At 70.6% G+C, this 111,492-nt stretch carries 119 protein-coding genes and 1 tRNA gene (1 of these 120 running past the window's edge); 79 read left to right on the top strand and 41 right to left on the bottom strand.

What is annotated here, in order from left to right; translation table 11 throughout:
- Positions 1-401 precede the first annotated feature (401 nt).
- From ACIQWX_RS33390 to ACIQWX_RS33370, 5 genes are all read right to left on the bottom strand, one after another.
- Positions 402-821 (bottom strand): STAS domain-containing protein, encoded by a 420-nt coding sequence (locus tag ACIQWX_RS33390; RefSeq protein ID WP_400879639.1) that lies wholly within the window; start codon positions 819-821, stop codon positions 402-404.
- Between the two features lie 332 nt (positions 822-1,153).
- Positions 1,154-2,731, bottom strand: a complete 1,578-nt coding sequence (locus ACIQWX_RS33385) for a DNA polymerase Y family protein (protein WP_400879636.1) — start codon at positions 2,729-2,731, stop codon at positions 1,154-1,156.
- Positions 2,728-3,267: a hypothetical protein gene (locus ACIQWX_RS33380; RefSeq protein ID WP_400879634.1), complete on the bottom strand. Its 540-nt coding sequence runs from the start codon at positions 3,265-3,267 to the stop codon at positions 2,728-2,730. Before ACIQWX_RS33380 ends, ACIQWX_RS33385 begins: the two co-directional genes overlap by 4 nt.
- 461 nt (positions 3,268-3,728) lie before the next feature.
- On the bottom strand, positions 3,729-4,955 hold the full coding sequence (locus ACIQWX_RS33375; RefSeq protein WP_400879631.1) for a cytochrome P450: 1,227 nt from the start codon (positions 4,953-4,955) through the stop codon (positions 3,729-3,731).
- A gap of 160 nt (positions 4,956-5,115) precedes the next feature.
- The gene (locus ACIQWX_RS33370) at positions 5,116-5,937 is read right to left on the bottom strand and encodes an SAM-dependent methyltransferase (protein ID WP_400879628.1); all 822 of its coding nucleotides are present in this window, start codon (positions 5,935-5,937) and stop codon (positions 5,116-5,118) included.
- A gap of 309 nt (positions 5,938-6,246) precedes the next feature.
- Between ACIQWX_RS33370 and ACIQWX_RS33365 the strand changes: the two genes are divergently transcribed.
- The 3 genes from ACIQWX_RS33365 (at position 6,247) to ACIQWX_RS33355 (ending at position 9,388) form a co-directional block, all read left to right on the top strand.
- On the top strand, positions 6,247-6,504 hold the full coding sequence (locus tag ACIQWX_RS33365; RefSeq protein WP_400879626.1) for a hypothetical protein: 258 nt from the start codon (positions 6,247-6,249) through the stop codon (positions 6,502-6,504).
- 86 nt (positions 6,505-6,590) lie between these two features.
- The gene (locus ACIQWX_RS33360; protein ID WP_400879623.1) at positions 6,591-7,076 is read left to right on the top strand and encodes an RNA polymerase sigma factor; all 486 of its coding nucleotides are present in this window, start codon (positions 6,591-6,593) and stop codon (positions 7,074-7,076) included.
- Positions 7,073-9,388 (top strand): EAL domain-containing protein, encoded by a 2,316-nt coding sequence (locus ACIQWX_RS33355; protein WP_400879620.1) that lies wholly within the window; start codon positions 7,073-7,075, stop codon positions 9,386-9,388. Before ACIQWX_RS33360 ends, ACIQWX_RS33355 begins: the two co-directional genes overlap by 4 nt.
- A 145-nt stretch (positions 9,389-9,533) precedes the next feature.
- On the opposite strand, the gene ACIQWX_RS33350 is transcribed toward ACIQWX_RS33355, so the two are convergent.
- Both ACIQWX_RS33350 and ACIQWX_RS33345 read right to left on the bottom strand, forming a co-directional pair.
- Positions 9,534-10,037, bottom strand: a complete 504-nt coding sequence (locus ACIQWX_RS33350; protein ID WP_400879617.1) for a kinase — start codon at positions 10,035-10,037, stop codon at positions 9,534-9,536.
- A gap of 253 nt (positions 10,038-10,290) precedes the next feature.
- Positions 10,291-10,506, bottom strand: a complete 216-nt coding sequence (locus ACIQWX_RS33345; RefSeq protein WP_400879615.1) for a hypothetical protein — start codon at positions 10,504-10,506, stop codon at positions 10,291-10,293.
- 804 nt (positions 10,507-11,310) lie between these two features.
- On the opposite strand from ACIQWX_RS33345, the gene ACIQWX_RS33340 reads away from it, so the two are divergent.
- The 5 genes from ACIQWX_RS33340 (at position 11,311) to shbA (ending at position 16,146) form a co-directional block, all read left to right on the top strand.
- On the top strand, positions 11,311-12,549 hold the full coding sequence (locus ACIQWX_RS33340; RefSeq protein WP_400879612.1) for an MFS transporter: 1,239 nt from the start codon (positions 11,311-11,313) through the stop codon (positions 12,547-12,549).
- Positions 12,550-12,833: 284 nt separating this feature from the next.
- Complete coding sequence (locus ACIQWX_RS33335) at positions 12,834-14,114, top strand: diguanylate cyclase (RefSeq protein ID WP_400879609.1); 1,281 nt, start codon at positions 12,834-12,836, stop codon at positions 14,112-14,114.
- 505 nt (positions 14,115-14,619) lie between these two features.
- A complete protein-coding gene (locus ACIQWX_RS33330; RefSeq protein WP_400879606.1) occupies positions 14,620-15,285 on the top strand; it encodes a hypothetical protein in 666 nt (221 codons plus the stop codon).
- Positions 15,282-15,524 carry a hypothetical protein gene (locus ACIQWX_RS33325; protein WP_400879604.1) on the top strand — a complete coding sequence of 81 codons (243 nt, stop codon included), beginning with the start codon at positions 15,282-15,284 and terminating at the stop codon, positions 15,522-15,524. Before ACIQWX_RS33330 ends, ACIQWX_RS33325 begins: the two co-directional genes overlap by 4 nt.
- 73 nt (positions 15,525-15,597) lie before the next feature.
- The gene (shbA, locus tag ACIQWX_RS33320) at positions 15,598-16,146 is read left to right on the top strand and encodes an RNA polymerase sigma factor ShbA (RefSeq protein ID WP_400879838.1); all 549 of its coding nucleotides are present in this window, start codon (positions 15,598-15,600) and stop codon (positions 16,144-16,146) included.
- A 1,362-nt stretch (positions 16,147-17,508) separates the two neighbouring features.
- Here the strand turns inward: shbA and ACIQWX_RS33315 are convergent.
- Complete coding sequence (locus ACIQWX_RS33315; protein ID WP_400879601.1) at positions 17,509-19,305, bottom strand: tyrosine-type recombinase/integrase; 1,797 nt, start codon at positions 19,303-19,305, stop codon at positions 17,509-17,511.
- A gap of 82 nt (positions 19,306-19,387) precedes the next feature.
- Positions 19,388-19,460 (bottom strand) — tRNA-Arg (locus ACIQWX_RS33310).
- A gap of 150 nt (positions 19,461-19,610) precedes the next feature.
- Between ACIQWX_RS33310 and ACIQWX_RS33305 the strand changes: the two genes are divergently transcribed.
- Both ACIQWX_RS33305 and ACIQWX_RS33300 read left to right on the top strand, forming a co-directional pair.
- Complete coding sequence (locus ACIQWX_RS33305; protein ID WP_400879598.1) at positions 19,611-20,711, top strand: epoxide hydrolase family protein; 1,101 nt, start codon at positions 19,611-19,613, stop codon at positions 20,709-20,711.
- Positions 20,712-20,875: 164 nt separating this feature from the next.
- Positions 20,876-21,796: a cation diffusion facilitator family transporter gene (locus ACIQWX_RS33300; RefSeq protein WP_400879594.1), complete on the top strand. Its 921-nt coding sequence runs from the start codon at positions 20,876-20,878 to the stop codon at positions 21,794-21,796.
- Here the strand turns inward: ACIQWX_RS33300 and ACIQWX_RS33295 are convergent, their stop codons facing one another.
- Positions 21,797-22,531, bottom strand: coding sequence for a DUF305 domain-containing protein (locus ACIQWX_RS33295; RefSeq protein WP_400879591.1), 735 nt, complete (start codon positions 22,529-22,531; stop codon positions 21,797-21,799). It lies immediately after the preceding gene.
- The gene (locus ACIQWX_RS33290) at positions 22,531-23,346 is read right to left on the bottom strand and encodes a DUF3105 domain-containing protein (RefSeq protein ID WP_400879588.1); all 816 of its coding nucleotides are present in this window, start codon (positions 23,344-23,346) and stop codon (positions 22,531-22,533) included. The genes ACIQWX_RS33295 and ACIQWX_RS33290 overlap by 1 nt, the downstream gene beginning before the upstream one ends.
- A 185-nt stretch (positions 23,347-23,531) precedes the next feature.
- Here ACIQWX_RS33290 and argS point away from each other — a divergent pair, with 185 nt between their 5' ends.
- The 8 genes from argS (at position 23,532) to prfA (ending at position 33,830) form a co-directional block, all read left to right on the top strand.
- Entirely contained in the window at positions 23,532-25,187 is a 1,656-nt protein-coding gene (gene argS, locus ACIQWX_RS33285; RefSeq protein WP_400879585.1) for an arginine--tRNA ligase, read from the top strand.
- A 3-nt stretch (positions 25,188-25,190) separates the two neighbouring features.
- Complete coding sequence (lysA, locus tag ACIQWX_RS33280; protein WP_400879582.1) at positions 25,191-26,621, top strand: diaminopimelate decarboxylase; 1,431 nt, start codon at positions 25,191-25,193, stop codon at positions 26,619-26,621.
- A gap of 5 nt (positions 26,622-26,626) precedes the next feature.
- Positions 26,627-27,940 carry a homoserine dehydrogenase gene (locus ACIQWX_RS33275; RefSeq protein ID WP_400879579.1) on the top strand — a complete coding sequence of 438 codons (1,314 nt, stop codon included), beginning with the start codon at positions 26,627-26,629 and terminating at the stop codon, positions 27,938-27,940.
- The gene (gene thrC / locus ACIQWX_RS33270) at positions 27,937-28,998 is read left to right on the top strand and encodes a threonine synthase (protein WP_400879577.1); all 1,062 of its coding nucleotides are present in this window, start codon (positions 27,937-27,939) and stop codon (positions 28,996-28,998) included. Before ACIQWX_RS33275 ends, thrC begins: the two co-directional genes overlap by 4 nt.
- Entirely contained in the window at positions 28,995-29,882 is an 888-nt protein-coding gene (thrB, locus tag ACIQWX_RS33265; RefSeq protein ID WP_400879574.1) for a homoserine kinase, read from the top strand. The genes thrC and thrB overlap by 4 nt, the downstream gene beginning before the upstream one ends.
- A 401-nt stretch (positions 29,883-30,283) precedes the next feature.
- Positions 30,284-32,269 (top strand): transcription termination factor Rho, encoded by a 1,986-nt coding sequence (gene rho, locus ACIQWX_RS33260; protein ID WP_400879571.1) that lies wholly within the window; start codon positions 30,284-30,286, stop codon positions 32,267-32,269.
- Positions 32,270-32,448: 179 nt separating this feature from the next.
- Entirely contained in the window at positions 32,449-32,679 is a 231-nt protein-coding gene (gene rpmE / locus ACIQWX_RS33255; RefSeq protein WP_086863515.1) for a 50S ribosomal protein L31, read from the top strand.
- 80 nt (positions 32,680-32,759) lie between these two features.
- Positions 32,760-33,830 carry a peptide chain release factor 1 gene (gene prfA / locus ACIQWX_RS33250; protein ID WP_400879567.1) on the top strand — a complete coding sequence of 357 codons (1,071 nt, stop codon included), beginning with the start codon at positions 32,760-32,762 and terminating at the stop codon, positions 33,828-33,830.
- Positions 33,831-33,852: 22 nt separating this feature from the next.
- Here prfA and ACIQWX_RS33245 read toward each other — a convergent pair whose 3' ends face one another.
- The 3 genes from ACIQWX_RS33245 to ACIQWX_RS33235 are packed head-to-tail and all read right to left on the bottom strand — an operon-like array spanning position 33,853 to position 36,740.
- Positions 33,853-35,316, bottom strand: coding sequence for a hypothetical protein (locus ACIQWX_RS33245; RefSeq protein WP_400879565.1), 1,464 nt, complete (start codon positions 35,314-35,316; stop codon positions 33,853-33,855).
- 18 nt (positions 35,317-35,334) lie between these two features.
- The gene (locus ACIQWX_RS33240) at positions 35,335-35,766 is read right to left on the bottom strand and encodes a GtrA family protein (RefSeq protein WP_400879562.1); all 432 of its coding nucleotides are present in this window, start codon (positions 35,764-35,766) and stop codon (positions 35,335-35,337) included.
- Positions 35,763-36,740, bottom strand: a complete 978-nt coding sequence (locus ACIQWX_RS33235; RefSeq protein WP_400879559.1) for a glycosyltransferase family 2 protein — start codon at positions 36,738-36,740, stop codon at positions 35,763-35,765. Before ACIQWX_RS33235 ends, ACIQWX_RS33240 begins: the two co-directional genes overlap by 4 nt.
- A gap of 237 nt (positions 36,741-36,977) precedes the next feature.
- Between ACIQWX_RS33235 and prmC the strand changes: the two genes are divergently transcribed.
- Complete coding sequence (prmC, locus tag ACIQWX_RS33230) at positions 36,978-37,844, top strand: peptide chain release factor N(5)-glutamine methyltransferase (protein ID WP_400879556.1); 867 nt, start codon at positions 36,978-36,980, stop codon at positions 37,842-37,844.
- Between the two features lie 265 nt (positions 37,845-38,109).
- Here prmC and ACIQWX_RS33225 read toward each other — a convergent pair whose 3' ends face one another.
- Positions 38,110-40,083 (bottom strand): M6 family metalloprotease domain-containing protein, encoded by a 1,974-nt coding sequence (locus ACIQWX_RS33225; protein ID WP_400879553.1) that lies wholly within the window; start codon positions 40,081-40,083, stop codon positions 38,110-38,112.
- A gap of 556 nt (positions 40,084-40,639) precedes the next feature.
- Here ACIQWX_RS33225 and ACIQWX_RS33220 point away from each other — a divergent pair.
- The 14 genes from ACIQWX_RS33220 (at position 40,640) to aroA (ending at position 52,721) form a co-directional block, all read left to right on the top strand.
- Entirely contained in the window at positions 40,640-41,290 is a 651-nt protein-coding gene (locus ACIQWX_RS33220; RefSeq protein ID WP_400879551.1) for an L-threonylcarbamoyladenylate synthase, read from the top strand.
- A 74-nt stretch (positions 41,291-41,364) separates the two neighbouring features.
- Positions 41,365-42,522 carry a glycosyltransferase family 4 protein gene (locus tag ACIQWX_RS33215; protein WP_400879548.1) on the top strand — a complete coding sequence of 386 codons (1,158 nt, stop codon included), beginning with the start codon at positions 41,365-41,367 and terminating at the stop codon, positions 42,520-42,522.
- A gap of 49 nt (positions 42,523-42,571) precedes the next feature.
- Positions 42,572-43,015, top strand: a complete 444-nt coding sequence (locus tag ACIQWX_RS33210; protein ID WP_086672652.1) for a hypothetical protein — start codon at positions 42,572-42,574, stop codon at positions 43,013-43,015.
- 534 nt (positions 43,016-43,549) lie between these two features.
- Positions 43,550-44,335 carry a F0F1 ATP synthase subunit A gene (gene atpB / locus ACIQWX_RS33205; RefSeq protein ID WP_400879544.1) on the top strand — a complete coding sequence of 262 codons (786 nt, stop codon included), beginning with the start codon at positions 43,550-43,552 and terminating at the stop codon, positions 44,333-44,335.
- 55 nt (positions 44,336-44,390) lie between these two features.
- Positions 44,391-44,648 carry an ATP F0F1 synthase subunit C gene (locus tag ACIQWX_RS33200; RefSeq protein WP_026468506.1) on the top strand — a complete coding sequence of 86 codons (258 nt, stop codon included), beginning with the start codon at positions 44,391-44,393 and terminating at the stop codon, positions 44,646-44,648.
- 30 nt (positions 44,649-44,678) lie between these two features.
- The gene (locus ACIQWX_RS33195; RefSeq protein ID WP_400879541.1) at positions 44,679-45,239 is read left to right on the top strand and encodes a F0F1 ATP synthase subunit B; all 561 of its coding nucleotides are present in this window, start codon (positions 44,679-44,681) and stop codon (positions 45,237-45,239) included.
- 5 nt (positions 45,240-45,244) lie between these two features.
- Entirely contained in the window at positions 45,245-46,069 is an 825-nt protein-coding gene (locus tag ACIQWX_RS33190) for a F0F1 ATP synthase subunit delta (protein ID WP_400879538.1), read from the top strand.
- A 57-nt stretch (positions 46,070-46,126) separates the two neighbouring features.
- Positions 46,127-47,767: a F0F1 ATP synthase subunit alpha gene (gene atpA / locus ACIQWX_RS33185; protein ID WP_400879536.1), complete on the top strand. Its 1,641-nt coding sequence runs from the start codon at positions 46,127-46,129 to the stop codon at positions 47,765-47,767.
- Between the two features lie 11 nt (positions 47,768-47,778).
- Positions 47,779-48,729 carry a F0F1 ATP synthase subunit gamma gene (locus ACIQWX_RS33180; protein ID WP_400879533.1) on the top strand — a complete coding sequence of 317 codons (951 nt, stop codon included), beginning with the start codon at positions 47,779-47,781 and terminating at the stop codon, positions 48,727-48,729.
- Entirely contained in the window at positions 48,729-50,156 is a 1,428-nt protein-coding gene (gene atpD, locus ACIQWX_RS33175) for a F0F1 ATP synthase subunit beta (RefSeq protein WP_400879531.1), read from the top strand. The genes ACIQWX_RS33180 and atpD overlap by 1 nt, the downstream gene beginning before the upstream one ends.
- Positions 50,157-50,270: 114 nt before the next feature.
- Positions 50,271-50,636 carry a F0F1 ATP synthase subunit epsilon gene (locus tag ACIQWX_RS33170; protein WP_400879528.1) on the top strand — a complete coding sequence of 122 codons (366 nt, stop codon included), beginning with the start codon at positions 50,271-50,273 and terminating at the stop codon, positions 50,634-50,636.
- Positions 50,637-50,661: 25 nt separating this feature from the next.
- The gene (locus tag ACIQWX_RS33165) at positions 50,662-51,096 is read left to right on the top strand and encodes a DUF2550 domain-containing protein (RefSeq protein WP_285476232.1); all 435 of its coding nucleotides are present in this window, start codon (positions 50,662-50,664) and stop codon (positions 51,094-51,096) included.
- Between the two features lie 55 nt (positions 51,097-51,151).
- A complete protein-coding gene (locus ACIQWX_RS33160) occupies positions 51,152-51,472 on the top strand; it encodes a putative quinol monooxygenase (RefSeq protein WP_400879525.1) in 321 nt (106 codons plus the stop codon).
- 10 nt (positions 51,473-51,482) lie between these two features.
- Complete coding sequence (gene aroA, locus ACIQWX_RS33155; RefSeq protein WP_400879523.1) at positions 51,483-52,721, top strand: 3-phosphoshikimate 1-carboxyvinyltransferase; 1,239 nt, start codon at positions 51,483-51,485, stop codon at positions 52,719-52,721.
- Here aroA and ACIQWX_RS33150 read toward each other — a convergent pair.
- Positions 52,718-53,293, bottom strand: coding sequence for a cob(I)yrinic acid a,c-diamide adenosyltransferase (locus ACIQWX_RS33150; protein ID WP_400879520.1), 576 nt, complete (start codon positions 53,291-53,293; stop codon positions 52,718-52,720). The two genes, aroA and ACIQWX_RS33150, sit on opposite strands and share 4 nt — an antisense overlap.
- Before the next feature lie 61 nt (positions 53,294-53,354).
- Here ACIQWX_RS33150 and murA point away from each other — a divergent pair, with 61 nt between their 5' ends.
- A complete protein-coding gene (gene murA / locus ACIQWX_RS33145) occupies positions 53,355-54,629 on the top strand; it encodes a UDP-N-acetylglucosamine 1-carboxyvinyltransferase (protein ID WP_372664127.1) in 1,275 nt (424 codons plus the stop codon).
- Here murA and ACIQWX_RS33140 read toward each other — a convergent pair whose 3' ends face one another.
- Positions 54,630-55,223 carry a TetR/AcrR family transcriptional regulator gene (locus ACIQWX_RS33140; RefSeq protein WP_400879517.1) on the bottom strand — a complete coding sequence of 198 codons (594 nt, stop codon included), beginning with the start codon at positions 55,221-55,223 and terminating at the stop codon, positions 54,630-54,632.
- Positions 55,224-55,268: 45 nt separating this feature from the next.
- Here ACIQWX_RS33140 and ACIQWX_RS33135 point away from each other — a divergent pair, with 45 nt between their 5' ends.
- Genes ACIQWX_RS33135 through ACIQWX_RS33125 form a run of 3 tightly spaced genes read left to right on the top strand, consistent with a single transcriptional unit; the run spans position 55,269 to position 57,734 of the window.
- A complete protein-coding gene (locus ACIQWX_RS33135) occupies positions 55,269-55,736 on the top strand; it encodes a nuclear transport factor 2 family protein (protein WP_400879833.1) in 468 nt (155 codons plus the stop codon).
- Positions 55,729-56,547 carry an NmrA family NAD(P)-binding protein gene (locus tag ACIQWX_RS33130; RefSeq protein WP_400879515.1) on the top strand — a complete coding sequence of 273 codons (819 nt, stop codon included), beginning with the start codon at positions 55,729-55,731 and terminating at the stop codon, positions 56,545-56,547. Before ACIQWX_RS33135 ends, ACIQWX_RS33130 begins: the two co-directional genes overlap by 8 nt.
- Positions 56,544-57,734, top strand: a complete 1,191-nt coding sequence (locus ACIQWX_RS33125; RefSeq protein WP_400879512.1) for an alpha/beta hydrolase family protein — start codon at positions 56,544-56,546, stop codon at positions 57,732-57,734. Before ACIQWX_RS33130 ends, ACIQWX_RS33125 begins: the two co-directional genes overlap by 4 nt.
- Here the strand turns inward: ACIQWX_RS33125 and ACIQWX_RS33120 are convergent.
- Together ACIQWX_RS33120 and ACIQWX_RS33115 are read right to left on the bottom strand one after the other, a co-directional pair.
- Positions 57,731-58,354, bottom strand: a complete 624-nt coding sequence (locus ACIQWX_RS33120) for a LysE family translocator (RefSeq protein ID WP_400879509.1) — start codon at positions 58,352-58,354, stop codon at positions 57,731-57,733. The genes ACIQWX_RS33125 and ACIQWX_RS33120 overlap by 4 nt on opposite strands.
- Positions 58,354-58,977: a LysE family translocator gene (locus tag ACIQWX_RS33115; RefSeq protein WP_400879506.1), complete on the bottom strand. Its 624-nt coding sequence runs from the start codon at positions 58,975-58,977 to the stop codon at positions 58,354-58,356. The genes ACIQWX_RS33120 and ACIQWX_RS33115 overlap by 1 nt, the downstream gene beginning before the upstream one ends.
- 78 nt (positions 58,978-59,055) lie before the next feature.
- Here ACIQWX_RS33115 and ACIQWX_RS33110 point away from each other — a divergent pair, with 78 nt between their 5' ends.
- From ACIQWX_RS33110 to ACIQWX_RS33095, 4 genes are all read left to right on the top strand, one after another.
- Positions 59,056-59,586 (top strand): hypothetical protein, encoded by a 531-nt coding sequence (locus ACIQWX_RS33110; protein ID WP_400879504.1) that lies wholly within the window; start codon positions 59,056-59,058, stop codon positions 59,584-59,586.
- 9 nt (positions 59,587-59,595) lie between these two features.
- Complete coding sequence (locus tag ACIQWX_RS33105; protein WP_400879501.1) at positions 59,596-60,117, top strand: PH domain-containing protein; 522 nt, start codon at positions 59,596-59,598, stop codon at positions 60,115-60,117.
- Between the two features lie 59 nt (positions 60,118-60,176).
- Positions 60,177-60,704, top strand: a complete 528-nt coding sequence (locus ACIQWX_RS33100) for a hypothetical protein (RefSeq protein WP_400879498.1) — start codon at positions 60,177-60,179, stop codon at positions 60,702-60,704.
- An 84-nt stretch (positions 60,705-60,788) separates the two neighbouring features.
- Positions 60,789-62,804, top strand: coding sequence for a protein meaA (locus ACIQWX_RS33095; RefSeq protein WP_400879496.1), 2,016 nt, complete (start codon positions 60,789-60,791; stop codon positions 62,802-62,804).
- On the opposite strand, the gene ACIQWX_RS33090 is transcribed toward ACIQWX_RS33095, so the two are convergent.
- Complete coding sequence (locus ACIQWX_RS33090; protein ID WP_400879493.1) at positions 62,797-63,339, bottom strand: cysteine hydrolase family protein; 543 nt, start codon at positions 63,337-63,339, stop codon at positions 62,797-62,799. The two genes, ACIQWX_RS33095 and ACIQWX_RS33090, sit on opposite strands and share 8 nt — an antisense overlap.
- A gap of 71 nt (positions 63,340-63,410) precedes the next feature.
- Here ACIQWX_RS33090 and ACIQWX_RS33085 point away from each other — a divergent pair, with 71 nt between their 5' ends.
- Positions 63,411-64,370: a GlxA family transcriptional regulator gene (locus tag ACIQWX_RS33085; protein WP_400879491.1), complete on the top strand. Its 960-nt coding sequence runs from the start codon at positions 63,411-63,413 to the stop codon at positions 64,368-64,370.
- The gene (locus ACIQWX_RS33080; RefSeq protein WP_400879488.1) at positions 64,367-65,140 is read left to right on the top strand and encodes an enoyl-CoA hydratase-related protein; all 774 of its coding nucleotides are present in this window, start codon (positions 64,367-64,369) and stop codon (positions 65,138-65,140) included. The genes ACIQWX_RS33085 and ACIQWX_RS33080 overlap by 4 nt, the downstream gene beginning before the upstream one ends.
- A gap of 54 nt (positions 65,141-65,194) precedes the next feature.
- On the opposite strand, the gene ACIQWX_RS33075 is transcribed toward ACIQWX_RS33080, so the two are convergent.
- Entirely contained in the window at positions 65,195-65,740 is a 546-nt protein-coding gene (locus ACIQWX_RS33075) for an NUDIX domain-containing protein (RefSeq protein WP_400879485.1), read from the bottom strand.
- 37 nt (positions 65,741-65,777) lie between these two features.
- Here ACIQWX_RS33075 and nucS point away from each other — a divergent pair, with 37 nt between their 5' ends.
- Entirely contained in the window at positions 65,778-66,437 is a 660-nt protein-coding gene (gene nucS, locus ACIQWX_RS33070; protein ID WP_014467679.1) for an endonuclease NucS, read from the top strand.
- A gap of 88 nt (positions 66,438-66,525) precedes the next feature.
- Positions 66,526-66,645 (top strand): DUF1653 domain-containing protein, encoded by a 120-nt coding sequence (locus ACIQWX_RS33065; protein ID WP_400879482.1) that lies wholly within the window; start codon positions 66,526-66,528, stop codon positions 66,643-66,645.
- 2 nt (positions 66,646-66,647) lie between these two features.
- Here the strand turns inward: ACIQWX_RS33065 and ACIQWX_RS33060 are convergent, their stop codons facing one another.
- Entirely contained in the window at positions 66,648-66,833 is a 186-nt protein-coding gene (locus ACIQWX_RS33060) for a ribosomal protein L7/L12 (protein WP_400879831.1), read from the bottom strand.
- A gap of 73 nt (positions 66,834-66,906) precedes the next feature.
- Entirely contained in the window at positions 66,907-67,032 is a 126-nt protein-coding gene (locus ACIQWX_RS33055) for a hypothetical protein (protein WP_400879479.1), read from the bottom strand.
- A 505-nt stretch (positions 67,033-67,537) separates the two neighbouring features.
- Here ACIQWX_RS33055 and ACIQWX_RS33050 point away from each other — a divergent pair.
- The 8 genes from ACIQWX_RS33050 (at position 67,538) to ACIQWX_RS33015 (ending at position 75,797) form a co-directional block, all read left to right on the top strand.
- The gene (locus tag ACIQWX_RS33050) at positions 67,538-68,317 is read left to right on the top strand and encodes a hypothetical protein (RefSeq protein WP_400879477.1); all 780 of its coding nucleotides are present in this window, start codon (positions 67,538-67,540) and stop codon (positions 68,315-68,317) included.
- A 179-nt stretch (positions 68,318-68,496) separates the two neighbouring features.
- Positions 68,497-70,194, top strand: a complete 1,698-nt coding sequence (locus ACIQWX_RS33045) for a sodium:solute symporter family protein (protein ID WP_400879474.1) — start codon at positions 68,497-68,499, stop codon at positions 70,192-70,194.
- 10 nt (positions 70,195-70,204) lie between these two features.
- Positions 70,205-70,489 (top strand): hypothetical protein, encoded by a 285-nt coding sequence (locus tag ACIQWX_RS33040; protein ID WP_400879472.1) that lies wholly within the window; start codon positions 70,205-70,207, stop codon positions 70,487-70,489.
- Between the two features lie 47 nt (positions 70,490-70,536).
- The gene (locus ACIQWX_RS33035; RefSeq protein ID WP_400879470.1) at positions 70,537-71,541 is read left to right on the top strand and encodes a DUF3558 domain-containing protein; all 1,005 of its coding nucleotides are present in this window, start codon (positions 70,537-70,539) and stop codon (positions 71,539-71,541) included.
- Positions 71,542-71,608: 67 nt separating this feature from the next.
- Entirely contained in the window at positions 71,609-72,610 is a 1,002-nt protein-coding gene (dhaK, locus tag ACIQWX_RS33030; RefSeq protein ID WP_400879467.1) for a dihydroxyacetone kinase subunit DhaK, read from the top strand.
- Positions 72,610-73,239 (top strand): dihydroxyacetone kinase subunit DhaL, encoded by a 630-nt coding sequence (dhaL, locus tag ACIQWX_RS33025; protein ID WP_400879465.1) that lies wholly within the window; start codon positions 72,610-72,612, stop codon positions 73,237-73,239. Before dhaK ends, dhaL begins: the two co-directional genes overlap by 1 nt.
- Positions 73,236-73,910 carry a dihydroxyacetone kinase phosphoryl donor subunit DhaM gene (gene dhaM / locus ACIQWX_RS33020; protein WP_400879462.1) on the top strand — a complete coding sequence of 225 codons (675 nt, stop codon included), beginning with the start codon at positions 73,236-73,238 and terminating at the stop codon, positions 73,908-73,910. Before dhaL ends, dhaM begins: the two co-directional genes overlap by 4 nt.
- Before the next feature lie 120 nt (positions 73,911-74,030).
- Positions 74,031-75,797: a 3-hydroxyacyl-CoA dehydrogenase family protein gene (locus ACIQWX_RS33015; RefSeq protein WP_400879460.1), complete on the top strand. Its 1,767-nt coding sequence runs from the start codon at positions 74,031-74,033 to the stop codon at positions 75,795-75,797.
- On the opposite strand, the gene ACIQWX_RS33010 is transcribed toward ACIQWX_RS33015, so the two are convergent.
- From ACIQWX_RS33010 to ACIQWX_RS32995, 4 genes are all read right to left on the bottom strand, one after another.
- Positions 75,798-76,304, bottom strand: coding sequence for a hypothetical protein (locus tag ACIQWX_RS33010; protein WP_400879457.1), 507 nt, complete (start codon positions 76,302-76,304; stop codon positions 75,798-75,800).
- A gap of 103 nt (positions 76,305-76,407) precedes the next feature.
- Positions 76,408-76,803, bottom strand: a complete 396-nt coding sequence (gene tsaA, locus ACIQWX_RS33005; protein WP_400879828.1) for a tRNA (N6-threonylcarbamoyladenosine(37)-N6)-methyltransferase TrmO — start codon at positions 76,801-76,803, stop codon at positions 76,408-76,410.
- 11 nt (positions 76,804-76,814) lie between these two features.
- Complete coding sequence (locus ACIQWX_RS33000; protein ID WP_400879455.1) at positions 76,815-77,240, bottom strand: nucleoside deaminase; 426 nt, start codon at positions 77,238-77,240, stop codon at positions 76,815-76,817.
- Entirely contained in the window at positions 77,237-78,076 is an 840-nt protein-coding gene (locus ACIQWX_RS32995) for an LLM class flavin-dependent oxidoreductase (RefSeq protein WP_400879453.1), read from the bottom strand. Before ACIQWX_RS32995 ends, ACIQWX_RS33000 begins: the two co-directional genes overlap by 4 nt.
- A gap of 93 nt (positions 78,077-78,169) precedes the next feature.
- Here ACIQWX_RS32995 and ACIQWX_RS32990 point away from each other — a divergent pair, with 93 nt between their 5' ends.
- A complete protein-coding gene (locus ACIQWX_RS32990; RefSeq protein ID WP_400879451.1) occupies positions 78,170-78,634 on the top strand; it encodes an Lrp/AsnC family transcriptional regulator in 465 nt (154 codons plus the stop codon).
- Positions 78,618-79,142 carry an adenylate kinase gene (locus ACIQWX_RS32985; protein WP_400879448.1) on the top strand — a complete coding sequence of 175 codons (525 nt, stop codon included), beginning with the start codon at positions 78,618-78,620 and terminating at the stop codon, positions 79,140-79,142. The genes ACIQWX_RS32990 and ACIQWX_RS32985 overlap by 17 nt, the downstream gene beginning before the upstream one ends.
- A gap of 2 nt (positions 79,143-79,144) precedes the next feature.
- Here the strand turns inward: ACIQWX_RS32985 and ACIQWX_RS32980 are convergent, their stop codons facing one another.
- Positions 79,145-79,621, bottom strand: a complete 477-nt coding sequence (locus tag ACIQWX_RS32980) for an Lrp/AsnC family transcriptional regulator (RefSeq protein WP_400879445.1) — start codon at positions 79,619-79,621, stop codon at positions 79,145-79,147.
- A gap of 59 nt (positions 79,622-79,680) precedes the next feature.
- Between ACIQWX_RS32980 and ACIQWX_RS32975 the strand changes: the two genes are divergently transcribed.
- Positions 79,681-80,799, top strand: coding sequence for a trans-sulfuration enzyme family protein (locus ACIQWX_RS32975; RefSeq protein WP_400879442.1), 1,119 nt, complete (start codon positions 79,681-79,683; stop codon positions 80,797-80,799).
- On the opposite strand, the gene ACIQWX_RS32970 is transcribed toward ACIQWX_RS32975, so the two are convergent.
- Complete coding sequence (locus ACIQWX_RS32970; protein ID WP_400879439.1) at positions 80,796-81,002, bottom strand: zinc ribbon domain-containing protein; 207 nt, start codon at positions 81,000-81,002, stop codon at positions 80,796-80,798. The two genes, ACIQWX_RS32975 and ACIQWX_RS32970, sit on opposite strands and share 4 nt — an antisense overlap.
- 359 nt (positions 81,003-81,361) lie before the next feature.
- On the opposite strand from ACIQWX_RS32970, the gene ACIQWX_RS32965 reads away from it, so the two are divergent.
- The 3 genes from ACIQWX_RS32965 (at position 81,362) to ACIQWX_RS32955 (ending at position 84,322) form a co-directional block, all read left to right on the top strand.
- Positions 81,362-82,486 carry an alkaline phosphatase family protein gene (locus ACIQWX_RS32965; RefSeq protein WP_400879436.1) on the top strand — a complete coding sequence of 375 codons (1,125 nt, stop codon included), beginning with the start codon at positions 81,362-81,364 and terminating at the stop codon, positions 82,484-82,486.
- A gap of 76 nt (positions 82,487-82,562) precedes the next feature.
- A complete protein-coding gene (locus ACIQWX_RS32960) occupies positions 82,563-83,681 on the top strand; it encodes an NAD/NADP octopine/nopaline dehydrogenase family protein (RefSeq protein WP_400879433.1) in 1,119 nt (372 codons plus the stop codon).
- A gap of 335 nt (positions 83,682-84,016) precedes the next feature.
- The gene (locus ACIQWX_RS32955) at positions 84,017-84,322 is read left to right on the top strand and encodes a hypothetical protein (RefSeq protein ID WP_400879430.1); all 306 of its coding nucleotides are present in this window, start codon (positions 84,017-84,019) and stop codon (positions 84,320-84,322) included.
- A gap of 30 nt (positions 84,323-84,352) precedes the next feature.
- Here the strand turns inward: ACIQWX_RS32955 and ACIQWX_RS32950 are convergent, their stop codons facing one another.
- Complete coding sequence (locus ACIQWX_RS32950) at positions 84,353-84,892, bottom strand: GNAT family N-acetyltransferase (RefSeq protein ID WP_400879825.1); 540 nt, start codon at positions 84,890-84,892, stop codon at positions 84,353-84,355.
- Positions 84,893-84,902: 10 nt separating this feature from the next.
- On the opposite strand from ACIQWX_RS32950, the gene ACIQWX_RS32945 reads away from it, so the two are divergent.
- A complete protein-coding gene (locus ACIQWX_RS32945; protein ID WP_400879428.1) occupies positions 84,903-85,664 on the top strand; it encodes an alpha/beta fold hydrolase in 762 nt (253 codons plus the stop codon).
- Here the strand turns inward: ACIQWX_RS32945 and ACIQWX_RS32940 are convergent.
- Positions 85,652-86,464: a phosphotransferase enzyme family protein gene (locus ACIQWX_RS32940; RefSeq protein WP_400879425.1), complete on the bottom strand. Its 813-nt coding sequence runs from the start codon at positions 86,462-86,464 to the stop codon at positions 85,652-85,654. The two genes, ACIQWX_RS32945 and ACIQWX_RS32940, sit on opposite strands and share 13 nt — an antisense overlap.
- A 134-nt stretch (positions 86,465-86,598) precedes the next feature.
- Here ACIQWX_RS32940 and ctaD point away from each other — a divergent pair, with 134 nt between their 5' ends.
- The 4 genes from ctaD to ACIQWX_RS32920 all read left to right on the top strand — a co-directional run bounded on the left by ctaD (position 86,599) and on the right by ACIQWX_RS32920 (position 90,932).
- Complete coding sequence (gene ctaD / locus ACIQWX_RS32935) at positions 86,599-88,389, top strand: cytochrome c oxidase subunit I (RefSeq protein WP_400879422.1); 1,791 nt, start codon at positions 86,599-86,601, stop codon at positions 88,387-88,389.
- A gap of 116 nt (positions 88,390-88,505) precedes the next feature.
- Positions 88,506-89,735 (top strand): phosphoserine phosphatase SerB, encoded by a 1,230-nt coding sequence (gene serB, locus ACIQWX_RS32930; RefSeq protein ID WP_400879420.1) that lies wholly within the window; start codon positions 88,506-88,508, stop codon positions 89,733-89,735.
- Positions 89,732-90,511, top strand: coding sequence for a peptidyl-tRNA hydrolase (locus ACIQWX_RS32925; RefSeq protein WP_400879417.1), 780 nt, complete (start codon positions 89,732-89,734; stop codon positions 90,509-90,511). The genes serB and ACIQWX_RS32925 overlap by 4 nt, the downstream gene beginning before the upstream one ends.
- Positions 90,512-90,527: 16 nt before the next feature.
- Positions 90,528-90,932, top strand: coding sequence for an OsmC family protein (locus tag ACIQWX_RS32920; protein WP_400879414.1), 405 nt, complete (start codon positions 90,528-90,530; stop codon positions 90,930-90,932).
- Here the strand turns inward: ACIQWX_RS32920 and ACIQWX_RS32915 are convergent.
- The 3 genes from ACIQWX_RS32915 to ACIQWX_RS32905 all read right to left on the bottom strand — a co-directional run bounded on the left by ACIQWX_RS32915 (position 90,929) and on the right by ACIQWX_RS32905 (position 94,069).
- Entirely contained in the window at positions 90,929-91,270 is a 342-nt protein-coding gene (locus ACIQWX_RS32915) for a hypothetical protein (RefSeq protein WP_400879412.1), read from the bottom strand. The genes ACIQWX_RS32920 and ACIQWX_RS32915 overlap by 4 nt on opposite strands.
- Before the next feature lie 58 nt (positions 91,271-91,328).
- Positions 91,329-93,377: an ATP-dependent DNA helicase gene (locus ACIQWX_RS32910; protein ID WP_400879409.1), complete on the bottom strand. Its 2,049-nt coding sequence runs from the start codon at positions 93,375-93,377 to the stop codon at positions 91,329-91,331.
- A gap of 104 nt (positions 93,378-93,481) precedes the next feature.
- A complete protein-coding gene (locus ACIQWX_RS32905) occupies positions 93,482-94,069 on the bottom strand; it encodes a biotin transporter BioY (protein ID WP_400879406.1) in 588 nt (195 codons plus the stop codon).
- A gap of 213 nt (positions 94,070-94,282) precedes the next feature.
- On the opposite strand from ACIQWX_RS32905, the gene ACIQWX_RS32900 reads away from it, so the two are divergent.
- The gene (locus ACIQWX_RS32900; RefSeq protein ID WP_400879823.1) at positions 94,283-94,900 is read left to right on the top strand and encodes a choice-of-anchor P family protein; all 618 of its coding nucleotides are present in this window, start codon (positions 94,283-94,285) and stop codon (positions 94,898-94,900) included.
- A 68-nt stretch (positions 94,901-94,968) separates the two neighbouring features.
- Here the strand turns inward: ACIQWX_RS32900 and ACIQWX_RS32895 are convergent, their stop codons facing one another.
- Genes ACIQWX_RS32895 through ACIQWX_RS32885 form a run of 3 tightly spaced genes read right to left on the bottom strand, consistent with a single transcriptional unit; the run spans position 94,969 to position 97,509 of the window.
- The gene (locus ACIQWX_RS32895; protein WP_400879404.1) at positions 94,969-95,613 is read right to left on the bottom strand and encodes a bifunctional 4-hydroxy-2-oxoglutarate aldolase/2-dehydro-3-deoxy-phosphogluconate aldolase; all 645 of its coding nucleotides are present in this window, start codon (positions 95,611-95,613) and stop codon (positions 94,969-94,971) included.
- Positions 95,610-96,179, bottom strand: a complete 570-nt coding sequence (locus tag ACIQWX_RS32890) for an isochorismatase family protein (RefSeq protein ID WP_400879401.1) — start codon at positions 96,177-96,179, stop codon at positions 95,610-95,612. Before ACIQWX_RS32890 ends, ACIQWX_RS32895 begins: the two co-directional genes overlap by 4 nt.
- 28 nt (positions 96,180-96,207) lie before the next feature.
- A complete protein-coding gene (locus ACIQWX_RS32885) occupies positions 96,208-97,509 on the bottom strand; it encodes a nicotinate phosphoribosyltransferase (protein ID WP_400879398.1) in 1,302 nt (433 codons plus the stop codon).
- Positions 97,510-97,583: 74 nt separating this feature from the next.
- Here ACIQWX_RS32885 and clpS point away from each other — a divergent pair, with 74 nt between their 5' ends.
- The 5 genes from clpS to ACIQWX_RS32860 are packed head-to-tail and all read left to right on the top strand — an operon-like array spanning position 97,584 to position 100,179.
- A complete protein-coding gene (clpS, locus tag ACIQWX_RS32880; RefSeq protein WP_013229464.1) occupies positions 97,584-97,883 on the top strand; it encodes an ATP-dependent Clp protease adapter ClpS in 300 nt (99 codons plus the stop codon).
- Positions 97,880-98,437, top strand: a complete 558-nt coding sequence (locus ACIQWX_RS32875) for a DUF2017 domain-containing protein (protein WP_400879395.1) — start codon at positions 97,880-97,882, stop codon at positions 98,435-98,437. Before clpS ends, ACIQWX_RS32875 begins: the two co-directional genes overlap by 4 nt.
- Positions 98,434-99,414, top strand: a complete 981-nt coding sequence (locus tag ACIQWX_RS32870; RefSeq protein WP_400879392.1) for a P1 family peptidase — start codon at positions 98,434-98,436, stop codon at positions 99,412-99,414. The genes ACIQWX_RS32875 and ACIQWX_RS32870 overlap by 4 nt, the downstream gene beginning before the upstream one ends.
- 31 nt (positions 99,415-99,445) lie before the next feature.
- Positions 99,446-99,688 (top strand): ATP-dependent Clp protease adaptor ClpS, encoded by a 243-nt coding sequence (locus ACIQWX_RS32865; RefSeq protein ID WP_400879389.1) that lies wholly within the window; start codon positions 99,446-99,448, stop codon positions 99,686-99,688.
- Positions 99,685-100,179 (top strand): hypothetical protein, encoded by a 495-nt coding sequence (locus tag ACIQWX_RS32860; protein ID WP_400879387.1) that lies wholly within the window; start codon positions 99,685-99,687, stop codon positions 100,177-100,179. Before ACIQWX_RS32865 ends, ACIQWX_RS32860 begins: the two co-directional genes overlap by 4 nt.
- 4 nt (positions 100,180-100,183) lie before the next feature.
- Here the strand turns inward: ACIQWX_RS32860 and ACIQWX_RS32855 are convergent, their stop codons facing one another.
- Positions 100,184-100,561, bottom strand: coding sequence for a hypothetical protein (locus tag ACIQWX_RS32855; protein WP_400879384.1), 378 nt, complete (start codon positions 100,559-100,561; stop codon positions 100,184-100,186).
- A gap of 71 nt (positions 100,562-100,632) precedes the next feature.
- Here ACIQWX_RS32855 and ACIQWX_RS32850 point away from each other — a divergent pair, with 71 nt between their 5' ends.
- The 4 genes from ACIQWX_RS32850 (at position 100,633) to ACIQWX_RS32835 (ending at position 103,585) form a co-directional block, all read left to right on the top strand.
- Positions 100,633-101,040 (top strand): Mov34/MPN/PAD-1 family protein, encoded by a 408-nt coding sequence (locus ACIQWX_RS32850; RefSeq protein WP_400879382.1) that lies wholly within the window; start codon positions 100,633-100,635, stop codon positions 101,038-101,040.
- Between the two features lie 64 nt (positions 101,041-101,104).
- Positions 101,105-101,377 carry a MoaD/ThiS family protein gene (locus tag ACIQWX_RS32845; protein WP_176175260.1) on the top strand — a complete coding sequence of 91 codons (273 nt, stop codon included), beginning with the start codon at positions 101,105-101,107 and terminating at the stop codon, positions 101,375-101,377.
- A gap of 3 nt (positions 101,378-101,380) precedes the next feature.
- The gene (locus tag ACIQWX_RS32840) at positions 101,381-102,331 is read left to right on the top strand and encodes a PLP-dependent cysteine synthase family protein (RefSeq protein WP_086679770.1); all 951 of its coding nucleotides are present in this window, start codon (positions 101,381-101,383) and stop codon (positions 102,329-102,331) included.
- A gap of 531 nt (positions 102,332-102,862) precedes the next feature.
- Complete coding sequence (locus ACIQWX_RS32835; RefSeq protein WP_400879379.1) at positions 102,863-103,585, top strand: aspartate/glutamate racemase family protein; 723 nt, start codon at positions 102,863-102,865, stop codon at positions 103,583-103,585.
- On the opposite strand, the gene ACIQWX_RS32830 is transcribed toward ACIQWX_RS32835, so the two are convergent.
- Complete coding sequence (locus ACIQWX_RS32830; RefSeq protein ID WP_400879376.1) at positions 103,575-104,423, bottom strand: arylamine N-acetyltransferase; 849 nt, start codon at positions 104,421-104,423, stop codon at positions 103,575-103,577. The genes ACIQWX_RS32835 and ACIQWX_RS32830 overlap by 11 nt on opposite strands.
- 92 nt (positions 104,424-104,515) lie before the next feature.
- Between ACIQWX_RS32830 and ACIQWX_RS32825 the strand changes: the two genes are divergently transcribed.
- The 5 genes from ACIQWX_RS32825 to rdgB are packed head-to-tail and all read left to right on the top strand — an operon-like array spanning position 104,516 to position 108,166.
- A complete protein-coding gene (locus tag ACIQWX_RS32825) occupies positions 104,516-105,160 on the top strand; it encodes a rhomboid family intramembrane serine protease (RefSeq protein ID WP_400879373.1) in 645 nt (214 codons plus the stop codon).
- Positions 105,157-105,963: a glutamate racemase gene (gene murI / locus ACIQWX_RS32820; RefSeq protein WP_364452653.1), complete on the top strand. Its 807-nt coding sequence runs from the start codon at positions 105,157-105,159 to the stop codon at positions 105,961-105,963. The genes ACIQWX_RS32825 and murI overlap by 4 nt, the downstream gene beginning before the upstream one ends.
- A gap of 29 nt (positions 105,964-105,992) precedes the next feature.
- Positions 105,993-106,760 (top strand): MBL fold metallo-hydrolase, encoded by a 768-nt coding sequence (locus ACIQWX_RS32815; protein WP_372664185.1) that lies wholly within the window; start codon positions 105,993-105,995, stop codon positions 106,758-106,760.
- Between the two features lie 24 nt (positions 106,761-106,784).
- Positions 106,785-107,561: a ribonuclease PH gene (gene rph / locus ACIQWX_RS32810; protein WP_086679794.1), complete on the top strand. Its 777-nt coding sequence runs from the start codon at positions 106,785-106,787 to the stop codon at positions 107,559-107,561.
- Positions 107,558-108,166 (top strand): RdgB/HAM1 family non-canonical purine NTP pyrophosphatase, encoded by a 609-nt coding sequence (gene rdgB, locus ACIQWX_RS32805; protein ID WP_400879369.1) that lies wholly within the window; start codon positions 107,558-107,560, stop codon positions 108,164-108,166. The genes rph and rdgB overlap by 4 nt, the downstream gene beginning before the upstream one ends.
- On the opposite strand, the gene ACIQWX_RS32800 is transcribed toward rdgB, so the two are convergent.
- Positions 108,163-111,300: an NACHT domain-containing protein gene (locus tag ACIQWX_RS32800; protein ID WP_400879367.1), complete on the bottom strand. Its 3,138-nt coding sequence runs from the start codon at positions 111,298-111,300 to the stop codon at positions 108,163-108,165. The two genes, rdgB and ACIQWX_RS32800, sit on opposite strands and share 4 nt — an antisense overlap.
- Before the next feature lies 1 nt (position 111,301).
- Positions 111,302-111,492, bottom strand: partial view of a thioredoxin-dependent thiol peroxidase gene (bcp, locus tag ACIQWX_RS32795; protein ID WP_400879364.1) — the 3' end only. The gene runs 283 nt beyond the window's last position; the window shows 191 of its 474 coding nt (coding positions 284-474); its start codon lies off the right edge, out of view; its stop codon occupies positions 111,302-111,304.

Below are 111,492 nucleotides of genomic sequence, written 5' to 3'. Positions count from 1 at the left end.
ACGCTCCTCCCACGTCGACGCGCAGTCACCCTTGATTACCCGCGGTCGCCGGAGGGCATGCAATGAACTTGCCTTCAAACAGTGCTTGAGGAAACCAACGGACGGTTGGATCTGTGGACGGACGGGGCCCGTCAGCACAGCGAAACCGTCCGAGGCCAGCGGATCGGCGAGACCGGCACAGCGGCTCCACCCGCCGATCGCCCTTAGTGGTGCCGGCTAACTGGGACAGTCCTCGCCGAAGTTCCTGGACACGCCATCAGTCCTTGCCGGACGCGTCGCGCCGGTGCGCAACCGGGGCACCGTGACGACCAGGAGGCCCGGTTAGAGCCGACGTTCGATGCCGGCGCGCCCACTCGACGCCGCGCCTGTCGTCAGCGGGCGACGTGTAGCTGTTCCCGTTGTCAGGGGCTGGTGGTCGCGGCGAGCGCGGCCGCGCGCGAGGGATGGATGGTGAACAGGTCGGTGATGCCGACCAGGTCCCACAGCCGGGTCACCGTCGCGTTGAGGACCAAGTGCAGGCCCTGCGGGGGCGTGTACTCGCGCCGCAGGTTCACCATCAGGTTGATTCCCGCCGAGGACATGAACGTCACCTCGGACAGGTCGACGATCAGGTGCCGGCGGTGATGTGCCGCGGCGGCTTCGCAGGCCACGCGCAGCCCGGGCGCGGTGGAGAGGTCGATCTCACCGGTCACCGCCAACAGCGCCGTCGAGTCCGCGGGCGCGCTGAGGGCGGTGCCCATCCGCCTGCCGGGCGCGACCGGCGGCACGGCCGGGCGCGGCGACGGGACGCCAGGACTGTCGTCGCCAGCTGCGGGATCCATCAGAGGTCTCCGTCCAGCTCGTCTCGTCGGCGCCGGTGGCATTCCGACAGAGCAGGCAGGGCTCATGGCTAAACCCGGACACCAGCATACGCAACCGATCTTCACTGTCACCTTTGCGTCACGCACAGTGCACAATCTGCGCTTGGCTCCCCGTCGTCGGCAGCAGCAGCAGCAGCGAGACTCAGACCAGAGGAGGCAGCAAACCGGCCGTCGTTGAGGTCGACAAATCCTCGGCTTGGTGTTGCCGGGCTGGTAAGGCGCTGCGGCATCGTCGACGCCGCACGCCGGCAGGCTCTGACCGTTGGCCACTCGCTGCCCGGCTTGCGGGGTCGCTAGTCGTAGTCGCCCTCGATCGTCCACTGCGGATCCGCGCCGACGGTGCCAGCGAGGAGCATCGCGAGGTCCTCGCCATCGCGTTCCAAGACCACCTGCAGCCGTACCAGAGGCCGTCGACCCTGCCCGGGCAGTGTCGGGCGTACGATCCACGGCCCGGCCACCGCGAGGACCCGACGCGGCGGTCCGTCGCCGAGCGCGACCATGGCAGGCGGGCGGTCGAGCTCGCCGCGCTCGCTGCAGCACACGATGTCGCCTGCGTCGTCGAGGACAGTCACCGACGCCGCGCGGGAGGGGACCAGAGCCGGTGACGGGGCGGGCAGGCGTCCCGGCCACGGCCGGTCCTCGAGCACGGGGCGTCGGGGTTCGCCCCACGGGATGAGTCGGACGCGCTCGGCCGGTCCGCGGCCGCCGTCCAGCAGTGGGGTGCACACCGCGTCCGGCCCGAGCAGGCCCTGGATCCGGACCAGCGCCCGGGCGGCGCGTTCGGCGGCGTCGGCGTCCTGGCCCATCGACCCGAGCTGCAGCTGCAGCGCGTTCCCGCCGACGACCTCCTCGGGGTCGAGCGTGAGTCGCACGATCCCGGCGCTGGGGCGGTCGCCGTCGCGGACGGTAAGCCAGCCCTCGCACTGCCACCGGACCCGGTCCGCGGTGGCGCGCGCGGTCAGCGGCTCGGCGCACCGCCACACCCGCACCCGCTCCTCCCCGGCCTCGGTAAGCGCGGTGATCGCCAGCCGCGTGCAGGCAAACCCGTGGCGGGCGAGTCCGGCGAAGAACCGCTCGCCGAGGGTCTTGGCGACGAACGCGGCCTCGTCGACCCGCTCCAGCGGATGCTCGAACGTTTCGGTGATCGCCAGGTCCGGCGGGAGCGCGCGGCGTACCGGCGGCCGCTGCGCGAGACCCCGGGCGAGCCGGTGCGCGGTGATCGCGTCCCGCGGAAACCGCCCCGCCACCTCGCGCTCAGTCAGCGCAGCGAACGCGCCGAGCGTGCGCAGGCCCAGGCGCTGCAGCAGCCCGACCAGCTCGCCCCGCTCGTCGCCGGGCTGGTCCAGCTCGGCGACCGACAACGGCGCCAGAAAGGCCGCGGCGCCGCCAGACGGGACGAAGGTGGCGCGGCGGGCGGCGAGGGTCGCGGCGAACAGGCCGTCGGCGACCCCGACCTGGCACTCGACGCCGACGTGGGCTTCGACCTCGGTGATCAGCAGCTCGGCGAGCGCTTCTTCGCCGCCGAAGTACCCGGCCGCGCCGGCGACCGGGACGGCGACAATCCCGGGCCGGACCACCTCGACCCCGACCGCGTGCGCCTCGACGGCGGCGGCGACGGGTTCGAACAGCCGGGCATCGCGGTCCGGGTCGTGCTGGTGCACCACCAGCTCCGGGCAGCGGGCCTGGGCGTCGCGGCGGCGCATCCCGCGCGCGATCCCGCTGCGGCGCGCGGCCGCAGAGCAGGTGACCACGCGGTTGGCGGAGAACACCGCGGCCGGAGCCAAGGGCGGGATTCCGGTGGCGGCGCCGGCGGCGACGACCGGCCAGTCCGGGCACCACAGCACCAGCAACCGGACCGCGTCGCCGCTCACCCAGCCACCTCGGCTAACCGACGAGCGGCGCGCGGTTCACCGGGGGCGACGGTGCCGCCTGGCCCGGGGAGAAGTAATGGGGCGGTCCGGCGGCGCGTCGCGGCGCCACGGCCGCGGCTGATCGCGACGAGTTCACGGGACTGCAGATAGCCGGAGCCGTCCGGAGTGATCCCGTGCCAGCGACGCTGAGACACGGTCAGATCGAGATCGGCGCCGGGCCACGGTGTGGTGCTCAACAGGACCGCGCCGCGGTTGCGGACGCGGCCGGCCAGCCGGCGCGCGAGCTGCGGCTGCACGCCGTGGGGTGCGACGGGGCCGAGCACGACCAGGTCGAAGCCGTCGATCAGCGCGGAGAGGACGGCGACGAGTTCGGCGCCCGGGTCGGGGATGAGTGCAAGGCGGTCGAGGTCGACGCCGAGTTCCGCGGCGGCGGCGACACCGAGGTCAGGCATGCCGGTGATCGCGGCCCACGATCCAGCTTGGGTTGCCTCGGCCAGCAGCGCGAGCACCAATGCCGCCGACCCGGTGACCGCCATGGTGGTCCCGCGACGGAGCCCACCCGCTGGCAGGAGCCTGGCCAGCGCTAGGGAGACCGGCAGTGTTCCGTCGGACGCGTCGGGGGTTTCCGAGCTGGAGGTGCTCAGCTGCGCGGCTGTGCGGACGCCGGGGATCGCGGCGAGCCCGGCCACCGCTGCGGATAGCGCCACGACGCACCTCCAGCACCACCAACACGCACCGGAGACACCCGCGTGGGGAGCCACGGGCGACTCAGAACCCTTGAATAGAACCTGTGTTCGAATGATGGGAGGTGTTGGTGGCCCTGTCAAGCCGAGAGCAAGCAAAGTTGCATCTGCCACAACAGCCGACCTGGCTGACGTGCCTTCCGCCGCACCGCCAGTCGCCACAGCTTCTAACGGAGTGGAAGCGCCATCAGCGCCAGCAGGTGACGTCGTCTTCGACCGGAAACCGTCAGGTGTCCGGGTGCACGACTCCGGTGTCAGCGAGGTGCGGGTCGGAGGTGGACGGGCAGGCTGGTGTGCCCGTTGGACAGGAACGTGGGCAGGGTGGTCAGTTCCTCCGGTGGCACGGCGAGGGACAGGTCCGGGAAGCGGGCGAACAGCGCCGGGAGCGCCACTTCGGCTTCGAGCCGGGCCAGCGGCGCGCCTGGGCAGTGGTGCACGCCGTAGCCGAAGGTGAGGTGCGGTGCGGCCGCGCGGGTGATGTCGAACTCGTCGGCGGTGTCGCCGTGGTGGGCGGGGTCGCGTCCGGCGGCGCCGAAGCCGACCAGGATCGCGTCGCCGCGGCGGATCGTTGTGCCGTCCACTTCGATGTCCTCGATCGCGTACCGCAGCGGCGTGTATGGGATCGGTGCCTGCCAGCGCAGCGTCTCCTCGATTACGGCGGTCCAGGTCCGTCGCCCGGACCGGACCAGGGCGAGCTGGTCAGGGTGGGTCAGCAGCGCGGTGATGGCGTGGTCGAGCAGGTTCACCGTGGTCTCGTGGCCGGCGGTCATCATCAGCATCAGCGTGTCGACGAGCTCGGTTTCGGTCAGCGCGCCGTCCCGGTCGTCGCGCGCGGCGATCAGGGCGCTGGTCAGGTCGTCGGCAGGCGCCGCGCGCTTCTGCGCGATCAGTTCGGTGAACAGGGCGTACGCCGCCGCCACGTTGGCCTGCGCCTGTTCCTCGGTGATCGCGCTGTCGAAGAAGCCGTCCACCACTTCGCGGATCCCGGCTTGTTTGTCGCCCGGGACGCCGAACAGCCGGCAGATGACCTCGATCGGCAGCGGGTAGGCGTACCGCGCCCGCAGGTCGACGGGCGCGTCACCGGAATCCGCCTTGATGGCGTCGAGCAGGTCCTGGGTGATTTCTTCGACTTCCGGGCGGAGTGCCTCGGTGCGGCGGGCCGTGAAGGCGGCGGCCGTCAGGGAACGCAGCCGCCGGTGGTCGGCACCGTAGGCGGTGAACATGTTCCGGATCGACACCCAGATCCGCAGCGGCCAGTCGTCGGCGATGTCCCCGTTGGTGAAGGCGGGCCAGTGCTGCACCGCGTCTTTGGACACCCGGGGGTCGGCCAGCAGCCGACGCAGGACATCGTTGCCGGTGGCGGCCCAGGCCGGAACGCCACCGGGCAGTTCGATCCTGGTGACCGGTCCCCGTTCCCGTAGGCGGGCACCTTCGGCGTGCACGTCGGAGGCGTTGACGTCGAGCGTGATCGGCTGTTCCATTCTCGTTTCCCCCTGCCAGTTCTCGCGCGGACCCCGGCGGGACTCGGAGACGGAATGCCGGCTGCGGGCCAGTGCGCGTCCAATATGCAGATCACGGTTGGCCCTCTGCGAACACCGTGACCACCAATAAGCGCCTCCGCAGTGCCCGGGTTCGTCGTCGTCAGATCGGGAGTTGGGCTAGTCCGGCGATGACGAGGTCGTGCTCGGGCCCGGAGTGCGGATTGCGGTCAGGGTTCCACTGGTTCGCGATGGTGATGCCGGGCGGGACGAGCGTGAGTTCGTCGAGCCATTCCGACAGCGTATGACGAGTACGGGCGACCAGCGGGCTGGCACTGTCCTGGTACAGGTCGATGCACGTGCGGACCTGGTCACGCAAATCAGGTGGGACGCTCTCGTCGGTGAGGTGCGATAGCGCCAGGAAGCTGCCCGGAGGCAGGCGAGCGAGGTAGGCAGCGATGATCGCCGCGGGGTCGTCGCGGTCGGGGATGAAGTGTAGGACCGCGATCATCAGCAGGGCGATCGGCTGGTCGAAATCGAGCAGTGCTCGCGCATCGCGGTGTTCCAGGATCGTTGCAGGGCGGCGCAAGTCGGCGGCGATGACCGTGGTGGCGGGGTCGTCGCGCAGCAGGAGCCGGCTTTGGGTGACGGCGACGGGGTCGTTGTCGACGTAGACGACCTTGACGTCCGGGTCGAGGTCGCGGGCGACTTGGTGGACGTTGCCGACGGTGGGGATGCCGGAGCCGATGTCGATGAACTGCTGTACGCCGCGCTCGACGAGGTAGGTGACCACTCGGCGCAAGAACTCGCGATTGTCGACAGCCATGGTTTTCGCCGGTGGCAGGACCTGGAGGATGCGTTCGGCGAAGGCCCTGTCGACAGGAGTGTTGGTGGAGCCGCCGAGGAACCAGTCGTAGGCGCGAGCGACGCTGGGTTTTTCGGGATCAATGGGCGGTGTATCGGACGTAGTGTTCTCGTTCGACACATTTTCTCCCCTCGCCGATAATTCAGGCTAGCAACGGCAATATGCAAAAAGCATCCGCCACTCGGGCATCGTAGGTGTCGACTACGGCACAGGCACTGCAATGGCCGTATACGCGACTAGTTCGAGTGATAGAGCCTGGATGAATCGTTGACGGTGTGCAACGCCTGCCACCCTTTTAGGGGAGTTCGCGTTTTTTCGAGGGACACATCGTCAAAAACTGGCGTTCTGGCCGAGTAACAGGTGTGAGCGTCGCCTTCCCCCGGGCGCGCTACCCCCGTCCCCGCAGAATCTGGAAAGGACTACCCCGAGATGTCCTCGACGTCTTCGAGTTGGCCCCCGCTGCTGCTGGCGGCCATGACCGCCGCCCTGGCCTGGCAACGCGCCCGCCCCGCGCTGATGCGTATCGCGCGATGTGCCGCGGCGACCTGCCTGGCCTGGTGGGCCCTGCGCCTGCTCGCCGGCCCGGCCACCACGACGACCGCGCCGACGCTGGCGTTGCGCTGGTACGCGCCCGGGCGGGCGCTGACGGTTGTGCTGGGGCCACCGCACGTGCAGGGCACGGAGTGACCGATTCGGCTCAACCTCCGGGCCGCCGACCGTGGACGGAGCAGGACTACCTCGAATGCTGGACGATCGTCACCGAGAAGCGAGACATGCTGACCTCCTACGTCCGCCATAAGGCTCCCGGTGTCGACCACGACAACGTCGTGGGTGAGGCGCTGCTGGCGCTGTATCAACAGTGGGATCACATCAAGGGCGACAAGCTCGCCTGGCTGTTCCGGGTCGCCCGCAACAAGGCCGTCGACGCCGTCCGGCACAAGGAGGCCGGGCACGCCGAGGTCGACGAATCGGCCGGCGTCGCCGACAAGGCCGCGCCGATCGGTGTGTGGACCCCGCCCAGCCCGGGGGAGAAGCTGCTGTTCATCGAGGCCGTCGTCGAGCTCCCCCGCAACCTGGGCTTGCCGTTGACACTGCTGGAGAGAGGCTGGCGGGTCGAGGACATCGCCGAGTTCATGGGCCTGTCCCTGGCCACGACACGCACGTACTTGTCACGGGCGAAAAGCCGCCTCAACCAGAAGCTAGCCAGCACCTCCGACGATCCTGCACCGGCTCACCGATCCGAAAAGAGGGACCGATGACCCCGTCAGCACCCATGCCCGCGGGCCCGCAACCCCACCGCCGCGACGACGCAGCCGCAGACTTCGCCACCTTTCACGATCGGGCCACCGCGCTGCTGGCCCGGCTCGCCGCCTTCAGGGTGACCGCCGACGACCGGATCGACGACCCGGTGGCCGCAGCCGAAGTCGAGGCCGCGGTCCGGGAAGCCCGCAATCCGGTCGTGCCCGGGCTCGTGCTGACCATCGACGACGCGATCGACTTCGGGCGTCGCTGGTACCGGGCACTGACTACCGATGCGTACCTGCAGATCCACCGGAAGTTCGCCGAGCAGCAGTTCGGGCGCTGGACCGCGGCCTTGCTCTCCGCGCTCGGCGCCCCCGTGCTGGACCCCCATCAAGCGCTTGGGCCGCCCGCCGAGGCGGCTAGCCCCACGAAGATCGGTTACGAGCTGGCCTACACCCACAAGCTCACCGCCGACGCCCTCGGCAAGTGCGTGACTCTGCTTTCGGACTTGGCCGCCGACTACACCCCCCGCGCGCCCCGGTTGACGAAGGCGCGGCTGGTGGCGGAGTTCGCGAGCGGCTTCGCCGACGGCCTGCAGGAACGCGTCCGCGACGAGCAGACCGCGCTCACCGCCGCGTTCTTGCACCTCAACCCCGTCACCGGCCGCGACGACGGGCCGGCACGCAGGTTCCGCGCCGCGGTCGCCGACACCGTCACCGCCGTGCTCTCGTTGGACGAGTCCGGCGGGATCGTGGAGGCCAACAGCACCGCGCAGAACCTGCTCGGAGCCACGTTGGCCGAGCTGCGCGGCCGCAGTTTGGCGGAGCTGGCGCTGTGCGCCGAAGATGCCGAGCAAATCAGCCGCGCCGCCGACGCCCTCCGGAGCACCAGCCAGGACCTGCCCGCCACCCCGCACGTACACGTGGAATTCCGCATCGCCAGCGAATCCCACCCCGGCGCCCGCTGGGTCACCGCAACCCTCGGCCGCGCCGGCGGCACCCAGCGCGGCTACTCGGTCGTGTTGGAGGACGTGACGTTCGTGCGCGGTCTCGAGCACGGCATCGACATCGAACCCGCCACCGGCCTCCTCACCGAACAAGCCTTCCGCACCCAGACGTCCCGAATCCTGGCCGAGATACCCGAGCGAGCCGCGCTGCTGACGATCCGGCTGTCGGGCTGGACCCACCTCGACCACGTCCTGCCCCACGAACTGCGCACTGGGCTGCTGAGGCAGCTGCACACCCGCATCCGCGCCGCCCACGATCCCGCCCGCCACCGCCAGCTCGTCGGCCGCAGCGGCGACGAAGTTCTGGTCCTGCTCTACGACTTCACCGATTGGTCCACCGTGATCCGCCTGGTAACCCAACTGTCGGACTGGCTGCGCGATCCCGTGCACCTCGACGCCCACCAGATCCGGCTGCGCCCGCGCACCGGCATCGCCCAAGCCCGCCCGGCCGACACCCTCGACGACCTGCTACGCCGCACCCGCCGCGCCCTGCATGACCCCACCCACGCCCGCGCCCCCTGGATCCACGCCGACCCTGCCACCCAGCCGACCGCCGTCGACGATCAGCGCCGGGTGGAATCCCTGGCCGAACTCACCGGCGTCCTGGAGGCCGGCACCTTAAAGGTCGATTACCAGCCCATCCGCACCCCGAGCGGCCGGCTGGCCGCCGTCAGCCCCCGCCCGTACTGGCTCAGCGCCACCGGCGCCCGCCGGGAACTCGCTGACATCGCCGAGCTGGCAGAGCACACCGGCCTGCTCGCCGCAGCCCTGCCACACGTGCTCACCACCGCCGCCCGCGACACCACCACCTGGGCCGCCGCCGACCGCCGGACACCGGCGATCCTGCTGGGCCTGCCCGGCGCCACCGTCCACGACGAGGCCCTGCTCGACACCCTCACCGCCCACACCACCGACACCGGCCTACCGGCCGGCCGACTACAGCTGGCCATCCCCGCCCGCGCCCTCACCGGCGCGCCGACGATCCTGCGTCGGCTCCGCGATCTGCCCAGCGGATCCGCCGGCATCCACCTGGCGCTGACCGACGTGCTCGACGATCACGTCCCGATCCAGGCGTTCACCACCGTGCCCTGGGCCACCATCAGCCTCACCGCCGCCACCGTCACCGCCCTGACCACCACACCCGCCGGCGCCACCCCGCTGGTCGCCGCGCTCACCACGATCCGCGCCTTCGGCGCCCACGCCCTCACCGACACCGCGCCTGGGACCTCACCGCGCCGCGGCTTCGACCTCTACCAGGGGTCCGAGGCCATCACCGCCGACGCGGTGCACGCGCTTCTCGCCGAGCCGAGTACGCGCACGTGAGCGCCGCGCGCGAGCGCCGCACGGCACAGACTTCGTGTCCCATCGGAGCGACCGGCCGCACTAAGCGCTTCGGAACCTCACCCGGTGTCGGCTTGTTCGTCTGCGCGAGGCGCTGGACCGGTGCGTGCGCCGCGAGCGATACGGGTCAAGCCTCCGATGCGTCCTGCCTGTGCCCGGCCAGATGAGCCACAATCCGGTCCACTGAGGCTTCGGCTGACGAGGTGGCGGCGATGACGTGCTCGCCGGGAACGCCGAGACGCTCGCTCGCGGGGTACCAGCCGCGCATGTCCTCGGACGTGAATTCGGTGGCCTGGGGGCGGGTGGCGTGGCGACGCACGGTCTCGGCGAAGGGCACGTCGAAGTAGAAGAAGCTGGTGCGGCCGCGGTGGTCGGCGGCGAGCTGGCGCATCATCGGCCCGTAGCGGGCTGCGGTGAGGATGCCTTCGAGGACGACGTGGTAGCCGGCATCGAGGCTGAATCGGCAGACCGTTGCGATGAGCGCGATGTTCAGGCCGCCGGGGACGTCGTGCTCGCGCAAGACGACTCGGCGGAGGACGTCCTGCTGGACGAGAGCGACGCCACGGCCGAGTCGCGCTCGGACCGCGGTAGCGACCGTGGTCTTGCCGGCGCCGGACGGGCCCCGGAGCACGACCAGCTGGGTGTGTGGTGATCCAGTCGGGCCGCTCGGCGGCGTAGCTGCGGCACGTGCTGCCGTTTGAGCCCCGATTGATCCACCATCGGCGGTCTCGGGGTGCGGTTCGTCGCTCCACGCGGTCACGATGCCCACTAGTACCCGACGAGCCGGATGACGGTGGACGGGACCGCCTCATCTGCGTGCGCATCACACGATGCGCGGGTCTCGGCGGCGGCGCCGAGCTGTGCGGGAATCCGCGTCGGCCGTTTTACGCGCAGGCTTGTCGCCACTGCAAGGCGGCGCGCCAGGTCGCGATCAAGGCTTCGTCGTCGGCGAAGGTGGGCGAGGCGCCGAGCGGTACCCAGGTCTGCTCCACCGGTTCCCCGTCCTCGACGTGCACCACGGAGATCCCGGCGTAGCGCAGCACCTCACCGTCCGGCTCGGCGGAGATGCTAACTTCGCGGCTGGTCACCACCAGCCGCACTTGCCGTTCACCCCATCACACGCCCCTGCCTGCCTCGTAGTCGACATCATCATCGCGCATAGATCATCATCTGTAGCAAGTTCTCCCCTCGTTGTGGCGCGAGTCGCCAGCAGCGCTGGTGGCGGGATCTGCTGACTGGACGTCCGGGTTCCGCGAAGACCGGGATCGTGTCGTTCGGCGCGACGTGTGCCGTGCAATCGTTACGGACGGGGAAAGCGCCTGAGGCGGCGGCAGTCTCGGGAGGGGAGAAAGCTGCCGTCGGTCTCAGGCCCGCGTGCGGCTGCACGGTGACCTTCGCGGTGCGCTCGAGGACAGTAGAGCGCATCTACCCCAGCGGTGATCGCGGATGCGCGCGCACCGCGCGTCGTGTGGTGGAGGTAGGGCTCGTCGGCAACGGGGGACGTGTTGCCGCCGAGCCAAACTGCCGGCGATCGGGACGGTCGGGGACGTGCCGGACCGATCACCTCAGCGCCAGACAAGAGGACTGGCCGCAGCGGAATGACGTCTCGGACCGGAGTTCACCAAGTCGGATGACGCGCCGGTGCCCGGAGCTCGGCAGGGCATCGGCCCCCCGAACCTGCCGAGGTGCCGGACACCGACCGGCTCCTTGTAGCGCCTCGGAGGCCGAAACGGTGTCGCCGCCGGGCCACCTCCACCGAACGAGCCTGGGAAACCACTCGGCAGGGGCTGTCCGAATAGCTCTACGACCCCGTAGTCAAGCCGTGAGTCGGTGGCGGAACGCGATCGCGGGTACTACTGTCAGCGTTCTTCGATGGACTGTGCGTGACAGCCTGTGGGGTGGGGATGGCTGGTCAGCGACGGGCGGGGACGTGGCAGGCGTTCGCCGTGTCGGAGTTCCGGCTGGTGTGGCTGGCCGGGCTGCTCTCGGTCGTGGGAGATCAGCTGGCGCGGGTTGCGCTGTCGATCCTGGTGTTCGAGCGCACCGAGTCGGCAGCGTGGAGCGCCGCCACGTACGCCCTGTCGATGCTCCCCGCGCTGATCTCAGGGGCGCTGCTGGCGTGGCTGGCCGACCGGTTCCCGCGTCGCCGGGTGATGGTCACCTGCGACCTGGTGCGTGCGGCACTGGTGGCGGTGATGGCGGTGCCGGGGGTGCCGTTGTGGGGGCTGGCGGTGCTGCTGGTGCTGGTGCAGTTGGTCGAGGCGCCGTTTTCGGCGGCGCAGGGCGCGGTGCTGCCGGAGATGTTGGGTGCCCGGTACGAGGCAGGTCAGGCGGTGCAGCAGGTCACCACGCAGCTGTGCCTGGTGCTGGGGTTCGCGGCAGCCGCGTTCGTGGTCGCGGGTGTCGGCGCGCACGCCGCGCTGGCCATCGACGCCGGCACCTTCGCCATCTCCGCCGTGCTGATCGGAGCCGGTCTCGGGCCCTATCCGCCGGCCGTCGGCGCCGATGGCGAGCCGGCCGTGACGTCGTGGTGGCACCGCGTCGTTGCGGGCGCCGTTGTGGTAGCCAGGGACCGCAGGCTCGGGACGCTGGTGTGGCTGGGATGGCTGGCGTTGTTCACCGTCGTGCCCGAAGGGCTCGCCGTGCCCTTCGCCCAGCAGATCGGCGCGTCCGGCGGCTGGATCGGGGTGATCCTCGCCGCCGAGCCGGCCGGCGCGGTGCTTGGTGCCTCGCTGCTGCGGTTGATTCCCCGGCACGCGCGGATCCGGGCGCTCGGGGTGCTGGCGGTCGGCACGTCGGTCCCGCTGATGGCGTATTGGGGGCAGCCGCCGCTCGGGGTCGCGCTCGCGCTGCTGTTCGCCTCCGGGGTGTGCTCGGGGTACCAGGTGACGGCGGGCGCGACGTTCGTGCAGCTCACGCCAGCGTCGGTGCGAGGGCGGGCGCTGGGGTTCGCGCGGACCGGGATGATCGCCGGGCAGGGGATCGGGGTCGTGCTCGGCGGGGTGCTCGCGCAGCAGTTCGGTGCGTCGATGGCGATCGCGTGGGCGGGGACCGCGGGAGCGCTGGTCGCGCTCGCCGCAGCCGCGGCCTGGTCGCGCCGGGAACCGGCCGCGATCTCAGCTGTCCTCCCCGCTGAATCCTGACCTCGAAAAGTCGTGGATCTTCGGTGCTACCAGCCCTTGTCGCTCATAGCGCGCTCCTTCCGGACGGGGTGCGGGAGATAGGCCCATTTCGTAGCGGTTCACCAGCCCTTGTCACTCATCAGCTCCACCTTTCTGTGCGGTTTGTCCGGTGACAGATACAGGGGAATGGTCTCAGCCGCCCAGAGGCGTTGCGTTGTCGGGAATTGGCTGACACCCGACTGCAACGCGACTACCCTTGGCGAGCATGTGATTACCGGCACAGAGCGGCGCGGGGAGGCACTGCGATGAGCGACCACGAGATCACACCCAGAGCCTGGTCACCAGCACGGTGGAAGCTCTGGACGCTGCCCAGACGCGTGCAGGCCTTGGTCCTGGCCGTCGACGTCGCCGCACTCGGTGTGCTGGTCCTGGCTGTGCGCACGACGTTGTCTCCGTCGGCTGCCTGGACCACGGCCGCGTGGCTCGCTGCGGCGGCGATGCTGCACCTGCACGCCTCGCACCTCATCGAACGCCGACGACGGGACCGGTCGAACTCGCCGTATGTCGACTTGTGCAGCGTGTGGATTTTCGCCGGCGCCATCGCGCTGCCGCTGGCCCTGGAGCTGTTCCTGGTCGTCGTGATCTATGGGCACCGGTGGGTGCTGGTGAACCGGTTCGACGCGTTCCGCCCGCCGCACCGCACCGTCTTCACCGCCGCCACCCTCGCCCTCTCGGCCTCCGCCGCGTCCGCGGTGCTGCAGCTGACCGGCACCCACGACCACCTCACTCACCTCACCGCCAGCGCCCGACCGGGCTGGGGTGACCTTGCGGCCGTGGTGGCCGCGGGCGGCGTGCAATGGACAGTCAACACCGCCCTCGTCGGCACGGTCATCGCCTGGACGGTGACCATCGAGCATCCCCGCCAAGTCGTCGGCAGTGCCTCGGACAACCTCCTCGAGGTCGCCCAGCTCGCCCTCGGCACGTTCGTCGCGCTCGCGTTGCTGTGGTGGCCCCCGGTGGCGTTGCTGATGATCGTCCCGACGTTCGCGCTGCACCAGTGCGTCCAGCTCGACCAGTACAAGCTCGCCGCCCGCACCGACCAGCGCACCGGCCTCCTCAATGCGGTCACATGGCATGAGCAAGCCGGACATCTGCTGGACCGAGCTGTCGCCACGGATGGTCGGCTCGGTGTCCTCATGGTCGACCTGGACTGGTTCAAACGCATCAACGACAACCATGGTCATCCCGTTGGCGACGATGTTCTCACCCAGGTCGCCGCGGTGCTGGCCAAGACAGTCCGCCGCGGTGACTCCGTTGGCCGCTACGGCGGAGAGGAGTTCGCCGTCCTGCTGCCGGGCGTGGACGAAGACGAAGCCCACGTCATTGCCGAACGCATCCGCGCCCGGATCCGGGCACTGTGCATGACCGCACCGGACGGTTCGCCCATTCTCCTGTCCGCCACGATCGGCGCGGCGCTCTACCCGACGATTCCCGACACCACCCTGGACGGTCTCATCCGGGCGGCCGATGACGCGCTCTACGCGGGCAAGAACGCCGGCCGCAACCAGGTCGCCATAGCGCGCTGACCATCGCACTTAGGGGCTATGCCGAGCTGAGCGACGTCGCTCGACAGCCGGAAACGAGGGCAGGGTGGACCTGGGCTCGGGCCCCCTCGCGGAAGATGGTGAAGAGTCCGCGGCAACGGACCCTCGCGCGCTTCGAGCCTCGCCTGGACGGTTCGACAGAGGTTCTGGGTCTTACGCCCCCTTGTCGTAACGAGCGACCAGATGTGTTCCCTGTTTGAGACAAACACTGGAAAAAGCGTCGCTGCCAGGGCCGACGCGTGCAGCGCGTGATCACGCCGTGAAGCAGTGGCCGAAATTGGATCTAACTAGCAAGGAAGATGCATTCGGTGAATATTACGTTCGAGTAACGGCTATTACGGAGAATATGACAGATTGTTGCCGACGGTCACGCGGCGGACAAGGATCTCCGTAACCTGGCCACGTGCCGAGGATCTCCACCTGGACGGCAATCCGGGAACCTCGCCGAGGCCGACTCGCCTGGACGATTTGATCAAGGAGGATTCCGGTGTCTCCACTGGTGGGCAGATCCATGCCCTCGTACCGCCCGCGCCCCGGGCGGAGAAAATCGGCCCTGCCGGCCGAAGTCGACCCCGCAGTGAAAGCGCTGAAAAAGTGGCTGCGCGGATTCGTCGGTGACATGTCGCTGGAGGACGTCGCCGCAGCCGCGAGGTACTCCATCAGCGCCGTGTCGAGCGCGCTCGGTGGCGCCGAGCTGCCCAAACTGCGGCTGGTCCAGGGCATCGCGGCCGGCGTGAACGCACCGGCGCACGAGGCCCACCGGCTCTGGTGGGCCGCCGCGCTGGAGGAGTTCACCAAGCGCCATCCGGACCCGCCGGCCGACCCGGTCGCCCAGCTCGCGCAGGACCTGCGCCGCGTCATGCTCCGCAACGACCTGGGCAAGACCGAGGTGCTACGTCGAATGGTCCGGCTGTGCGAGTCCAAGGGCAACGTCACCACGGCGATGTCGCGGGCCACCCTCTGTCGGCTGCTGGCCGGGGCGACACTGCCGCGGACCGACCAAATGTCTGTCTTCCTGCGAGTGCTGAACCTGCGCGACGACGAAGTCGACGCATTGATCAGCCGCTACGAGCGGCTCACGGCCGCACGCCGCGGCGGGCGGCAACCGGTGGCATCGGCACGCCAGCAGGTCACGATCGGCGCCGGCCGATGAGCGGCGGCAACGTCATCGGGCTGATCGAGAAGATCGTCACCAGCACCCCGAACACTCTCCGGACGGTGCTGGCAATCGTGTTCGTGATCGTCACCGTGGCGTTCTGTTTATGGGTGCTGCAGGCCAACTTGACGGCTGGGCCGATCAGCGTCACCGGCCGGGAACCGGTCGAGACCGGTCCCGCACCCTGCGTGCCGGACACCGCGACGAGGACGGTGTCGGTTGTCTGCAGCCGCTGACCGGCCGCGTCCAACGCCTTCCCGGTCTGCCGACACCGGATCCGGCGACGTCACCGCCGCCGGATCCGGTGATCTGCTTGCCACCGAGGCCGCCGCCGTCGAGGGTGACCCTCGGGCCGTCGAACGGTTGCTGGCCGCGATCCGTCCGCTGGTGGTGCGGTACTGCCGCGCCCGGATCGGTCACAAGGAGTGCGCAGGAATCTCGGCTGACGACGTCGCGCAGGAAGTGTGCCTCGCAGTGCTGACCGCGCTGCCCAATTACCGGGATAGTGGACGGCCATTCCTGGCTTTCGTCTACGGGATCGCCCAGCACAAGGTGGCCGACGCGCGTCGTGCGGCAGCCCGCAACCGGGCCGAACCGGTCCCCGAGCTGCCCGAACAACATGCCACCGGGCGCGGGCCCGAGAGCGATGCCTTGGCTGGCGAACTCAACAAGCGCATGAGCGAGGCGCTAAGGCTCCTGCCGCTGCGCCAGCGAGAGGTCGTCGTCTTGCGCGTCGTCGTCGGTCTCTCGGCGGAGGAGACCAGTGACGCCTTGGGGATCTCGCCGGGCGGGGTCCGGGTGGCACAGCACCGCGCGTTGGCCCAATTGCGCAAGGTCTGGGTCGACGCTGAAGATTGACCCGCATCACGCCGGTGATCGCCCAAACGATCTGCGTCCAGCGGTCTAGTCCAGTGGACCGCGCCGTGCAGTGCCGCGAGTACCTCGGCGGCCTTCGGCTGGCCGACCGCCGCGCCTGGGACCTCGTCGGATTGCTGGCCGTTAACGTGGTGAGGCCGACGCCCTTCGGTAGGTCAAGACCACATCGATCGCCGAGTCGACGAGAGTCTGACGATGCTGCACGCGCACCGCGACGAGCCGGTGTCCGGTCACCTCGTCACCACGGCGGGCTCTCTGACCGCCGGCTACGCCGCCCAGGCGGCTGCAGCGACGCGGCGCCGTGGAAGCGTGACATGACATCGACGCCGAGCCGGAAACGGTGGTGATCTTGATCAGACGTCTGTTGACGTGCGCGAGTGGCGCCCATTGACTTCGAGTCGGCTTTCGGGAGCCTCGTGGGCCTGACACAGCGTGTAGATGACGTTGTCGAAAATGATCAGTACGGCAATGTCGAATAGAAGGAGCGGAAGACCGACAACACGGCGCTGGCCCGGGTGCCCGGTCCGATGCTCTGGGTCGTCACTTGGCCCCGGTGGCCGACGGCGGTCATCAGGTTGCGGGACTTGACCGAGTTCGCGACCAGCGTCCGCCGTGGACCTTGATGGCGAGGTGATCGGCGGGCACGGCCGTCCGCGCTCTCTGCGAAAGCTCTGGGCATCGCCCGAGGACGGGCCGCTCATCGAAGGCAAATCCGCGAGGGTGGACCCGGGCGTAGGTCCAGGTCCACCCTCGGAAGAGGGTGAGGAGTCCGCGGCAACGGATCCTCGCGTGCTTCGAGCCTCGCCTGGACGATTCGACGGAGGTTCTCGGCCTTACGCTCTCTTGTCGTAATGAACGACCAGAAGCGTTCCCAGTCTGAGACAAACAGCGGAGAAAGCGTCCCTACCTGGGGCGACGTCTCCAACGCATGATCACATGTGAGGTTCGATTTCAGTACCCCGTGGGCCGCACCCGGCTCGGCCGCCTTACGCCGCGGTGGGCATTAACGGCCTTCGCGTCGCTGGACGGTGAGCTATGCCGTCGACAAACACGTCGCATCGAACTGGACACGCAGAAGACCAAGCGGGCGCCAGGTAGCCGAGCGCGTGCCCGGTTCCTAAGTCGCGTCAGCGCTGGCAGCTCATGCGGAACCCCACTCGACGCCGGCTGCCTCGAACCGGTCCAGGTAGAGCAACACCCCTCGCACCTCTTTGGCGATGAGCCTGCAGCCGGAAGTGTAGCTCGACTCGGCCTCAGCTAAGCCAGGCAGATTGCCTGCGCAGGTATGTGATGGACGTCCGGCCACCCAGTCGTGTAACGCTGCGATCTGAGAGGCAGGAGGCGTCACATGGCCGCGAAGGTGCTGATCACGCCGCTCTGTCCTGAGCGCCTGATCTCAAGATCGTAATCATCTAACTCGGCGTCAGTAGTTCCGCGGCGCTTGACTGCACCCATAAGCAGGCGCCTGAGTTGCTCAGGATCGTCGGGCTTTGCCTGTGCGGTAAAGGAATAGATTTCCTCACCACGCCGGAGGAGGGTCAGGTCCAGCAGCACTGCGCCATCAGTACCTGGGACCGGTCCTTCGATTGGCGGCTCGGCAACTGTCGGCGTCCATGTGTCATCGATGACCTCACCTGTGTTGACTACGCAGGGTCGAATGCCGCGCCCGGCGCCGCTGAGCATGCCCCAGGTCCGTAGAAGTCCAAGAGCGCGGTGCGCGGTGCCGACGCTGACGCTGAACTGCTTCGCGACGTCTTTGACCGACGGTGCGGTGGCTCCATCCGCGATGTCTCCGACGAGAATCCGGTTCCTAAGGGTTGACGCGATCTCCTCGTACGGAGCTGCAGGTGCTGTCTTCGCTCGTTCTTCCGGCGTCATCCGGTCAGGCGGTCTGGGAGGTACGTGCTCCAGCAGGATTGTCGAAGCTCGCTGATCAGCTTCCGTCACCCAGGCGGCATAGATTTTCAAGGTCGTAGTGCCTCCGCCTGAGTGGCCGAGCCGCCCGGCCACCGTGCGGATGTCAACGCCGGCGACGATCAGTTCGGTTGCTGAGTAGTGGCGTACGCGGCGGATGGTGGTGTTGATACCGAGCCGGGCGGCGAGCCGGTTGTATCGCTGGGTGAGTGTTGTGGGCTTGTAGGGCTCGCTGCCGTCGGGCTGCAGGGAGAAGATGAACGACTCGTCGCTGATCGTCAGCCCATGCTTCGCCGCAACCTCCTCGCAGTAGGTGCGGTAGTCGATCAGGAGCGCGGTGGTCTGGTCGTCGAGTGCGATGTGGCGGCGCTGGCCCGATTTGGTGTCCTTCTCCCAGATCTCGGCTCCGTCTTGGACCGTGTTGCGGTGGAAGTACAGGACCTTGCGCTTGAGGTCGAAATGCTTCCAGCGCAGCCCGCACAGCTCGGCTCGCCGAGGGCTGGTCGTGAAGGCGACCCAGACGAGTGTGCCAAAGAACACATCTTGCCAGGCTGCGTTCAGGATCCTGGCTGCCTCGTCCGGCGTCGGGGGCTGAGGGTCTGGTTGCGGAGCGCTTGGCGGGTCTGCCAAGGTCATGGGGTTGATGGTCACCCATTCCCAGCGCCGTACACGCTCGTACGCGCCGGAGAGGAAGAAGTGGATCTTGCGGATTGTCCAGTCCGCAAGGGGCTTGCACTCGTGGGGTGCGCAGCGGGCATCACAGGTGTGCCGCCGGTGGGTCCGGTGCTGGATGAACGGGCGAGTGCAGTGATCGCGACAGCGGCCGAGCTCGGCGTAATAGCGGTCGAGGTCAAGGGCGCCAAGTTGTGCGGGGTAGGAACCGATCAGTGGATGGATGTGCTTGTCCGCGTACCGGATGAGCGTCCGCCGTGTGCTCTCGGCGACCTTCATATAGGGCACATGAGCGTTGACGACCTGGCTTACGGTCGCCTTCGTCTTCGGGTGCCTGTCTTCGTCGACGGCGACAAGAAGCTTGCGCAACACCTTGTCAGCTTTGACTTCGGCGTCTGGCCCTGCAGGGACGACCTCGGTGAAGTAGTTGCGCTTCTTCGTCAGCCTGTCCTGGCCGGCATAGACGCGGACACGGAGGGCTCCGCTAGGGAGCTGATCGATTCCGCCCTTCGGGCGACGGCCTGAGTGGCCTTGAGACGTGATCTTGCTGGCCATAGATATGACAATAACGCCGTTCGCGTCACGAGCGGCGTCACGTCGCCTCCCCACGGTGATCCGAGGGAGGGCTTGACCTGCGTGCCCTCGGCAGGATTCGAACCTGCGACACCTGCCTCCGGAGGGCAGTGCTCTATCCCCTGAGCTACGAGGGCCCATCGCTGGGCGACTCGGAAAGCTTAGCGCATCGCGGCGACCCCTCGCGCGCAGGTGGGGCCAGTGGTGAACTTGCTGGTCAGCGCAGTGAAAGTTGATCCACTCGGCCGGTCGTCGCTAGCGTGGGAAGCCCACCTGAAGGAGCCGAGATGGTCAAGCCGTTCCAGGTGTCTCTCGATGAGGCCGATGTCGCCGATCTGCGGGAGCGGCTGCGGCGGACTCGGTGGCCTGAGGCCGAGACCGTCGGGGACTGGTCTCAGGGGGTTCCGCTCTCCTACGTGCAGGAGCTCTGCCGGGACTGGGCCGAAGAGTACGACTTCGGGTTCGCCGGGCGGCTCAACGCCTTTCCGCAGTTCCGGGCCGAGGTGGACGGGGGCGGGCTGCACTTCGTGCACCTGCGGTCGCCGGAGGCCGATGCCTTGCCTCTGGTCCTCACCCATGGCTGGCCCGGTTCCGTCACCGAGTTCCTCGACGTCTTCGGGCCGCTCAGCGATCCGGCCAAGTACGGCGGTGATCCGCGGGACGCTTTCCACGTCGTCGCTCCTTCTCTGCCCGGGTTCGGGTGGAGTGACAAGCCCGCCCTCAAGATCGCGCGCGTTGCCGAGCTCTTCGATCTGCTCATGCAGGAACTCGGCTATGACCGCTACGGCGCTCAGGGTGGTGACTGGGGTGCCGCCGTCACGAACGCCCTCGCGCGGTCCGGGCGGGTTGCCGGGGTGCACGTCAACTTCGCTCCCGTGCGCATGACCCTGGACGATCCGACGCCGGAGGAGCGCCAGGCGCTCGCCGATCTCGAGGAGTTCCGGCGGACCGGGAGCGGGTACTCCGCGCAGCAGGGCACGCGGCCGCAGACGCTCGGCTACGGCCTGACCGACTCGCCCGCCGGGCAGGCCGCCTGGATCGCCGAGAAGTTCTGGGCCTGGACCGACAACAAGGGGCACCCGGAGGACGCCGTCGACCGGCAGAAGATCCTCGACGACGTCTCCGTCTACTGGTTCACCGCCACGGCGACGTCGTCGGCGCGGATGTACTGGGAGAACAACGACCGGGACCTGTCCACTGTGGAGGTGCCGGCCGGGGTTTCGGTGTTCCCGCGCGAGATCGTGCGGCCGTCGCGGCGGCAGGTCGAGCAGCGCTACACCGACCTGCGGTGGTTCGAGGAACTGCCCGTCGGCGGGCACTTCGCCGCGCTGGAGCAGCCCGAGCTGTTCGTCGAGCAGGTCCGCGGCTTCTTCCGGCTGGTGCGCTAGCCGGCGGCGAAGGGTGACCGTCCGCCGGGTGGGAAACCCCGCCTGGTGGATTGGTGCGCGCAGATCCGGGTAGTAGCTTTCGGGTGGGTGAACTTAGGCTGCCCTCTGTTGCACATATGCGCATCCGACTATATGTTGGGGCCTGACCACGGAACGGAGGCGGAATGGGACACGGCCACGGACACGGGCACACGAGCGCGCCCGCGAGCGCGTCGGGCCGGTACGTGCGGAGCCTGACCATCGCCCTCTGCATCGGCGCCGGCTTCATGGTGCTCGAGTTCGTCGTCGGCTTCACGACCGGCTCGCTGGCCCTCATCTCCGACGCCGCGCACATGTTCACCGACGTACTCGGGGTCGGCATGGCGCTGGCCGCGATCGTCCTCGCGCGGCGCAGCGGCCCCACGGTCAGCCGCACCTTCGGGCTCTACCGCGCCGAAGTCCTGGCCGCGCTGGCCAACGCGGTCCTGCTGTTCGGCGTCGCGGGGTACGTGCTCGTCGAGGCCGTCGGCCGGATCGGCGACCCGCCCGCGGTGCCCGGCCTGCCCGTGCTGCTGGCCGCGACGGCCGGCCTCGCGGCCAACATCGTCTCCTTCGCCGTCCTGCGCTCGGGCGCCAAGGAGAGCCTCAACGTCCGCGGCGCGTACCTCGAGGTGCTGGCCGACCTGATCGGCTCGGTCGGTGTGCTGATCAGCGGCGCGCTGACGCTGCTGACAGGCTGGCGCTACGCCGACCCGATCATCGGTGTCGCGATCGGGTTGTTCGTGCTGCCGCGCACGTGGACGCTGGCCCGCCGGGCGCTGCGCATCCTGTTCCAGCACGCGCCCCAGGGCGTCGACGTCGGGGCGATCAACGCCGAGCTGGCCGCGCTGCCGGGCGTCGCGGACGTCCACGACCTGCACGTCTGGACGCTGACGTCGGGCATGGAGGTGGCTTCGGCGCACCTGACGCTGGCGCCGCCCGCCAAGCAGTCGGACGTGCTGACGGAGGCGCAGAACCTGCTGTCTTCGCGCTACGCGATCGAACACGCGACGCTGCAGGTGGAGGCGCCGCAGTGTGCGCGGCGGTGCCAGGAACTGTCCTGGTAGCTACGCCGGCAGCGGCTGGGCGCCCCGGCCCGAGAGCATCAGCTTGATCTGGTCCATCTCCGCGCCCTGCGACGCGAGGATGCTGGTCACCAGCGCCTTCAGCGCCGGCAGCGTCGAGTGCGCCGCCGCGTACTGGGCCATCGACGTCCCGCCCTCGTGGTGGCGGAGCATCAGCTGCAGGAAGTAGACGTCGAACTCGCGGCCCGACAGCGAGCGCAGCTTCTTCAGCTCCGTGTCCGACGCCATGCCCGGCATCAGCGCGCCGCCCGCGGGGTTGACCGACGACGTGCCCATCGACATGCCCGGCATGTCACCGTGGCCCGCCATCGGTTCCGTCATCCACTTCATCGGCGCGCCGATCGCCTGCTCGGGCTGGTCCCACAGCATGAGCCAGCCCTTCATGCGGCCGACCTGCTCCAGCTGCGTGCGCTCGATGTCGAACGACAGCTGCTTGATCTCCGGGTCGGTCGTGCGGTCGCGGGCGATGCCCGCCATCGTCACCGCCTGGAGGTGGTGCGTCGACATGTCCTGGGCGAAGCCGACCTCGACCGAGCCGGCGGCCGGGGTGGCCGCCGTCCCGGAGTCGTCGACGGCGCGGGTGAGGAACATCCCCGCCGCCCCGCCGATCAGCAGGACCGCCAGCAGCGTCCCGCCGATGATCACCCAGCGCGACCAGGTCGGCTGCTCGGTGACCTCTTCGGTGTCGAAGTCGGTGTCGAGGTCGGCTTCGGCCATCACTTGGTCGGGGTCGGCGAAGCCGGAGCGGACGACGACGCCGGCGGCTGCGAAGCGGGCATGCCCTGCTCACCTTGCGCGGCGGTGCTGCCCTTGTAGTCCATCGGCTTGGCGTCCGGGCCCGGCTTGGACGCGTCGAACGGCGGCGGGTTGTCCGGGTCGAACTGGCCCGGGACGGCGTCGCAGGACGCGCCGACCTCGGGGTAGACGCCGTTCGGGTTGCTCCGCAGCGCGGCGATGAACTCGTCGATCCGCGCGTCGCCGGCGTCGTCCAGCTTCAGCTGGTGGCCCCACGACTGCAGCGAGATCGGCTTGTCCAGGCCCGGGTACGGCGACATCATCGTGAACGGCTTGTCCTTGGCGCGCACGCTCAGCAGGTTGAGCGCCTCACCGGTGACCTGCTGCGGGTTGTAGGCGATCCAGACGGCGCCGTGCTCGAGCGCGTGCACCATGTTCTCGGTGCGGACGGCGGTCGGGTAGACGATGCCGGTGCAGGTGGCCCACGTCTGGTCGTGCGGGCCGCCGAACGGCGGGGTCTTGTCGTAGGCCACGCGCTCGGTCGGGAGCACGTGCACGCTGCCGGTGTAGGTGGCCGTGACCACGCCCGGGATGCGCTTCGACGGGTCCGGGTCCTGCGCGCTCGGCGCGAACGACGCGGCGGCGGCCTCGCGGTCGGCCTGCTCACGCTTGGGCGCGGACTTCACCATGTAGTAGGTGATCACGGCGCCGAGCAGGGCGACGATGGCCACGACGGCGATGATCGTGCCCCACGGCGTGCCCTTCTTGCTCACCACGGAACCGCGGGCCGCCTTCACCGCCGACCCCTTTTTCCGAGTTGTCCCGTTCGCCATGGCTCCCGCGTTCTCCCTCTGGTGGCTGCGGACGGATTCCCGCCCGGGCCAGTGTAGAGACCGGCCGTCTGATCACCGTTAACGCCTCACGCACCCACCCGCCGAGACCGATGAAACCTCCCCACCAGGGCACACCTAGAATTCGGCAAGTGACTCCCGCCGCTCTCGCCGACCTGGTCCGCAGCTCCGCCGTGCAGGTACTGACCGCACGCGGCATCGACGACACCGTGCTGCCGGAGCAGGTGACCATCGAACGCCCGCGCAACCCCGACCACGGCGACTACGCGACGAACCTGGCCCTGCAGGTGGCCAAGAAGGCCGGGCTGAAGCCGCGCGAGTTCGCCGAAGCGCTCGCCGAGGCCGTCTCGGCGGACGACGGCGTCACCTCGGCCGAGGTGGCGGGCCCCGGCTTCCTCAACTTCCGGCTCGCCGCGGCCGCGCAGGGCGACATCGTGCGCCAGGTGCTCGAGGCCGGCGCCGCGTTCGGCCGCGGGGACGCGCTGACCGGCACGAAGATCAACCTCGAGTTCGTCTCGGCGAACCCGACCGGCCCGATCCACCTGGGCGGCACCCGCTGGGCCGCGGTCGGCGACGCGCTCGGCCGCGTGCTGGCCGCGCAGGGCGGCGACGTCACGCGCGAGTACTACTTCAACGACGCCGGCGCCCAGATCGACCGGTTCGTCCGGTCGCTGATCGCCGCCGCGAAGGGCGAGCCCGCACCCGAGGACGGCTACGCGGGCGGCTACATCAACGACATCGCCGCCGAGGTCATCAAGGCCGAGCCGAGCGCGCTCTCGCTGCCGGAGGAGCAGCGGCACGAGACGTTCCGCCGGATCGGCATCAACCTCATGTTCGGCGAGATCAAGCAGAGCCTGCACGAGTTCGGCACCGACTTCGACGTCTACTTCCACGAGAACTCGCTCCACGAGTCGGGCGCGGTCGGCGCGGCCGTCCAGGAGCTGAAGGACTCCGGCAACCTCTACTTCGACGAGGGCGCCTGGTGGCTGAAGTCGAAGGAGTACGGCGACGACAAGGACCGCGTCGTCATCAAGCAGGACGGCAACCCGGCCTACATCGCCGGCGACCTGGCCTACTTCAAGGACAAGCGCAACCGCGGCTTCGACCTCTGCATCTACATGCTCGGCGCGGACCACCACGGCTACATCGCGCGCCTCAAGGCGGCGGCCGCGGCGTTCGGCGACGACCCGGCCACGGTCGAGGTGCTGATCGGCCAGATGGTCAACCTGGTCAGCGACGGCAAGCCGGTGCGGATGTCCAAGCGCGCGGGCACCGTGATCACCATGGAGGACCTCGTCGAGGCCGTCGGCGTCGACCCGGCCCGCTACGAGCTGATCCGCTACTCGGTCGACTCCACTTTGGACGTCGACCTGGACCTGCTGCGCAAGCACTCCAACGACAACCCCGTCTACTACGTCCAGTACGCCCACTCGCGGATCCGCTCGATCGAGCGGGCGGCGGGCGACCTCGGTCTCAAGTCCGATGTGGACGTCGATTTCGGACTCCTGACCTCCGCCGCCGAGGGCGACCTGATCCGCACCATCGGCGAGTTCCCGGAAACCGTGCGCCGCGCCGCCGAAATGCGCGAGCCGCACCGGATCGCGCGCTACCTCGAAGAACTCGCGGGCGCCTTCCACAAGTCCTACAACTCGAGCCGCGTGCTGCCCATGGGCGACGAAGAGGTCACTCCGCTGACGTACTCGCGCCTCGCGATGTACCAGGCGGCGCGCCAGGTGCTGGCGAACGGCCTCGCGCTGCTCGGTGTCTCCGCTCCGGAACGGATGTAAGAAATGGCGCACCCCGCGGGCCCCAGGCACGCCGACGTCTACCCCCACGCCGACACCTCCGGGCTCCAGCCGTCGGGGGCCGAGGAACTCGACAAGCTCCCCGCGAAGGTGTGGCCCCGCAACACCTTCCGCGCCGGCGACGGCGTCGTGCGGATCGCCGGGGTCGACGTCCGCGAGCTCGCCGAGAAGCACGGCACGCCCCTGTTCGTCGTCGACGAAGCCGACTTCAAGTCCCGCTGCGCGGACTACGCCGAGGCGTTCGACGACCCCTCGCTCGTGCACTACGCGTCGAAGGCGTTCCTCTCCATCGAGATCGCCCGCTGGGTGGCCGAGCAGGGGCTGAGCCTCGACGTCTGCAGCGGCGGCGAGCTCGCCGTGGCGCAGCGCGCGGACTTCCCGGCCGAGCGGATCACCTTCCACGGCAACAACAAGTCGCCCGCGGAGCTCGAGGCCGCGGTCGCCGCCGGGGTGGGCACGATCGTGCTCGACTCGTACTTCGAGATCGCGCGGCTGGGCGACATCGCCGCGCGCCACGACGTCGTGCAGCCGGTGCTCATCCGGGTCACCGTCGGCGTCGAGGCGCACACCCACGAGTTCATCGCGACCGCCCACGAAGACCAGAAGTTCGGCTTCTCCCTCGCGAGCGGCGACGCCGCCGAGGCGGTCCGCCGGGTCCTGAACGCGCGCTCGCTCAAGCTCGTCGGCCTGCACAGCCACATCGGTTCGCAGATCTTCGACGCCGACGGCTTCGAGGTCGCCGCCCGCCGCGTCGTCGGGCTGCTCGCCGACCTGGCCAAGGAGCACGGCCCCGAGCTGCTCGACCAGCTGAGCCTGGTCGACCTCGGCGGCGGCTTCGGCATCGCCTACACCGAGAAGGACAACCCGCCGCCACCGGCGCAGATGATCACCCAGATCCGCGAGATCGTCCGCAAGGAGTGCGCGTACGCGGGCCTGCCGGTGCCGCGCATCGCGGGTGAGCCGGGCCGCGCGATCGCCGGTCCCGGCACCGTCACGCTGTACGAAGTCGGCACGATCAAGGACGTCTCGCTCGGCGACGACGCGGTGCGCCGGTACGTCAGCGTCGACGGCGGGATGAGCGACAACATCCGCACCGCGCTGTACGACGCCGTGTACGACGTGCGGCTGGTTTCCCGCTCCGCGGAAGACGCCGGCCGCCCCGTGCAGGCCGTGTTGTCCCGCGTGGTGGGAAAACACTGTGAGTCCGGCGACATCGTCGTACGAGACTGCTGGCTGCCCGACACGCTGGCTCCCGGTGACCTGCTGGCCGTGGCGGCGACCGGTGCCTACTGCTACTCGATGGCGAGCACGTACAACCGGCAGCCCCGCCCGGCCGTGGTCGCCGTGCGCAACGGCGGCTCCCGGCTGCTGCTGCGGCGCGAGACGACCGACGACATGCTGCGCCTGGAGGTCTGAACACAGTGGCTGCCCCAGAGGAACGCCGGGCCGTGCGGGTCGCCCTGCTCGGCTGCGGGACCGTCGGCGGTGAGGTCGCCCGGCTGCTCACCGAGCAGGCCGGCGAGCTGGCCGCGCGGGCGGGCACGCCGGTCGAGCTGGCCGGCATCGCCGTCCGCCGCCCGGACAAGCACCCCGAGCTGCCGCCGGAGCTGCTGACCGCCGACGCGGAGAAGCTCGTGACCAGCGACGACGTCGACGTCGTCGTCGAGCTGGTCGGCGGCATCGAGCCGGTGCGCGGCTGGCTGCTGGCCGCGCTGAAGGCGGGCAAGTCCGTCGTCACGGCGAACAAGGCCCTGCTGGCCGAGCACTCCGCCGACCTGTTCGAGGCGGCCGACGCCGCGGGCGCCGACCTCTACTTCGAGGCCGCGGTCGCCGGCGCCATCCCGCTGCTGCGCCCGCTGCGCGAATCCCTGGCGGGTGACCGGATCACGCGCGTGATGGGCATCGTCAACGGCACCACGAACTACATCCTGTCCGCGATGGACTCGACCGGCGCCGGCTACGCCGAGACGCTCGACGAGGCCAGCCGGCTCGGGTACGCCGAGGCCGACCCGACCGCCGACGTCGACGGCTACGACGCCGCGTCGAAGGCGGCGATCCTCGCGTCGCTGGCCTTCCACACTCGCGTGACGGCTTCGGACGTGCACCGCGAGGGCATCGCCGACGTCACGGCCGCCGACCTCGGCGCGGCCCGGATGCTCGGCCGCACGGTCAAGCTCCTGGCCATCTGCGAGCGGGTGACCGACGACGACGGCGTCGAGTCGGTTTCCGCCCGCGTGCACCCGGTGATGATCCCGCGCAGCCACCAGCTGGCCGGGGTCGGCGGCGCGTTCAACGCCGTCTACGTCGAGGCCGACGCCGCCGGCGAGCTGATGTTCTACGGCCAGGGCGCGGGCGGCGCGCCGACCGCGAGCGCGGTGCTCGGCGACCTCGTCGCGGTGGCCCGCAACCTCGTCGCCGGCGGCCGCGGCCCGCGCGAGTCCGCGCACGCGGCGCTGCCCGTGCGGCCGATGGGCCAGACGCCGACCCGGTACCACGTAAGCCTTTCCGTCGCCGACCGCGCCGGCGTGCTCGCCCAGGTGGCGCAGGCGTTCGCCGGCCACGGGGTGAGCATCGCGGCCGTGCGGCAGAGCGACGTCGGCGACCGCGCGAGCCTGGTCGTCGTGACCCACCAGGCACCGGACGCGGCGCTGCAGTCCACTGTGGACGAGATCGCGAAGCTCGACGTCGTCCACGAAGTCGTCAGCGTGATGCGGGTGGAAGGCGAAGACCAGTGATCAGGCAACCTTGGCCCGGACTCATCGAGGCTTACCGGGACCGCGTCCCGGTCCCGGACGGCGCGCAGGTCGTCACGCTCGGGGAGGGCAACACGCCGCTGCTGCCCGCGCGGTACCTGTCCGAGCTGACCGGCTGCGAGGTCTACCTCAAGGTCGAGGGCGCCAACCCGACCGGTTCGTTCAAGGACCGCGGGATGACCGTCGCCATCACGCACGCGCTCGCGAGCGGGCTCAAGGCGGTGATCTGCGCGTCGACCGGCAACACGTCCGCCTCGGCCGCCGCTTACGCCGCCCGCGCCGGGCTCACCTGCGCGGTGCTGGTGCCCCAGGGCAAGATCGCGATGGGCAAGCTCGCCCAGGCCGTGCTGCACGGTGCCCGGATCCTGCAGGTCGACGGCAACTTCGACGACTGCCTCGAGCTGGCCCGCAAGACCGCGGCCGACTACCCGGTCACCCTGGTCAACTCGGTCAACCCGGTGCGCATCGCCGGCCAGAAGACCGCCGCGTTCGAGATTTGCGACGTCCTGGGCACGGCGCCGGACATCCACTGCCTGCCGGTCGGCAACGCGGGCAACATCACCGCCTACTGGGCGGGGTATTCGGAGTACGCGGCCGACGGTGTGGTGAAGAACACGCCGCGGATGTTCGGCTTCCAGGCGGCCGGCGCGGCTCCGCTGGTGCACGGCGAGCCGGTGGCGGACCCGGAGACGGTCGCGACCGCGATCCGGATCGGCAGCCCGGCCTCGTGGACGGCCGCGGTGAAGGCCAAGGACTCCTCCGACGGCCTCTTCGAAGCCGTGACGGACGAGAAGATCCTCGAGGCGTACCGGCTGCTGGCGGGGCGTGAGGGCGTGTTCGTGGAGCCGGCGTCGGCCACCAGCGTGGCCGGCCTGCTGGCCACCGCCGCCGACGGACGGCTGCCGAAGGGCTCCCGCGTGGTCTGCACGGTCACCGGGCACGGCCTGAAGGACCCGCAGACGGCCCTGGCGGGCAACGTCGAGGTCGAACCCCTCGCGGTGGACCCCTCGGCGGTCGCGGCGGCGCTGGACCTGCGGTGAGCACCGGGTTCAAGGTCACCGTCCCGGCTTCGACGGCGAACCTGGGGCCGGGCTTCGACGCGTTCGGCATGGCGCTGGGCCTCTACGACGTCGTCGAGGTGCAGGTCACCGACGGCGGCCTCAAGGTCGAGGTGATCGACGCCGGCGCGGGCGAGGTCGAGGACGTCCCCACCGACGAGACCCACCTGGTCGTGCGGGCGATCCGCAAGACGTGCGCGCACCTCGGCGTCGAGCCGCCGGGCCTGCACCTGCGCTGCCACAACGCGATCCCGCACGCGCGCGGCCTCGGCTCGTCGGCCGCCGCGGTGGTGTCCGGCGTCGCCGCCGGGTACGCGCTCGCGGGCCGCGAACTCGACGCGTTCGGCGCGCTGCAGCTGGCCGCCGGCTTCGAAGGCCACGCCGACAACGCCGCGGCGAGCCTGTTCGGCGGGTTCGTCGTGGCCTGGTGCGAAAGTGGCGAATTCCACGCCGAACGGCTCGCGCCGCACCCGGCGATCCGGCCGGTCGTCGCCGTCCCGGCCGTCCGCTCGGCCACCGCGACCACGCGCGGCCTGCTGCCGGCGGCCGTCCCGCACGCCGATGCCGCGCACAACGCGGGCCGCGCCGCGCTCGCCGTGCACGCCTTGACGGCGAAGCCGGAGCTGCTGCTCGCGGCCACCGACGACCGCCTGCACCAGCACTACCGCGCCCCCGCGTACCCGGCGAGCGGCGAGCTGGTGACGACGCTGCGTGCACGCGGAGTGGCCGCCGCCGTCTCCGGCGCCGGTCCCACGGTGCTCGCGCTGACCACCACGGGAATACTCCCGCCGGGGGTCGGCGTTGAAGGCTTCGACGTCTCCGAACTGCCCGTGGATCTCGCGGGAGTGCAGGTTGCGGCTCAGTAAAGGCTGGGTCACGTGGCCGACCTGGGAGCCGCCACGCGGGGGGTGGTTGTTGCACCCGGCACCCGCGCGGTCTACCCTCGGGGGCGTTCGATCACCGTGCGTTTCCGCACCCGATGCCGGTCCTCCGGGATCGCATCCTTCGTTGATCCGCCGAATCCGCACCGCCTGGCGAGCGGGGTAACGCGGATGAACGCAGGCGGGTTTCCGGTTTCGGCGGTGCCGAATTCCGTGTCCTCCGAATGGAGGACGCAAACCCCTGTGGTGGAGGCGCTCCAGCTGTGTTCCGCACGGCCGAAGAGCTCATCTCCCGTATCGGGGGACAGATACGCCGGTTCGCGATCAGAAGCGAGCGGCAGTCCGCTGATCCGCCTGGAGGCGTGGATCGGTCAGGAAGGACATGTGTGAGCAACACCGATCTTTTGAGCGACGTGAGCGGCACGGCCGAGACGAACGGCACCGCCCCCGCTCCCAAGCGGACGGTCGGCGGGCTGACCGGTAAGACCGTCGCCGAACTGCGTTCGCTGGCTGGGGAGCTCGGCGTCGGCGAGACGACGGGCATGCGCAAGGGCGACCTGATCGCCGCGATCCGCGAGCGCCAGGGCAAGTCCCGCAAGCGTCCGGCCGCCGAGACGCTGCCCCTCGAGGGCGTCGGCGAGCCGGTGAAGGCCTCGGCCCCGAAGGCCGAGCCCAAGGCCGAGGCGCCCGCCGCCCCGGTCGAGAGCAAGCCGGAGCCGAAGGCCGAGGCGTCCGCGCCGGCCGACACCCAGCCGCAGACCGAGCGCCCGCAGCAGGACAAGCAGGACGGCCAGCAGGGCCAGGACGGCCAGCCCGAGGAGGGCGGCCGCAGCCGCCGTCGCCGCGGCTCCAACCGCGCCGCCGGCTCGCCCGACGGCGACCGCCAGCAGGGTGACCGCCAGGGCGGTGACCGCCAGCAGGGCGAGCGCCAGGGCGGTGGCGACCGCCAGGGCGGCGACCGTCAGCAGGGGCAGGGTGGCGGCAACCGCGACCAGCAGCGCCAGGGCGGCCGGAACGACAACCGCCAGGACGGCGGCAACCGCGGCGACCGCCAGCGCAACCAGCAGCAGGACGGCGGCAACCGCGGCGGCCAGGACAACCGCAACCAGCAGCCGGACGACGACGAGGAAGGCGGCCGCCGCGGCCGTCGCTTCCGCGACCGTCGCCGCCGTGGTTCCGGCGGTGGGCGCGAGCAGGGTGGTTCGCCGGACACCGAGATCCGCGAGGACGACGTCCTGCTGCCCGTCGCGGGCATCCTGGACGTGCTCGACAACTACGCGTTCGTGCGGACTTCCGGCTACCTCGCCGGCCCGAACGACGTGTACGTCTCGCTGTCGCTGGTCCGCAAGTACGGCCTGCGCCGCGGTGACGCCATCACCGGCGTCGTCCGCCAGCCGCGTGAGGGCGAGCAGCAGCGGCAGAAGTTCAACCCGCTGGTGCGCGTCGACTCGATCAACGGCCTGGAGCCGGACGAGGCCAAGCGCCGCCCGGACTTCACCAAGCTGACGCCGCTGTACCCGAACGAGCGACTGCGCCTCGAGACCGAGTCGCACAAGCTCACCACCCGCGTGATCGACCTGATCATGCCGGTCGGCAAGGGGCAGCGCGCCCTGATCGTGTCGCCGCCGAAGGCCGGTAAGACCACGATCATGCAGGACATCGCGAACGCGATCTCCACGAACAACCCCGAGTGCCACCTGATGGTCGTCCTGGTCGACGAGCGTCCGGAAGAGGTCACCGACATGCAGCGCTCGGTGAAGGGCGAGGTCATCGCCTCGACCTTCGACCGGCCGCCGTCGGACCACACCTCGGTCGCGGAGCTGTCGATCGAGCGGGCCAAGCGCCTGGTCGAGATGGGCCACGACGTCGTCGTGCTGCTCGACTCGATCACCCGGCTGGGCCGCGCGTACAACCTGGCGGCCCCGGCGTCCGGCCGGATCCTGTCCGGTGGTGTCGACTCGACCGCGCTGTACCCGCCGAAGCGGTTCCTGGGCGCGGCGCGCAACATCGAGAACGGCGGCTCGCTGACCATCTTCGCGACGGCGATGGTCGAGACCGGCTCGACGATGGACACGGTCATCTTCGAGGAGTTCAAGGGCACCGGTAACGCGGAGCTCAAGCTGGACCGGAAGATCGCCGAGCGCCGCGTGTTCCCGGCGGTCGACGTCAACCCGTCCGGTACCCGCAAGGACGAGCTGCTGCTCTCGCCGGACGAGCTCGCGGTCACGGTGAAGCTGAGCCGGGTGCTGCACGCGCTCGACTCGCAGCAGGCCATCGACCTGCTGATCTCGCGCCTGCGGAAGACGAAGACGAACGTCGAGTTCCTGATGCAGGTCTCGAAGACCGCCCTCGGCGGCGGCGAAGACGACTGAGCGTGCTGATCGGAGGTCTTCCCGCCACGGGCGGGGAGGCCTCCGGCGCGTTCGGAATACCAGGTCAACGGGGTGCGTTCCAGTGATCGTCAGCCTGTCTGGCAGAATCACCCGCTGAAGTCCGGCGCCGGTTCACCCCGTGAACGACTGGGGACCCGGAGCCAACGAGAGAGGACACCATGAAGAGCGGTATTCACCCCGAGTACGTGGTCACCGAAGTGAACTGCGACTGCGGCAACAGCTTCACCACGCGCAGCACCAAGACCAGCGGCAACATCCACGTCGAGATCTGCTCGAACTGCCACCCGTTCTACACGGGCAAGCAGAAGATCATGGACACCGGTGGCCGGGTCGCGCGCTTCGAGGCTCGCTACGGCAAGCGGCAGAAGAAGGACGCCGACGCCAAGTAGCTTTTTTCACGGCGCCCACCCGCACGCGCGGGTGGGCGTCGTTTTTTGTGGTTCTCACTCCGGGCTGAGAGGTGGCAGAGGTGGATTCGAGCTCGCTCAAGGGGCTGCTCGCCGAGCACGCGGAGCTGGAGCAACAGCTGGCTGACCCCGCGGTGCACGCCGACCAGGCGCGCGCCCGCAAGCTCGGCCGCCGCTACGCCGAGCTGACGCCGGTGATCCGGGCCGTCCACGAGCTCGACACGGCCCGGGACGACCTCTCGGCCGCGCGGGAGATGGCCTCGGAGGACGCGGAGTTCGCCGCGGAGGCCGACGAGCTGGCCGCGAAGATCCCCGAGCTGGAGTCGAAGCTCACCGAGCTGCTGCTGCCGCGCGACCCGTACGACGGCTCCGACGTCGTGATGGAGATCAAGTCCGGCGAGGGTGGCGAAGAGTCGGCCCTCTTCGCCGGCGACCTGCTGCGCATGTACCTGCGCTACGCCGAGCGCCACGGCTGGAAGGCCGAAGTCCTCGACTCGGTCGACTCCGATCTGGGCGGCTTCAAGGACGTCACGCTGTCGATCAAGACGAAGTCGGCGGTCGTCGACGGCGTCTGGTCGCGCCTGAAGTTCGAGGGCGGCGTGCACCGCGTCCAGCGCGTGCCGGCGACGGAGTCCCAGGGCCGGATCCACACGTCGGCGTCCGGGGTGCTCATCTACCCGGAGCCGGAGGAGGTCGAGGTCGAGATCGACCCGAACGACCTGCGCATCGACGTGTTCCGCTCGTCGGGCCCGGGCGGCCAGAGCGTCAACACGACCGACTCGGCGGTCCGGATCACGCACCTGCCGACGGGCATCGTGGTGTCGTGCCAGAACGAGAAGTCCCAGATCCAGAACCGCGCGCGGGCCCTGCAGGTGCTCCAGGCCCGGCTCCAGGCGATCGCCGAGGAAGAGGCGGCGGCGAAGGCGTCGGACGCGCGCAAGTCCCAGGTCCGCACGGTCGACCGGTCGGAGCGGATCCGGACGTACAACTTCCCGGAGAACCGCATCTCCGACCACCGGGTGAACTACAAGGCGTACAACCTGGACCAGGTCCTGGACGGCGAGCTGGACGGCGTGCTCGACGCGCTGGCGACCGCGGACCGCGAGGAGCGGCTGGCCGCCTCGGCGGGCTGACGAGGCGGCCGGGCCCGCCGTCTCAGCGGAGGGCGGGCTTCTCCGGCTCCCGGAAGGCGTCGAAGACCTCGGTCGGCTGGTCCACGTCCGGGACCTCGGCCGGCTCGGGCTCGGGCCGAGCCGGCTTCCGGACCAGGCTGAGCACCGCGAACACGAACGCCAGGAACGTCGGGAACAGCGTCAGCAGCTGGTGCTTCACGCCCTCGACGCCCTCGCCGAGCGCGGACAGCCCGAACTGGCCCACCGCGAACAGCAGCAGGAAGAACACCACGATCCCGTATTCGCGGCGCTGACGGCGGAACGCGCGCACGCCCGCCCAGCCGATCAGCAGCCAGAACGGGACCAGCACGAACAGCCCCAGCGGCGCCGCGAGCTTCGACAGCCCGGAGAACACCGGCACCCGGTACTCCTGGGCCATCTGCGGGAACCCGGCCGACTCGGCGAAGCTGCCCAGCCGGGACGGGCGCGCCGTCAGCGTGTCGACCGCTCCCTGCTGGAGGATCTGCAGCGTGCGCTGCGGGTGGGCCGCGTAGTAGCGCACCACGTTACGGCGGCTGATCTTGTCGCGGAAGCCGTTGTAGTCCGCGTCCGTCCACGGGTGCGCCGCCCACCAGCCGGTGCCGATGAACTTCTTCGCGCTCGGCGGCAGGCCCAGCGCCGCCAGGTCGGCGTCCGTGTCGTGCTTGCCGTCGACGATGCTGTCGAACACCACGTGGTACATGTTCGCTTCGCGGTACTCGGCGTTGGCCGGGTCGCCGTGGGACTGCACCGCCGCCGTCCCCGCGCCGACGACCACCAGCACGCCCAGCGGCAGCAGCCAGCGCGACCAGCCACGCTTGCCGAGCGGCTTGACCAGCGCCAACGCCAGCACGAACAGCGGGATCAGCAGCAGCGTCTGCGACTTCGCGTTGATGCCGACCAGCGCGCCGCCCACGGTCAGCGCCGCACCCCAGTACCGCGCCGCGCCCGTGCGGCTCATCAGCAGCAGCCCGCCGGCCATCAGCAGCATCCCGACGAACCCGGCGCCCTCGCTCAGCACCGACGCGAAGTAGCCGAAGAACGCCGAGTCGGCCATCACGAGCAGCAGGAGCACCGCCGCGATCACGCGGTTGCGGCGGCTGAGGTCCAGGCCGAGCACCGTCGCCGCGACGCCCACGGCGACCAGCACGCACGTGATCGCGCCGAGCACCAGCAGGTTGAGCTCCGCCGACGAGCCGAGCACCTTGCCGAGCTTGCTCGCGAACCAGTCGAGCCACGCCTGGCTCGAGATGTAGTCGCTCTTGCAGGCCGAACCCGGCCCGTAGCTGAAGTGCACGTAGAACTCGGAGCTCAGCTCCGGGTGCCGGCCGCCGAGGTCGCACAGCAGGCGCCAGCCGTCGCCGTTGTCGGCCATCCCGACCGGCCGCGGCACGAGGAACCGGACCAGCAGGACGCCCAGGGAAAGGACGAAGACGCCCAAGCCGAAGCGCAGTTCACGGAATCGCACTCGGAAGAGCGTACGAGATCACGCAGAGTCGGCGGGCGCTGCACCGGGAACGGGCGAAACGGGCCGGTGCCGGAACACCACGTAGTGGTAGAGCAGGTAGTTCCAGAACAGCCCGACGACGATCGCCGCGCCCTTCGGAACCAGCAGGTTGATGCCCGGGAACAGGTGGCTGACCAGCGTGATGACGCCGAACTGGACCACCCAGAGCCCGAACGCCGTCACGCCGAAGAACAGCAGCGCCTGCTTGCGGATGTCGCCGTCTTTCGCGCGGAAGGTGAAGTTCCGGTTGAGGGTGAACGACAGCAGCATGCCGGCGGTGGTCGAAATGAAGTTGGCGACGAACGTCGGCACGCCCAGGGTCGCCAATAGCGCGTAGCCGAGCGCGTCGACCAGCGTGTTGCCGATGCCGACGATGCCGAAGCGCACCTGCGTGGCCGTGACGAACCTCATTGGACGGCGCTCCGATCGCCGGCACCGGTGCGCACCGACGCCACCGTGTACAACGGCCGGTTCTGGACCTGCGAATACGTGCGGCCGATGTAGCTGCCGAGCACGCCGAGCATGATGATCTGGATGCCGCCGAGGAAGAACATCGCGATGGTGATGAACGCCCAGCCGGGCACCGCGGTCTCCGGCGCGAACAGCTTGACCCCGACGACGTAGAGCACGCCGAGGAAGCTCAGCAGCGAGATCAGGTACCCCATCCGCGTGATCATCCGCAGCGGCGTCGTCGAGAACCCGAGGATGCCGTCGGCGGCGAAGCGGAGCATCTTCGTCAGCGGGTAACCGGTGACGCCGGCGTTGCGGCGGTCGCGGTCGAACAGCACCGCCGTCTGCTTGAAGCCGACGTAGCTGACCAGCCCGCGCAGGAACCGGTCGCGCTCGCGGTACTTGCGCAGCTCGTCGACGACCTTGCGGTCGACCAGCCGGAAGTCGCCGGTGTTCTTCGGGATTTCGACCGCGGCCATCTTCTGCAGGAACCAGTAGAACGCGCTCGCGGTGAACCGCTTGAACGGCGGATCGCGGCGCGACCGGCGCTGCGCGTAGACGACCTCGTAGCCCTCTTCCCACTTCTCGAGCAGCTCCAGGGCCACCCGCGGCGGGTCCTGCAGGTCGCTGTCCATGATGATCGCGGCGTCGGCGTCGACCAGGTCGAGCCCGGCGGTGACGGCCATCTGGTGGCCGAAGTTGCGGGACAGCTCGACCACCGTGACGCGGGGGTCGCGCGCCCCCAGCTCGGTGAGCCGGTCGAGGGACGCGTCGCGGCTGCCGTCGTCGACGTAGATGAAGCTGAAGTCGTACCGCCCGGCCAGCGGTGCGGTGACTTCGTCGACCGTGCGGTGCAGCAGGTCGATGTTCGCTTCCTCGTTGTAGATGGGGAAGATGAACGCGACCCGGCGGCGCGTGGTCGGCTCGGTCGGCACTGGCGCTCCCTGGTGGGTCGGCGTCTAGGGCTTCGGCGACGCTGGGGCCAGAATATCCGCGCGGTGGCGGCCCGGGAGCGTCCCCGTGCGGATCCATTGTGGCGGTGACCGGTGTTTCGCGGCTGTTTGTCATGCCGGTGAGGGGGCCTCGATACGCTGAGGGGCGCGGGACCGGCGCGTGTCCTGACGGGGGAGTTCCGCCTGGTGTGCCAGGCTTGACGAGGTGAAGGACGACGAGTGAATCGGCAGCCGCTGCGCCTGGCCATCATCGAGGCCACCCGGATCCTCGAACGGGCGGGCGTCGAGTCGCCGCGGTTCGACGCCGAGGTGATCGCGGCGCACGTGCTCGGGGTCGAACGCGGGCGGCTGCCGATGGTGCCGCTGGTCGACCCGCCGGTCATCGAGGCCATCGGCCAGCTCGTCCAGCAGCGCGCGAAGCGGATCCCGCTGCAGTACCTGACGGGCTGGGCCGCGCTGGGGGAGATCACGGTCGCGGTCGGCGCGGGGGTGTTCGTCCCGCGGCCGGAGACCGAGCTGCTGCTCGAGTGGGGCGTCAAGTTCCTGCAGGGGCGCGAGTTCCCGGTGGTGGTGGACCTGTGCACCGGCTCGGGAGCGCTGGCACTGGCGGTGGCGCACGCCCGGCCGGACGCGGTGGTCTACGCGGTGGACGTCGACCCGCAGGCGCTGGCGTGGGCCCGTCACAACGCGGACGTCCACGCGGACGCGGGCAGCACCCCGATCCGGCTGTACTCGGGCGACATCGGCGACCCGACGATGTTCGCCGAGCTGGACGGCCTGGTCGACCTGGTGCTGTGCAACCCGCCGTACGTCCCGGAGGGCACGCCGGTGCCGCCCGAGGTCGCGGAACACGACCCGCCGCGCGCGGTGTTCGCGGAGGAGAGCGGGCTGGCGGTGATCCGCCACGCGATCGCGGCGGGGGCGAGGTTGCTGCGGCCCGGAGGCGGGTTGGCGATCGAGCACGACGACACGCACGGGTCGGCGGTGCCGGCGTTGGTGCGGGCCCGGCGGGTGCTGACGGGGGTCGAGGGGCACGCGGACTTGACGGGGCGGGCCCGGTTCGTCACGGCCCGCCGGCTGGGCTGAGCCCGGGCCCGCGGGGGCGCCCCCGTTTTCCACGCTACCGGTGGGCACCGACAGTTTTGCGCGCGTTTCGCCCGGGCGGCCGGAGTTGTCCACAGCGCAGGCCAGGCGCGAACGTCATGAACGACTCTTTCATGGCGTCGGACGAGGTGAACGACTCGTTCATGACGTCCGGATCGGCCGGGTCGGCTCCCGCACCGGATGCTGCGAATGACTCATTCGGGACCACTGCGGTCCCGAATGAGTCATTCGCGACGGCCGGCCGGGATCAGAAGCCGAACGCCGTGCAGCTCGCCGTCGCCGTCTTGGACGGGTCGCTCACCGACGTCGCCGTCAGCTTCACCCGGGCCGCGAGGTCTCCGCCCGAGGTCCTCTTCGCGTACGCCGGCACCTTCACGTGCCCCCCGAACTTCGCCGTCGCCAGCTCGTTGGGCAGCCGCACCTCCCAACCGCGAGCGTCCGTCGACGCGGTCAGCCGGTACGTGTCCGTGTCGTACGGTGCCTTTGCGCCCCGCGCCGAGCCCGTGTTGAGCAGGCCGAAGTCGCACGTCGCCAGGCCGCCGCGGGCGAACGCCGGCAGTGCCGGGGTCAGCGCCGCCCCTCGGGCCTGGCTGCCCGAGCCGTCCAGGGACGCCACCGTCACCGTGTACGACAGCACGCCGCGCCGGTCGCGGGCCAGGTCCGTGATCAGGAACCGGAGCCGGTTCGCCTCGTCGGTGTACTCGTACGGGCTCGCCGCCTCCGTGCCCGCCTTGAACAGCGCGTCGTTGAGCTGGCGGTAGTCACCGATGGTGATCTTCACCGGCGTGCCGTCCGGCTTGGTGTAGTCGGTGATCCCGATGTCCTGCGGGTTCGCGTCGATCACCCAGTCGAAGGGCGCGTTGTCCTTGTTCTTCGTCTTGGTGATCATGACGCCGGAGTCCGGGGCGAACGAGTCCGCGCCCATCCGGTCGACGACCTCGACCGTGTAGTTGTCGTAGCCGCCGCCGTCGCAGAACGGGTCCTTCGCCCGGTCGCACTTCGGCGCCTTGTCGCCGCCCGTCAGCTTGATGTTCAACCCGGTGAACGCGCCGGGCTGCGCCTCCGTCTCGCGTGCGGTGATGCGCGCCGACACCGGGCCCGTCGAAGCGAGCTCGTTGCGGTCCAGCTGCAGGACGTCCGCCGGGTCGACGATGCCGAGCTTCAGCTTGTTGCGCAGCTGGTGCTGGGCGCCCATCGAGCTGCCCTGGGTCGCCGGGATCTGCCAGCGCGTGTGCGGGCCGCCGGGACCGTTGAACGTCCCGCGCGACAGCATGTCCCACGGTCCGCTGTAGCTGCGCGACGGCGGCACGCCGAACGGGTTGTTGTAGTTGTCGCCGATGCCCAGGATGTGGCTGAACTCGTGGGCGTAGGTCGATTGCCCGGAGCTTTCGGCCTGCACCGAGCTGCCGTCCTGGGCGTTGGGCCAGATGCTGGCGGCCGACGCCCACGACGTCCACGGCACGTACCGCGTCGCCGCGTAGTTGGGCAGGTCGTGGTTCGGCGGCCCGAACGCGTCCGGCACGCTCTCCTTGGTGCCGAACTTCATCTCGCCGAACTCCTGCCAGGTCGAGCTCTCGTCCTGGCCGGCGGAGAGGTAGAAGACGAAGTCGAACTGGTTCGCGGTGTCCCCGACGTCCGCGCGCCACGCGTCGCCTGCGTCCTTGCGGATGTCCCGGGTGCAGTTCGCGCCGGGCGGGCACGCGCTCGGCTGGAACTCCATGCCGTACTCGTAGGACTTCCCGGGCATCCGGTACGGCCCGAACGCGGTCAGCTGCACGCCGAAGCGGCCGCCGGAGTCCTCCATCCAGTACTCGTTGATCGTGTGCCCGTTGTTGAGCGCCTCGGGCTTGTTGAGGAAGTCCTGGTAGTACTGCGCGACGCCGGCCCGCGGGATGTTCGCGGCGGCGGGGCCGGGGTTGCCGAAGATCGTCGAGTTCGCCGGCTTCGTGACGACGAAGTCCTGGTCCGGGTAGTCGGCGAGGACGACCGCGCCCTTGAACGTGCGCTGGGTCGGCTTCAGGGACGGGTCGGCCCAGTTCGTGCCGGGCACCTTGCGGTAGTCGGACCAGGTCATGTGGTCCTGGTTCTCCCAGTGCGCGGCGTCGATCGGGGCGGGCCAGCCACGGGTGAGCGGCTCGGCGGCGGCGGTGCCGGCGCCGAGCCCGGTGAGGACGGTGACCGCGGCGAGCAGGGCGAGCGCTTTCGGGGTTCTGGGGCGCATCTGCGGCTCCTTCACTGGGAACCCACGGGGGTGGTGGTTCCCGAAGATCGACCGTATTGAGCCGCGCTGTCGCGGTTCTGCCTCGCGGCGAGGTTTACCCGCTTGCCCCACGACGAAAGTCTGGCCGGTTTGTCAGCCTGTCGCACGGCTCGTCCGGGCGGGGCGGCCGGTCCGCGGCTCCCGCCGGATGTCGTGAACGACCCTTTCATATCGTCTGGCGAGATGAACGACTCGTTCATGACGTCTGGCGACAGGGCTTCGGCGAAGTCGCGGGGCAGGCCGCCATCCGCCGGTGACCGGCTCGCCGGATGTCGTGAATGACTCATTCATGTCGCCTGGTGACGCGAATGACTCATTCATGTCGTCCGGGCCGGGCGTTGTGGACAACTCCGGCCCCGCGCGCCGGGAGCGCCGGAAACTGTCGGTGCTCGCCGGTAGCGTGGAAAACGGGGGCGCCCCCGCGGGCCGCCCACCAGGCTGGCCGTGCGCGGCCCCCGGACGACCCGGTGTGACGCGGCGAACGTCCCCTCCGGCCGCCGGACTACTCTTGGCCACCATGAGCGTGGTCTACGACTGCAGCAAGCGGGAGTCCCGGGCCGACGGACTGGCGGCGGCCGCGGGTGCGGTCCGCTCGAGCCGGCTGGTCGTCCTGCCGACCGACACCGTCTACGGCATCGGGGCCGACGCCTTCGACGCCGGTGCCGTGCAAGCGCTGCTGCGGGCGAAGAACCGCGGTCCGGACATGCCCGTCGGGGTGCTCGTCGGGTCCTGGTCCACTGTGGACGGCCTGGTGCTCGGCGTGCCCCCGCAGGCGCGGGCGCTCGTCGAAGCCTTCTGGCCCGGCGATCTGTCCATCGTGCTCCCGCACGCGCCGAGTCTGCAGTGGAACCTCGGTGACGCCCGCGGCACCGTGATGCTGCGGATGCCGCTGCACCCGGTCGCCCTGGAGCTGCTGCGCGACGTCGGCCCGATGGCCGTCTCGAGCGCGAACGTCTCCGGACGGCCGCCGGCCAGCACCGCGCAGGAAGCGCAGGAACAGCTCGGCGACTCGGTCGCGGTCTACCTCGACGGCGGGTCGAGCGGGGAGCCCGTCGCGTCGAGCATCGTGGACCTCACCGGCACCGAACCGGTCGTGCTGCGCGAGGGCGCGGTGACGAAGGCTGCCATCGCGGAGGTGCTCGGTGTGCCCGCGGAATCGTTGGCCTGAAGCCGGATCCGGCACGGAACCGCGGCACGATAGCGTGTCGCGGGTGACCCCGACCCCGCGAGCGTGACGCACCCGTGCCGCCCACATCCGGTCTTCTCCCCATCCGGGAATACATCCTCGTCGCGCTGACCGCGACGGCCGTGACCTACCTGCTCACCGGCCTCGTGCGCCGGCTCGCGATCCGCGTCGGCGCCATCGCCAACCCGCGGGCGCGCGACGTGCACGTCGCCCCGATCCCGCGGATGGGCGGGGTCGGCATCTTCCTCGGCGTCGCGGGCGCGATGGGCCTGGCCCACCAGCTGCCCGCGCTGTCGCACGGCTTCGACGCCTCGTTCGACTCGGTCGGCGTGCTGCTCGCCGCCGGGGTCATCTCGCTCATCGGCGCGCTCGACGACCGGTTCGAGCTCGACGCGTGGACGAAGCTGGCCGGCCAGGTCATGTGCGCCGGGATCCTGGTCATCTTCGGCGTGCAGTGGGTGTCGTTCTGGGTGCCGTGGGGCGGCCAGGGCGACTCGTTCGGCTCGGTGCTGGTGCTCGACAAGAACCAGGGCGCGCTGCTCACCGTCGTGATGGTCGTGGTGATGGTCAACGCGATGAACTTCGTCGACGGCCTCGACGGGCTGGCCGGCGGTCTCGGTTTCATCGCCGCGACGGCGACGTGCGCGTTCTCCCTCGGCCTGCTCGACAGCTCCGGCGGCGACGTCGGCACGTACCCGCCCGCGCTGATCGCGGCGACGCTCGCCGGCGCGTGTCTGGGGTTCCTGCCGTACAACTTCCAGCCCGCGAAGATCTTCATGGGCGACTCCGGGTCGATGATGATCGGCCTGATGCTCGCGGGCGCGACGACGTCGGCGTCCGGGCGCGTGCCGTACCCGCAGTTCAGCGGCAAGGACGCGATCGCGTTGCTGTCGCCGCTGGTGGTCGTGGCGGCGGTGCTGTTCGTGCCGCTGCTGGACCTGATCATGGCGGTCGTCCGCCGCACGCGCCGCGGCGAAAGCCCGTTCGCGGCCGACAAGATGCACCTGCACCACCGCCTGCTGGAGATCGGCCACTCCCAGCGCCGCGCGGTGCTGCTCATCTACTTGTGGGCGGGCATCCTGGCGTTCGGCGCGGTCTCGGTGACGTTGTTCGACGACGCCGCGGCGCTCTGGATCATCGGGGCCGGGCTGGTGTTCGCGGTGGTGGTCTCGATCGTCCCGCGGCTGCGCTCGCGCAACCAGCCCGGAACCTGACCGGCCGGGTTCTCTACACTCGGTGGCTGAACCGAGCAGGGAGCCAGCCGTGAGCGAGACCGAAACCGAAGCGCAGGAGAACCCGCACGCCAAGGTGGTGCTGCAGGCCGCCCGCGCGATGACGAAGGCTTCGCTGCTCGTCACGCCGCCGGCGGTGCTCGTCTGCATCGTGCTGTTCAGCATCCTCAACGGCCTGCCCGGCTTCCTCGGCTCGCTCGTCGGCGCGGTGCTGGCGATGCTCGCGTCGCTGTCGACGCTGGGCCTGATGCGCTTCAGCGCGGGCCAGGACCCGATGTTCGTCATGGTCATCGCGCTCGGCGGGTACGTCGTGAAGGTCGTCCTGCTGTTCGGCGCGCTGACGCTGCTGAAGGGCGTCACCGCGCTGCACCCGATGTCGCTCGGCATCACGATGATCGTCGCCATCCTGGTGGCCGCCGCGGCCGAGTTCGCCGCGTTCCGCAAGACCAAGATCCCGACGATCATCCCCTCCTGACGCCCGTCCGTTTCGCCGGAAGCTTCCGTTACCCACCGTGAGGCGCGCTGCGGCCGCACGAGTGTGACCGGCATCATGAAAGTGCGCCTTCGTGCGCGGCCGAAAACGACGCCGGGACCCGCCGCCTGCACCGTTGCGGGACCGGTCCCGCCCGGTCCCGGACCTGGGTCCCGGATCGACCCGGGACTTAGGTCCTGGGCTGATCGGTGGGTATGGAGTACGCGTGTACGGCACTGATTGACCTGCTGGTATGGTCCGCGTCAAGGGTGGCGGCCTCGACCGCGCACTCCCCAAGACGAACCGCGATCAGCAGTGTGGCGACCGTGTAGTTCCGCCTCTTCCGCCGCTGGTCCGAAGTAGACAGCAGGGCAGTGTTCATGCGAGACAACCCCGTGTGCAGAACGTGAAGGTGTGTTCTGCGGACCGTGGGGTAGCCGCCTCCGACGTCCCGATACGTATCGGGTACGTTAAGTCCAGATCGTGACGATTCCCCCGGCGGAGTGAACGCCGGCCGGGAGAACCGGAAGGAGCCCAGTGGGCGCGCTGGTTTTGGCCGAGGGTGCGGTATTCGCGCCGCCCGGCGCCGAAAGCTTCGAGTTGCCGCCGTTGTTCGGCTCGGTCACCAAGCCGATGCTGCTCGTCGTGCTTTCGGTGGTCATCATCGCGACGTACTTCCTGCTGGCGACCCGCAAGCTCAAGGTCGTTCCGAGCAGGGGGCAGTTCGTCGCCGAGTCGATCTACGACTTCAGCCGCAACAACATCGCGCGCGAGCAGATCGGTTCGAAGGACTTCAAGTCGTTCGTCCCCCTCGTTTTCGCACTGTTCACCTTCGTGCTGGTGAACAACCTCTACGGGATCATCCCCGTCCTGCAGTTCCCGACCATGGCGCGCTTCGGCTTCCCGCTCGCGTTGTCGGTCCTCGTCGTCTACCCGGTCTACCACTTCGTCGGGTTCAAGCGGCACGGTTTCGCCGGGTACTTCAAGAAGGAGCTCGCCCCGCCGGGCGTGCCCAAGGCGGTGCTGCCGCTCTTCTCGCTGATCGAGTTCGCGGAAAAGTTCTTCCTCAACCCGCTGACGCTCGCCATCCGTGTTTTCGCCGCCATGTTCGCGGGTCACCTGATCCTGGCGGTGTTCACCCTCGGCGGCACCTTCCTGCTGACCGAGACGTCGAGCTGGGCCCTGAAGCCGGTCTCGCTGGTGGCGTGGCTCTTCGCCATCGGGATGACGTTCCTCGAGGCCTTCATCCAGGTGCTGCAGGCCTACATCTTCGCCCTGCTGTCGGCTGGGTACATCGGCGCCGCGCTGGCGTCGGAGCACTGAGAACACAAGCCCCCGATCCACGCGAGCGCGTGGACCGAAGTGAAGGGAAATGCACGTGAGCAACATCGTTCTGGCCCAGGCCGCCGAGCAGGCTGTCAACATCAACCCCGGTCTCGCCGCGATCGGCTACGGCCTGGGCGCGATCGGCCCGGGCATCGGTGTGGGTCTGATCTTCGCCGCCGTCATCAACGGCACCGCGCGTCAGCCGGAGGCGCAGGGCAAGCTGCAGGGCATCGGCTTCTCGACCTTCGTTCTGACCGAGGTGCTCGCCCTGATCGGCATCGTCATCTACTTCATCGCCTCCGCCGCCTGAGTCCTCGGCTCATCGCTTTAAGGAGACGCCGTGCTGAACAGTGCCTTGGTCCTCGCCGCAGAGGGCGAAACGCACAACCCGATCATCCCCGAGATCTCGGAGCTGATCCTCGGCATCGTCGCCTTCCTCATCCTGCTGTTCATCCTCAAGAAGTACGTCGTCCCTCGCTTCGAGGCCGCGTACGAAGAGCGTGCGCAGAAGATCGAGGGTGGCATCGAGAAGGCCGAGAAGGCCCAGGCCGAGGCCGAAGAGGCGCTGGCCAAGTACAAGGCCCAGCTGCAGGACGCCCGTAGCGAAGCGGCGAAGATCCGCGACGACGCGCGGCTCGAAGCCGAGCAGATCAAGGCGGAGCTGCGAGCCGAGGCCGAGGCCGAGTCCCAGCGCATCGTCGCCCAGGGGCAGGCCCAGCTGCAGGCCCAGAAGGCGCAGATCATCGCCGAGCTGCGGGCCGACATGGGCCGCAACGCCGTCGAGCTGGCGAGCCGCATCGTCGGCGAGTCGCTCGAGGACGAGGCGCGCCGCCGCGGCACCGTCGACCGGTTCCTGGCGGAGCTGGAGACCGCCGGTGCCTCCAACGGAGCGGGGAAGTAACCAGAATGACGCTGCATGCTGCGAGCCGTGAAGCGCTCGGCCTCGCCGAGGAACGCCTCGGCGAGGTTCTGGCCGACGCGGGCGCCGACGCGGCCACGGTCGGCGACGAGCTGCTCTCGGTCGTCGACCTGCTGGACCGGGAGATCGGCCTGCGCCGGGCGGTGAGCGACGCGTCGACGTCGCCGGAGGCGCGCACCGGGCTGGTGCGCCGGCTGTTCGACGGCAAGCTGTCCGAACCGGCCCTCAAGGTGCTCGACGCCGTGGCGGGCAGCCGCTGGTCCAGCCCCCGCGAGCTGACCGACGGGCTCGAGGAGCTCGGCCGCTCGGCCCTGCTCACCGCGGCCGAGAAGACCGGGAACGTCGACGCCGTCGAGTCCCAGCTGTTCCAGGTCGCGCGGATCGTGGCCGGCGCCCCGGAACTGGAGGCCGCGCTCTCCGACCTGGCCGGTCCCGCCGACGCCAAGCGCACCCTGGTGCGCGGGCTGTTCGCCGACAAGGTGGACGTGGTCACCGAGACCCTCGTCGAGCAGGTGGTGCGCCGGGCCAAGGGCCGCGGCGTCGGCATCGGGCTCGACAAGCTGGTCAAGCTGGCCGCGGAACGCCGTGAGCGCTCGGTCGCCTACGTGACCAGCGCGAACGCCCTGTCCGACGAGCAGACCGCCCAGCTGGGCGCGAAGCTCGACGCCCTCTACGGGCGGCCGATCGCGCTGCACGTCGAGGTCGACCCCCGGCTCGGCGGCGGGCTCGTCGTCCGCGTCGGCGACGAGGTCATCGACGGGAGCGCGGCGGGTCAGCTGGCGGCGCTGCGCAGGCGGCTGGCCCGGGCATAGCGCCGGGTCACACAAGACTTTGCATACTGGCAAGAACGAAGCGAGAGCGGGAAAGACATGGCCGAGCTGACGATCTCCTCGGATGAGATCCGTAGCGCGATCGAGAACTACGTCTCGAGTTACGCCCCGGACGTGAGCCGGGAAGAAGTTGGCATCGTGGTGGACGCCGGTGACGGCATCGCCCACGTCGAGGGCCTGCCCTCGGCCATGGCCAACGAGCTGCTCGAGTTCCCCGGCGGCATCCTGGGCGTCGCCCTGAACCTGGACGCGCGCTCCATCGGTGCCGCGATCCTCGGCGACTTCGAGACCATCGAAGAAGGCCAGCAGGTCAAGCGCACCGGCCAGGTCCTGTCGGTGCCGGTCGGCGACGGCTACCTCGGCCGCGTCGTCAACCCGCTGGGCCAGGCGATCGACGGCCTCGGCGACATCGAGACCACCGAGCGCCGCGCGCTGGAGCTCAAGGCCGCTTCGGTCGTCGAGCGCCAGCCGGTGTCGGAGCCGCTGCAGACCGGCATCACCGCCATCGACGCGATGACGCCGATCGGGCGCGGCCAGCGCCAGCTGATCATCGGTGACCGCAAGACGGGCAAGACCGCCGTCGCCGTGGACACGATCATCAACCAGAAGGCCAACTGGGAGACCGGCGACCCGCAGAAGCAGGTCCGCTGCATCTACGTCGCGGTCGGCCAGAAGGGCTCCACGATCGCCGCCGTGAAGAAGTCCCTCGAGGACGCCGGCGCGCTGGAGTACACCACCATCGTCGCGGCCCCCGCGTCCGACTCGGCCGGCTTCAAGTGGATCGCGCCGTACACCGGCTCGGCCATCGGCCAGCACTGGATGTACGAGGGCAAGCACGTCCTCATCGTGTTCGACGACCTGACCAAGCAGGCCGACGCCTACCGCGCGATCTCGCTGCTGCTGCGCCGCCCGCCGGGCCGCGAGGCGTTCCCCGGCGACGTCTTCTACTTGCACTCCCGCCTCCTGGAGCGGTGCGCGAAGCTCTCGGACGAGCTGGGTGCCGGCTCGCTGACCGGGCTGCCGATCATCGAGACGAAGGCCAACGACGTGTCGGCCTACATCCCGACGAACGTCATCTCGATCACCGACGGCCAGTGCTTCTTCCAGTCCGACCTGTTCAACGCCGGCCAGCGCCCGGCCATCGACGTGGGTATCTCGGTGTCCCGCGTGGGTGGTGCCGCGCAGGTCAAGGCGATGAAGGACGTCGCGGGCTCGCTCCGGATCGACCTGTCGCAGTACCGCGAGCTGGAGGCCTTCGCGGCCTTCGCCTCGGACCTCGACGACGCGTCGAAGGCGCAGCTCGAGCGCGGTGCCCGGCTGTACGAGGTGCTCAAGCAGCCGCAGTACTCGCCGATCCCGGTCGAGGAGCAGGTCCTCACGGTCTACCTGGGCACGAACGGGCACTACGACTCGGTCCCGACCGAGGACGTCCGCCGGTTCAACCACGAGTTCATCGACTCGGCCCGCCGCAAGCACGCCGACCTGATCAAGGGCATCCGCGAGTCGGGCAAGTTCCCGCAGGAGACCCGCGAAGCGGTCGTCGAAGCGGTGAACGAGTTCAAGAAGGAGTTCACCACCTCCGAGGGCAAGCCCCTGGTCGAGGCGGACGCCGACGCGATGGACGCCGACAAGGTCGGGCACGAGACCGTCAAGGTCAACAAGCCCGCCCCGAAGAAGTGAGCTGATAGCTCATGGCCGCACAACTCCGGGAACTCCGGTCGCGCATCAAGGCGACCAAGTCGATCGGCAAGATCACCAAGGCGATGGAGCTCATCGCCACCGCGCGCATCACCAAGGCGCGGGCGAAGGTCGCCGCTTCCCGGCCGTACGCGGACGAGATCACCAAGGTGCTCTCGGCGCTGGCCGGTGCGGCGGCCAACCTCGACCACCCCATGCTGGTCGAGCGCCCGAACCCGAAGCGGGCCGCTGTCCTGGTCGTGACCAGTGACAAGGGCCAGTGCGGTGGCTACAACTCCAACGTGCTGCGCGCGACCGAAGAGCTGCTCGCCCTCCTGCGCAAGGAGGGCAAGGAGCCCGAGGTCTACGTCACCGGCAACAAGGGCCTGAACTACTACCGGTTCCGCGACCGCCCGGTCGTCGACAGCTGGACGGGCTTCTCCGACCAGCCCGGCTACGCCGACGCGGTCGCCGCCGGCGAGGCGCTGGTCGAGTCGTTCATGCACGGCGTGGACGACGAGCACGGCAACGCCGACGGCATCGCGGGTGTCGACGAGATCCACATCGTCTACACCGAGTTCGTGTCGATGCTGACCCAGCGGCCGGTCGCCAAGCGCGTCGCGCCGCTGGAGGTCGAGTACACCGACGGCGAGGAGGAGCAGCAACAGCCGAAGCCCGGCGAGCTGCTCCCCAGCTACGAGTTCGAGCCGAGTGCCGACACGCTGCTGGACGCCCTGCTGCCGAAGTACATCAACACGCGGCTCTACGCGGCGCTGCTCGAGTCGGCGGCGTCCGAGCTGGCCGCCCGCCGGACGGCGATGAAGGCCGCGTCGGACAACGCGAACGAGCTGGTGGGCAACCTGACGCGGGAGATGAACCAGGCCCGCCAGGCGCAGATCACCCAGGAGATCTCCGAAATCGTCGGTGGCGCGAACGCGCTCACCGCAGCAGGAAGTGATGATTGATGACCAGTACTGAAGCCCCGCGCGCCAAGGGGCGCATCGTCTCGGTGACCGGGCCGGTCGTCGACGTCGAGTTCCCGCGCGGTTCCGTCCCCGACCAGTTCAACGCGCTCAAGGTCGAGATCGAGTTCGAGCAGCTGCGCAAGACCGTGACGCTCGAGGTCGCCTCCCACCTGGGTGACAACCTCGTCCGCACGATCTCGCTCCAGCCGCAGGACGGCCTGGTCCGCGGCGCCGAGGTCACCGACACCGGCAAGCCGATCACCGTGCCGGTGGGCGACAAGGTCAAGGGCCACGTCTACAACGCGCTCGGCGAGTGCCTCGACGAGCCCGGCTACGGCGACGACCTCGAGCGCTGGGGCATCCACCGCAACCCGCCGTCCTTCGACCAGCTCGAGGGCAAGACGGAGATGCTGGAGACCGGCCTGAAGGTCGTCGACCTGCTCACCCCTTACGTCCAGGGTGGCAAGATCGGCCTCTTCGGCGGTGCCGGCGTCGGCAAGACGGTGCTCATCAAGGAGATGATCACCCGTGTCGCCCGGAACTTCGGTGGTACGTCGGTGTTCGCCGGTGTCGGCGAGCGCACCCGCGAGGGCAACGACCTCTTCCTGGAGATGTCCGAGGACGGCGTCATCAACGACACCGCCCTCGTCTTCGGCCAGATGGACGAGCCGCCGGGCACCCGCATGCGGGTCGCGCTGTCGGCGCTGACCATGGCGGAGTACTTCCGCGACGTCCAGAACCAGGACGTGCTGCTGTTCATCGACAACATCTTCCGGTTCACCCAGGCCGGCTCCGAGGTGTCGACCCTGCTGGGCCGCATGCCGTCGGCCGTGGGTTACCAGCCGACGCTGGCGGACGAGATGGGTCAGCTGCAGGAGCGGATCACCTCGACCCGGGGCCGGTCGATCACCTCGATGCAGGCGATCTACGTCCCCGCGGACGACTACACCGACCCGGCCCCGGCCGCGACGTTCGCCCACCTGGACGCCACCACCGAGCTCTCCCGGTCGGTGTTCCAGAAGGGCATCTTCCCGGCGGTGGACCCGCTGGCGTCGACGTCGACGATCCTCGACCCGGCCATCGTCGGTGAGGACCACTACCGGGTGGCTTCCGAGGTCATCCGGATCCTGCAGAAGTACAAGGAGCTGCAGGACATCATCGCGATCCTCGGTATGGACGAGCTGTCGGAAGAGGACAAGCTGACCGTTCAGCGCGCGCGCCGCATCGAGCGGTTCCTGTCGCAGAACATGCTGGTCGCCGAGGCGTTCACGCAGATCCCGGGCTCGACGGTGCCGCTCTCGGAGACCATCGAGTCGTTCGACCGCATCTCGAAGGGTGACTTCGACCACTACCCGGAGCAGGCGTTCCTGGGTATCGGTGGCCTCGAGGACCTCGAGAAGAAGTACAAGGAAATCACCAAGAAGTGACGTCCTGAGCGCGGCGGGGGCTGTGTCCATTGTGGACTCGGGCCCCCGCCGTTCTCATAACCTCAGACAGACCTATTACACTCGGTGGCAACACCCCGAGTTAAGGAGTGCTACGTGGCCGAGATGTCCGTGGAGCTGGTGGCCGTCGAGCGCCGTCTCTGGTCGGGTACCGCCACTTTCGTGGTGGCGCAGACCACCGAGGGCGAGATCGGCATCATGGCCGGCCACGAACCCGTGCTGGGGCAGCTCGTCGAGGGTGGCGTGGTCAAGGTGGCGACCACCGACGGCGAGACGGTCTGCGCGGCCGTGCACGGCGGCTTCCTGTCCGTGACCGGCACCGGGGTGAGCATCCTCGCCGAGAGCGCCGAACTGTCCGACGAGATCGACGTCGACGCGGCGAAGGCGGCACTGAGCGCCGACGACGAAACCGAGCGGGCGAGGGCCTCGGCCCAGCTCCGCGCGGCAGGCAAGTCGGTCTGAGCGCGAGACGGGCAGGAGCCGGGCCGTGAAGATCACCGTGGTCGTAGTCGGGCTCCTGATCGTGCTCGCCGTGCTGGTCGCCTGGTACGGCCAGCGGTGGATCCGGATGCGCCGCGGCGGGGGCGTGAGCGTCGCGCTGCGGTGGCGTCCGGACGCCGCGCGGTCCAGCTGGCACCTGGGGCTGGGCCGCTACGAGGGTGACGAGTTCGTCTGGTACCGCGTGTGGAGCCTGCGGACCGGCCCGGACCGCGTTTTCCAGCGTGAAAGCATGCAGATCGCCGACCGGCGCGACCCGTCCGGGACCGAGGCCTACGCCGTTCCCGAAGGCTCGACCGTGCTGCGCTGCGAGTCCGAGACCCAGGAGGCGATCGAGATCGCCATGGGGCCGGGCGCGCTGACCGGGTTCCTCTCCTGGCTCGAATCGGCCCCGCCCGGGCGACGCCTCCCGCGCGCCTCCTGACGCTGTCTCAGATCGAGACAGCCGGAGCCCGTTCCGAGGGCCTAGGGTGAGAGCCATGATCTTCATCGTGGTCAAGTTCCCGGTCAAGCCCGAGCACGCCGAAGACTGGCCGGCCATCGTCGCCGACTACACCCGCGACACCCGCGCCGAGGCCGGCAACCGGTTCTTCGAGTGGTCCCGCAGCCTCGAGGACGAGAACACCTACGTGCTGGTCGAAGGCTTCGAGGGCCAGGACGCCGCCGTCGCGCACGTCGGCTCCGACCACTTCAAGTGGGCCGTCGCGAACCTGGGTGCCTACATCAGCGACAACCCGCAGATCATCAACGTCCAGGACGCCTCCGACTGGGGCCCGATGGCCGAGATCTCACCCCACTAAACTGGGGTTCGTGACCCTCGTCGAGATCCCCGGTTCCAAGTCCGTCACCGCCCGCGGCCTGTTCCTGGCCGCCGCCGCGCACGGCACGACGACCCTCGGCCGCCCACTGCACTCGGACGACACCGAGGGTTTCGCCGAGGGCCTGGTCAAGCTCGGCTACCGCGTCGACCGGCAGCCGGGCGCGTGGACCATCGAGGGCCGCCCGTCCGGCCCCGGGGTCGCTTCCGCCGAGGTTTTCTGCCGTGATGGCGCCACGACGGCCCGGTTCCTGCCCGCGCTGGCCGCGGCCGGCACCGGCACGTTCCACTTCGACGCGTCCGACCAGATGCGCCGGCGCCCGCTCGGCCCGCTGACCGACGCGCTGACCGAGCTGGGCGTCGACCTGACGTTCCACGGCGAGCCGGGGCACCACCCGGTGACCGTCCGCGCGAACGGCGTCAAGGGCGGTTCCCTGACCCTCGACGCGGGGCTGTCGTCGCAGTTCCTGACGGCGTTGCTGCTGCTCGGACCGCTGACCGCGGAGGGGCTGCGGATCACGGTGACCGACCTGGTGTCGGTGCCGTACGTCGAGATCACGCTCGAGATGATGCGCCGCTTCGGCGTCGACGTCCGCCGCGAGGGCAAGACGTTCGTGGTGCCGCCGACGCCGTACCAGGCGTGCGAGTACCCGGTGGAGCCCGACGCGTCGACGGCCAGCTACTTCCTCGCCGCGGCGGCGGTCACCGGCCGCACGGTGACCATCCCCGGCCTGGGCTCGTCCGCGCTGCAGGGTGACGTGAAGTTCGCCGACGTGCTGGCTCAGATGGGCGCGCACGTCGAGCTGGCCGAGGACTCGGTGACCGTCGCGGGCCCGTCGGACGGCCTGCGTGGGGTCACGGTCAACATGCGCGACATCTCCGACACCGTCCCGACGCTGGCGGCGATCGCGCCCTTCGCGTCCGGGCCGGTGCGCATCGAGGACGTCTACAACACGCGCATCAAGGAGTGCGACCGGCTCGACGCGTGCGAAGAGAACCTGCGCGCGCTGGGCATCGAGGTCGAGACGGGCCGCGACTGGATCGAGATCCAGCCGGGCACGCCGTCCGGGGCGATGGTCAAGTGCCGGCGTGACCACCGGATCGCGATGGCGTTCAGCATCACCGGCCTGCTGACCGAGGGCATCACGCTGGACGACCCGCAGTGCGTCAAGAAGACGTTCCCCGGCTTCCACCAGGCGCTGGGGTCGCTGCGGGAGAGCTGGGGGATCTAGGAGGGCTGCCCGCCCGGCTGCCAGAGCACGTCACCATCGGGGTTGGCCAGCCGGGCGAGGATGAACAGCAGGTCCGACAGCCGGTTCAGGTACTTGAGCGCCACCGGGTTCGTCGTCTCCGGCTCCGCTTCGTACAGCTCCCACGCGGACCGCTCGGCCCGCCGGGACACCGTGCGCGCCTGGTGCAGGAAAGCCGCGCCCGGCGTGCCGCCCGGCAGGATGAACGACGTCAGCTTCGGCAGCCGCTCGTTGAACTCGTCGCACCAGCCTTCGAGCCGCTCGACGTACTTCTCCGTGATCCGCAGCGGCGGGTACGGCGGGTCGTCGGAGATCGGCAGGCAGAGGTCCGCGCCGACGTCGAAGAGATCGTTCTGCACGGTACGCAGCACGTCCGTGACTTCGGCGGGCAAACCGCCCATCGCGATCGCCAGGCCCAGGACCGAGTTCGTCTCGTCGGTGTCCGCGTACGCGCCGAGCCGCGGGGACGTCTTGGGCACGCGGGACCCGTCGCCGAGCGCGGTCGTGCCGTTGTCGCCGACCTTCGTGTAGACGCGGTTGATGCGAACGACCATGAACCCACCATAGCGGCCCCCGCCCGGGCCGAATCCGGGCGAGAGGGCATGATTGGCGGCCATGAGCGAGCACTTCGACGTGCATGGCGGAGCCCGGCTGGTCGGCGAGGTCGACGTGGTCGGCGCCAAGAACAGCGTGCTGAAGCTGATGGCCGCGGCCCTCCTCGCGGAGGGCACCACGACCATCACGAACTGCCCGCAGATCCTGGACGTCCCGCTGATGGGCGACGTGCTGCGGAGCGTCGGCTGCGAGGTCGTCATCGAGGGCGACACCGCCACCATCACGACGCCGGCCGAGCTGTCGCACCGCGCGGACTCGGCGGCGATGGGCAAGCTGCGCGCGTCCGTCTGCGTGCTGGGCCCGCTGGTCGGGCGGCTGAAGCAGGCCGTCGTGGCGCTGCCGGGCGGCGACGCGATCGGCTCGCGCCCGCTGGACATGCACCAGAACGGCCTGCGCAAGCTGGGCGCGACGAGCACGATCGAGCACGGCTGCGTCGTCGCGAAGGCCGAGACGCTGGTCGGCGCGCAGATCTGGCTGGACTTCCCGAGCGTCGGCGCGACCGAGAACATCCTGATGGCGGCCGTGCTGGCCGAGGGCACCACGGTCATCGACAACTGCGCGCGCGAGCCGGAGATCGTCGACATCTGCACGATGCTCACCGAGATGGGCGCGAAGATCGAAGGCGCCGGCACCTCGACGCTGACCGTGCACGGCGTGGAGCAGCTGCACCCGACCACCCACAGCGTGATCGGCGACCGGATCGTGGGCGCGACCTGGGCGTTTGCCGCTTCGATGACCCGCGGCGACATCACCGTCCGCGGCGTCAACCCGCACCACCTCGACCTGGTGCTGAACAAGCTGCAGCTGGCCGGCGCCGAGGTGGAGACCTACGACGACAAGGGCTTCCGGGTGGTCCAGCCCGAGCGCCCGAAGGCGGTCGACTGGGTGACGCTGCCGTACCCCGGCTTCGCGACCGACCTGCAGCCGTTCGCGGTGGCGCTGTCGGCGGTGTCCGAAGGGACGTCGATGATCACGGAGAACGTCTACGAGGCGCGCTTCCGGTTCATCGAGGAGATGGTCCGGCTCTCGGGGGACGCGCGGACTGACGGGCACCACGCGGTGGTGCGCGGTGTCGAGACGCTGTCGAGCGCGCCGGTCTGGGCGTCCGACATCCGTGCGGGCGCGGGCCTGGTGCTGGCCGGCCTGTGCGCGGACGGCGTCACCGAGGTGTGGGACGTCTTCCACATCGACCGCGGCTACCCGCACTTCGTCGAAAACCTGAACCGCCTGGGCGCCAACATCAAGCGCGTCAGCGGCGAGCCCGACCGGGCTTAGTCACGCGCCCTGCGCGCCGAGTGCGCGCAGGGCGAACTCCACCAGGCGGTCCAGGTAGTCGGGTTCCGCCGGCGCCTGCCGGACCACCAGCCGCCAGTAGATCGGCGCGGCCAGGACGTCCATCGCCATCTCGAGGTCGAGGTCAGCGGGCAGTTCGCCGCGTTCGATCGCCCGGCGCAGCATCACCTCCGCGACCTCGCGTCTCGGCCCGCCGATGTTTTCCCGGGTGGCCCGGCCGCGATCGGGGTTTCGCGCGTCCTCCGCGACCAGGTCCGGCAGGATCCGCGAGAACAGCGGGTGGGTCAGCCAGTCGAGCACCGCCTGCAGCGTCGCGCGCAGGTCGCCGCGCAGTGAACCGGTGTCTTCGAGGACCGCGCGCGACACGCTGAACTCCGTGACGACCGCGGCGACCATCTCGTCCTTCGACTTCCAGCGCCGGTAGAGCGCGCTCTTGCCGACGCCGGCGCGTTTTGCGACGGCTTCCATCGACAGCCGCCCGTAGCCCTGTTCGGCCAGTTCGTGCAGGACGGCGTCGGTGATCGCCTGCGTGACCTCGGGTTGGAGGACCGCGGCGCCGGTCGGGGTGCGTGCCATGGGCGCAGTGTAGCGGGTGGACGAGACGGTACCGTCCCGTCTATCCTGACGTCGGGACGGTACCGTCTCGTCCAAACGTTAAAGGAGGCTGCGATGCGCGACTTCGTCTCCCGCGCGCTCGATCTGCTGCTGAAGCACGACATGGCCGGGTTCGCCGGGCTCTGGGCGCCGGACGGCGTCCTGGAGTTCCCCTTCGCCGGCCCCGGTTACCCGAAGCGCGTCGAGGGCCGCGACGCGATCCGCGAGTACCTGCGCGACTACCCGAACCTGCTGGACGTCCGCGAGGTCGTCGCCAAGACCGTGCACGAGACGACCGACCCGGCCGTGGTCGTCGCCGAGTTCACGATCGCCGGGGTCGTGGTGGCCACCGGGGAGCCGTACGAGCTGTCCTACATCGCCGTGATCACCGTCGAGGACGGACTCATCCGCCGCTACCGCGACTACTGGAGCCCGCTGGCCGCGGCGGAGGTCCTCGGCGGCCTCGAAGAGCTGACGGCGGCCTTCGGTGGGTGACGTCCTGGTGCTCGGCGGGACCGGCACCACCGGCCGCCGGGTCGTCGCGGGCCTGCGGGACGCCGGGTTCGCGGCGCGGGCGGCGACGCGCAAGCCGGGCGAGCCCGGTCAGGTCCGGTTCGACTGGGCGGACCGGTCCGCGTTTCCCGAGGCACTGCGCGGTGTCTCGGCGGTCTACCTGCTGCCGCCCCTCGGTGAGGCCGCGCCCGCGGGTCTCGTCGAGCCGTTCCTGGACGACGCGCTCGCGGCCGGTGTCCGCCGGGTCGTGCTGCTCAGCTCGTCGGCCGTCTCGGCGGACACGCCCGGGCTCGGCGACCTGCAGCGGCTGGTGCGCGCGGCGCCGGAGTGGGCCGTGCTGAAGCCGTCGTGGTTCATGCAGAACTTCACCGGCGAGCACCTGGTGGCCCAGGGCGTGCGGGACGGCGAGATCGTCACGGCCACCGGTGACGCCCGGGTCGCGTTCGTCGACGCCGGCGACATCGCGGCGGTCGCCGTCCGCGCGCTGACCGATCCCGAACCGCACAACACCGAACACGTCCTGACCGGTCCTCGCGCCTTGAGCTACGCCGAAGCCGCGTCGATCATCGCCGCGCGCACCGGCCGTCCGGTGCGGCACCGCGCGGTGAGCACCGCTTCGTACGCGGCCTTGCTGACCTCGTCGGGGATTCCGGCGGAGTTCGCCGCGGTGCTCGCCGCGCTCGACGAGGACATCCGGCACGGCGCCGAAGACCGCGTCACCACGGCCGTCGAAGAGGTCACCGGCCGGCCCGCCCGCTCGTTCGAAACCTTTGCGGAGGAAGAGATCCGATGAAGCAGATCCTGTTCGAAGAAGACCCGCAGTTCTGGTTCGAGACGCTGCGCCTGTTCGGCCACGCGACCTACGGCGGCTCGGACTTCGGCGAGGTGCTCGCCGCCGCGTCGACCGTGACGGCCGGCGACTACGAGAGCTGGCACGACGCCTACCGCGGCCTGGCCGACCGGCTGTACGCCGAAGCGGCCGACGCCGGCCCGGTGACCGCGCGCGACCTGCTGCTGCGCGCGTCGACGTACTACTTCTCATCCGAGTTCTTCCTCCACGGCGACCCGGCGGACCCGCGCATCGCGTCGGCCTACGACCGCAGCGTCGAGTGCTTCCGGCGCGCGGAGGTCGCGGAACCGGTCGAAATCCCTTACGAGGGAACGGTTTTGCAGGGGTACTTCTACCGCGCGCCGGGCGACGGGCCGAAGCCGCTGCTGCTGATTCACAGCGGGTTCGACGGCAGCGCCGAAGAATGCCACTTCATGGGCGCGGCGGCCGGTGCCTCGCACGGGTACCACGTCCTGACGTTCGACGGTCCCGGCCAGCCGAGCGCGATCCGGCGCGAGAAGCTCGTGTTCCGGCCGGACTGGGAGCACGTCGTGACGCCGGTGGTGGACTACGCGCTGGGCCTCGACGGGGTCGACCCGGCCCGGATCGCGTTGCTGGGCATCAGCTTGGGCGGCGTGCTGGCCCCGCGCGCGGCGGCGTTCGAGCACCGGCTGGCGGCGGTGGTCGCGGTCGACGGCGTGTACGACGCGGGTTCCGCGGTGACGCAGATGCTGCCGTGGCCGCGCGAGGAGATCGTCCGCCGGGCGCGGGCGGCGGAGGACGCGGAGTTCGACGCGATCCTCGCCGCGGGCCGGGAAGCGAATTCGACGTTGCGCTGGGCGTGCGACCACGGCCGGTACGTCCTGGGCGCGGCGACGGACCGCGAGTTCGTCGCGAAGTACCTGGAGTACACGCTGGAGGATGGCATCGCGGAGAAGATCGAGTGTCCGACGCTGGTGTGCGAAGCGGCGGACGACCTGTTCTTCGGCGGCGACACCGAAACCGAGCCGCGGCAGCTGTACGGGCACTTGAAGGCGCCGAAGACGCTGCTGACGTTCACGGCGGAGGAAGGCGCGGACGCGCACTGCCACGTCGGCGCCCAGCGGCTCGCGGCCGGCCGGATCTACGACTGGCTGGACCGGACGCTCTAGGCCTCGAGGGCCAGGGCCGTCCCGAAACCCAGCAGCGCCATGCCGGTTGCGCCGTCCATCGCGCGGCGCACCCGGCGGCGCTGCAGCCAGCCCCGCACGCGGTGCACGAACAGCAACAGCAGCACCTGCCACACCACGCCGAGCGCCGCGACCGTGTAGGCCAGCAGCAGCGAGTCGGCGAACGTCGAGGCCGGCGTGAGGAACTGCGGCAGCACCGACAGGTACAGCACGATCACCTTGGGGTTGGTGATGTTCGACAGGAAGCCCTCACGGAACCGGCGTCCCCGCGTGCCGCGGGCGCGGCGGACGTCGTCGAGGGCTTCGTAGTTTCCGCGCCAGGCCCCGCGCAAGGCCTGGATCCCCAGGAACACCAGGTAGGCCGCGCCCAGCCACTTCACGGTCTCGAACAGCGGCTGGTAGCGGGTGACGACCGCGCCCAGCCCGAGCGCGACCGCCGTGCCCTGCAGGAAGTTCGCGACGCTGATGCCGGCGCAGGCCCACCCACCGCCGCGGGCACCGCCGGTCAGGGCGTTCTTCAGGACCACCATCGTGTCCGGGCCCGGCATCATCGCCAGGAACGCCATCATCCCGGCGAAGCCGAGGTAGGTGCTCCACGTCATCAGGACTCCAAGGCGAGGGCGGCCCCGAACCCGAGCAGCGCGGTGCCGGTGACGCCGTCCAGCGTACGACGGACCCGGCGGCGCCCCAGCCACTCGCGCACGCGGTGCACGAACAGCAGCAGCACGAGCAGCCACAGCCCACCGAGCACGGCGACGGTGTAGGCCAGCACGAGCGAGTCGGCGACCGTCGACGACGGCGTCAGGAACTGCGGCAGCACGGACAGGTACAGCACCAGCACCTTCGGGTTGGTGACGTTGGAGAGGAACCCTTCGCGGAACCGCCGGAACCCGCCACCGCGCCGGCGCTGCGCCTGCCCGACGACGTCGTAGTTGCCGCGGAAGGCGCCGCGCAGGGCCTGGAAGCCGAGGAAGACGAGGTAGGCGGCGCCGGCCCACTTGAGCGCGAGGAAGACGGGCTGCGACCGCGCGATGAGAACCCCGAGCCCCAGCGCGGCGGCGCTGCCCTGCACGGCATTGCCGGCGAAGATGCCCAGCGAGGCGAGCAGCCCACCACGGAACCCGCCGGACAGCGCGTTCTTCAGCATGACCATCGTGTCGGGTCCCGGCGCGAGCACGATCAGGACGACGATGACCAGGTAACTCCCGTAAGCACTCCACGTCACGGCTACCCACGCTAACCGAGGGGTCTCGGTCCGGTCTCGCGGATTTCCGTCACACCGTTCGGCCGCTACGTTGGGCGCGTGTACCGGGGGGAACTGCGGCTCGAGGACGGCGAGAACCTGCTTTGGCAGTGTTCGCCGCGCCCGGAGCCGGCAGAGGCCAAGAACAAGAAGCTGCTGACCGCGCTGTTCGTGCTCTGGCTCGGCGTGACCGGGTGGTTCGCGCTCGACGGGGATCTCGCGGGAGCGCTCTTCTCGACCGTGCTGGGTGGCGTCGGGGCGCTGGTCGCCCGCCGGCGACAGGACCAGGAGGAACTGGTCGAGTACTTCGTGACCGACCGGCGGATCGTCGTCCACACCGACGAGGACGGCGAGTTCGACGAGCGCGGGTACCCGATGGCCGACCTGCCCGAGCCGAGCTTGGAGCAGCACGCCGACGGCACCGGAACGCTGAGGTTCGCCGGTGCCGAGGACCGGCGCCGGCGCCGGGTGATCCACCTCGACCGCTACGCCGAACCCGATCTCGTGCTCCGCGCGATCGAGCACGCACAGAGGGTGTACGAGCACGTACAGCGTGCGCGGGGCTCGGCGGGAGGGGCCCCGGCAGAGTAGTGTTCGGCCATGTCAGCAGGGGAAATCGATCTTCTACCCGGTGAGCGCGTGCTCTGGGCGGGAGAGCCGGTCCAGCGCCCGCTCTACGTCGCCGCGGACGGGGTGATCGCCCCTGCCGGACTCATCCTCGCCGTCGCCGCCCTCTGGTTCCTGCTGGCGCGAGAACCCAGCGGTGGTGCCATGGCCGGGGCCGTCGTCGTGCTGGTGATCGGGCTCTACGGCGCCATCGGCCGGGAAGCCGTCCGGTACCTCGCGCTCGGCCGGACGACCTACGCCGTGACCGACAGCCGGGTCATCGCGCGCTCCGGTCTGTTCCGGCAGAAGGAACGCGCCAGTGAGCTGGCCGGCCTGTCGGCGCCGGCCCTCAAGCCGGGGCCGTCGCGCACCGGAACCCTCTCCTTCGCGGAGTCCGGCTCGGTGACGCTGATGGGCGTCGGCGAGCCCAAGCGCGTCCGCGACCTGCTCACCAAGGCCATCGACGAGGCCAAGGCCCGCCAAGCGCCACCGGCATCGGACAACCCGGCCGCCTGAAGGCAACCGGACCGGCCGTCTCGGGCGTCACCCCCGCGAACACTGCTGGGGAGGGCGCCGTGTACGAGCCGTTCATCGCTTTGCTGCCGGGCGAAAGACTGCTGTGGTCGGGGTCGCCGCAGCGGGTGGCCCCGACGGGGATCGAGTGGTTCGTCCCCGCCGCCGGCACGGTGGTGGCGGCGTTGTGCGCCCTGGTGGCGCCCATCCCGGAGCAGGAGTTCCCGTTCGCCAACCCGATCTTGGCCATCCTGACCTTCGCGAGCGCCTGGGGCCTGGTGCTCGCGCGGATGGGGACGGCCCGGCGTTCCGGGTACGCCGTGACCGACCAGCGGGTCCTGATCGCCGACCGCGTGTCGGGCCGCATCCGCTACGCGGCGGCACTGGGGACGTACCCGCCATCGGTCACCTGGCTCGGCCGCGGTGGCCTCGGCACGGTCACCTTCACCGAGCCCGACCTGGTCGTCGACGTCCTCGGCTACTCCGTGCCCGTGCGGTTGCCGGGCAGGCGGAGCCCGCTCAAGTTCGTCGCCGTGGCCGAGCCCGAGCGGCTCCGCGAGCTGATCGAGCTGGCACAGGCGGCGGATTGAGTCAGCCGGACGTGTTCCATTGCACTGCCACCTTAAGTTACCGGTCGGTACACTCGACGAAACGTCCACCGCCGGAGGTGCCCAGTGCCGTACCCAACGGACCACGAGCGAGACCGACCGTGGGTGATGCGGACCTACGCGGGCCACTCCTCCGCGGCCGCGTCGAACGAGCTCTACCGGCGCAACCTCGCGAAGGGGCAGACCGGCCTCTCGGTGGCCTTCGACCTGCCCACCCAGACCGGCTACGACCCGGACCACCAGCTCTCCCGCGGTGAGGTCGGCAAGGTCGGCGTGCCCGTGTCGCACATCGGCGACATGCGGCGGCTCTTCGACGGCATCCCGCTCGCCGAGGCCAACACGTCGATGACGATCAACGCGCCCGCCATGTGGCTGCTCGCGCTGTACGTCTCCGTGGCGCGCGAGCAGGCCGAGGCCGAGGGTCGTGACGTCGATGAAGTCCTCGCGAAGCTCACCGGCACCACGCAGAACGACATCATCAAGGAGTACCTGTCCCGCGGGACCTACATCTTCCCGCCGGGGCCGAGCCTGCGGCTGATCACCGACATGATCGCGTGGACCGTGCACCACGTCCCGAAGTGGAACCCGATCAACATCTGCAGCTACCACCTGCAGGAAGCCGGCGCGACGCCGACGCAGGAGGTCGCCTACGCGCTGTGCACCGCGATCGCCGTGCTCGACGCCGTCCGCGACTCGGGGCAGGTCGACGCGGCCGACATGGCCAAGGTCGTCGCGCGGATCTCGTTCTTCGTCAACGCCGGTGTCCGGTTCGTCGAGGAGATGTCCAAGATGCGCGCGTTCACCGCGCTCTGGGACGAGCTCACGCGGGATCGTTACGGCGTAACGGATCCCAAGGCGCGCCGGCTGCGCTACGGCGTCCAGGTCAACTCGCTCGGGCTCACCGAAGCCCAGCCGGAGAACAACGTCCAGCGGATCGTGCTGGAGATGCTCGCGGTGTCGCTCTCGCGCAGCGCCCGCGCCCGCGCGATCCAGCTGCCCGCCTGGAACGAGGCCCTCGGCCTGCCCCGGCCGTGGGACCAGCAGTGGGCGCTGCGGATGCAGCAGGTGCTCGCGTTCGAGACGGACCTGCTGGAGTACGAGGACATCTTCGACGGCTCGCACGTCATCCAGGCCAAAGTGGACGAGATCATGACCGGCGCGCGCGAGGAGATCGCGCGTGTGCAGGACCTCGGTGGCGCGGTCGCCGCCGTCGAGAGCGGCTACATGAAGTCGCAGCTCGTCGCGTCGCTGGCCGAGTACCGCCGCGGGATGGAGAACGGCGAGCGCGTCCTGGTCGGCGTCAACAAGTTCGAAACGACCGAGCCGTCGCCGCTGCAGGCCGAGGGCGCGAAGGCGATCGAGACGATCGACCCCGCCGTCGAAAAGGCCGCCGTCACGGCGATCGAGGAGTGGCGCACCCAGCGCGACAACGACGCCGTCGAGCGTTCCCTGGCCGCGCTGAAGGAACGGGCGCAGACGACGGAAAACCTGTTCGAGGCCACTGTGGACTGTGCGCGGGCCGGCGTGACCACCGGCGAGTGGTCCGGCGCGCTGCGCGAGGTGTTCGGCGAATACCGCGCGCCCACCGGGGTTTCCGCGGCCGCGGGAGGCAGCGGCGACCCCGAGATCGAGCGCGTCCGCTCCCGGGTCCGCTCCACCGAAGCCGAACTGGGCGAACGGCTGCGCATCCTGGTCGGCAAGCCGGGGCTCGACGGCCACTCCAACGGCGCCGAGCAGGTCGCCGTGCGCGCCCGCGACGTCGGCTTCGAGGTCGTCTACCAGGGCATCCGGCTGACGCCCGAGCAGATCGTCGCGGCCGCCGTGCAGGAGGGCGTGCACGTCGTCGGGCTCTCGGTGCTGTCCGGTTCGCACCTGGAGGTCGTCCCGCACGTCGTCGACGGCCTGCGCGCCGCGGGCGCCGGGGACGTGCCGGTGATCGTCGGCGGGATCATCCCGCCGGACGACGCCGCGCTGCTGACCGAACGCGGCATCGCCCGGGTGTTCACGCCCAAGGACTACGAGCTGACCGAGATCATGGACGGCATCGTTTCCCTCGTCCGGGAGCGCAACGGGCTCAGCTGAGCCCGGCCAGCACGTCCTTTGTGGACTTCACGGTGGCGAACTGGTTCGCCAGGTTCGCCGCCGTGACGCGGTACAGCTCGTCCGCGGTCACCTCGGGGAGGTCGAACGTGAACGTGGCGTCGAGTGCGAAAGTCACGTCGTAGCCGAGGTTCCCGCCCATCCGCGCGGTGGTTTCGCAGCAGAAGTTCGTCTGGATCCCCGCCAGTACGAAGCTCGTGATGCCGCGCTTGCGCAGCCACGCGTCGAGGTCGACGTCGCCGAGGAACGCCGAGTTCACTTTCTTGCCGAAGACGAGGTCCGGCCGCGCGCCGTCGAGCTCGGGCTTGAAGTCGTTGCCCGGCTGACCCGGCCGCAGCGGCGAGTCCGGTTTCGCGGAGTCGTGGTGCACGAGCACGACGGGCAGCCGCCGCTCCTGCCACGCGTCGAGGAGCGCCTTCATGTTCGCTTCGGCGCCGGGGTTGTTGCGCGGGCCCCAGAATTCCGCCTCGTCGAACCCGCGCTGGACGTCGATCAGGATGAGTGCTGTTTCGGTCATGACGTCGAGTTTCGCGGGTTCTTCGAGTTCAGGGGAGTGGCAGAAGACGCGCGATGCGGTACTTTCCTGCCATGCGCACCATCGGCGTTCTGCTGCTGCCGGGCACCCGGATGTTCGACCTCGCGGTGCTCGGCGAGGTCTGGGGCCAGGACCGCACCGACAGCGGGATCGGCCCGTTCACCGTGCGGTTGTGCAGCCCGGGCCGGGTGCGGACGGCCGTGTCGCCGTTCGGGGACGTCGCGGCCACGCACGGGTTCGCCGGGCTGGACGGCTGCGACCTCGTGCTGGCGCCGGGCCGCGACGATCCGCTGGCGCCGGTGCCGTCAGCCGCCGTGACGGCGCTGCGCCGCGCCCACCGGGACGGGCGGACGGTCGCGGGGCTGTGTTCCGGTGCGTTCACGCTGGCCGCTGCGGGTCTCCTCGACGGCCGTCCGGCGACGACCCACTGGCGTGACCTCGACGCGCTGGCCCGCGTCGCGCCACGGGCGGACCTCCAGCGTGACGTGCTCTACACCGACGACGGCGGGGTCCTGACGTCCGCGGGTGTCGTCGGCGGCCTCGACCTGTGCCTGTACCTGGTCCGCCGCGACCACGGCGCGGAGGTCGCCGCTCGGCTCGCGCGCCGGTTGGTGATGCCGCCGGCGCGCGAAGGCGGGCAACGGCAGTACGTCGAGAATCCGGTGCCCGCCGCCACGCAGCCGGGCTTGTCGTCCACAATGGACTGGGCGTTGGCGCGCCTGGGATCCGGGATCGGCGTCGACGACCTCGTGGGGCACGCGCGGATGAGCGAACGGACGTTCCACCGCGAGTTCGCCGCGGCCACCGGGGTCACGCCGGGGCGCTGGCTGCGCGTGCAGCGCGTCCGGTACGCGCAGCAGCTGCTGGAAACGACGTCGCTGCCGGTCGAGCGCGTGGCGGAGCGGTCGGGCCTGGGTACGGCGGCGAACCTGCGACGCCGGATGCGCGCCGAGGTCGGCGTCGGCCCCGACAGCTATCGGCGCACCTTCCGAAGGGTTACCGTCGAGGCATGACCGAGTACGAGCACATCCTGGTCAAGCGCGACGGCGACACCGTCACGATCACGATGAACCGCGCGGCGCGGCGCAACTCGCTCTCCGCGGACCACCTGGCCGAGCTGCTCGCCGCGTTCCACGAGGCGGGGACGTCCGACGCGACCGGCATCGTGCTGGCCGGCGCGGGTCCGGTGTTCTCCGCCGGGCACGACTTCGGCGACGTCGCCGCGCGCGACCTGATGGGCGTGCGCGAGCTGCTGATGCTGTGCACGGACCTGATGAAGACCATGCAGTCGGTGCCGCAGGTCGTCATCGCGCGGGTGCACGGCCTGGCGACGGCGGCGGGCTGCCAGCTGGTGGCGTCGTGCGACCTCGCGATCGCCGCCGAATCCGCGGGTTTCGCGCTGCCCGGCGGCAAGGGCGGCTGGTTCTGCCACACGCCGGCGGTCCCGGTGGCGCGCTCGATCGGCCGCAAGCGGCTGATGGAGCTGGCGCTGACCGGCGACGTCATCGACGCGCCGACCGCGCTGGAGTGGGGGCTGGTCAACCGGGTCGTGCCCGACGAGCAGCTCGACGACGCCGTCGCGGACCTGCTGGGCCGCGCGACGCGGGGCAGCCGCGCCAGCAAGACGATGGGCAAGGTGACGCTGTACGCCCAGCTCGACCGGCCCGAGGACGACGCCTACGCGATCGCGCTGGAGGTCATGGCGGCGGCGTCGCAGCTGCCCGGCGCCCGCGAAGGCATGGCCGCGTTCCTGGAGAAGCGCAAGCCCTCCTGGCCCGACTGAGCGGAGCTTTCACGTGAAAGCTCCGCTTGATGCTCTTCCAGTGGCATGGGCTGTTCAGGGCCGGTGCCGCTCGAAGAGCATGAGCTGCCCCCACGCGGCGATCGACTGCGCGTCGGTGATCTCGCCGGCCACGATCATCTTCTCGAGGTCGGCGCGGGAGAACCAGGCGCTGCGCATGTCCTGCTCTTCGTGCTCGCGTTCGGGTTCGCCCTCGGTGACGTCGGTGGCGAGGAACACCCAGCCGCGCTGGCTGCTCATCCCGGCGGCGACGTCGAGCTTGCCGAGCGGGGTCATGGTGCCGGCGCGCAGGCCGGTCTCCTCGCGCAGCTCGCGCGCGGCCAGCTCGGCGGGCGGCACGTCGGCCAGGTCGGGTGCGGTGCCCTGCGGGAACTCCCAGCGCCGTTCGCCCAGCGGGTAGCGGAACTGCTCGACCAGCCGGAACCGGTCGCCGTCCTGGGCGATGACGAGGGCGTAGTCCGGCTTGTCGATCACGCCGTAGATGCCGGGCGAGCCGTCGGGGCGGCGGATGTCGTCCTCGCGCACGGTCATCCAGTTGTTCCGGTACACCTCGCGGGACGCGACACGCTGAATGGGGTCCACGCGCCCAGTATCACCGACCCTGTCCTACCCTCCTCGGGTGCGTCTCGTGATCGCGCGGTGCCAGGTCGACTACGCCGGCCGGCTCACCGCCCACCTGCCGATGGCCACCCGCCTGCTGCTCGTGAAGTCCGACGGCTCGGTGTCGGTCCACTCCGACGACCGTGCGTACAAGCCGTTGAACTGGATGAGCCCGCCCTGCTGGCTCATCGAGGACGGCAAGCTCTGGATCGTCGAGAACAAGCAGGGCGAAAAGCTGGTGATCTCCATCGAGGAGGTCTTCCACGACTATTCGCAGGCGCTGGGAGCGGAGCCGGGCCTGCAGAAGGACGGCGTGGAGGCCCACCTGCAGGAGCTGCTGGCGGAGCACATCAAGACCCTGGGCGACGGCTACACGCTGGTCCGCCGCGAGTTCCCGACGGCGATCGGCCCGGTCGACATCATGGCCCGCGACGCGGACGGCAAGTCGGTGGCGGTGGAGATCAAGCGCCGCGGCGAGATCGACGGGGTCGAGCAGTTGACGCGGTACTTGGAGCTGCTCAACCGCGACCCGCTGCTGGCGCCGGTCCAGGGGGTGTTCGCGGCGCAGATCATCAAGCCGCAGGCCCGGACGTTGGCGGAGGACCGCGGGATCCGGTGTTTGACGCTGGACTACGACGAGCTGCGCGGAATCGAGTCCGACGAGTTCCGGTTGTTTTGACGGTGGAGCCGGGTCGGTACGTCCATTACAAGGGCGGCGAGTACGAAGTCGTCGGGGTGGCAGGCACAGCGAGACCGAGGAGCGGCTGGTGGTGTACCGGGCGCTGTACGGTGCGCGAGGGCTGTGGGTGCGCCCGGAGGCGATGTTCACGGAGACGGTCGAATCGCCTTCCGGTCCGGTGGCCCGGTTCCGGCGGGTCGCGGACTGAGATCACAGCAGTTCGACGGTCGCGCCAGCGTCTTCGAGCTTTTCCCGGGCGGCTTCGGCCTCCGGCGCCGGCACCTGCTCCAGCAGGATCGACGGAGCACCGGTCACCAGTTCCTTGGCGTCGATGAGGCCGATGCCCCGCATGAGGTGTCGCACCGCCCGCACGACCTCGACCTGGTGGCCGCCCAGGGCGACGTCGAACCGCTCTTGGCCGTCCGGCTCTCCGCGCTGAGGTCCACGCCGGGGTGCGCGCTGAGGTGGTTCAGTCGCGCGGCGCCCGTTCGAGTTTCGTCCCCGGTCCCTCGATGACGAGGTTCGCCTCGGTGTCGTACTGCTCCTTCTTGACCGCCATTGCGAGAATCCCGAGGAAGAGCACTCTGGGAACCATGACGCGACCGGTCCGGGCGCTCCGGATCTCGACCCGCGCGGACAGCCCGGTCAAGGGGTGCCGCAGGGCCCGGTCGCCGGCGCCTTCGACAACCGCGGTGCCGGTCAGCCGCAGGCCTCCGAAGATCGCGATGACGCCGTCCGTCGTTTCAGCCGTGGCGTGCCGTGCTGAAACACCGAGACCGAACCGATGCCGAATTGCGGTATCTCATTCTCCGTTGATTACTCCACGAGGAAATCAGTAACCCGATACCCGGCCGAGAAGTGGCCAGATCCTTTCTGACCTGCCTTTTTGCGCTGTTCGGGTGAGTTCGGGATCTTTTCCCGGGTCCGAGTGGCACACTAATTCCGAGGGGTTCCGCCGGTGCGTCCGGCGTGGCCGGAGGGTGGTGCGCTCGGCTGGTCTTTCCTTGTCGTGCCTGGGTTTCAGTCCGCCTTCGAGCTCGTTGTGCGCCACTTCTTCCGGCCGGTGTGCGCGGTTTTTCGCCTGCACGGAGGAGGATGTCATGCGTTATCGCCCACTGGGTTCCGATCCGGCCGATCCGCGTCTGGGCCGGTTGATTCCGGACGACTGGCGGCACGTGGAAAGGTATCCACTGTCCGCGATGCCCGAAGGCGAGCCGCTCGGGCCCAGGCCGGTCGTGATCGGTGTCAGCTGGTACTCCGCATTCGACCGGCCGCAGAAGGACGAGGCCTCCGGCGAGTTCTTCGTCGCGAAGGACGGTGTCAAGAACATCGGCCACGTCCGCGGCGGCCACTGTGTGTGCCTCGAACCGGGCGGCACGCCGGACAGCGACGACTGGTACAAGTTCTACGACCAGGGCCAGGAGGGTGCCTGTGTCGGGTTCGGCTGGTCGCGCTGCATGTCGATCTTCAACGGCAAGGAGTACGCGGCCCGCTGGCTCTGGGACGCGGCCAAGAAACGCGACGAGTGGGACGAGACCAACCCCGGCGACGAAAACGGCACCTCGGTCCGCGCTGCGGCCGAGGTCCTCAAGGAAATGGGGCACGTCGTCTGGGACCCCGCCCGCGCCGACGACGACTGGCGAGCCCGCGAGAACTACACGCCCGACCTCGACGAGGGCGTCAAGAGGTTCCGCTGGGCGAAGTCGGTCGACGAGGTGCACGCCGTGCTCGCCAACCCGCGGGCCGACAAGCTCGGCGCCGTGCCGATCCTCAACTCGTGGGGCCCGAACTACCCGCACCGGACCTACCTGCCCGATGACGTCCTCGCCTTCCTGATCCACGAAGAGGGGGGCGAGTTCGCGGTGCCGACCGACCGGTGATCCGCCGCTTCACCCATAAGAGGGCGCGTTTTCCCAGCTCACGAGCCGGGGAGACGCGCCCTCCGGCCACTTTGGACACGTCAGCGTGCCGACCCTGAATCCATGCAGTACTGTCCGGATCCGACAGGACAGTGGTGATTCCTGTGGGTTGTTGTCCAGTTTGAAAAGAGGTGGGTCGGGTGCTCGTCCTAGCCGATGCGAACCTGCGACTCGACGCGAGCGCGATCGACTACATCGAGTTGGCGTTCTACTTCGTGCTCGTGCTCGGCATCGGGTACCTGGCACGGCGGCAGGTGTCGAGCAGTCTCGACTTCTTCCTGTCGGGCCGGTCGCTGCCCGCCTGGGTCACCGGCCTGGCGTTCATCTCGGCGAACCTCGGCGCGGTCGAGGTCATGGGCATGTCGGCCAACGGCGCCCAGTACGGCCTGCCGACCGTGCACTACTTCTGGATCGGCGCGATCCCGGCGATGCTGTTCCTCGGCATCGTGATGATGCCGTTCTACTACGGCTCGAAGGTCCGCAGCGTTCCCGAGTTCATGCGACGCCGCTTCGGCAAGCCGGCGCACCTGGTCAACGGCGTCAGCTTCGCCGCCGCCCAGATCCTGATCGCGGGCGCGAACCTGTTCCTGCTGGCCAGCGTCGTGAACCTGCTGCTCGGCTGGCCGCTGTGGGTGTCGATCATCGTCGCCGCCGCGATCGTGCTCTCCTACACCGCGCTCGGCGGCCTCTCCGCCGCGATCTACAACGAGGTGCTGCAGTTCTTCGTGATCGTCATCGCGCTGGTGCCGCTGACGATCATCGGCCTGGTCAAGGTCGGCGGCTGGCAGGGCCTGGTCGACAAGGTGACCAACAGCCCGGGCGGTACCGCGCAGCTGCACTCCTGGCCGGGTGACAACCTCACCGGCTTCGGCAACAACATCCTGTCGATCCTCGGCATCGTGTTCGGTCTGGGCTTCGTGCTGTCGTTCGGCTACTGGACGACGAACTTCGTCGAGGTCCAGCGCGCGATGGCGTCGAAGAGCATGTCCGCCGCGCGGCGCACGCCGATCATCGGCGCGTTCCCGAAGATGCTCGTGCCGTTCATCGTGATCATCCCCGGCATGATCGCCGCGGTCTCGGTGTCGGAGTACGTCAAGGACAAGCAGGTGCTGCTCGACGGCGGCAAGGCCGAAAGCGGCGTGACGTTCAACAACGCGCTCCTGCTGCTGATGCGCGACCTGCTGCCGAACGGCATGCTCGGCATCGCCATCGCCGGTCTGCTGGCCTCGTTCATGGCCGGCATGGCCGCGAACCTGAGCTCGTTCAACACCGTCTTCACGTACGACATCTGGCAGACGTACATCAAGAAGGACAAGCCGGACGGCTACTACCTCCGCCTCGGGCGCGTGGTGACGTCGGTCGGCACGATCCTCGCGATCGGCACCGCGTTCATCGCTTCGAACTCCGGGAACATCCTGAACTACCTGCAGGACCTGTTCTCGTTCTTCAACGCGCCGCTGTTCGCGACGTTCATCCTCGGCATGTTCTGGAAGCGGATGACCCCGCACGCCGGCTGGAGCGGCCTGGTGCTCGGTACCGCCTCCGCCATCACGGTCTGGGGCCTGTCGCAGGCGGGCGTGATCGGGCTCGAGGGCCAGGGCACCAGCTTCGTGGCCGCGGGCGTCGCGTTCGTCGTCGACATCGTGGTGAGCGTCGTGGTGTCGCTGGCGACCAAGCCGAAGCCGGACGAGGAGCTGGTGGGGCTGGTCTACTCGCTGACCCCCAAGGAGACGCGCAAGCACGACGACACCGGCGAGAACGCGGGCTGGTACCGCCGGCCGGGCCTGCTCGCGGGCATCGTGCTCATCCTGACCATCGCCCTCAACGTCATCTTCTAGGAGGTCCGTCATGGCTACCGAGTCCGGCGCGCGACCGCGGAAGGCGGGCGCTTTCGACATCCGGCTGATCATCGCCCTGCTGATCGGCGTCTACGGGATCATCCTGACGATCATGGGTGCGGCCTTCACCTCCGACGAGGAGATCGCCAAGGCCGCGGACGTCAACATCAACCTCTGGGCCGGCATCGGCATGCTGGTGGTCTCCGCGCTCTTCATCATCTGGGCGCGCGTCCGGCCGCTGGTCGTGCCGGCCGAGCCCGAGAGCGACGACACACCCGCGGCCAAGGCCGAATAGCCGGGTTGTCCGGACAGGGACGCGCGGTTCCGGCTACCGTGCACCGCGTGCTCCCTGACGTTCGGCGCCGCCGTCTCCCGAAGCTGTTCCTGCTGGTCACCGCCCTCGCGCTGCCCTTGACCGCGTGCGGGCAGGACCTCGGCAAGTCCAACTTCGCGCGGACGACGGTGCCGGCGGCGGCCGGGACCGGCCAGGTCTCCGACGGCCCGATCACCGACGCCGCCGTGGCGGCGAACGTGCTGCGCACGGTCAAGCCGTGCCAGTTCCTGACCAAGGAAGCCCTCGGCGCGCTGGGGCTCGGCACGATCGACGACGACCCGTCGCCGTCGTCGATCGCCTTCGACCGGTGCAGCAACAAGGTGAAGGACCCGGGCGGCAAGGAGATCCGGCTCGAGTTCGAGGTCGGCAACACCCTGCTGCCGCGCGCGGACAAGACGACCGGCCAGGTGGGCGGGCTGCCGCTGCGCGTGAACAAGACCGACGAGACCAGCTGCACGGTCGCGGTGATGACGGCGCTGAACCCCGACCTGGCCTTGACGCTGTCGGTCAGCTACCCCGGCGACCCGTGCCGTCCCGGCCGGACGGTGATGGACGCCGCGGTCCAGAAGGTGCACAACGGCCCGGAGAAGTACTCGACCCCCACCGGCACCCTGCTCTCGGCCGACCCGTGCGCGGCGGCGGACACCGCGGCGGTGACCCCGGTCGTGCCGTCGCCGAAGTCCGCGCCGACGGGCCTGCACTCCTGCGAGTGGAAGAGCAACGGCACCGACCCGACCATCGCCGTCGGGTTCCTGCCCGGCCTCCCGCCGCTCGAAGGCGACGGGTACGCCAAGGTGGACCTCGGCGGCGGGGTCACGGGCTTCCAGAAGAAGGGGACGGCGAGCTCGTCGCAGTGCCAGGTCGAGTGGCAGCACCGGCCGTGGCAGGGCGACGACGTCGAACTGGCCCAAGTGGACTACCGCAGCTACGCCGCCCAAGCGGACACCGACGATCCGTGCGGCAAAGCGGTCACCGTCGCGAAGAACGTCGTCACGAAGCTCCCCAAACCCTGATCTGGCGGTCGGCCGCGCGGCGAGGTAGGAAGGGGGCACCCCACCCGCCGATGCGCCGGAGGCTGCCGTGAAGAAGATCATCAACGATCCGGCGAACGTCGTCGCGGAGTCGCTGCGGGGCCTCGCCGCCGCGCACGCCGACATCCTCCGCGTCCAGTACGACCCCGACGTCGTGGTGCGCGCCGACGCGCCGGTCGCGGGCAAGGTCGCCGTGATCTCCGGTGGCGGGTCCGGGCACGAGCCGCTGCACGGCGGGTTCGTCGGCCCGGGCATGCTCGCCGCCGCCGTGCCCGGCGCGGTGTTCACCTCGCCGACGCCGGACGCCGTGCAGGCCGCCGTCACCGCGACCACCGGCGAGGCCGGCGCCCTGCTCATCGTGAAGAACTACACCGGCGACGTGCTGAACTTCGAGACGGCCGCCGAGCTGGCCGCCGCCGAGGGCCTCGAGGTGCGCAGCGTCGTGATCGACGACGACGTCGCCGTCAAGGACTCGACGTACACCGCGGGCCGCCGCGGGGTCGGCGGCACGGTGCTGCTGGAGAAGATCACCGGTGCGGCCGCCGAGCGCGGCGACTCGCTCGACGCCGTGACCGCGCTGGCGGAGAAGGTGATCGGCCAGGTGCGCTCGATCGGCGTCGCGCTCACCGCGCCGACCGTGCCGCACGCCGGCACCCCCAGCTTCGACCTCGGCGACGGCGAGATCGAGTTCGGCATCGGCATCCACGGCGAGCCCGGCCGCGAGCGGATCCCGCTCGAACCGGCCGACGCGCTGGTGGCGCGGCTGGTCGAGGCGGTCGTCTCGGACCTGCCGTTCGAATCCGGCGACCGCGTGCTGCTGTTCACCAACTCGATGGGGGCCACCCCGCTCGTCGAGCTGTACCTGGCCCACGGCATCGCTGAGCGCTTGCTCGCCGAGCGTGGGATCGTGGTCGAACGCCGGCTGGTCGGGCCCTACATCACCAGCCTCGAGATGCAGGGGATGAGTCTGACGTTGCTCAAACTGGACGACGAGCTGACCGAGCTCTGGGACGCCCCGGTCACCACCGCGGCCCTGCGGTGGGGGCGCTGATGACCTGCAAGGCCGACGGGGTCGCGGCCGCCGTGCGCGCCGCCGCGGCCGTGGTCGCCGAGCACCGCGCCGAGCTGATCGACCTCGACCGCGCGATCGGCGACGGCGACCACGGCGAGAACCTGAACCGCGGGTTCGCCGCCGTCGTCGCGGCCCTCGACGCGGGTGCTCCCGAGACGCCGGGCGCGGTGCTGAAGCTCGTCGCCACGACGTTGATCTCCAAGGTCGGCGGGGCCGCGGGACCGTTGTACGGCACGGCTTTCCTGCGCGCGTCGACCAAGCTCGGCACGGCGTCCGATCTCGACGTTCCGGCACTGCTGGACGCGCTGCGAGCCGGGCTCGAGGGCGTCCAGGCCCGCGGCAAGGCCGTGGGCGGCGACGCGACCATGGTCGACGCCCTGATCCCGGCGGTCTCGGCCGCGGAGAAGGCGGCCGAGGACGGCGGGGACGTCGCCGCGGTGCTGACCGCGGCGGCCGACGCGGCCGACCGCGGCGCCGAGTCCACAGTGGACCTGGTGCCGCGCAAGGGCCGCGCGTCCTACCTGGGCGAGCGGGCGGTCGGACACCTGGACCCGGGCGCCCGGTCGTCGGCGCTGCTGCTGCGCGCGTTCGCGGAGGCCGCCCGGTGAGCGTCGGCATCGTGCTCGTTTCGCACAGCGCGAAGCTCGCGGAAGGCCTGGCCGAGCTGGCCGCCCAGATGGCCCCGGACGTCACCATCCTTCCGGCCGGCGGTCTCTCGGACGGCTCGATCGGCACGGACTACGACGAGGTCGTCGCCGCCACCCAGCGCGCCGACTCCGGCGACGGGGTCGTTCTGCTCTACGACCTCGGCAGCGCGCAGATGACCGCCGAGCTCGCCGTCGAATCGCTGGCCGACCCGTCGACCGCCGTCGTCGCGGACGGCCCGCTCGTCGAGGGCGCGATCGCGGCGGCGGTCGCGGCGCAGTCGGGCAAGGACCGCAAGGCGGTGGCGGAGGCCGCCGCGGCGGCCGGGCTGCCCGAAGACCTCGCGGCCGCCGAACCCGCCGCGGGTGGTGGCGACGAGGTCGAGCTGGTGCTGCACAACGAGGTCGGGCTGCACGCGCGCCCGGCCGCGGTGCTGGTGCGCGCGCTGAGCGCGTTCGACGCCGAGGTCAGCGTCCGCCTCGGCGACCAGGAGGCCGACGGGCACAGCGTGCTGGCGTTGATGTCGCTCGGCGCGCGCCAGGGTGACCGGATCCGCGTGCGGGCGAGCGGCCCGCAGGCCTCCGCCGCGCTGGAGAAGGCGAAAGAGCTGGTGGACGGCAATTTCGGCGAGTGATCCGGGGTCGCCGACCGGGTGACTTGTGCGGTACTGACTCGATTCCGTCTGGGCTTCGGGTGGTGCCGTGTGGCAGAGTCAGGGGCCAATTACCAGCGAGTAACATCTCTGGAGGCCTCGATGGCGCGGGACATCTCGACGGTCGGAGTGGTCGGCCTGGGCACGATGGGGGCCGGGATCGCCGAAGTGCTCGCGCGCAGCGGGCTCGACGTCGTCACGGTCGAGCTCGACGACGCCGGCGTCGCCCGCGGCCGCGGGCACATCGAGCACTCCACCGAACGCGCGTTGTCCGGCGGCAAGCTCGACGCCGCCGGCCGCGAGGCGTTGCTGGGCCGGATCCGGTACGGCACCTCGTTGTCGGATCTGTCCGAAGTGGACTTGGTGGTCGAGGCGATCCCGGAGAGCCTGGGGCTGAAGGCCGACGTCTTCGCCGAGCTGGACAAGATCACCCGGCCCGAGGTCGTCTTCGCGTCGAACACGTCGTCGCTGTCGATCACCGAGATCGGCGTGCACACCGCGCGGCCGGGCAAGGTCGTCGGGATGCACTTCTTCAACCCGGCGCCGGTGCAGAAGCTCGTCGAGATCGTCAAGACGGTGGTGACCGAGCCGGAGGTGGTCACCGACGTGGTCGCGTTCGCCGAGCGGCTCGGCAAGGTGCCGGTGGTGATCGGCGACCGGGCCGGGTTCATCGCGAACGCGCTGCTGTTCGGCTACCTCAACCACGCGGTGCGGATGTACGAGCAGCGGTACGCCACGCGTGAGGACCTCGACGCGGCGATGCGCTTCGGCTGCGGCTACCCGATGGGGCCGCTGGCGCTGCTCGACCTGATCGGGCTGGACACCGCGTACGAAATCCTCGACACGATGTACCACCAGTCCCGCAACCGGCTGCACGCGCCGGCGCCGCTGCTCAAGCAGATGATCACGGCGAACCTGCTCGGCCGCAAGACCGGTCGCGGGTTCTACGCGTACGACGCGCCGGACTCGCCCAACGTGGTGGCCACCGATGTCGCGTCCACTGTGGACGTCTCCGCGGCGCGGCCGGTGGCCCGGGTCGGCGTGGTCGGCACCGGGACGATGGCGACCGGCATCGCCGAGGTGTTCGCCAAGCGCGGCCTCGACGTCGTGCTGCGCGCGCGAAGCCTGGAGAAGGCGCAGGCGTCGGTGGCTCGCGTCAAAAAGTCGCTCGACAAGGCCGTGGTTCGCGGCAAACTGTCCGAAGAGGACGCTGGTCTTGCTTTGGGGCGGATCACCCCGGTCACCGACTTCGAGGCACTGGCCGACGTCGACCTGGTCGTCGAGGCGGTGGCCGAGGAGCTGTCGGTGAAGCAGGCGGTGTTCGCCGCGCTCGACGAGGTGGTCCGCCCGGGCGCGGTCCTGGCGACGACGACGTCCTCGCTGCCGGTGATCGAGTGCGCGGCGGCGACGTCCCGGCCCGCCGACGTGATCGGCCTCCACTTCTTCAACCCGGCCCCGGTGATGAAGCTGGTCGAGGTGGTCTCGACGATCGCGACGGCCCCGGACATCGTCGCGACGGCGAGCGCGGTCTGCACGGCGGTGGGTAAGCACGCGGTCCACTGTGGAGACCGCGCGGGCTTCATCGTCAACGCGCTGCTGTTCCCGTACCTGAACGACGCGGTGAAGATGCTGGAGGCCCACTACGCGGGCGCGGACGACATCGACACGGCCATGAAGGTGGGCTGCGGCCTGCCGATGGGCCCGTTCGAGCTGCTGGACGTCGTCGGCCTGGACGTGTCGCTGGCGATCCAGCGGACGCTGTACAACGAGTTCCGCGAGGAGGGCTTCGCGCCGGCGCCGCTGCTGGAGCACCTCGTGACGGCCGGGCGGCTGGGCCGGAAGACCGGGAAGGGCTTCAAGGACTACTGATCAGCTGCCCAGGCTGAGGGCGACGGTTCCGTTGCGGGCGTCGTCGGGCTGCACCATTATCCGGCCCCGGTGAGACACTTCGACGAGGTAGAACTTCTCGCCCGCGGGCACGTTGGGCGCGGACAGGGTGAACACGCAGCTGCCGGCGCCGTTCGGCCGGCCGGTGCCGAGTGCTCCTTGGGACAGCACGGTTCCCGTCGCGTTGTAGACGGTGACCGTGGTGCCGGTGGTGATGTCCGAGTAGCCGCCGGAGCCGCCGCAGGTGCTGTAGCCGTACCCGCCGCTGTTCAACGTGAACGTGCCACGGAGGTCGAACGCCTCCCCGGAAGTACCAGGCGGGCTGATGGGCCCGCCCGAACCGGCCAGGTCGAGACCGACCCACAGCGCGCCGACCAAAGCTGCGCCCGCGACGGCCGCGAGCGCGAGGTGCCAGGGATTCGACTTGGCCCGCACGGGCGGCGCCGGCGGCCAAGCTTCGGGTAGGACGGGTTCGAACGCGTCGGTCATCGCGGCTCCTCCGTTCGGCGCTCGGGCTTACGCCGATCGCACGAAGGAGGTCGGCCGGGAACCGGCGGTCGTTACCCGGGTGCCCCGATCGTGATCGACCGGGTCAGCGCTCGGCCACCTCGCCCAGGACCGGCTTCACGTCCAGGACCGGCGTGCCGTCGATCGCTTCCAGGCCCGTCACCGTCAGCACGCCGTTCTCCGCGGCCGTCACCGTCACCGTGTGGAGGCCGATCGGGTTCGGGCGGTCCGGGGAGCGCGTCGAGAACACCCCCTCGCGCGGGCGGTCCGGGTCGCCGCGGGGGTGCACCGACTGGACCTCCCGGTCGGCTTCGTGCAGCCACGTCAGCAGGACCAGGCGGTCGCCCGGGTGGAGGTCGGCCGCCGCCGGGTGGTACTTCTCCGCGAACACCACCCGGGCCGGTGGGGCGCCCTCGTCGGCCTGTCTCGGGGCCGCCGCGCGGTCCGTCAACGGCGACTCGATGCGCGCCACCGGGCGCACCTCGAAGCTCGTCACTTGTAGTAGCCCTCGACCGGTACCCGGGCCTCGTCGAACAGCGCCGGACCTTCCGACTTGTATCCCCACGTCACCGGCGGGCGCAGCGTGAGGAACTGCTCCGACGACAGCGCGTAGACGACGCGGCCGAGCCCGGAGCGCTCGATCGCGCCCGTGCACATCCCGCACGGCTGCGTGCTCGTGAACATCGTGGTCGCCGCCGCGGTTTCCGGGTCCAGGTTCTGCGCCGCCCAGCGGGCGAGCTTCAGCTCCGGGTGCGCCGTGATGTCGTTGTCGGTCAACGACGTGTTGCGGTCCTCGGCGAGGACGTTGCCGTCGGCGTCGGCCAGCAGCGAGCCGAACGGCGGGTTGCCGTGTTCTTCGCGCGCCTCGCGGGCGAGCTCGATCGCGCGGCGCAACAGGGCTTCTTCGGTGTCCTTCACCGGTTCTCCTTCCAGGACGCGGCGATCGCCGCGAGGTCCCGCCAAGCGACCTCCGGGTGGAGGGTCTCGGCGGGGTCGGCATCGAACGGGTCGAGCACGACGGTGTCCGCGCCCAGCGCCCGCAACTGCGCCAGGTCGTCGACGACCTGGTCGAGCGTTCCTTCCCCGGCGCGCCGGTCCGGCCCGGTCACCGGGGTTTCGTTGACCCGCAACAGGATTCGCGGAGCGAACGCCGGCACCGGCCGGTCGCCGGCCAGGGTTTGCAAGCGGGCCAAGCCATCCCGGAACCCGGCCATCGTCATCCGCAGCGGGTGCCACGCGTCGCCGAGCTCGACCGCGCGGCGCAGCCCGGCGTCGCTGTGGCCGCCGAGCCACAGCGGGATCGGGCCGGCGCGGTAGTCGTCGTGGTCGGCCCAAGCCGCGCGGATCGCCCGCAGGTACTCGCTGGTCAGCTTTCCGCGCTGCTCGAACGGCACGCCGAGCGCGGCGAACTCCTGCTTCGCCCAGCCGATGCCGGCGCCGAGCACCAGCCGGCCGCCGCTGAGGGCGTCGAGGTTCGCCGCCATCCGGGCCACCAGCAGGGGATGCCGGTACGGCACGACCAGCACGGTGGTGCCGAGCCGCACCCGCTCGGTGACGCCCGCGAGCCACGACAGCGTCGTGAACGGCTCGTAGAACGGCGCCGGGTACTGGCCGGCGACGTCGGGCGTGATCGCGACGTGGTCGGACACCATCAGCAGGTCGTAGCCGAGGCCTTCCACCGTCCGCGCCCACGCGCGGAGCACGCCGGGGTCCGTGCCGGGGCCGAAGTTGGGGACGTTCACGCCGATCTTCACCGGAAAAGGCTATCGACGTTTTGCCCGAATCCGGAAGGGAGCGATCACGGCGTTCGGCCCGTTCCGCCGTGGATCTCGCGGTACATTCGCCGGATGACCGAGAGTCTCGATCCGACGGACTGGGCCATCCTGGTCGAGCTCCAGCAGGACGCCCGGCTGCCGCTCACCGAGCTCGGCCGCCGGGTGAACCTCAGCGCGTCGGCCACCACCGAACGGCTCCGGCGGCTCGAGGCGACGGGCGTGATCACCGGCTACCGCGCCGACGTCGACCTCGGCAAGGTCGGCTACCCGGTGCTCGCCGTCGTCCGGCTCAAGTACCCCGGCAGCCGGCACGAAGCCCTGCACAAGCTGCTCGGTGAGCGCTTCGAGGTCCTCGAATGCCTGCGCACCACCGGAGACGACTGCTACACGCTCAAGGTCGCCGCGGCCTCGATGGCCCACCTCGAGCACACGATGGACGAGCTGGCCCAGTTCGGCAGCACGACCACCAGCATCGTCTACAGCCAGACCCTGCCCTACCGCGGACCGCGGGAGCCCGCCCGTGATCTCGAGGCCTGAGCGCATCGTCGTCTACGGCGTGACCGGCTCGGGCAAGTCGACGCTCGCGGCCCGGATCGCCGAGCGCATGGGCCTGCCCTACGTCTCGGCCGACGACCTCACCTGGGAGCCGGGCTGGGTCGCGGTCCCGGACGACGAGCAGCGCCGCCGCATCGCCGAGGCGTGCGCGGAGGAGCGCTGGGTCCTCGACGCCGCGTACGGCAAGTGGAAGGACGTCGTGCTGCCTCGCACGCAGCTCCTCGTCGGACTCGACTACCCGCGCTGGCTTTCGCTGGGCCGCCTGGTGCGCCGGACCGCCGTGCGCTCGGTGACCCGGGAGCGGATCTGCAACGGCAACGTCGAGTCGTTCCGGCAGATGTTCTCCGCGGACTCGATCATCCGCTGGCACTTCCGGTCGTTCGCGCGGAAGCGGGCGACCATCCGAGCGTGGGCGGCGTCGTCGCCGGGCCCCTCGGTCGTCCGGCTGACGTCGCCGCGCGAGACCCGCCGGTGGCTCTCGACGCTCTGAGGTCAGGCACCCGGCGGGAGCAGCGGGCCGCCGCTCCAGTGCTGGAAGACGAGGTTCGTGTGCACGCGGGCGACCTCATCGCGCGCGGTCAGCTCGTCGAGGACCAGGCGCTGCAGCTCGGCGGCGGAACTGGTCGCGACGTGCGCGAGGAAGTCGTCCGGCCCGGTCAGGTGGTAGACCGCGCGCACCTCGGGCAGGGACAGCAGGTGCTCGACGAACGGGTCGACCAGCGGCCGCCGGTGCGGGCGGACCTGGACGAACAGGAACGCCTCCAGCGGACGGCCCAGTTTCGCCGCGTCGACCGACGCGTGCTGCCCGGTGAGCACGCCGGTGTCCCGCAGCCGGGCGACGCGGTCCAGGCACGTCGACGGCGCGATGCCGACCGCGGCCGCGAGGTCCTTGTTGGTGATCCGGGCATCGTTCTGGAGCAGGCGCAGAATCTCGAGGTCGACCGGACTCAGTTCGACGGAATCGGGCATCGGCGAATGATATCCGAGACTGTTGCCTCGGATCCGGCGAAAGCTCGACCATGACCGGCATGACTTCCTCGCTGCGCACCCGCGCCGTCCACGCCGGCCGTGACGACCTCACGGACCTCGGCGTGCACGCCGCGCCGCTGGACCTGTCCACGACGTACCCGTCCCGTGACAGCGCCGCCGAAGCCGCCCGGATCGACGCCTTCGCCGCCGGCGGCGAACTCGACGGGCCGCCGATCTACGGCCGGGTGGGCAACCCGACCGTCGAACGGTTCGAGCGGGCACTGGCCGAGCTCGAAGGCTTCGAGCACGGCGTCGCGTTCGCCAGCGGCATGGCCGCGGTGTCGGCGTGCCTGCTTTCCGCGGTGGCGCAAGGGAAACGGCACGTCGTCGCCGTGCGCCCGCTGTACGGCTGCAGCGACCACCTGCTCGAGTCCGGGCTGCTCGGCACCGAGGTCACGTGGGCCGCGCCCGACGGGGTCGCCGCCGCGCTGCGGCCGGACACCGGGCTGGTGTTCGTCGAGACGCCGGCGAACCCGACGCTCGCCGAGGCCGACATCGCCGAGCTGGCGCGTGCCTGTGGAGACGTGCCTCTGTTGGTGGACAACACGTTCGCGACCCCGGTGCTCCAGCGCCCCGGCCGCCACGGGGCGCGGATCGTGCTGCACAGCGCGACGAAGTTCCTCGGCGGCCACGGCGACGTGATGGGCGGGATCGTCGCGTGCGATGCCGCGGAAGCCGCCCGGTTGCGGCAGATCCGCTTCGCGACCGGCGGCGTGCTGCACCCGCTCGCCGGGTATTTGCTGCTGCGCGGGCTTTCCACGCTGCCGCTGCGCGTCAACGCGGCATCGGCCACCGCGGCGACGCTGGCTTCGCGGCTTCGCGATCACCCGGCGGTGACCGCGGTGCACTACCCGCGGATCGGCGGGCCGCTGGTGGCGTTCGAGGTCGGCGGCGACCCGCACGCCCTGATCGGCGCGGTCCGGCTGATCACGCCGGCGGTCAGCCTCGGCAGTGTCGACACGCTGATCCAGCACCCGGGCTCGATCAGCCACCGGATCGTCGACGAGGGCGACCGCCGCGAGGCCGGGGTGTCCGACCAGCTGATCCGGTTGTCGGCCGGGCTGGAGGACGTCGAGGACCTGTGGGCCGATCTGGAGCAGGCGCTGAAGGCGGTCTAGCCGCAGCAGCCGCCGCCACAGCAGCCACCGCCGCCGGCCGGGGCGGCCGCGGTGGCGGCCCCGGTGAGCGCGACGGTGGTGAGCAGCTTGACGGTGTCGGTGTGACCGTCCGGGCAGGCGGCCGGCGCGCCGGATTCGCTCATCGGCCGCAGGAGCTCGAAGGTTTCGGTGCACTCGCGGCAGCGGTAGGCGTAGGTCGGCATGCCGTGATTATCGCCGGAAGGGGCGTGTGGGGACAGCCCCGGGTCTTCGCGGCGGGTTGGGGTTGCGCCGCGCGGGTTCGCGGGAGTGCCGGGGCGTTGCGGGGCGGCCCACGGAGGCGGCGCGGGGGTGCCGAGTTGGGGCTCCCGGGGGCGGTGGCCGGCCCCCCCCGGGCCTCCGCGCCGGCCGGGAATCGGCGGGGGCGCCGAGTTGTGGCGCCCGGGGCTCGTCGCTCGGGCTCGCGGAATCGCCGGTCGAGGGCAGTCCCGGGCTCCGGCCCTGCGAGTGGTTCCTGGAACCGCTCAGCGGTGGGCCGGGCTGCCGCTCGGCCGCTGGGGCCTGGCGGTGGGAAGCTGGGCGCGTGCAGCCGCCTTCGCTTGCCGATGTTCCGCACCTCGGCCAGGTCGTCCCGTCCCTGCTCGCCGCGCTCGGGGTGCCCGGCTCCGCCAACACCCTCGCCCTGCCGGAGGCGCGCAGTGCCGGCGTGCTGCTCGTCGATGGGCTCGGCCAGGAGCTGCTCGCCGAGCACGCCGCCGATGCGCCGGTGCTCACCGAGCTCGCGCGGGAGTCGTTGCGCGTCGGGTTCCCCTCCACGACCGCCGCCGGGGTGGCCGCGATCGGCACCGGGCTCGCGTCCGGTGAGCACGGCATGGTCGGCTACACCTTCGAGATGCCCGGCACCGGCGTGCTCAACGCGTTGCGCTGGTGCAGCCACGAAGACGGCAGCGACCTCCGCGGCGCCCTCCCGCCCCGCGAAGTGCAGCCGCTGCCGACGACCTTCGAGCGGGCCGCTTCGGCGGGCGTCGACGCGGCCGTCGTGTCCTCCGCCAAGTTCCGCGACACCGCCTTGACCCTGGCCACCCAGGGCGGCGCGCAGTACGCCGGCGTGCACGCGCTGGGCGACCTCGCCGCGCGGACGTTGTCGGTGCTCGACGGGCGCGCGTTCTGCTACGCCTACCACAGCGAACTCGACCTGCTCGGCCACGTCTACGGCCCCGGCTCGGCCGCGTGGCGGATGCAGCTGCGGCAGATCGACCGGCTCGTCGAGTCCCTTGTGGACGGTCTGCCGTCCGGCGCCCTGCTGGCCGTGGTGGCCGACCACGGGATGGTGACCGTCGACGACAAGCTCGACCTCGAAGACGCCCCGGAACTCCTGGACGGCGTCCGAACGTTCGGGGGCGAGGTGCGCGCCCGGCACGTCTACACCGAACCGGGCGCCGCCGCGGACGTCCTCGCGGCCTGGAAGGACGTCCTCGGCGAGCGGGCGTGGGTGCGCTCGCGGGAAGAGGCCGTCGCCGAAGGGTGGTTCGGGCACACCGTCAGCGACCGGGTGCTGCCGCGCATCGGCGACGTCGTCGCGGCGGCCCGCGGCCGGTTCGGCATGGTGCGGGGGCTCGCCGAGGCCGTCGAGACGTCGCTGATCGGGCAGCACGGGTCGCTGACCACCGCCGAACAGCTGGTTCCGCTCGCCCTCGCCCAGGGCTGACGGGCCCGGTTTCCGGGAACGTGCGCCCGCGGGAACTTTCCCGGGCGGTGCCCCGACTCGTCCACTGCGTACCCAGATGACGGGAGTGGGCGGAATGGGCGGGCTGGACGGGATCGGGGTCGTCGGAGCCGGTGGCGAGGGACGGGCCGTCGCGGCGTACCTCGCTTCACGGGGACTGGCGGTGCACCTCTGCACGCGCGACCTCGGGGCGGTGGCGGAAATCGCGCGACGGCGGGAGATCGCCGCGAGCGGGGTGCTCGACGGGCGGTTCCCGCTGCGGGAGGTGACCGCCGACCCCGCCGCGCTGGCCGGGCGGGCCGTGGTGCTGGTCGCGACCGTGACCACCGCCTATCCGGAGGTCGCCGTCCGGCTCGCGCCGCACCTGCGCCGGGGACAGGTGGTGGTGCTCTTCTCCGGCAAGCTGTGCGGGAGCGTCGAATTCGCGCACGCGCTCGCCGCCGCCGGGGCACCGGAGGTCGACGTCGTGGAGACCGACGCGCTGTTCGCCGCGCGGCCGTCCGGCACCGACGGCGTGACGGTGCTGGGCGCCAAGGGCTGGAACCTGATTTCGGGCAGCACGCCGGCCGCCGTCGGACGGCACGCCGGGCTGCTGCGCGAGTGGTTCCCGATGCTGGAGGTCGCGCGCAACCCCGTCGAACGCGGCCTGCACGACTTCGGCGCGGTCGCGCACGTGCCGATCGCGCTCGCCAACCTCGGCACCATCGACCGCGCGGAGGAGCTGCTCTTCTACGTCGACGGCGTTTCGGCCAGGACGGTCGCGTTGCTGGAGCGGACCGAGGCGGAGTTCGCGCTCGTCGCGCGGGCCTACGGCGCGCGGCTGATGCCGATGACCGAGGTGCTCGACCGGTACTACGGGTGCCCGGCCACGACGCTGCTGGACGCGTTGCGGACGGTGGAGCCGTACCGGACGATCGCCGCGCCGACGAGCCTCGACCACCGGTTCCTGACCGAGGACATCCGCTCGACGCTGGTGCCGCTGCAGGCGCTCGCGCGGTGCGCCGGGGTGGCGACGCCGGTGGTGGACGCCGCGATCACCATCATGTCGGTGCTCGGCGGGGAGGACTTCCGGCGGACCGGGCGGACTTTGGCCCGGCTCGGGTGGGACGGGCTGGGCCACGAGGGGATCGTGCGCCGGTTGGCGGCCGGTGGGGCGGTGGCGGCCCGGGCGGCTTGAGGCCCCGGGGTGCGGGCGCTGGGCCGGCAGGGACGTGCGCCGGGCGGGGCCGACGGCGAGGTGGCGGGCCGGGCGGCTTGAGGCATCGCGTACGCAGGAGCAGGCGGGCTGCGGGGCCGTGCGCCGGGTTGGGACCGGTGGCGGGGTGAAGGTCCCGTCGACGGCTTGAGGCCTCGCGAGACTGAGGGCTCGGGCTGGGTTGGGCCGGCGGCTTCAAGGCCCGGGCGGTGAGGAGCGCCGGGTCGGGCGCCCCACCCAGGCGGCCAAGCCCAGGCGGCCAAAGCCCATGCGGGCCTGAGCGGTCCCCCTTGCCCACCGCCGTTTACCGTGGGCGCGTGCCTCGACGGAACCGTCCCGGCCGCCGTGCCGACGGTGGGCCTCCCGAACGCGAACTCGGTGCCGCCACCGGGTGGGCGCGCGCCGAATCCGGGTCCGACGGGGACTGGCTCGTGCGGACCGTGCCCGGGGCGCAGGCCGGCAAGACCTACCGGTGCCCCGGCTGCGACCACGAGATCCGGCCCGGCACGCCGCACGTCGTCGTCTGGCCCGCCGACGAGACCGGCTCCGTCGCCGACCGGCGGCACTGGCACCGAGCCTGCTGGGACGCCCGCGCCCGCCGCCGGCCGAACCGGCGCCGCTGAACACTCTGGAGTTGTCAAACACCGCCCGGCTCAGCGCCGGTAGTGGCGCGAGTAAGCGCCGTCGTACACCTCTTCCGTGTACTCGGTGAAGCCGAGCCGCTCCGCCACCCGCAGCGACGGCTTGTTCTCCACGCTGACGCTCGCCAGCACCGGCAGCGACGGCAGGTCGCGGGCACACCACTCCAGTACCGCCAGCCCGGCCTCCACCGCGTACCCCTTGCCCCACGCCGACGGCCGGAACCGGTAGCCGAGGTTCAGCACCTTCTCGCCGTGGAACTCCCGCAGCCGCACCCCGCACATGCCGATCACCTCGGCGCCGCCGCGTTCGAGCACCGCGGGGTAGCCGAAGCCGTGCTCGGCCCAGTGCGCGAGCCACTCCGAGACCATCGCCGACGCGCGCGGGACGTCGGGCGGGTCCGGGTGGAAGCGGTTGGTGCGCGGGTCGGTGTGGATGTCGACCATCGCCTGCCGGTCCGCCTCGTGGAGCGGACGCAGCAGCAGCCGGTCGGTTTCGATGTCGGTGAACACATCGGCGAAGCTAGCGCGGGGGTCCGACAAAAAGTCCGCCAAGATGGCCCGCATGACCGAACTGCCGCTGGTCCTCCTCCACGCCTTTCCCCTGGACGCCCGCATGTGGAACGCGGTGCGCGAGCCCCTCGCTTCACACCTTCGGGTGATCACACCGGACCAGCGCGGGCTCGGCCGCTCGCCGCTGCCGGAGTCCGGCCGCGAACCGAGTCTCGAGGACGCCGCGCGCGACGTCGTCGCCCTGCTGGACCGCCTGGAACTGGACCGGGTCGTGCTCGGCGGCTGCTCGATGGGCGGCTACCTCGCGATGGCCGTGCTGCGGCTCGCGCCCGAGCGGGTCGGCGGGCTCGTGCTCATCGACACCAAGGCCACGCCCGACACGCCCGAGGCCGCCCAGAGCCGGCTGGACGTCGCGAAGCGCGTCGAAGACGAAGGCATCAAGGGCTGGCTGGCCGACGCCAACCTGCCGAACCTGCTGGCCGAAGCCACCCGGAAGGAGCGCCCCGACGTCGTCGAGAACGTCCGGGACGTCATCGAATCGCAGCCGCCGGCCGGCATCTCGTGGACGGCGCTCGCCCTGCGGACGCGGCCGGACTCCCTCGACCTGCTGCGCGACGCGGAAGTCCCGACGCTGGTCGTCGTCGGCGAAGAGGACCCGATCACGCCGGTCGCGGCGGCGAGCGAGATGGTCGAAGCCGTGGACGGCGCCACGCTGGTGGTGCTGCCGGGCGCCGGCCACCTGACCCCGCTGGAGGACCCGGCGGGCGTGGTCGAGGCGATCCTGTCCTGGTACCCGGCGACTCACGAGAAGTAGGCGTCGAGCGCCGAACGGGCTTCGTGGAGCCGGTGCGGGAATCGCTGAGCGATCATGAACCGCCACACCACGGCATAGAGCTCTCGCAGCCGTGTGAAGAAGCGAAGCGCGTTTTCGTCCACGGAAACCGGGTACGCGGCGAGGTGCTCCGGACCGCCTTGGCGGGCGAGGATGCCGAGGTCCCAGGCCAGCGGCCCGTGCCAGGTGTCCTCGAAGTCGAGCCAGCACGGGCCGGCCGGCGTGGCGATCAGGTTGCCGGGGTGCGCGTCGCCGTGCAGCGGCTGCCCGGGGACGTCCGGCAGCGTGGCGGCGAGCCGGGCCGTTTCGGCGCGCAGCCGGGGGTCCAGCTCGTGCCTGCCGAAGATGCGTTCGAGGTCGTCCAGCGGGCCGCGCCGGGGCAGTTCGCCGGGGTACTCGCGCAGCGCCGCGTGCACCTCGGCGAGCGACCGCGCGACGACGTCCGGTGCGTACCGGTGGTCCGGATCGTGCGGCGTCCAGTTCCAGAGCGTGACCGGGAGCCCCTCGGCGAAATGGGGTCCGGCCGGGGGATCCGCGGCCGGTGAGACGACGCGCACACCACGTTCCGTGAGGAACGCCGACACCGCCAGATCCCGTTCCTGCCAGGCCGGACCGGGCCGCGCCAGCCGGGTGGTCCCGGGCACCCGCGCGACCAGCGGACCCAGCCTCACCAGCACGTTCGAGCGCTCGTGGAGCACCTCGGGCTCGTGCGCGCGCAGGCCGAGTCGCGAGGTCACGGTCAGTGCCGCGCGAACCGCGGTCCGCGTGTAATCGTCGGCCACGGCCCGATCTTGCCAGCCGGTGCGCGCGACTGTCGGTAGCGAGGGCTACGATCCCCCTTGACCGCTGAACCGGGCGTTGCCCACCTCGGCGGCCGGACGATGACCACCACGAGGTTTGAGTGTTGGAGGCAGGAGTGACGGCCGTAGCCCCCAAGCCGATCGCGACGCGCCCGTATCCCGCGCGCGAGTCGGTCAAGGGTTCGTACCTGCTGCGGTTGTTCCGCACGACGGACCACAAGCAGATCGGGATCATGTACCTGGTCACGTCGTTCGCCTTCTTCATGGCGGGCGGCGCGATGGCCATGCTCATCCGCACCGAGCTGGCGCGCCCCGGGCAGCAGTTCCTGTCGCAGGAGCAGTACAACCAGCTGTTCACCATGCACGGCACGGTGATGCTGCTGCTGTACGCGACCCCGATCCTCTTCGGCTTCGCGAACTTCGTGCTGCCACTGCAGATCGGCTCGCCGGACGTCGCGTTCCCGCGGCTGAACGCGTTCTCGTACTGGCTGTACCTCTTCGGCGGCCTGATCGTGCTGTCCGGCTTCCTGACCCCGGGTGGCGCCGCCGACTTCGGCTGGTTCGCCTACACCCCGCTGTCGGACGCGATCCACTCGCCGGGCGTCGGCGCGGACCTGTGGATCTCCGGCCTGGTGGTCTCCGGTCTCGGCACCATCCTCGGCGCGGTCAACATGGTCACCACCGTGGTCTGCCTCCGCGCGCCCGGCATGACGATGTACCGGATGCCGATCTTCACCTGGAACATCCTGGTGACGTCGATCCTGATCCTGCTCGCCTTCCCGATCCTGACCGCGGCCCTGATGGGCCTGCTGGCGGACCGGCACCTCGGGGCGCACGTGTTCGACCCCGAAAACGGCGGTGTGATCCTCTGGCAGCACCTGTTCTGGTTCTTCGGCCATCCAGAGGTCTACATCGTCGCGCTACCGTTCTTCGGCATCGTGTCGGAGATCTTCCCGGTCTTCAGCCGCAAGCCGCTGTTCGGCTACAAGAGCCTGGTCTGGGCGACGCTGGCGATCGCGGCCCTGTCGGTCGCGGTGTGGGCGCACCACATGTACGCCACCGGCGCCGTGCTGCTGCCGTTCTTCTCCTTCATGACGTTCCTGATCGCCGTCCCGACCGGCATCAAGTTCTTCAACTGGATCGGCACGATGTGGAAGGGCCAGCTGTCCTTCGAGACGCCGATGATCTTCTCGATGGGCTTCATCGTCACGTTCCTCTTCGGCGGCCTGACCGGCATCATGCTGGCCGCGCCGGCGATCGACTTCCACGTGTCGGACAGCTACTTCGTCGTCGCGCACTTCCACTACGTGCTCTACGGCACGATCGTGTTCGCCACCTTCGCCGGCATCTACTTCTGGTTCCCGAAGATCACCGGCCGGATGATGGACGAGAAGCTCGGCAAGTGGCACTTCTGGACCACGTTCATCGGTTTCCACGGCACGTTCCTCGTCCAGCACTGGCTGGGCGCGGAGGGCATGCCGCGCCGGTACGCGGACTACCTGACCAGTGACGGCTTCACCACGCTGAACACGATCTCGACGATCGGCGCGTACATCCTCGGTGCCTCGACCCTGCCGTTCCTCTGGAACGTCTTCAAGAGCTACCGGTACGGCGAGATCGTCACGGTGGACGACCCGTGGGGCTACGGCAACTCGCTCGAGTGGGCGACGTCCTGCCCGCCGCCGCGGCACAACTTCACCGAGCTGCCCCGGATCCGCTCCGAGCGGCCCGCGTTCGAGCTGCACTACCCGCACATGATCGAGCGCATCCACAACGAGGGCGAGATCGGCTTCTTCGGGAAGCAGAAGGTCAACAGCCACGCGGCCCCGTCGCAGGTGCTCACCGAGGCGGTCATCCCGGGAGACCACTCCCGCGACAACGCCAGCGAGCAGGGCGACGACAAGTAACACCCCGAACGAGTGAGCGCGTGCCCGGCTTTTGTGAAGCCGGGCACGCGCTCTACTTATGTCCGAGCCCGGACCGGCAGACTGACCGTGCAGCGTTGCCGAACGAGGGATGACCAGTGACCCAGACCCCCGTCCTGATCACGACGACCGGCCCCGACAAGCCGGGCGTCTCGTCCGTGCTGTTCGCCGTGCTGACCCGCCACGACGTCGACGTGCTCGACGTCGAGCAGGTCGTCATCCGCGGGCAGCTCGTGCTCGGCGTGCTCGCCGGCGTGTACCGCGACCCCGAGGGCCTGCAGGAGTCCGTCGAGCAGGCGATGGCGTCCGTCGGGATGCAGGTCGAGGTGAAGATCGGCTCGGCGATCGGGGACGACCCGTTCGCGCTCGGGCGCCGCGACTCCTCCCACGTGCTGGTCGTGCTCGGCCGCCCGGTCACCGCGCGGGGCTTCTCGGAGGTCGCGCGGCGGCTGGCGTCGCTCGGCGCCAACATCGACGCGATCCGCAGCGTCGCCGACTACCCGGTGACCGGGCTCGAGCTGTACGTCTCGGTCGACCACGACACCCCCGAGGCCGACGCCGCGCTGCGGTCGGAGCTGGCCGACGCGGCCGTCGAGGTCGGCGTCGACATCGCCGTCGAGCGGGCCGGGATCACGCGCCGGGCCAAGCGGCTGGTCGTCTTCGACGTCGACTCGACGCTCATCCAGGGCGAGGTCATCGAGATGCTGGGCGCGCACGCCGGCGTCGAACCGGAGATCCGCGAGATCACCGAGGCCGCCATGCGCGGCGAGCTCAACTTCACCGAGTCGCTGGAGCGCCGCGTCGCGCTGCTGAAGGGCCTGCCCGCCACGGCGATCGACGAGGTCGCCGCGTCCATCGAGCTGACGCCGGGCGCCCGCACGACGATCCGCACGCTCAAGCGGATGGGGTTCAAGACCGGGGTGGTGTCCGGCGGGTTCACGCAGGTCATCGGCGGCCTGGTGGACGAGCTGGGCCTGGACTTCGCCGCGGCGAACGAACTCGAGATCGCAGACGGCAAGCTGACCGGCAAGGTCGTCGGCGAAGTCGTCGACCGCGCGGGCAAGGCGAAGGTGCTTCGCCGCTTCGCCGGCGAGTACGACATCCCGCTCGAGCAGTGCGTCGCGGTCGGGGACGGTGCCAACGACATCGACATGCTTTCGGCGGCCGGCATGGGGGTCGCGTTCAACGCCAAGCCCGCGCTGCGCGAGGTGGCCGACACGGCGCTGTCGCACCCGTACCTCGACGCCGTGCTCTTCGTGCTCGGCCTCACCCGAGGCGAGGTCGAGGCCGCCGACGCCGCCGACGGGCTCGAGCTGATGCGTCCGTGAGCAGCGTTCTCGACCCCCTGGGCGCCCGCTACGCCTACTGGCTCGGGCTTCCGGCCGAAGACACTTCGGACACCTCGGACGAGCTCCCCGGGGAAGTCCGGGCCATGCCGGTCGTCCTGCGCATCGAACGCGCCGAGCCGCCCGGCCGCACGCCGCTGCTGGAGGCCGCCGCGGCCGCCGCGCTGGCGGTCTGCCTCGACGAGCGCTCGGCGCCCGGCGGGGAGTGGGCCGAGCCGGTGCACGCGTGGCTCGACAACCGGATCCGCAAGGTGGCGCGACGGGCGCGGGGTGCGCACTGGGCGGCCGTGCAGGACCTGCCGGGCATCACCGTCGAGATCGACGGCGCCGAGGCGCGTGCTCTCGTACCGGGTCTGGTCGCCGAGGCGCCCAAAGAGGTCTCGCGGCTGCAGATCTCCGGCAGCGAGCTGCCGCCGGACGAGCCGGGGCCGATCCCCGGCGGCGTCCCGCTGCTGCTGCTCAACCCGCACGCGCCGATGACCGTCGGCAAGGCCGCCGCGCAGGTCGGGCACGCCACGATGATCCTCGCCGCGCTGCTGGACGACGCCGCGTTGTCGCGGTGGGCCGCGCAGGGCTATCGGACCGCCGTCCGCACGGCGAGCGTCGCGCGGTGGAAGGAACTGCACCCCGGCGACGACCCGGAAGGCGCGTGGCGACGTGACCGCGTCATCGCCGTGCGGGATGCCGGGTTCACCGAGGTCGACCCGGGCACCATCACGGTTCTCGCGCAGTGGGAGCCGGAACAAGGCGCTTCCTGAGCCGGTTGGAGCGGGCATGGGACTCGAAGTACAGCGCGACGGCCGGCACTCGTTCGTCGGCCGCAACGACCGCGGCGCCGAGGTGCGGCTGGGCCGCAACGGCGCCGAAGGGGCGTTCTCACCCGCGGAACTGCTGCAGATCGCGGCCGCGGGCTGCAGCGCCGTCACGGCCGAAGAGCTGATCACGCGGCGGGTCGGGGAAGACGCGAAGTTCCGCGTCACCGTCGGCGCCGACCGCCGGGAAGGCGCTTCGGAGCTGGACGCCGTGCACGTCGCGTTCGATGTCGACGTGTCGACTTTGGCTGCGGATCAGCGGGAAGCGCTGGCCGGCGCCGTGGACCGCGCGATCGAGCGGCTGTGCACGGTGAGCCGGACGCTCAAGAAGGGGATCCCGGTGACGGAGGAGTTCCCGGTCGCCTAGTTCTCGCTGGATTCCCAGACGACGTAAGCCTGGTCGGCGTCCGTCGTCATGGCCTCGATGAACTTCTCGTTGTCGAACCCGGGCAGGGCCTGCAGGCGCTCGATCAGCGCGTCCGCCGCCGGGTCGCCGCTTGGCACCGCCGTGCCCTTGCCGTCGGTGCCCACCAGCATGAAGAAGACGTCTTCGTTCCAGGGGCCGTCGGGGATGACGCGGACCATCACCGACGACAGGTCGGACCACGTGACGGCCTCTTCGCTGCCGTCCGCGAGGCGCCGCCGCACGCCGGTGTCGTCGACACTGACGGTCCGGGACTGTGCGCTGGACGAATCCTGGGTCAACCGGTGCTCCCTTGCTGCGTCGGTGGGTTCACCGTACCGGGCGCGGCGGTGGACCGCGTCACGCGGGCGCGGCTGCGTCCAGCCGGCGCAACGCGTCGCGCGCCACCTTCGGGTCCATCGTGGGCCAGAACGGCGGCAGCGATGCACGGAGGAATCCGCCGTAGCGGGCGTTCGCGAGCCGCGAATCCAGCACCGCGACCACCCCGCGGTCGGTGACCGAGCGGTGCAGCCGCCCGGTGCCCTGCGCGAGCAGCAGCGCCGCGTGCGTGGCCGCGACGGTGAGGAACCCGTTGCCGCCGCGGGCTTCCACCGCGCGTTGCCGCGCCGAGGAGACCGGGTCGTCCGGACGCGGGAACGGGATCCGGTCGACGACGACGAGCTGCAGCGACGGCCCGGGTACGTCCACGCCCTGCCACAGCGACAGCGTGCCGAACAGGCACGTGCGGACGTCCTCGGAGAACTTCTGGACCAGCAGCGAAGTCGCGTCCTCGCCCTGGCAGAGGATGGGGAAGTCGAGCCGCTCGCGCATCTCCTCGGCCGCCTGCTTGGCCGCGCGCATCGAGGAGAACAGGCCGAGCGTGCGGCCGCCCGCGGCGTCGATCAGCTCGGCCAGTTCGTCCATTGTGGACGACGCGAGGCCGTCGCGACCCGGCGGCGGCAGGTGCTTGGCCAGGTAGAGGATGCCGTTGCGCTTGTGGTCGAACGGCGAGCCGACGTCCAGGCCGGTCCACTTCGGCCCGGAGGTGTCCGACGGCGCTTCCTTCTCGGTGGCCGCGCCGGGCGCCTGCTCGACGCGGGCCGCGCCCGGCGGGAGGCCCCACTGGCGCGCCATGGTGTCGAACGTGCCGCCCAGGGTCAGCGTCGCCGACGTCAGGACCGTCGTGTGCAGGTTGAAGACGCGCTCGCGCAGCAGCCCGGCGACGCCGAGCGGCGCCACCTTCAGCGCCGGCGGCCGCGGGTTCGACGAGTACTTGTCGCCGGAGAGCCAGACGACGTCGCGCTGGTGCGCCTGGTCGTCGTCGAACGCCTCCAGGAGCCGGACCGCGGTGTCGTGCACCTCGTCGAGCAGCGAGCGCGCCAGCTTGCGCGCGGTGGCCCCTTCGACGTCCTCCTTGCGGTCGGAGCCCAGCGCCGTGATGCACGCGTGCGCGGCGTCGCGGACCGCCGGGATCGCGCCCTTCAGCGGCCGGGGCAGCTCGTCCATCCGGCCCGCGGGCAGGTCGTCGACGATCAGGGCCAGCCCGTCACCCGCCTCGAGGAGGCCGTCGGCGACGTCGGCGTCGATCAGCTTGCCGCAGCGGCGCGCGGCCGACGCGCACATCGCGCTGGTGAGCTCACCGGTGGCGACGGAGGTGACGCGGTCGACGAGGTCGTGCGCCTCGTCGATGATCACCACGTCGTGGTCCGGCAGGACCTGGTAGCCCTGCAGGGCGTCGATCGCCAGCAGGGCGTGGTTGGTGACGATGATGTCGGCGCGGCCGGCCTCGGCGCGGGCCTTCTCGGCGAAGCAGTCCGTGCCGATCGGGCAGCGTGACGCGCCGAGGCATTCCCGCGCTGTCACCGACACCTGGCGCCACGCCTGGTCGGTGACGCCGGGGACGAGCTCGTCGCGGTCGCCGGTTTCGGTGTCCGACGCCCACTCCCGCAGCCGCGTGACCTCCTTGCCCAGCCGCGACACCGCGAACGGGTCGAAGAGCTGGGCGTCCTCCGGCTCGTCCGGCGCGCCGGAGTCCAGGCGGTGCAGGCACATGTAGTTGCGGCGGCCCTTGAGGATCGCGAAGGTCGGTTCGCGGCCCAGCGGCTTCTTCAGCGCCTTCGCCAGGCGCGGGAGGTCGCGGTCGACGAGCTGGCGCTGCAGCGCGATCGTCGCCGTGGAAACGACGACGGTGGCTTCCTTCTGGACGGCGTGGCGGATCGCGGGGACGAGGTAGGCCAAGGACTTGCCGGTGCCGGTGCCCGCCTGCACGGCCAGGTGCTCGCCGGTGCGGATGGCGCGGCCGACGGCGTCCGCCATCTCGACCTGCCCTGGGCGTTCGGCACCGCCCACGGCCTCCACCGCGTGGGTGAGGAGTTCGAGGACGCCGGGGAAATCGGTTCGGGCGGGCACAGCGACACACATTAGCCGCCACCACCGACAGAGATCGGTGCTCCGTCGCGAACGGGCCACTCGCGTCGCGGAACCTCCCGGGTGAGAGGTTCCGCGACGAGCGATCAGTCCTGCTCGCGGCCCGAGACCAGCTTCCAGGTCAGCGGCAGCAGACCGGCGGCCACGACGATCTTGATCGCGTCCCCGATCAGGAACGGCGTGACGCCCTTGGCGAACGCCGTCGACAGGTCGAAGCCGGTCGACGCCATCAGCCACGGCACGCCGAACGCGTAGATCACGAGGTTGCCGAGCACCATCGTGCCCGCGGTGCGCACCGGCGTCCGGTCGCCGCCGCGGCCGGCGAGCGCGCCCACCAGCGCGCCGGCGAAGACGAACCCGACGATGTAGCCGGCGCTCGCGCCGGACAGGCCCGAAGTGCCGTGCTGGAACCACGGCACGCCAACCGCGCCGACGAGCAGGTACACCAGCATCGACGCGGCACCGCGCGACATGCCGAGCGACGCGCCGACGAGCAGCGCGGCGAAGGTCTGGCCGGTCATCGGCACCGGGCTGCCCGGCACGGGGATCGTCAGCTGCGCGGCGGCGCCGGTGAGCACGGCACCACCGGCGACCAGCGCGATGTCCCGGACGAGGGAACCGGGCACGAGGTCGGCCAGCACGGGCCGCTTGGCGGCGAAGGACAGCGAAGACACGAAACCTCCCAGGGTGGGACACAGGCGACGACCGAGGTTAACGCTCGTTACCCCGCGAGCAGCCCCTTAAGTTGCGTTCCTCACCGGCCACTCGTCCGGGTGGACCCGATCAGGTGCGGCGGCCGGCCTGCCGATGACGAGATGGGTGACTACGACATGTCACGTGACCGAGGAGGCCGGAGCATGCGAACCGCCAGGAACAGGACATTCCGGTTGCTGGCGGTGACGACGCTGGCCACTCCGCTGCTGGCCGCGGCGCCGCCGGTCACGTCCACCGGATGGGCGTCTTCCGGCTCACTGGACGTGACGGTCGACAACGAGCACGTCGTCACCGGTGAGCTGGCGAAGTGCACCGTCGACGGCCCCTACGGCGCCCGGACGACAGGGGGTGCGACCGGCGACATCGCGGTGTTCGGCATCGGCGAGAGCGGCTGCGGCCGCTCGGGCGCGGTGTCGATCGCGCAGGCGGCCGGGCACCGGTTCGAGGCGTCGCTGCTCGAGCGCTACGGCGGCCCGGAGATCACGGTGCGCACCTTTTCGGCGAAGTGCGCCACGAGCGAGACCGGCAGCGCCGGCGAAGTCTCGATCGGCGCGGTCGAGGGGATCACCGTGCCCGAGCAGATCCCGCCGAACCACCGGATCGTCATCCCGGGCGGGCCCGCGGGCACGGCGCTGGCGACGGTGATCCTCAACGAGACCGTGACGCCTCAGCCGCCGGACGGCAGCCTGGTGACGCACGCGGTGCACATCAAGCTGTTCCCGCAGGGCGGCCCGGCGAGCGGCGACATCTACCTGGGCACGGCGGCCTGCGACCCGTTCGGCAAGAAGTAGCGGAGCTTTCGTAGGGAAAGATGGCGGTTCGGGGCTCCGAACCGCATCTTTCCCTAGGAAAGTGCGGATCAGGGGGTTTTGAAGCGGGCGGCTGCCGCGACGAACTCGCCCGCCCGGGCCGCCAAGTCCGGGAGGCTGCCGGACGGCGAGAGCGCGTCGCCCAACAGCGGTGTTGCCGCGGCCACCGCGATCGCGCCCGCCCTCAAGTAACCCTCGACGTCGGACAGGTGGACGCCGCCCGTCGGGACCAGCGGGACGTCCGGCAGCGGCGCCCGGACCGCGCGCAGGTAGGCGATCCCGCCCACCGCCGCCACCGGGAACACCTTCACCGCGGCCGCGCCGAGGCGCCACGCCTGGTCGATCTCCGTCGGTGTCAGCGCGCCGCAGACCACCGGGGTGTCCCGCTCGGCCGCGCGTTCCAGCACCGCCGGGTTGACCGTCGGCGTGATCAGGTACGCCGCGCCCGCGTCGACCGCGACGTCCACATCGGACGCTTCGCGGACGCTGCCCGCGCCGATCAGCGCTTCTTCGCCGAGTGCCAGGCGCAACGCGGTGATGGCCGCGGGCGCGCCCGGTGTCGTCAGCGTCGCTTCGAGGAGGCGGACGCCCGCCGCGTGCAGCACCATCGCCGCGTCGGCGAACCGGGACGCGTCGGTGGCCCGCAGGATCGCGACGAGCCGGTGTTCCGCCAGCTGGGCCTGCAGGTCCTTCACGCGACGTGCGCCGTTCCGGTGTGCGCGACGCCGGCTTCGTCGAAGTCCCGCAGCGCGCTGTCGACCGACGCGCGCGCGATCCCGGCCGTGTGGTCGAGCAGCACCCGCACGCCGAAGCCGGCCCGGGCCGCGTCCAGCGCCGTCGCCCGCACGCAGTAGTCGGTCGCGATGCCGACGACGTCGACGTCGGTCACGTCGTGCTCGCGCAGCCACGTTTCCAGCGACTTCCCGTCCCGGGACGCGCCTTCGAAGCCCGAGTAGGCCGCGCTGTACTCGCCCTTCGAGAACACCTCGCCGATCGGGACGACGTCGAGCGCGGGGTGGAACGACGCGCCCGGCGTGCCGGCCACGCAGTGCGGCGGCCAGCTCTCCTTGAAGTCCGGGGTGTCGCTGAAGTGGGCACCCGGGTCGATGTGGTGGTCACGGGTGGCCACCACGTGCGAGTACCCGCCGCTGACGCTGAGCGCCGAGATCGTCGAAGCGGCCGCCGCGCCGCCCGCGACCGCGAGCGAACCCCCTTCGCAGAAGTCGTTCTGCACGTCCACCACGATCAGCGCGGTCCCCATGTCCAGCTCCGTTCAGAGACAGTGTCTTTCACAAAAACTGCGTCGGGATAGCGGGCTCGCCGTGCGAGAGCTTGAGGCCCTCCCACGGCAGGCTGACCAGGCCGCGGCGCAGCCGCTGCCTCGCGTCGTCGAGCGTAGGCAGATCCGCCTCCGCGCGGCCGCCGCGGATCAGGGGAATCTGCAGCGGGCGGTCGTTGGCGTCCGGCTCGGGCGCCTTCCCGGACGTCGTCCAGACGACCTCTTCGACCGCCGTGCCCGTGTCGCGGTGGCGCCGCAGCGCGGACTTGCGCCCGCCGCGGGACTCCTTGTGGGCACTGCGCTTGGCGACCGGCTTGCCGTCCACCTCGACCAGCTTGTAGACCATTCCGGCGGTCGGCGCGCCGGACCCGGTGACCACCGACGTCCCGACGCCGTACGCGTCCACGGGCTCCGCGCGCAGCGCCGCGATGGCGTGCTCGTCGAGGTCGCCCGACACGACGATCCGGGTGTCCTTCGCCCCGAGGGAGTCCAGCTGCTCGCGGGCGCGGCGGGCGAGCGGGCCGACGTCACCGGAGTCGATCCGGATCGCGCCGAGCTCCGGCCCGGCGACGCGGACCGCCGTCTCGATGCCGGCGGTGATGTCGTAGGTGTCGACGAGCAGGGTCGTGTCCGCGCCCATCTTCTCGACCTGCGCGCGGAACGCGGCTTCTTCGCTGTCGTGCAGCAGCATGAAGGCGTGCGCGACGGTGCCCCGGGTCGGGATGCCGTAGCGGCGACCGGCTTCCAGGTTGGACGTGGTCGCGAAGCCGGCCAGGTAGGCGGCGCGCGCGGCCGCGACGGCGGCGTACTCGTGCGTGCGGCGCCCGCCCATCTCGATGATCGGGCGCCCGTGCGCGGCGCCGGACATCCGGGCCGCGGCCGACGCGATGGCGCTGTCGTGGTTGAGGATCGACAGCACCAGCGTCTCGAGCAGCACGCACTCGGCGAACGAGCCGGTGACGGTCAGCAGCGGGGAGCCCGGGAAGTACAGCTCGCCCTCGGGGTAGCCGTCGACGTCACCCGAGAACTCGTAGTCGGCGAGCCAGGACAGCGTCGCGTCGTCGACGACCGCGGTGGCCTCCAGCTGCCCCAGCTCGGCGTCGGTGAAGCGGAAGTCCGCGATCGCGTCGAGGACGCGGGCGGTCCCGGCGACGACGCCGTAGCGGCGCCCGTCCGGTAGCCGCCGGGCGAACACCTCGAACACGCAGGGCCGCGCGTGCGTCCCGTCGGCGAGCGCGCTGCCCAGCATGGTCAGCTCGTAGTGGTCGGTGAGCAGCGCAGTGCTGGCCGTCGCCGGCTCCGGTGAACCCATGGGGTAAGCCTATTCACCCACATGGCCGGACCTGGCGCGGCGTACCCCGTGCGCCCCGTGACACCATGGGGTGCATGTCCACGCCTGTCGCATCCGAACAGACGCAGGTCGAACCGGCCGGTGCGGAAGTCGCCGAGTCGGACACCCCCTGGCGGACCGTGGTCTGGAACGACCCGGTGAACCTCATGTCGTACGTGACGTACGTCTTCCAGAAGCTGTTCGGCTACAGCCGCGACCACGCCACCAAGCTGATGCTGGACGTGCACCAGAAGGGCAAGGCGATCGTGTCGTCCGGCAGCAAGGAGAAGGTCGAGACGGACGTGGCGAAGCTCCACGCGGCGGGCCTGTGGGCGACCATGGAGCAGCCCTCGTGAACGGGTGGCGGCGCAAGGGCGCGGTGATCCACGCGGGCTTCGAGCAGCAGGAAGCGGCCGTGCTGCGCGGGCTGGTGAGCCAGCTCGAGGACATGCTGACCGCGCGCGCCGAGGAGGCGCCGCAGGACGAGCTCGCCGAGCTGACCGGGATCCGCATCGGCCCCACGGAGTCGCCGGACGACCCGGTGCTGTCGCGGCTGCTCCCGGACTTCCACAAGCTCGACCCGGACAACCCGTCGCGCGAGGACCTCGACTCGGCCGCGGCGATGCGCTCGCTGCACGAGCCGGAGCTGCTGGACGTCAAGGTCGGCGTCGCGAAGATCGTGCTCGACACGCTGCCGCGCGACGGCGGCCACGTCCGGCTGACCGAGGAGCAGGCCGACGCGTGGCTGGGCGCGCTCAACGACGTCCGGCTGGCGCTGGGCACCGCGCTCGACGTCACCGAGGACATGCCCGACGAGCTGCCCGAGGACGACCCGCGGGCGCCGCACCTGGGCGTCTACCACTGGCTGACGTGGGTGCAGGAGACGCTGATCCAGGCGCTGACCGGATGATCACCGACGTGCCGGGTGTCCTCGTCGGGCACCACGAGCGGGTCGGCGGCGGCTGGGCGACCGGGACGACGGTGGTCCTGGTCCCGGACGGCGCGGTCGGCGCCGTCGACCAGCGCGGCGGCGCGCCCGGCACGCGCGAGACCAACCTGCTGGAGCCGGAGAACCTGGTGCAGCGGGTCAACGCCGTGTGCCTCTCGGGTGGTTCCGCGTACGGCCTCGCGGCGGCGGACGGCGTGATGAAGTGGCTTTCGGAGCGCAACCTGGGTTTTCCGGTCGGGACGCAGCCGCACGAGGTCGTGCCGATCGTGCCCGCGGCCGTGCTGTTCGACCTGCCGCGCAGCGAGTGGGGCAACCGGCCGGACGCTTCTTTCGGCTACGCGGCCTGCGACGCGGCTTCCGAGTCGTTCGCGCAGGGGACGGTCGGCGCGGGCGCGGGGGCAGCCGTGGGATCGCTGAAGGGCGGGATCGGTTCCGCGAGCGAGGTCGTCGGCGAGTACACGGTCGGGGCGCTAGCAGCGGTCAACGCGGCGGGCGAGGCCGTGGACCTGACGACCGGCCGGGCGTACGCGGCCGACCACGGCGACTTCGGCGTGACGTGGCCCTCGCGGCCGGCGGAGCTGGCTTCGCGGCGGACCGACCTGAACACGACGATCGGCGTGGTCGCGGTGGACGCGGCGCTGTCGAAGGCCGAGGCTCGGCGGCTGGCGGTGGCGGCTCAGGACGGCCTGGCCCGCGCGGTGCGCCCGGCGCACACGATGTTCGACGGTGACACGGTGTTCGCGCTGGCCACGGGCGCGCGCGAGCTGCCGGAGGCGAGCGGCCCGTTCGGCGCGGCGGCCCGTCCGGCGGCGTTGGACGCGCTGTGTTCGGCGGCGGCGCGGGTGTTCGCGCGGGCGATGGTCCACGGCCTGCTCGCGGCGACGACGGCCGGCGGGGTGCCGGCCTACCGGGACGTCTGGCCGGAGGCGTTCGCGTAACGCCGGGCGGCCCGGTTCGGATCATCCCGGGGTGCAGCTCGACGAGAAGTGGGTCGTCCGGATCCACGACGACAACGTGAACAGTTACGCCGGGGTGGCGCTCGTGCTGGCCGAGCTGCTCGGCTTGCCCGCCGAGGAGTCCCTGGCCGCCGCGGAGCGGATCCACACGACCGGCTCGGCCGGGCTCGACCCGCTGCCGGCCGGACCGGCGGAGGACGTCGTCGCGGCCCTGCAGGTCCGCGGCCTGCACGCGACCCTCGAGCCGGCCCCGTGACCGACTTCGCGCACGTCACGGCGTGGTCCGGGTGCGTCCGGCTCGCGCTGGCGCCCAACACCGCGTCGGTGCTGCACCGCACCCTCACCGACGTCGCGGCCCGGCTGGCCGGCTCCGGGCGGAAGCGGATCGCCGACGCCACGCTGTTCCCCGACGCGTACCGGCGCAGCAAGCCGAGTGCGGCCTTCCGGGACCGGCACGGCGCCGCGATGCGCGCCGAAGTGGTGGCATCGTTCTCCCGGGTGCTCGAGGCGTGGTCCGGCGCGACGGTGCTGGAGCTCGACCTCGCGGGCGCCCGTGACCTGCGGCTGGTGCTCGCCCACGCCCAGTCGGCGTACCTGCGGCAGCCGCGCTGGGAGGTGCCGGTCGACGACCTGTTCGCGACGCGGTGGGGCGCCGAAACGAAGGTCGCCTGGCTTCAGGAGCTGGAAAGCCACGTCGCGACGGCCGCGCTGGCCCGGGACGACGTGCCGGTCTTCCTGGAGCTGTGACCTGTCAGAGGTCCGGGAGCGGGTCCGGGGGCAGGTCGTGGGCGCCTTCGAGGTTCGCCGCGCGGACGGCGCTGACGTACTCCTCGTCGATCTCCAGGTGCAGCCGGGCGAAGGACAGCACCGGGCCCAGCGACGGGTGGACCTCGACCGGCCCGATCTCGGTGCGCCGGGAGACCCGGTCGTAGACCGCCTTCGGCGTGTTGCGGCGGAACCGGCCGCCGTAGAGCACCGTGATGGCGCGGTCGGTGACCACGACGAAGAACGCGGCGCGGGTGCGGACGCCGTCGACGTAGAGGGAAATGCCGGGGATGAGGTACTGGATCACTTCGCCGTCTTCGAGGAATTCACGGCAGCGTTCGCGGGCTTGCGCGGGCATCGGCATCCCCTGATTGTCCTGGTGAGCGCAATGTCTCATCATCTGGACAGCTTGTGTCCACCACCTAAGATGTCGGTGTGCTCCGGATCCGCCGTGAACTCGTCGACGAGATCGTCGCCCATGCCCGTCGTGACCACCCCGACGAGGCCTGCGGCGTGATCGCCGGGCCCGAAGGGTCCGACTCGCCCGAGCGGTTCATCCCCATGCTGAACGCCGCCCGGTCGCCGACGTTCTACGAGTTCGACTCCGGCGACCTGCTGAAGCTCTACCGCGAGATGGACGCGAACGACGAGGTGCCGGTGGTGATCTACCACTCGCACACCGCGACCGAGGCCTACCCGTCGCGGACCGACGCGAACATCGCCGCCGAGCCGGACGCGCACTACGTGCTCGTCTCCACCCGCGACCCCGAAGTGCACGAGTTCCGGTCGTACCGGATCGTGGACGCCGAGATCACCGAGGAGCCGGTCGAGATCGTCGGCTGAGCCCACGGAACAAACCGCGCGCCGAAGGCGTCTGCGTCTAGGAAACCACCGGAGGTAAGAACCCATGGCCGTGACCGTCTCCATCCCGACGATCCTGCGCACCCACACCGGCGGCGAGAAGTCCGTCGAGGCGAAGGGCGCGACCGTCCTCGAGGTCATCGACGACGTCGAGTCCCGGCACGCCGGCCTCAAGGCGCGCCTGGTGAAGGAGGAGAAGCTGCACCGCTTCATCAACGTCTACGTGAACGACGAGGACGTGCGCTTCGCCGGCGGGCTCGAGGCCGAGGTCAAGGACGGCGACACCCTGACCATCCTCCCCGCCGTGGCCGGTGGCTGATCGATGGCTCGCTTCGAGTCCCTGCTCGACGCGCTCGGCGGCACCCCGCTGGTCGGGCTGCCCCGGCTCTCGCCCACGCACGACGTGCGCCTCTGGGCGAAGCTGGAGGACCGCAACCCGACCGGCTCGATCAAGGACCGCCCCGCGCTGGCCATGATCGAAGCCGCCGAGCGTGAGGGCAAGCTGCGGCGCGGCTCCACGATCCTGGAGCCGACGTCGGGCAACACCGGCATCTCGCTGGCCATGGCCGCCAAGCTCAAGGGCTACGGCCTGGTCTGCGTGATGCCGGAGAACACCTCGACCGAGCGCAAGCAGCTGCTGCAGGCCTACGGCGCGCGGATCGTGTTCTCCCCGGCCGCGGGCGGCTCGAACGAGGCCGTCCGGCGGGCGAAGGAGCTGGCCGAGGCGAACCCCGAGTGGGTGATGCTCTACCAGTACGGCAACCCGGCCAACGCCGACGCGCACTACCGCGGCACCGGGCCCGAGCTGCTGAAGGACCTGCCGACGCTGACGCACTTCGTCGGCGGCCTCGGCACGACGGGCACGCTGGTCGGCGTCGGGCGGTACCTGCACGAGGCGAAGCCGGACGTCCAGGTGATCGCGGCTGAGCCCCGCTACGGCGAGCTGGTGTACGGCCTGCGCAACCTCGACGAGGGGTTCGTCCCGGAGCTGTACGACGCTTCGGTGCTCAACGGCCGGTACTCCGTGGGCGCGTACGACGCTTTGCGCCGCACGCGTGAGCTGCTGGAGCACGAAGGCATCTTCGCGGGGATTTCGACGGGCGCGGTGCTGCACGCGGCGCTGGCGGTGGCCGAGAAGGCCGCGGCACGCGGCGAGGCGGCGGACGTGGCTTTCGTCGTCGCGGACGCGGGGTGGAAATACCTCTCGACCGGGGCTTACGCGGGGTCGCTCGACGAGGCCGCCGAACGGCTGGACGGGCAGCTCTGGGCCTGAGTCACTCGGCTTTCCACAGCGCGGGGAGGGCGAGGTCGACGCCGTCGGCGTCGGCCAGCCGCCGGAAGGTGGCCATGGTCGTCTCCAGGTCGTCGAACACCTTCGGCAGCGGCTTCAGCGGCTTGGAGAGCGGGCGCCAGAAGGGAGTCCCAGTGGATCGGGCGGACCTTCCGCGGTGCGAGCGCGCCGGGCACGAAGTTCGCCGACGCGTGGACCACGACGCTGCCCGCCGCGTGCGCGATGCGGAACGAGTAGCACCGCCCGGTCTTGAAGGCGTCGACCGGCGTCACCGTGAAGGCGCCGAACTCGATCGCCCGGCCCGGTACGAGTTCCGCGAACGGCTCGGCGGCCAGGTCGTAGTCCTCCTGGACCATCCGCGTCGACGGCGAGCCCGCCAGCGTGGCCCCGGTCGCCATCTTCAGCAGCGAAGGCCGCTAGAAGCCGTCGACCAGGACGGCCGAGGTGCCGTCGGTGACCAGGACGTTCGACACCCCGGCGAAAGCCGTGCGCAGTTCGGGCATGCTGACCATCATGAAGGTCATCGGGCTGCTGGGCGGGATGAGCTGGGAATCGTCGGCCGAGTACTACCGGCTCGTCAACGAACGCGTGAAAGCCCTGCTGGGCGGCTTCCACTCCGCGCACACCGTGCTCTACTCCGTCGACTTCGCCGCGATCGAAGCCATGCAGGCCGACGGCCGGTGGGACGACGCCGGGGCCGAGCTGAACCGGGCCGCCCGGGCCCTCGAAGCCGCCGGGGCCGACTTCGTCGTCCTCTGCACCAACACCATGCACAAGGTCGCCGACCAGCTCACGACCGGCCTCGGCATCCCGCTGCTGCACCTCGGCGACGCCACCGCCATGGCCGTCAAGGCCGCCGGGGTCCGGCGGGTCGGGCTGCTGGGCACCGGGTTCACCATGGGTCAGCCCTTCTACCGCGACCGGCTCGCCGCGCACGGCCTCGACGTGCTCGTGCCCGGTGCCGAAGACCGCGACCTCGTCCACCGCGTCATCTACGACGAACTGGTGCTCGGGGTCGTCGAGGAGACCTCGCGGCAGGCCTACCGCGAGGTGATCGCGCGGCTCGTCGAGGCGGGTGCCGAGGGGATCATCTACGGCTGCACCGAGATCGAGCTGCTCGTCGGCCCGGACGACTCGCCCGTGCCGACCTTCCCCACCACCAGCCTGCACGCCGACGCCGCCGTCGATTTCGCGCTCGGCAAGGCGCCGCTGCCGGCGGCTCCGGTCACACGCTGACCACCGGCCCTCCCGTGTGGGCCTCGTGCTGGGTCACGACCTGGCGCCACAGCCGCTCGCGCTCGCCGTCCGTGAACAGGTCCGGGGTGATGCCGAAGACGTCCGCCGCGGCCGTCCACCACTCCGACGGCGACTCGACGACCTCCTTGACGCCGTGGCGGTTCAGCGTCCGCGCCCGCAGGGTGTCGACGCCCGCCGCGTCCCGGCGTTGCAGCACGCAGACCCGGACGAACCCGGACTCCGGTGACGTCGACAGCCACGCGTGCTTCTCCGCGAAGTCGGCCATCTCCGCCGCGCCCGGGGCGAAGTCGAAGCCGGTGAAGCTGCCCGACGGGTCGTGGTCGAACCGCCAGCCGCCCGGCGCCACCTCCGACGGCCGCAGCCGGTAGGTGTGCGGCCCCTGCGTGTAGGTGCCTTCCCGTAGGGGGAGCGGCTCGTGGAAGCCGTCGCCCAGCCCCGCGTCCACCAGCCACGTCGCCGCCGGGTCGTCCGGCAGGCCGGTGACGGTCAGCGCCAGGTGGTTGCGGTCGATGTTCGGCGCGTCGCCCGGACCGCCCTGCACCCCGCCGAGGTGGCGCGTGACCTGGTAGCCGAGCTCGCGCAGCAGGGCCGAAAAGGCGCCGTTCAAGTGGTAGCAGTACCCGCCGCGGCCACGCAGGATCCGCGCCAGCGACGCCGGCGGCTCCAGTGGTGTCGGCCGCCCGAGCTGGATCTCCAGCGCCTCGTACGGCACGCGCTCGACGTGCGCCGCGTGCAGCCGCCGCAGGGCGGCCGAACTCGGCGGTTCTGCCTCCAAGCCGAGCCGCTTCAGGTACCCGTTCACGTCGATGTTCCCCATATTGCAGACGCTAGCGGGAGGGACCGACAAAAAGCCCGGATCAGGGATTTCACCCGAGGTGGACCCGTCCGGACGGACGTACCGTCGATCACGTGAGCACCTTGAACCCCGCCCCGGAAACCGACGCCGCCAAGCGCGTGCTGCCGCCGCGACCCAAGGCGGCCGCGCTCGTGGCGCTCTCCTTCACCCTGCTGCTCTACCTGGTCGAGCTGGCGGACGTGATCCTGCCCGGCGACCTGGACCAGGGCGGCATCCACTCGCGAGCCCTCTCCGGCCTCGACGGCGTGCTCTTCGCGCCGCTCCTGCACGCCGGCTGGTCGCACCTGTTCGCGAACACCGTGCCGGTGCTCCTGTTCTCCTTCCTCGCCATGGCCGCCGGGATCGGCCGGTTCGCCCTGGTCACGGCCATCATCTGGGTGGTGTCCGGGCTCGGGGTCTGGCTGGTCGGCCCGGCGAACGCGGTCACCGTCGGCGCGTCGGGGCTGGCCTTCGGCTGGCTCGCCTACCTGCTGGTGCGCGGCATCTTCAACCGCGCGGCCGGGCAGATCCTGATCGCCGTCGTCCTGCTCGGCGTGTGGAGCGGCATGCTCGCCGGCCTGCTGCCGGGCAACCCCGGCGTTTCCTGGCAGGGACACGTCTTCGGCGCGCTGGCCGGCGTCCTCGCGGCGTGGCTGACCAGCCGCACCGGCAAGTCCCGCAAAGCCGAGCCCGCGGCCCCGGGTAACCTCGAAGGGTGACTTCTTCGCCCGCTGATGCCCCGATCGGCGTGTTCGATTCCGGTGTCGGCGGGCTGACGGTCGCGAGGGCGCTGCTCGAGCAGCTGCCCGCCGAACAGCTCCGGTACGTCGGCGACACGGCCCGCAACCCGTACGGGCCGCTCCCGATCGCCACCGCCCGCAGCTACGCGCTCGAGGCGCTCGACGAGATCGTCGAGAGCGGCGTGAAGGCACTGGTCATCGCGTGCAACACGGCGTCGGCGGCCTGCCTGCGCGACGCGCGCGAGCGCTACGACGTGCCGGTGATCGAGGTGGTCCTCCCGGCCGCGCGCCGCGCCGTCGTGGCCACCCACACCGGCCGGGTCGGCGTCATCGGCACCGAAGGCACCGTGCGTTCGCGCGCCTACGAGGACGCGTTCGCCGCCGCGCCGGGCATCACGCTCACCAGCGTCGCCTGCCCGCGGTTCGTCGACTTCGTCGAGCGCGGCATCACCTCGGGCCGCCAGGTCCTCGGGCTCGCGCAGGGCTACCTCCAGCCGCTGCTCGACGCGCAGGTCGACACGCTCGTCCTCGGCTGCACGCACTACCCGCTCCTGCAGGGCGTGCTGCAGATCGTGATGGGCCAGGAGGTCACCCTCGTCTCGAGCGCGGAGGAGACGGCCAAGGACGTCGTCCGCGTGCTCACCGAGCGGGACCTGCTGACCACCCGCGAGACGCCGCCGCGGCACGAGTTCCTGGCCACCGGCTCGGCCGAGCCGTTCACCCGGCTCGCCGCGCGGTTCATGGGGTTCGCCCCGGGTGTCCTCGCTCCCACCACCGCGTGATCGGACCTCAAGGCGCTTAGGGTGTCGAAGTGCGACTGACCATCCTCGGGTGCTCCGGCAGCATCCCCGGGCCGAACACCGCGGCGTCCGGCTACCTGGTCGAGGCCGAGGGCTTCCTGCTCGGCCTCGAACTCGGCAACGGCACGCTGGCGCAGCTGCAGGCCGTGGCCGATCCGTTCGACCTGGACGCCTTGGTGCTCACGCACCTGCACCCGGACCACTGCGCCGACGTCAGCGCACTCACCGTCCTGCGGCGCTACCACCCGGCGCCGCCGTACCCGGCGCGCCCGCGACTGCTGCCGCTCTACGCGCCGCCGGACGCGCCGGTCCGGCTCGCGAACGCGTACGCGCCCAACGAGACCGAGCGCGCCGTCACGGACCTGTCGGACGTCTACGCCTTCCACCCGCTGCGGCCGGAGCCGTTCCGGATCGGGCCGTTCGAGGTCGTCGCGGTCGAGGTCGACCACCCGACCCCGGCGTACGGCCTGCGCATCTCCTACGGCGGCCGGATCCTGGCGTTCACCGGCGATACGGGGCCGTGCCGGGCGCTGAACGAGCTCGCCGACGGCGTCGACCTGCTGCTCGCCGAGGCGTCCTGGACGGACTCGGCGGAGCGGCCGGCCGGCGTGCACCTGTCGGGCAAGCAGGCCGGCGAGCTGGCGCGCGACGCCGCGGTCGGCCGGCTGCTGCTGACGCACATCGCGCCGTGGACGGACGCCGGCGCGGTTCTGGCGGAGGCGTCGGCGGAGTTCCCCGGCGCCGAGGTCGTCAAGCAGGGTGCCGTATACGACGTCTGACCCGCCGGTCCTAGAGTGCTCTCCGTGGCTCGCAAAGATGGCAGGAACGACGACCAGCTCCGGGACATCAAGATCACCCGGGGGTTCCAGCAGTGGCCGGCGGGGTCGGTCCTGATCGAATTCGGCAACACGCGCGTGCTGTGCGCGGCGAGCGTCACCGAAGGGGTGCCGCGCTGGCGGGCCGGGTCCGGGCTGGGGTGGGTGACCGCCGAGTACGCGATGCTGCCGTCGGCGACCAACACCCGCGGCGACCGCGAGTCGGTCAAGGGGCGCATCGGCGGGCGCACGCACGAGATCTCGCGGCTGATCGGCCGCTCGCTGCGGGCCTGCATCGACCTGGCGGCGCTGGGCGAGAACACGATCGTCATCGACTGCGACGTCATCCAGGCCGACGGCGGCACCCGCACGGCCGCGGTGACCGGCGGCTACGTGGCGCTGGCGGACGCGATCACGTGGCTGGGCGCGGCGAACCGCCTCAACGACCCCCAGCCGCTGTCGTCGTCGGTGGCGGCGGTGAGCGTCGGCGTGGTCGACGGCCGGGTGCGGCTCGACCTGCCGTACGAGGAGGACTCGCGTGCGGAGGTCGACATGAACGTGGTGGCGACGGACGCGGGCACGCTGATCGAGGTCCAGGGCACCGGCGAGGGCGCGACGTTCGCGCGATCCACTTTGGACACGATGCTGGACGTGGCACTGGCGGGGTGTGCCGAGCTGACCCGGCTGCAGAACGAGGCGCTGGCGCTGCCGTACCCGGGTGAGCTGCCGGAACCGCGTCCGGACAAGAAGAAGGGCTCGAAGTGACGAAGCTGCTTTTGGCGACGCGCAACGAGAAGAAGCTCGGTGAGCTGCGGCGGATCCTGGTGGCGGAAGGGATTTCCGGCCTGGAGGTCATCGGGTTGGCGGACGTCCCTTCGTTCCCGGAGGCACCTGAGACTGCTCCGGATTTCGAGGGCAACGCGGTGGCGAAGGCCCGTGATGCCGTGGCGGCTTGTGGGTTGCCGGCTATCGCTGATGATTCGGGTATCGCTGTTGACGCGTTGAACGGGATGCCGGGGGTGTTGTCGGCGCGGTGGTCGGGTGGCCACGGGGATGACGACGCGAATTTGGACTTGGTGCTGGGGCAGTTGCGGGACGTGCCGGACGAGAGGCGTGGGGCGCAGTTCGTTTGCGCGGCGGCTCTTGTTTTGGTGTCTGGTGAGGAGACGGTGGTCCGCGGGGAGTGGCGCGGGTCGCTGATTCGTGCGCGGCGGGGTGCCAATGGGTTCGGGTATGACCCGATCTTCGTGCCGGACGGGGAGTCTCGGACGTCGGCGGAGATGGAGCCGGCCGAGAAGGATGCGGTTTCCCACCGGGGCAGGGCGTTGCGCGCCCTGCTCCCGGCGTTGCGGGAACTCGCGGAGGGCTAACTGACGATCAGCTTGACGCCGGGGCCGAGCTTCTCCACGCCGAGGAGTTCGGTCTTGGTGGCTTCGATGGTCAAGTTCAGGTCGGCCAGTGGACTGAGATCCACCGGTTCCGCGAGCGAGACGAGAGTCAGCTTGCGCAGCTCCGGCGCGGTGGCGATCGGACCGAGATCGTCCATTTCCACCTCATGCAACTCGAGGTCGGTCATGCGGGGGAAGCACTCGACGACCGGTTCGCCGGTCATCGGAATCTTTTGGGCATCGAGCCAGTGATAAAGCACGACCTTCGTTGGTCTCGTAAGAGGGGTCGATGCGCTCAACGCTTCCGGTCGGATGTCCTGAAGGGCGACTGTGTGCAGTTTGTCCAGGGAGGCGAGTGGATCGAGATCCTCCACCCGCTGCAGGCATTGAAGTGCGAGAAACTGGACGCTCCTCAGCTCACCGAAGGCTTCGAGACCACGCCACGGCACCAGGTTGTTGAGGATCAGGTACTCCAGCTGATCGAGTGCGCTCAGGCGTTGTATGCCGGTAAACGCGCAAGCGAAGTGCAGGAAGGCCGAGTACAGGTTCGGATGATCGCTCAAGGGGCCGATGTCGACAGTTGCCTCGTCGTGGAAATACAAACTGATGGATCTCAAGTGCGGCAGGGAGTCGAGTGCGCGGAGATCAAGTTGTGGCTCCGAAATCGGCAAATGCACTCGCAGCTCGGTCAAATTCTCGAGGTGGTGCACGTGTGGCAACAGTCGCGTGGTCCTGATCATGGTCCGGCCGTTGGCGAGGGGCGAATCGGCCAAGACCTCGATCGCGTACCTTTCCGGATCGAAGTACTGCCAGGCCCGACTTAGTTGATCCTGGACGTTACGGCGAGGGTCCTGTGCGTAGTTGCGTAGCAGCCTCAGCGCGTCGGTTCCTGCGGTCAGTGCCGCCGCCCGGACCGAAGCCGCTGCCACCGCGTCCGACAGCCCCTCGAGGGTCTCCGGCAAATACCGCAGCACCCGATGCCCGATCGACGCCAACGATTGCGTCTCCCGCATGCTTCGCGGCGGCACCAGATGCTCCTGAACCGTCCGCTCGACCCGCGCGATCACGTCCGGCGACACATTGCTCACCGTCTCCAGGCAAGCCGCTGCCAGCAAACGAAGGTGGCGCGCATGGCGGGTTCCCTCGTCCGCCCGGTCCAGGATTCCCGTCAGCAACGTCCCCACCTGGTGGTGCTTCGCATGGCCGCACGCCATCACGATCGTCTCCCACCACGTGTCCAGGTGGGCCCGGTCGATCAACGTCTCCAGGTGGTCCTGCTCGGTCGCTTCGTTGGCGGCCAAGCACTCCTGGAACGTCCGGTGCACGAAGTCGACCCGGTCCCGCACCGGCTCGCGAAGCACCCCACTGCGCTCGAGAAGGTGGTCGAGGACTTCGTCAGGCGTGTGGTCGACGTGCGGCAACGACGGCAGGCGACGCGCGATGTGGTCGCGGACGCGGTCCTTCGGCAGCTCCACCTTCGACGCCAGCGAAAGCCGCCACGCCAGATCACCCAGCAGGATCTGCTTCTGCGCCTCCGTGAGGATCACGCCGATCTTGCGTTCCGCATCGCGCAGGTGCAGCAGCATCGACAACGCCTTGCGGTACAGGTCCATCCGGTCCCGCGGCAGCTCGGACCGATGGGCCAGGTTCAGCGCGCACAGCATGGCGCACAGGAGAGGACTCGCTGCCAGCGTCCGCAGGTGTGGGCGGCTGTCGAGCTGGTTGAGCAGCCGCCGCTGGACCGCGGGCAGGTCCGTGTCCGGCCGTACCGTTCCGCCCGCCGCGGCCGCCTTGTGCCAGCGCTCCACCAGCGCTCGGATGTCGTCGGCGTTCATCGGTTCGAGCAGGACGCACCCGAACTCCTCCTGGAGCAGCCAGCGCTGGTCGGCCGCAGCCGTGCGCGAGGTCACGACGACCACGTTGTCCGGGAAAGCCAGCGTCAGCTCGCGCAGCCAGGCCTTCACCTCCCGGCGGTGGCTCGTGCCCACTTCGTCGACGCCGTCGACCAGGACCATGGCCCGTCCGGTCTCGAGGAGACGGCGGGCCCAGCCCTCCGGTGGCGCCAGCATCGGCGCGATGTGCGCGACGAACTCCTCCGGACGCGGCAGCGGCTCGGCGGCGAAGGACCGCAGCCGGATCGGGAACGGCACCCGGCCGTTCCAGCCGGCGAGCTTGCCGGTGAACCGGCCGCGGGCCGCCGTCACGGCCAGCCAGTCCAGCAGTGTCGTCTTCCCTGACCCGGCCTCCCCGCGCACCAGGACCCGGGTGGCGTCGCTCAGCGCCGTCTCCACCCGCATGTTCGCGCTGCCCACGTGGTCGTGCCGCTTCTCGAACCACAGCTCATCGATGCGACGGTCGGCCGGGCGGGATTCGCCTTCCGGCGAGACGCTCAGGCTCAGGTAGGCGACCGTCAGCGGCAACGCGGGCTGGTCGTCCATGGTCAGGCCGAGCAGCTCGAGCCGGTCGAGGGTGCGGGCGAGGAAGCTCGAATAGCCGGCCTCGAACTCGGCGTCGCGGTCGATGCCTTCCGGGGCCGCGAGGCTCGTCTTCGGGAGGCGGGCCAGCAGCTCCTCCAGCTGGTCGCTCTGCTTGCTGAGCCGGCCCAGCACCTCCGCCAACGCCCGAGGCTGGAACGACGGCAGGTGCCGCACCACCTGCACCAACTGCCGGCACGCCTGGTCGAGGGCCAGCTCGTACAACGCCGCCGCCTTGGGGGCGAGGTCTCGCGAAGCCGCCAGATCGGGCAGCGAACCGCGGATCCGGCGGGCCAGCTGCTCGGGATCCGCGTCCGCCGACAGCAAGGCCTCGTCCGACAGATCCGCCTTCGTCAATGCGTCTTCGACGGCCAGGAGAGCCGCGTCGATCTCGTTCTGCGGCAACGTCGAGAAGCGATCGGCGAGGACCTGCTCCAGCTGCTCGGCGACCTGCGTGCCGATGAGCTGGACCAGGTTCTCCAGCTTGCGCCGTTCCAACGGGCCCTTCAGCTCGCCGGCCGCCAGGCCGACCAGGTCGGCAGAGCGTTCGAAGGTGGCTTTCCGCCTCTGCAACCACGACTTCGCCGCGGCGGAGGCGATCTGCCCGCCGAGCTTGAGTGCCGGCCCCTCCAGGCTCGTCACGTCAAGAAGCCAGGCCGAGGTCCCGGATCAGCTTCGCCACGTGGCCGGTCGCGCGGACGTTGTAGAAGGCGTGGGCGATCTTGCCGTCGGCGTCCACCACGAACGTCGAACGGATCACGCCCAGGTACGTCTTCCCGTAGTTCTTCTTCTCGCCGTACGCGCCCCACGCCTCGATGACGCCCTTGTCCGGGT

The sequence above is a fragment of the Amycolatopsis sp. NPDC098790 genome, from assembly GCF_044759945.1.
In the GTDB taxonomy this organism is placed as follows: domain Bacteria; phylum Actinomycetota; class Actinomycetes; order Mycobacteriales; family Pseudonocardiaceae; genus Amycolatopsis.
This window is presented reverse-complemented; position numbering and strand designations above follow the sequence as displayed.

Bases quoted from the DNA above. Each gene is read 5' to 3' on its own strand.
- ACIQWX_RS33390 (WP_400879639.1), bottom strand. From the start codon at position 821: ATGGATCCCGCAGCTGGCGACGACAGTCCTGGCGTCCCGTCGCCGCGC.
- ACIQWX_RS33380 (WP_400879634.1), bottom strand. From the start codon at position 3,267: ATGGCGGTCACCGGGTCGGCGGCATTGGTGCTCGCGCTGCTGGCCGAG.
- ACIQWX_RS33375 (WP_400879631.1), bottom strand. From the start codon at position 4,955: ATGGAACAGCCGATCACGCTCGACGTCAACGCCTCCGACGTGCACGCC.
- ACIQWX_RS33365 (WP_400879626.1), top strand. From the start codon at position 6,247: ATGTCCTCGACGTCTTCGAGTTGGCCCCCGCTGCTGCTGGCGGCCATG.
- ACIQWX_RS33360 (WP_400879623.1), top strand. From the start codon at position 6,591: ATGCTGACCTCCTACGTCCGCCATAAGGCTCCCGGTGTCGACCACGAC.
- ACIQWX_RS33355 (WP_400879620.1), top strand. From the start codon at position 7,073: ATGACCCCGTCAGCACCCATGCCCGCGGGCCCGCAACCCCACCGCCGC.
- ACIQWX_RS33340 (WP_400879612.1), top strand. From the start codon at position 11,311: ATGGCTGGTCAGCGACGGGCGGGGACGTGGCAGGCGTTCGCCGTGTCG.
- ACIQWX_RS33335 (WP_400879609.1), top strand. From the start codon at position 12,834: ATGAGCGACCACGAGATCACACCCAGAGCCTGGTCACCAGCACGGTGG.
- ACIQWX_RS33325 (WP_400879604.1), top strand. From the start codon at position 15,282: ATGAGCGGCGGCAACGTCATCGGGCTGATCGAGAAGATCGTCACCAGC.
- ACIQWX_RS33315 (WP_400879601.1), bottom strand. From the start codon at position 19,305: ATGGCCAGCAAGATCACGTCTCAAGGCCACTCAGGCCGTCGCCCGAAG.
- ACIQWX_RS33305 (WP_400879598.1), top strand. From the start codon at position 19,611: ATGGTCAAGCCGTTCCAGGTGTCTCTCGATGAGGCCGATGTCGCCGAT.
- ACIQWX_RS33300 (WP_400879594.1), top strand. From the start codon at position 20,876: ATGGGACACGGCCACGGACACGGGCACACGAGCGCGCCCGCGAGCGCG.
- ACIQWX_RS33295 (WP_400879591.1), bottom strand. From the start codon at position 22,531: ATGGCCGAAGCCGACCTCGACACCGACTTCGACACCGAAGAGGTCACC.
- lysA (WP_400879582.1), top strand. From the start codon at position 25,191: ATGGCGCACCCCGCGGGCCCCAGGCACGCCGACGTCTACCCCCACGCC.
- rpmE (WP_086863515.1), top strand. From the start codon at position 32,449: ATGAAGAGCGGTATTCACCCCGAGTACGTGGTCACCGAAGTGAACTGC.
- ACIQWX_RS33240 (WP_400879562.1), bottom strand. From the start codon at position 35,766: ATGAGGTTCGTCACGGCCACGCAGGTGCGCTTCGGCATCGTCGGCATC.
- ACIQWX_RS33225 (WP_400879553.1), bottom strand. From the start codon at position 40,083: ATGCGCCCCAGAACCCCGAAAGCGCTCGCCCTGCTCGCCGCGGTCACC.
- ACIQWX_RS33220 (WP_400879551.1), top strand. From the start codon at position 40,640: ATGAGCGTGGTCTACGACTGCAGCAAGCGGGAGTCCCGGGCCGACGGA.
- ACIQWX_RS33190 (WP_400879538.1), top strand. From the start codon at position 45,245: ATGACGCTGCATGCTGCGAGCCGTGAAGCGCTCGGCCTCGCCGAGGAA.
- atpA (WP_400879536.1), top strand. From the start codon at position 46,127: ATGGCCGAGCTGACGATCTCCTCGGATGAGATCCGTAGCGCGATCGAG.
- ACIQWX_RS33180 (WP_400879533.1), top strand. From the start codon at position 47,779: ATGGCCGCACAACTCCGGGAACTCCGGTCGCGCATCAAGGCGACCAAG.
- atpD (WP_400879531.1), top strand. From the start codon at position 48,729: ATGACCAGTACTGAAGCCCCGCGCGCCAAGGGGCGCATCGTCTCGGTG.
- ACIQWX_RS33160 (WP_400879525.1), top strand. From the start codon at position 51,152: ATGATCTTCATCGTGGTCAAGTTCCCGGTCAAGCCCGAGCACGCCGAA.
- ACIQWX_RS33150 (WP_400879520.1), bottom strand. From the start codon at position 53,293: ATGGTCGTTCGCATCAACCGCGTCTACACGAAGGTCGGCGACAACGGC.
- murA (WP_372664127.1), top strand. From the start codon at position 53,355: ATGAGCGAGCACTTCGACGTGCATGGCGGAGCCCGGCTGGTCGGCGAG.
- ACIQWX_RS33140 (WP_400879517.1), bottom strand. From the start codon at position 55,223: ATGGCACGCACCCCGACCGGCGCCGCGGTCCTCCAACCCGAGGTCACG.
- ACIQWX_RS33125 (WP_400879512.1), top strand. From the start codon at position 56,544: ATGAAGCAGATCCTGTTCGAAGAAGACCCGCAGTTCTGGTTCGAGACG.
- ACIQWX_RS33120 (WP_400879509.1), bottom strand. From the start codon at position 58,354: ATGACGTGGAGCACCTACCTCGGCTTCGCCGGGATGATGGCGTTCCTG.
- ACIQWX_RS33105 (WP_400879501.1), top strand. From the start codon at position 59,596: ATGTCAGCAGGGGAAATCGATCTTCTACCCGGTGAGCGCGTGCTCTGG.
- ACIQWX_RS33090 (WP_400879493.1), bottom strand. From the start codon at position 63,339: ATGACCGAAACAGCACTCATCCTGATCGACGTCCAGCGCGGGTTCGAC.
- ACIQWX_RS33085 (WP_400879491.1), top strand. From the start codon at position 63,411: ATGCGCACCATCGGCGTTCTGCTGCTGCCGGGCACCCGGATGTTCGAC.
- ACIQWX_RS33080 (WP_400879488.1), top strand. From the start codon at position 64,367: ATGACCGAGTACGAGCACATCCTGGTCAAGCGCGACGGCGACACCGTC.
- ACIQWX_RS33055 (WP_400879479.1), bottom strand. From the start codon at position 67,032: ATGGTTCCCAGAGTGCTCTTCCTCGGGATTCTCGCAATGGCGGTCAAG.
- ACIQWX_RS33050 (WP_400879477.1), top strand. From the start codon at position 67,538: ATGCGTTATCGCCCACTGGGTTCCGATCCGGCCGATCCGCGTCTGGGC.
- ACIQWX_RS33040 (WP_400879472.1), top strand. From the start codon at position 70,205: ATGGCTACCGAGTCCGGCGCGCGACCGCGGAAGGCGGGCGCTTTCGAC.
- dhaL (WP_400879465.1), top strand. From the start codon at position 72,610: ATGACCTGCAAGGCCGACGGGGTCGCGGCCGCCGTGCGCGCCGCCGCG.
- ACIQWX_RS33015 (WP_400879460.1), top strand. From the start codon at position 74,031: ATGGCGCGGGACATCTCGACGGTCGGAGTGGTCGGCCTGGGCACGATG.
- ACIQWX_RS33010 (WP_400879457.1), bottom strand. From the start codon at position 76,304: ATGACCGACGCGTTCGAACCCGTCCTACCCGAAGCTTGGCCGCCGGCG.
- ACIQWX_RS32990 (WP_400879451.1), top strand. From the start codon at position 78,170: ATGACCGAGAGTCTCGATCCGACGGACTGGGCCATCCTGGTCGAGCTC.
- ACIQWX_RS32980 (WP_400879445.1), bottom strand. From the start codon at position 79,621: ATGCCCGATTCCGTCGAACTGAGTCCGGTCGACCTCGAGATTCTGCGC.
- ACIQWX_RS32975 (WP_400879442.1), top strand. From the start codon at position 79,681: ATGACTTCCTCGCTGCGCACCCGCGCCGTCCACGCCGGCCGTGACGAC.
- ACIQWX_RS32970 (WP_400879439.1), bottom strand. From the start codon at position 81,002: ATGCCGACCTACGCCTACCGCTGCCGCGAGTGCACCGAAACCTTCGAG.
- ACIQWX_RS32960 (WP_400879433.1), top strand. From the start codon at position 82,563: ATGACGGGAGTGGGCGGAATGGGCGGGCTGGACGGGATCGGGGTCGTC.
- ACIQWX_RS32945 (WP_400879428.1), top strand. From the start codon at position 84,903: ATGACCGAACTGCCGCTGGTCCTCCTCCACGCCTTTCCCCTGGACGCC.
- ACIQWX_RS32920 (WP_400879414.1), top strand. From the start codon at position 90,528: ATGGGACTCGAAGTACAGCGCGACGGCCGGCACTCGTTCGTCGGCCGC.
- ACIQWX_RS32890 (WP_400879401.1), bottom strand. From the start codon at position 96,179: ATGGGGACCGCGCTGATCGTGGTGGACGTGCAGAACGACTTCTGCGAA.
- ACIQWX_RS32885 (WP_400879398.1), bottom strand. From the start codon at position 97,509: ATGGGTTCACCGGAGCCGGCGACGGCCAGCACTGCGCTGCTCACCGAC.
- clpS (WP_013229464.1), top strand. From the start codon at position 97,584: ATGTCCACGCCTGTCGCATCCGAACAGACGCAGGTCGAACCGGCCGGT.
- ACIQWX_RS32870 (WP_400879392.1), top strand. From the start codon at position 98,434: ATGATCACCGACGTGCCGGGTGTCCTCGTCGGGCACCACGAGCGGGTC.
- ACIQWX_RS32855 (WP_400879384.1), bottom strand. From the start codon at position 100,561: ATGCCGATGCCCGCGCAAGCCCGCGAACGCTGCCGTGAATTCCTCGAA.
- ACIQWX_RS32845 (WP_176175260.1), top strand. From the start codon at position 101,105: ATGGCCGTGACCGTCTCCATCCCGACGATCCTGCGCACCCACACCGGC.
- ACIQWX_RS32840 (WP_086679770.1), top strand. From the start codon at position 101,381: ATGGCTCGCTTCGAGTCCCTGCTCGACGCGCTCGGCGGCACCCCGCTG.
- ACIQWX_RS32835 (WP_400879379.1), top strand. From the start codon at position 102,863: ATGAAGGTCATCGGGCTGCTGGGCGGGATGAGCTGGGAATCGTCGGCC.
- ACIQWX_RS32830 (WP_400879376.1), bottom strand. From the start codon at position 104,423: ATGGGGAACATCGACGTGAACGGGTACCTGAAGCGGCTCGGCTTGGAG.